Source organism: Nocardiopsis sp. iso_237 (assembly GCF_056173345.1).
Genome location: NZ_CM149669.1, coordinates 6113714 through 6229056, shown reverse-complemented (window position 1 = coordinate 6229056; position 115343 = coordinate 6113714). Strand labels below are relative to the sequence as shown.

99 protein-coding genes, 2 tRNA genes and 1 pseudogene (1 of these 102 cut by a window edge) are annotated in these 115343 nt (G+C 71.4%); 56 read left to right on the top strand and 46 right to left on the bottom strand.

From position 1 onward, the window contains the following. Positions 1-28, top strand: the end of a protein-coding gene (locus tag AC0VYM_RS28035; protein WP_475457131.1) for a right-handed parallel beta-helix repeat-containing protein. 3260 nt of this gene lie to the left of the window's left edge; only the last 28 of its 3288 coding nucleotides appear in the window; its start codon lies off the left edge, out of view; it ends in the stop codon at positions 26-28. A 57-nt stretch (positions 29-85) separates the two neighbouring features. Here the strand turns inward: AC0VYM_RS28035 and AC0VYM_RS28030 are convergent, their stop codons facing one another. After that, positions 86-1135: a methyltransferase gene (locus AC0VYM_RS28030; RefSeq protein WP_475457129.1), complete on the bottom strand. Its 1050-nt coding sequence runs from the start codon at positions 1133-1135 to the stop codon at positions 86-88. A gap of 125 nt (positions 1136-1260) precedes the next feature. On the opposite strand from AC0VYM_RS28030, the gene AC0VYM_RS28025 reads away from it, so the two are divergent. From AC0VYM_RS28025 to AC0VYM_RS28015, 3 genes are read left to right on the top strand one after another with little or no spacing between them, the layout of a single operon-like run. Next, entirely contained in the window at positions 1261-1818 is a 558-nt protein-coding gene (locus AC0VYM_RS28025; protein WP_475457127.1) for a nitroreductase family protein, read from the top strand. Continuing rightward, a complete protein-coding gene (locus AC0VYM_RS28020) occupies positions 1799-2116 on the top strand; it encodes a DUF6092 family protein (protein ID WP_475457125.1) in 318 nt (105 codons plus the stop codon). Before AC0VYM_RS28025 ends, AC0VYM_RS28020 begins: the two co-directional genes overlap by 20 nt. Then, the gene (locus AC0VYM_RS28015) at positions 2100-2828 is read left to right on the top strand and encodes a tRNA-dependent cyclodipeptide synthase (protein ID WP_475457123.1); all 729 of its coding nucleotides are present in this window, start codon (positions 2100-2102) and stop codon (positions 2826-2828) included. The genes AC0VYM_RS28020 and AC0VYM_RS28015 overlap by 17 nt, the downstream gene beginning before the upstream one ends. 34 nt (positions 2829-2862) lie before the next feature. Here AC0VYM_RS28015 and AC0VYM_RS28010 read toward each other — a convergent pair whose 3' ends face one another. The 4 genes and pseudogenes from AC0VYM_RS28010 to AC0VYM_RS27995 all read right to left on the bottom strand — a co-directional run bounded on the left by AC0VYM_RS28010 (position 2863) and on the right by AC0VYM_RS27995 (position 7049). After that, entirely contained in the window at positions 2863-3921 is a 1059-nt protein-coding gene (locus AC0VYM_RS28010; RefSeq protein WP_475457121.1) for a methyltransferase, read from the bottom strand. Positions 3922-4043: 122 nt separating this feature from the next. Beyond that, a complete protein-coding gene (locus AC0VYM_RS28005) occupies positions 4044-4964 on the bottom strand; it encodes an aldehyde dehydrogenase family protein (RefSeq protein WP_475457120.1) in 921 nt (306 codons plus the stop codon). Positions 4965-5056: 92 nt separating this feature from the next. Next, positions 5057-5425, bottom strand: a pseudogene (locus AC0VYM_RS28000) (aldehyde dehydrogenase family protein); the annotation flags it as partial. A 229-nt stretch (positions 5426-5654) separates the two neighbouring features. Further along, positions 5655-7049, bottom strand: coding sequence for a hypothetical protein (locus AC0VYM_RS27995; protein WP_475457119.1), 1395 nt, complete (start codon positions 7047-7049; stop codon positions 5655-5657). Positions 7050-7182: 133 nt separating this feature from the next. Here AC0VYM_RS27995 and AC0VYM_RS27990 point away from each other — a divergent pair, with 133 nt between their 5' ends. Next, the gene (locus AC0VYM_RS27990; RefSeq protein ID WP_475457117.1) at positions 7183-8505 is read left to right on the top strand and encodes a molybdopterin-dependent oxidoreductase; all 1323 of its coding nucleotides are present in this window, start codon (positions 7183-7185) and stop codon (positions 8503-8505) included. After that, entirely contained in the window at positions 8502-8945 is a 444-nt protein-coding gene (locus tag AC0VYM_RS27985; protein ID WP_475457115.1) for a hypothetical protein, read from the top strand. The genes AC0VYM_RS27990 and AC0VYM_RS27985 overlap by 4 nt, the downstream gene beginning before the upstream one ends. An 18-nt stretch (positions 8946-8963) precedes the next feature. Here AC0VYM_RS27985 and AC0VYM_RS27980 read toward each other — a convergent pair whose 3' ends face one another. From AC0VYM_RS27980 to AC0VYM_RS27945, 8 genes are all read right to left on the bottom strand, one after another. Beyond that, positions 8964-9635 (bottom strand): class I SAM-dependent methyltransferase, encoded by a 672-nt coding sequence (locus tag AC0VYM_RS27980; RefSeq protein WP_475457113.1) that lies wholly within the window; start codon positions 9633-9635, stop codon positions 8964-8966. Next, on the bottom strand, positions 9632-10264 hold the full coding sequence (locus AC0VYM_RS27975; protein ID WP_475457111.1) for a TIGR04282 family arsenosugar biosynthesis glycosyltransferase: 633 nt from the start codon (positions 10262-10264) through the stop codon (positions 9632-9634). The genes AC0VYM_RS27980 and AC0VYM_RS27975 overlap by 4 nt, the downstream gene beginning before the upstream one ends. Next, positions 10261-10977 (bottom strand): glycosyltransferase family 2 protein, encoded by a 717-nt coding sequence (locus AC0VYM_RS27970; RefSeq protein ID WP_475457109.1) that lies wholly within the window; start codon positions 10975-10977, stop codon positions 10261-10263. The genes AC0VYM_RS27975 and AC0VYM_RS27970 overlap by 4 nt, the downstream gene beginning before the upstream one ends. 70 nt (positions 10978-11047) lie before the next feature. Beyond that, the gene (locus AC0VYM_RS27965; protein ID WP_475457107.1) at positions 11048-12121 is read right to left on the bottom strand and encodes an NAD-dependent epimerase/dehydratase family protein; all 1074 of its coding nucleotides are present in this window, start codon (positions 12119-12121) and stop codon (positions 11048-11050) included. A gap of 65 nt (positions 12122-12186) precedes the next feature. Beyond that, positions 12187-12852 carry a GOLPH3/VPS74 family protein gene (locus tag AC0VYM_RS27960; protein WP_475457105.1) on the bottom strand — a complete coding sequence of 222 codons (666 nt, stop codon included), beginning with the start codon at positions 12850-12852 and terminating at the stop codon, positions 12187-12189. A gap of 204 nt (positions 12853-13056) precedes the next feature. Next, positions 13057-13143, bottom strand: a tRNA-Ser gene (locus AC0VYM_RS27955). Between the two features lie 95 nt (positions 13144-13238). Continuing rightward, positions 13239-15182 (bottom strand): ABC transporter ATP-binding protein, encoded by a 1944-nt coding sequence (locus AC0VYM_RS27950; protein WP_475457103.1) that lies wholly within the window; start codon positions 15180-15182, stop codon positions 13239-13241. 300 nt (positions 15183-15482) lie between these two features. Next, positions 15483-16010 (bottom strand): SigE family RNA polymerase sigma factor, encoded by a 528-nt coding sequence (locus AC0VYM_RS27945; RefSeq protein WP_475463277.1) that lies wholly within the window; start codon positions 16008-16010, stop codon positions 15483-15485. Between the two features lie 459 nt (positions 16011-16469). On the opposite strand from AC0VYM_RS27945, the gene AC0VYM_RS27940 reads away from it, so the two are divergent. Beyond that, positions 16470-17441 (top strand): hypothetical protein, encoded by a 972-nt coding sequence (locus AC0VYM_RS27940; protein WP_475457101.1) that lies wholly within the window; start codon positions 16470-16472, stop codon positions 17439-17441. 3 nt (positions 17442-17444) lie between these two features. After that, positions 17445-18434 (top strand): MauE/DoxX family redox-associated membrane protein, encoded by a 990-nt coding sequence (locus AC0VYM_RS27935; RefSeq protein WP_475457099.1) that lies wholly within the window; start codon positions 17445-17447, stop codon positions 18432-18434. Here the strand turns inward: AC0VYM_RS27935 and AC0VYM_RS27930 are convergent. Continuing rightward, on the bottom strand, positions 18409-19065 hold the full coding sequence (locus AC0VYM_RS27930) for a hypothetical protein (RefSeq protein WP_475463275.1): 657 nt from the start codon (positions 19063-19065) through the stop codon (positions 18409-18411). The genes AC0VYM_RS27935 and AC0VYM_RS27930 overlap by 26 nt on opposite strands. Positions 19066-19236: 171 nt before the next feature. Between AC0VYM_RS27930 and hisC the strand changes: the two genes are divergently transcribed. After that, positions 19237-20319, top strand: a complete 1083-nt coding sequence (gene hisC, locus AC0VYM_RS27925) for a histidinol-phosphate transaminase (protein ID WP_475457097.1) — start codon at positions 19237-19239, stop codon at positions 20317-20319. A gap of 75 nt (positions 20320-20394) precedes the next feature. Here the strand turns inward: hisC and AC0VYM_RS27920 are convergent, their stop codons facing one another. The 7 genes from AC0VYM_RS27920 to fbaA form a co-directional block, all read right to left on the bottom strand. Further along, positions 20395-21660: a hypothetical protein gene (locus AC0VYM_RS27920; RefSeq protein ID WP_017544398.1), complete on the bottom strand. Its 1266-nt coding sequence runs from the start codon at positions 21658-21660 to the stop codon at positions 20395-20397. 250 nt (positions 21661-21910) lie between these two features. Continuing rightward, positions 21911-23206 carry a UDP-N-acetylglucosamine 1-carboxyvinyltransferase gene (gene murA / locus AC0VYM_RS27915; RefSeq protein WP_475463273.1) on the bottom strand — a complete coding sequence of 432 codons (1296 nt, stop codon included), beginning with the start codon at positions 23204-23206 and terminating at the stop codon, positions 21911-21913. Positions 23207-23579: 373 nt separating this feature from the next. Next, positions 23580-24485, bottom strand: a complete 906-nt coding sequence (locus AC0VYM_RS27910; RefSeq protein WP_475457095.1) for a phosphoribosylaminoimidazolesuccinocarboxamide synthase — start codon at positions 24483-24485, stop codon at positions 23580-23582. A gap of 114 nt (positions 24486-24599) precedes the next feature. Continuing rightward, positions 24600-25850: a phosphoribosylamine--glycine ligase gene (gene purD, locus AC0VYM_RS27905; protein ID WP_475457093.1), complete on the bottom strand. Its 1251-nt coding sequence runs from the start codon at positions 25848-25850 to the stop codon at positions 24600-24602. A gap of 45 nt (positions 25851-25895) precedes the next feature. Then, positions 25896-27179: an adenylosuccinate synthase gene (locus AC0VYM_RS27900; RefSeq protein ID WP_475457091.1), complete on the bottom strand. Its 1284-nt coding sequence runs from the start codon at positions 27177-27179 to the stop codon at positions 25896-25898. Between the two features lie 395 nt (positions 27180-27574). Continuing rightward, on the bottom strand, positions 27575-27991 hold the full coding sequence (locus AC0VYM_RS27895; protein ID WP_378735812.1) for a DUF3151 domain-containing protein: 417 nt from the start codon (positions 27989-27991) through the stop codon (positions 27575-27577). Positions 27992-28110: 119 nt separating this feature from the next. Further along, entirely contained in the window at positions 28111-29133 is a 1023-nt protein-coding gene (gene fbaA / locus AC0VYM_RS27890; RefSeq protein ID WP_475457089.1) for a class II fructose-bisphosphate aldolase, read from the bottom strand. Positions 29134-29552: 419 nt separating this feature from the next. Here fbaA and AC0VYM_RS27885 point away from each other — a divergent pair, with 419 nt between their 5' ends. Next, entirely contained in the window at positions 29553-29933 is a 381-nt protein-coding gene (locus AC0VYM_RS27885; RefSeq protein ID WP_475457087.1) for a RodZ domain-containing protein, read from the top strand. Here the strand turns inward: AC0VYM_RS27885 and pyrE are convergent. Next, a complete protein-coding gene (gene pyrE / locus AC0VYM_RS27880) occupies positions 29930-30463 on the bottom strand; it encodes an orotate phosphoribosyltransferase (protein ID WP_475457085.1) in 534 nt (177 codons plus the stop codon). The two genes, AC0VYM_RS27885 and pyrE, sit on opposite strands and share 4 nt — an antisense overlap. Positions 30464-30532: 69 nt before the next feature. Here pyrE and cutA point away from each other — a divergent pair, with 69 nt between their 5' ends. The 3 genes from cutA to AC0VYM_RS27865 are packed head-to-tail and all read left to right on the top strand — an operon-like array spanning position 30533 to position 32099. After that, positions 30533-30862, top strand: a complete 330-nt coding sequence (gene cutA, locus AC0VYM_RS27875) for a divalent-cation tolerance protein CutA (RefSeq protein WP_475457083.1) — start codon at positions 30533-30535, stop codon at positions 30860-30862. Next, positions 30859-31416 carry a hypothetical protein gene (locus tag AC0VYM_RS27870; RefSeq protein WP_475457081.1) on the top strand — a complete coding sequence of 186 codons (558 nt, stop codon included), beginning with the start codon at positions 30859-30861 and terminating at the stop codon, positions 31414-31416. Before cutA ends, AC0VYM_RS27870 begins: the two co-directional genes overlap by 4 nt. A gap of 41 nt (positions 31417-31457) precedes the next feature. Continuing rightward, positions 31458-32099 (top strand): GNAT family N-acetyltransferase, encoded by a 642-nt coding sequence (locus tag AC0VYM_RS27865; protein WP_475457079.1) that lies wholly within the window; start codon positions 31458-31460, stop codon positions 32097-32099. Positions 32100-32109: 10 nt separating this feature from the next. Here AC0VYM_RS27865 and AC0VYM_RS27860 read toward each other — a convergent pair whose 3' ends face one another. Further along, complete coding sequence (locus tag AC0VYM_RS27860) at positions 32110-32421, bottom strand: hypothetical protein (RefSeq protein ID WP_475457077.1); 312 nt, start codon at positions 32419-32421, stop codon at positions 32110-32112. Here AC0VYM_RS27860 and AC0VYM_RS27855 point away from each other — a divergent pair. Further along, positions 32399-32710, top strand: coding sequence for a hypothetical protein (locus AC0VYM_RS27855; RefSeq protein WP_475457075.1), 312 nt, complete (start codon positions 32399-32401; stop codon positions 32708-32710). The genes AC0VYM_RS27860 and AC0VYM_RS27855 overlap by 23 nt on opposite strands. Positions 32711-33078: 368 nt before the next feature. Here AC0VYM_RS27855 and AC0VYM_RS27850 read toward each other — a convergent pair whose 3' ends face one another. Continuing rightward, the gene (locus AC0VYM_RS27850; protein ID WP_475457073.1) at positions 33079-33834 is read right to left on the bottom strand and encodes a hypothetical protein; all 756 of its coding nucleotides are present in this window, start codon (positions 33832-33834) and stop codon (positions 33079-33081) included. Positions 33835-34064: 230 nt separating this feature from the next. Here AC0VYM_RS27850 and AC0VYM_RS27845 point away from each other — a divergent pair, with 230 nt between their 5' ends. From AC0VYM_RS27845 to AC0VYM_RS27785, 13 genes are all read left to right on the top strand, one after another. Further along, a complete protein-coding gene (locus AC0VYM_RS27845; protein WP_475457071.1) occupies positions 34065-36926 on the top strand; it encodes a sigma-70 family RNA polymerase sigma factor in 2862 nt (953 codons plus the stop codon). A 210-nt stretch (positions 36927-37136) separates the two neighbouring features. Continuing rightward, complete coding sequence (locus AC0VYM_RS27840) at positions 37137-38879, top strand: NYN domain-containing protein (RefSeq protein ID WP_475457069.1); 1743 nt, start codon at positions 37137-37139, stop codon at positions 38877-38879. 27 nt (positions 38880-38906) lie between these two features. Then, on the top strand, positions 38907-39476 hold the full coding sequence (locus tag AC0VYM_RS27835) for a hypothetical protein (RefSeq protein WP_475457067.1): 570 nt from the start codon (positions 38907-38909) through the stop codon (positions 39474-39476). A gap of 773 nt (positions 39477-40249) precedes the next feature. Beyond that, positions 40250-42853: a ribonucleoside-diphosphate reductase subunit alpha gene (locus tag AC0VYM_RS27830; protein ID WP_475457065.1), complete on the top strand. Its 2604-nt coding sequence runs from the start codon at positions 40250-40252 to the stop codon at positions 42851-42853. A gap of 112 nt (positions 42854-42965) precedes the next feature. Beyond that, positions 42966-44048, top strand: coding sequence for a ribonucleotide-diphosphate reductase subunit beta (locus AC0VYM_RS27825; RefSeq protein ID WP_475457063.1), 1083 nt, complete (start codon positions 42966-42968; stop codon positions 44046-44048). Positions 44049-44289: 241 nt separating this feature from the next. Continuing rightward, positions 44290-45018: a FadR/GntR family transcriptional regulator gene (locus AC0VYM_RS27820; protein ID WP_475457062.1), complete on the top strand. Its 729-nt coding sequence runs from the start codon at positions 44290-44292 to the stop codon at positions 45016-45018. Between the two features lie 304 nt (positions 45019-45322). Then, complete coding sequence (gene putP / locus AC0VYM_RS27815) at positions 45323-46882, top strand: sodium/proline symporter PutP (RefSeq protein WP_475463272.1); 1560 nt, start codon at positions 45323-45325, stop codon at positions 46880-46882. 140 nt (positions 46883-47022) lie between these two features. Continuing rightward, positions 47023-47607: a putative glycolipid-binding domain-containing protein gene (locus tag AC0VYM_RS27810; protein WP_475457060.1), complete on the top strand. Its 585-nt coding sequence runs from the start codon at positions 47023-47025 to the stop codon at positions 47605-47607. Between the two features lie 70 nt (positions 47608-47677). Continuing rightward, complete coding sequence (gene nadE, locus AC0VYM_RS27805) at positions 47678-48508, top strand: ammonia-dependent NAD(+) synthetase (RefSeq protein ID WP_475457058.1); 831 nt, start codon at positions 47678-47680, stop codon at positions 48506-48508. Between the two features lie 363 nt (positions 48509-48871). Then, the gene (locus AC0VYM_RS27800; RefSeq protein WP_475457056.1) at positions 48872-50272 is read left to right on the top strand and encodes an acyltransferase family protein; all 1401 of its coding nucleotides are present in this window, start codon (positions 48872-48874) and stop codon (positions 50270-50272) included. Positions 50273-50281: 9 nt separating this feature from the next. Further along, positions 50282-51124, top strand: a complete 843-nt coding sequence (locus AC0VYM_RS27795; protein WP_475457054.1) for an alpha/beta fold hydrolase — start codon at positions 50282-50284, stop codon at positions 51122-51124. 37 nt (positions 51125-51161) lie between these two features. Then, positions 51162-52427: an AGE family epimerase/isomerase gene (locus tag AC0VYM_RS27790; RefSeq protein ID WP_475457052.1), complete on the top strand. Its 1266-nt coding sequence runs from the start codon at positions 51162-51164 to the stop codon at positions 52425-52427. After that, complete coding sequence (locus tag AC0VYM_RS27785; RefSeq protein ID WP_475457050.1) at positions 52424-53422, top strand: carbohydrate kinase family protein; 999 nt, start codon at positions 52424-52426, stop codon at positions 53420-53422. Before AC0VYM_RS27790 ends, AC0VYM_RS27785 begins: the two co-directional genes overlap by 4 nt. A 75-nt stretch (positions 53423-53497) precedes the next feature. On the opposite strand, the gene AC0VYM_RS27780 is transcribed toward AC0VYM_RS27785, so the two are convergent. Beyond that, positions 53498-54682, bottom strand: a complete 1185-nt coding sequence (locus AC0VYM_RS27780; RefSeq protein WP_475457048.1) for a carboxylate-amine ligase — start codon at positions 54680-54682, stop codon at positions 53498-53500. A 410-nt stretch (positions 54683-55092) separates the two neighbouring features. On the opposite strand from AC0VYM_RS27780, the gene AC0VYM_RS27775 reads away from it, so the two are divergent. From AC0VYM_RS27775 to AC0VYM_RS27750, 6 genes are all read left to right on the top strand, one after another. Further along, positions 55093-57888: a LuxR C-terminal-related transcriptional regulator gene (locus tag AC0VYM_RS27775; RefSeq protein WP_475457046.1), complete on the top strand. Its 2796-nt coding sequence runs from the start codon at positions 55093-55095 to the stop codon at positions 57886-57888. 108 nt (positions 57889-57996) lie between these two features. After that, a complete protein-coding gene (locus AC0VYM_RS27770) occupies positions 57997-58815 on the top strand; it encodes an ABC transporter ATP-binding protein (RefSeq protein WP_475457044.1) in 819 nt (272 codons plus the stop codon). Next, a complete protein-coding gene (locus tag AC0VYM_RS27765; RefSeq protein ID WP_475457042.1) occupies positions 58812-59531 on the top strand; it encodes an ABC transporter ATP-binding protein in 720 nt (239 codons plus the stop codon). Before AC0VYM_RS27770 ends, AC0VYM_RS27765 begins: the two co-directional genes overlap by 4 nt. An 11-nt stretch (positions 59532-59542) precedes the next feature. After that, positions 59543-60394: a branched-chain amino acid ABC transporter permease gene (locus tag AC0VYM_RS27760; protein ID WP_475457040.1), complete on the top strand. Its 852-nt coding sequence runs from the start codon at positions 59543-59545 to the stop codon at positions 60392-60394. Positions 60395-60400: 6 nt separating this feature from the next. Then, positions 60401-61405, top strand: coding sequence for a branched-chain amino acid ABC transporter permease (locus AC0VYM_RS27755; protein WP_475457038.1), 1005 nt, complete (start codon positions 60401-60403; stop codon positions 61403-61405). A 23-nt stretch (positions 61406-61428) separates the two neighbouring features. Then, on the top strand, positions 61429-62751 hold the full coding sequence (locus tag AC0VYM_RS27750; RefSeq protein WP_475457036.1) for an ABC transporter substrate-binding protein: 1323 nt from the start codon (positions 61429-61431) through the stop codon (positions 62749-62751). 193 nt (positions 62752-62944) lie between these two features. On the opposite strand, the gene AC0VYM_RS27745 is transcribed toward AC0VYM_RS27750, so the two are convergent. Further along, a complete protein-coding gene (locus AC0VYM_RS27745; protein ID WP_475463270.1) occupies positions 62945-63838 on the bottom strand; it encodes an alpha/beta hydrolase family protein in 894 nt (297 codons plus the stop codon). Between the two features lie 313 nt (positions 63839-64151). Continuing rightward, positions 64152-65573, bottom strand: a complete 1422-nt coding sequence (locus AC0VYM_RS27740) for a cytochrome P450 family protein (protein ID WP_475457034.1) — start codon at positions 65571-65573, stop codon at positions 64152-64154. Positions 65574-65951: 378 nt separating this feature from the next. On the opposite strand from AC0VYM_RS27740, the gene AC0VYM_RS27735 reads away from it, so the two are divergent. The 5 genes from AC0VYM_RS27735 to AC0VYM_RS27715 are packed head-to-tail and all read left to right on the top strand — an operon-like array spanning position 65952 to position 73308. Continuing rightward, the gene (locus AC0VYM_RS27735) at positions 65952-67202 is read left to right on the top strand and encodes an SWIM zinc finger family protein (RefSeq protein ID WP_475463269.1); all 1251 of its coding nucleotides are present in this window, start codon (positions 65952-65954) and stop codon (positions 67200-67202) included. Beyond that, the gene (locus tag AC0VYM_RS27730) at positions 67199-68749 is read left to right on the top strand and encodes a DUF5691 domain-containing protein (protein WP_475457032.1); all 1551 of its coding nucleotides are present in this window, start codon (positions 67199-67201) and stop codon (positions 68747-68749) included. Before AC0VYM_RS27735 ends, AC0VYM_RS27730 begins: the two co-directional genes overlap by 4 nt. Before the next feature lies 1 nt (position 68750). Beyond that, positions 68751-69872 (top strand): ATP-binding protein, encoded by a 1122-nt coding sequence (locus tag AC0VYM_RS27725; RefSeq protein WP_475457030.1) that lies wholly within the window; start codon positions 68751-68753, stop codon positions 69870-69872. After that, positions 69872-72151 carry a DUF5682 family protein gene (locus AC0VYM_RS27720; RefSeq protein WP_475457028.1) on the top strand — a complete coding sequence of 760 codons (2280 nt, stop codon included), beginning with the start codon at positions 69872-69874 and terminating at the stop codon, positions 72149-72151. Before AC0VYM_RS27725 ends, AC0VYM_RS27720 begins: the two co-directional genes overlap by 1 nt. Beyond that, on the top strand, positions 72148-73308 hold the full coding sequence (locus tag AC0VYM_RS27715; RefSeq protein ID WP_475457026.1) for a VWA domain-containing protein: 1161 nt from the start codon (positions 72148-72150) through the stop codon (positions 73306-73308). Before AC0VYM_RS27720 ends, AC0VYM_RS27715 begins: the two co-directional genes overlap by 4 nt. 45 nt (positions 73309-73353) lie before the next feature. On the opposite strand, the gene AC0VYM_RS27710 is transcribed toward AC0VYM_RS27715, so the two are convergent. Further along, positions 73354-73788: a VOC family protein gene (locus tag AC0VYM_RS27710; RefSeq protein ID WP_475457024.1), complete on the bottom strand. Its 435-nt coding sequence runs from the start codon at positions 73786-73788 to the stop codon at positions 73354-73356. Positions 73789-74046: 258 nt separating this feature from the next. On the opposite strand from AC0VYM_RS27710, the gene AC0VYM_RS27705 reads away from it, so the two are divergent. From AC0VYM_RS27705 to AC0VYM_RS27690, 4 genes are all read left to right on the top strand, one after another. After that, on the top strand, positions 74047-75399 hold the full coding sequence (locus AC0VYM_RS27705) for an MFS transporter (protein ID WP_475463268.1): 1353 nt from the start codon (positions 74047-74049) through the stop codon (positions 75397-75399). Between the two features lie 156 nt (positions 75400-75555). Beyond that, positions 75556-76263 (top strand): Crp/Fnr family transcriptional regulator, encoded by a 708-nt coding sequence (locus AC0VYM_RS27700; RefSeq protein WP_475457022.1) that lies wholly within the window; start codon positions 75556-75558, stop codon positions 76261-76263. Positions 76264-76609: 346 nt separating this feature from the next. Next, positions 76610-77749 carry an FUSC family protein gene (locus AC0VYM_RS27695; protein ID WP_475457020.1) on the top strand — a complete coding sequence of 380 codons (1140 nt, stop codon included), beginning with the start codon at positions 76610-76612 and terminating at the stop codon, positions 77747-77749. Positions 77750-77797: 48 nt separating this feature from the next. Next, positions 77798-78919 carry a PQQ-dependent sugar dehydrogenase gene (locus tag AC0VYM_RS27690; protein WP_475457018.1) on the top strand — a complete coding sequence of 374 codons (1122 nt, stop codon included), beginning with the start codon at positions 77798-77800 and terminating at the stop codon, positions 78917-78919. 15 nt (positions 78920-78934) lie between these two features. On the opposite strand, the gene AC0VYM_RS27685 is transcribed toward AC0VYM_RS27690, so the two are convergent. The 12 genes from AC0VYM_RS27685 to AC0VYM_RS27630 form a co-directional block, all read right to left on the bottom strand. Beyond that, a protein-coding gene (locus tag AC0VYM_RS27685; protein ID WP_475455515.1) for an IS5 family transposase occupies positions 78935-79809 on the bottom strand; the annotation gives its coding sequence in 2 pieces (ribosomal slippage) (positions 78935-79443 and positions 79443-79809; 876 coding nt in all). A 243-nt stretch (positions 79810-80052) separates the two neighbouring features. Beyond that, positions 80053-80799: a hypothetical protein gene (locus AC0VYM_RS27680; RefSeq protein ID WP_475457016.1), complete on the bottom strand. Its 747-nt coding sequence runs from the start codon at positions 80797-80799 to the stop codon at positions 80053-80055. Between the two features lie 93 nt (positions 80800-80892). Further along, positions 80893-82071 carry an amidase gene (locus tag AC0VYM_RS27675; protein WP_475457014.1) on the bottom strand — a complete coding sequence of 393 codons (1179 nt, stop codon included), beginning with the start codon at positions 82069-82071 and terminating at the stop codon, positions 80893-80895. A 10-nt stretch (positions 82072-82081) separates the two neighbouring features. Next, complete coding sequence (locus AC0VYM_RS27670; RefSeq protein WP_475457012.1) at positions 82082-82774, bottom strand: ABC transporter ATP-binding protein; 693 nt, start codon at positions 82772-82774, stop codon at positions 82082-82084. A gap of 22 nt (positions 82775-82796) precedes the next feature. Then, positions 82797-84809 (bottom strand): bacteriocin-associated integral membrane family protein, encoded by a 2013-nt coding sequence (locus AC0VYM_RS27665; RefSeq protein WP_475457010.1) that lies wholly within the window; start codon positions 84807-84809, stop codon positions 82797-82799. 45 nt (positions 84810-84854) lie between these two features. Next, positions 84855-85151, bottom strand: coding sequence for a lactococcin 972 family bacteriocin (locus tag AC0VYM_RS27660; protein WP_475457008.1), 297 nt, complete (start codon positions 85149-85151; stop codon positions 84855-84857). 20 nt (positions 85152-85171) lie between these two features. Then, positions 85172-85474, bottom strand: a complete 303-nt coding sequence (locus AC0VYM_RS27655) for a lactococcin 972 family bacteriocin (protein WP_475457006.1) — start codon at positions 85472-85474, stop codon at positions 85172-85174. A gap of 10 nt (positions 85475-85484) precedes the next feature. Further along, positions 85485-85778: a lactococcin 972 family bacteriocin gene (locus tag AC0VYM_RS27650; protein WP_475457004.1), complete on the bottom strand. Its 294-nt coding sequence runs from the start codon at positions 85776-85778 to the stop codon at positions 85485-85487. A 246-nt stretch (positions 85779-86024) separates the two neighbouring features. Beyond that, on the bottom strand, positions 86025-87104 hold the full coding sequence (locus AC0VYM_RS27645) for a CU044_5270 family protein (protein WP_475457002.1): 1080 nt from the start codon (positions 87102-87104) through the stop codon (positions 86025-86027). Beyond that, positions 87101-87655, bottom strand: coding sequence for an RNA polymerase sigma factor (locus AC0VYM_RS27640; RefSeq protein ID WP_475457000.1), 555 nt, complete (start codon positions 87653-87655; stop codon positions 87101-87103). The genes AC0VYM_RS27645 and AC0VYM_RS27640 overlap by 4 nt, the downstream gene beginning before the upstream one ends. A gap of 140 nt (positions 87656-87795) precedes the next feature. Continuing rightward, the gene (locus tag AC0VYM_RS27635) at positions 87796-88602 is read right to left on the bottom strand and encodes a S1 family peptidase (RefSeq protein WP_475456998.1); all 807 of its coding nucleotides are present in this window, start codon (positions 88600-88602) and stop codon (positions 87796-87798) included. A gap of 131 nt (positions 88603-88733) precedes the next feature. Beyond that, entirely contained in the window at positions 88734-89033 is a 300-nt protein-coding gene (locus AC0VYM_RS27630; protein WP_475456996.1) for a hypothetical protein, read from the bottom strand. 425 nt (positions 89034-89458) lie between these two features. Between AC0VYM_RS27630 and AC0VYM_RS27625 the strand changes: the two genes are divergently transcribed. Next, on the top strand, positions 89459-89731 hold the full coding sequence (locus AC0VYM_RS27625) for a hypothetical protein (protein ID WP_475456994.1): 273 nt from the start codon (positions 89459-89461) through the stop codon (positions 89729-89731). Positions 89732-90015: 284 nt separating this feature from the next. On the opposite strand, the gene AC0VYM_RS27620 is transcribed toward AC0VYM_RS27625, so the two are convergent. Beyond that, positions 90016-94317, bottom strand: coding sequence for a zeta toxin family protein (locus tag AC0VYM_RS27620; RefSeq protein WP_475456992.1), 4302 nt, complete (start codon positions 94315-94317; stop codon positions 90016-90018). Positions 94318-94838: 521 nt separating this feature from the next. Between AC0VYM_RS27620 and AC0VYM_RS27615 the strand changes: the two genes are divergently transcribed. Beyond that, positions 94839-95339, top strand: a complete 501-nt coding sequence (locus tag AC0VYM_RS27615) for a hypothetical protein (RefSeq protein ID WP_475456990.1) — start codon at positions 94839-94841, stop codon at positions 95337-95339. Positions 95340-95416: 77 nt separating this feature from the next. Here AC0VYM_RS27615 and AC0VYM_RS27610 read toward each other — a convergent pair. Continuing rightward, a tRNA-Gly gene (locus AC0VYM_RS27610) sits at positions 95417-95490 on the bottom strand. 123 nt (positions 95491-95613) lie between these two features. Between AC0VYM_RS27610 and dcd the strand changes: the two genes are divergently transcribed. The 5 genes from dcd to AC0VYM_RS27585 all read left to right on the top strand — a co-directional run bounded on the left by dcd (position 95614) and on the right by AC0VYM_RS27585 (position 100949). Next, the gene (dcd, locus tag AC0VYM_RS27605; RefSeq protein WP_475456988.1) at positions 95614-96198 is read left to right on the top strand and encodes a dCTP deaminase; all 585 of its coding nucleotides are present in this window, start codon (positions 95614-95616) and stop codon (positions 96196-96198) included. Positions 96199-96607: 409 nt separating this feature from the next. Continuing rightward, positions 96608-97621, top strand: coding sequence for a quaternary amine ABC transporter ATP-binding protein (locus AC0VYM_RS27600; protein ID WP_475456986.1), 1014 nt, complete (start codon positions 96608-96610; stop codon positions 97619-97621). Beyond that, entirely contained in the window at positions 97618-98841 is a 1224-nt protein-coding gene (locus tag AC0VYM_RS27595) for an ABC transporter permease (protein ID WP_475456984.1), read from the top strand. Before AC0VYM_RS27600 ends, AC0VYM_RS27595 begins: the two co-directional genes overlap by 4 nt. 40 nt (positions 98842-98881) lie before the next feature. Next, positions 98882-99832 carry a glycine betaine ABC transporter substrate-binding protein gene (locus AC0VYM_RS27590; RefSeq protein ID WP_475456982.1) on the top strand — a complete coding sequence of 317 codons (951 nt, stop codon included), beginning with the start codon at positions 98882-98884 and terminating at the stop codon, positions 99830-99832. Between the two features lie 196 nt (positions 99833-100028). Beyond that, positions 100029-100949: a glycine betaine ABC transporter substrate-binding protein gene (locus AC0VYM_RS27585; RefSeq protein WP_475456980.1), complete on the top strand. Its 921-nt coding sequence runs from the start codon at positions 100029-100031 to the stop codon at positions 100947-100949. Positions 100950-101020: 71 nt separating this feature from the next. Here AC0VYM_RS27585 and AC0VYM_RS27580 read toward each other — a convergent pair whose 3' ends face one another. Further along, positions 101021-101635: a rhomboid family intramembrane serine protease gene (locus tag AC0VYM_RS27580; protein WP_475456978.1), complete on the bottom strand. Its 615-nt coding sequence runs from the start codon at positions 101633-101635 to the stop codon at positions 101021-101023. A gap of 123 nt (positions 101636-101758) precedes the next feature. Next, the gene (locus AC0VYM_RS27575; protein WP_475456976.1) at positions 101759-102232 is read right to left on the bottom strand and encodes a hypothetical protein; all 474 of its coding nucleotides are present in this window, start codon (positions 102230-102232) and stop codon (positions 101759-101761) included. Positions 102233-102894: 662 nt separating this feature from the next. On the opposite strand from AC0VYM_RS27575, the gene AC0VYM_RS27570 reads away from it, so the two are divergent. From AC0VYM_RS27570 to AC0VYM_RS27545, 6 genes are all read left to right on the top strand, one after another. Further along, positions 102895-104601 (top strand): ABC transporter family substrate-binding protein, encoded by a 1707-nt coding sequence (locus tag AC0VYM_RS27570; RefSeq protein WP_475456974.1) that lies wholly within the window; start codon positions 102895-102897, stop codon positions 104599-104601. Between the two features lie 82 nt (positions 104602-104683). After that, positions 104684-105694, top strand: a complete 1011-nt coding sequence (locus tag AC0VYM_RS27565) for an ABC transporter permease (RefSeq protein WP_475456972.1) — start codon at positions 104684-104686, stop codon at positions 105692-105694. After that, entirely contained in the window at positions 105687-106613 is a 927-nt protein-coding gene (locus AC0VYM_RS27560; protein WP_475456970.1) for an ABC transporter permease, read from the top strand. The genes AC0VYM_RS27565 and AC0VYM_RS27560 overlap by 8 nt, the downstream gene beginning before the upstream one ends. Continuing rightward, a complete protein-coding gene (locus AC0VYM_RS27555; RefSeq protein ID WP_475456968.1) occupies positions 106610-108838 on the top strand; it encodes an ABC transporter ATP-binding protein in 2229 nt (742 codons plus the stop codon). Before AC0VYM_RS27560 ends, AC0VYM_RS27555 begins: the two co-directional genes overlap by 4 nt. Positions 108839-108982: 144 nt before the next feature. Continuing rightward, the gene (gene dacB, locus AC0VYM_RS27550; protein ID WP_475456966.1) at positions 108983-110554 is read left to right on the top strand and encodes a D-alanyl-D-alanine carboxypeptidase/D-alanyl-D-alanine endopeptidase; all 1572 of its coding nucleotides are present in this window, start codon (positions 108983-108985) and stop codon (positions 110552-110554) included. Between the two features lie 165 nt (positions 110555-110719). Further along, entirely contained in the window at positions 110720-112741 is a 2022-nt protein-coding gene (locus tag AC0VYM_RS27545) for an ABC1 kinase family protein (protein WP_475456964.1), read from the top strand. A 5-nt stretch (positions 112742-112746) separates the two neighbouring features. Here AC0VYM_RS27545 and AC0VYM_RS27540 read toward each other — a convergent pair whose 3' ends face one another. Beyond that, positions 112747-113319 carry a TetR/AcrR family transcriptional regulator gene (locus AC0VYM_RS27540; RefSeq protein WP_378735944.1) on the bottom strand — a complete coding sequence of 191 codons (573 nt, stop codon included), beginning with the start codon at positions 113317-113319 and terminating at the stop codon, positions 112747-112749. Positions 113320-113335: 16 nt separating this feature from the next. Further along, the gene (locus tag AC0VYM_RS27535; RefSeq protein WP_475456962.1) at positions 113336-113659 is read right to left on the bottom strand and encodes a DMT family transporter; all 324 of its coding nucleotides are present in this window, start codon (positions 113657-113659) and stop codon (positions 113336-113338) included. Between the two features lie 340 nt (positions 113660-113999). Between AC0VYM_RS27535 and AC0VYM_RS27530 the strand changes: the two genes are divergently transcribed. Then, on the top strand, positions 114000-115295 hold the full coding sequence (locus tag AC0VYM_RS27530) for a L,D-transpeptidase (RefSeq protein WP_475456960.1): 1296 nt from the start codon (positions 114000-114002) through the stop codon (positions 115293-115295). Positions 115296-115343 lie beyond the last annotated feature (48 nt).

The following is a 115343-nucleotide window of genomic DNA, read 5'->3' as shown; positions in this document are numbered from 1 at the left end:
CCTGCTGACCCCGGCCGACGTGCCCTGACGCGTCACGGTGCCCACCCGTCCGGTCGTGCACCGGCCGGGTGGGCACCACGTTCCTCTAGGCGCGCACCAGCTCCACGACGCTGACCCCGGGCCCCGGGACGACGCGGTTCAGCCGCAGACCGGCGCGCTCGGCCACCTCCGCGAACTCGGCCCGGGTCCGCTGCTTGCCGTCGCAGTGGACCAGCATGCTGAGGTCCATGAACTTGGCGGTTCGCGCGGGCTCGGGGCCGTCCGGTACCAGCACCTCCGCGAGCAGGACCCGCCCGCCCGGCGCCATGGCCTCGCGGCAGTGGGTGAGGACCCGGACGGTGTCGCCGTCGTTCCAGTTGTGGATCACGCTGGCGAGCAGGTAGGCGTCGCCCCCCTCGGGCACGGAGTCGAGGAAGCTCCCGGACTCGACACGGCAGCGCTCCGCGACCCCCTCCCGGGTGAGCGCGGGCTCGACCCGGGAGACCACCTCGGGCCGGTCGTAGAGCACGCCCCGCAGGTGCGGGTGGGCCTCAAGGATCAGGGACAGCAGCCGTCCCCGGCCGCCGCCGACGTCGACCAGGCACTCGGTACCGGCGAAGTCGTACCCGTCCACCAGTGAGCGGGTGAGCTGCGAGGAGATGTCGGTCATGCCCTGGTCGAACACCGAGGCGGTCTCCGGGTGGGCGCTCATGTAGTCCCAGACCGGGGTGCCGTGGACGGCCTCGAACACCGGGCCGCCCACGCGCACCGCGTCGGCCAGGTGGGCCATCGTGGAGCGCTCCGCCGGGCTGCCCAGCCAGCGGGCGAACCCCCGCATGGAGTCGGGGGCGTCCGAACGCAGGGCGCGGCCGAGCCCGGTGAGCGCGTAGTTCCGCCCCGGCAGCTCCTCGACGATCCCCAGGTCGGCGCAGGCGCGCAGCAGTCGGTGGAGGGCCTCGGCGTCGGCCCCGACCTGCTTCGCGATCTCGTCGACGGGTGTGGGGGTTTCGGACATCGCGTCGGCGACACCGAGTTCGGCGGCGGCGCTGACCGCGGCCGCCACCCAGCTGTTCGTGATCAGCTCGAAGAGGCGGACGGCGGAACCGCTCAGCGGCTTCGGATCGCCCTGCACCGGGGAGAGGGGAGGAGTGGACACAGGTGTCTGGGACCTTTCGACGACTGCCCTCGGCCGGCGGTCGGCCGGTGGACCCAACGGGCCTCCGAAAGGCCAGTCAACACGCTATATTACTCCCTGGATTTTAACCAATACAGAGAGTTGGTGTGGCTGTGGCGGTCGAAGCACCCGGGAACCCCGCCGAAGGCCGGGCCTCACAGACGCTCCACGACCTGACCACGCGGCGGGCCGTCCGGTCCTTCAGTGACAGACCCGTGGACGACGACCTCCTGGAACCCCTCCTGGAGGCCATGCTCGCGGCACCCTCCGCCTCCAACAAGCAGGCGTGGGCCTTCGTCACCGTCCGCCGTCCGCGCACCCTGAAACTGGTGCACGCCTTCTCGCCGGGCATCATCGAGCGCCCTCCCCTGGTCGTGGCCGCCTGTTTCGACCGCTCACGGTCGGTGGGCGGCGGCGCCTGGGACGAGGGCATGCTCTGTGTGTCGATGGCGGTGCAGAACCTGCTGGTCGCGGCGCACGCCCTCGGTCTGGGGGGCTGTCCCTCCGCCTCCTTCCGTAAGGGCCCCGTGAGCAGGTTCCTCGGGCTTCCCGAACATCTCCAACCACTGCTCCTGGTGTCGATCGGGCACCCGGACCGAACCCCCGAGACCGCGCCGAGGCGCGATCGGAACGAGGTGATCAGCCATGAGTGCTGGGGTGAATGACGACCGCGTCGGAGAGGAACTGGTGCTGTTCGCGGCGTACCTGCTGAGCAGCGGCCGAGGGCTGCTGGAGGAACCGGCGGCCTACGGACCGCTCCGCTGCCTGGACGCCGCCCGCCGCGTCCTCTCCCTGCGGTCCGGGTTCGGCTTCCCCGACAGCCCGGAGCTCACCGCCCTGCGCGCGCGCATGGACGACGTCATGTGCGGGGCGATGTCCGACCGGGAACTGGACGTGCTGCTGGACGAGATGTGTGACCGGCTCGCCGTCGCCCTGGAGGAGCCCGGTGCCGTATCCGCCTGAGACAAAGCCGCCGGAACCCGGTCCCGGTCGGGAGGCCCGGCCGCCGGAGGTGGCCGGGGACGAGTTCGACACGAGCCCCTTCACCCCGGCCTGCCAACTCCTCGTGGAGCGCGGCGACCACGCCCTCATCGGGATCAGCGCCGGGAACAGCTACTTCAGCCAGCAGCGGCTCACCCAGCTCCTGACCTGGACGGGGCGGCGGTTCGACGCCGTGGACCTGCTCTACGCCGACCTGCACCTCGACACCATGTACCTGGCGTCGGGCGACGACGAGGCGCGGGCCGCGCGGAGGACCACCCGCGCGCTCCGCGACGTGCGGCGCCGCGTGCGGCGCGCGATGGAGGCGGCCCCCCGCGTACCCGCCAGGGTCCGGGCCCTGGCCCTGTCGGAGACGGTCGACCTGCCGGGGTACCGGTCGGCCCTGGAGCGGATCGACCGGGACCTCAGGGAGGACCCGAGGGTGCGGCGGGCGTGCGAGGAGCACGTCCGGCAGACCCTCGGCTGCGGGACCGGGGCACCGGACGCCCGCTTCGCGGCGGGGATGTCCTACCTGCGCGCCGAACTGCCCTTCCTGCTCAGCACCCCCGAGGTGCTGTCGGTGCCCTCGTCGGTGTGCTGCTACCACGAACTGCTGCCGCTCCTCGTCGAGCTGGAGGGGGACGCGTCCTGCCTCCAGCCGGGGCAGGGGCACCTCGTCCTCCGGCCGAGATAGGTGCGTGGGGCGGGGACGGCCCCCGCCCCACCGGTCACAGGGGGCGCACGTCCATCACCGACTCCCCGTCCGGTACCCGGTGGACCGAGTGCAGGGCCAGGCCCACCTCCGCGAAGAGCTCCTCGTACTCCTCCGCCGAGCGCAGCGCCGCCCCGTAGAGCACGAACATGCTCAGGCTGATGGCCTCGACGAACGCGCTCGGCCGGTCCCGTTCCGGGAGGTGGCCCACGATCAGCAGCCGCGAGCCCGCCGTCATCGCCGCCCGGACGTTGGCCAGGATGCGGACCGCGTCGCGGTCGGACCAGTTCTGCATCACCCGCGCCATCACGTAGACGTCCGCTCCCTCGGGGACCCCCTCGAAGAAGCTGCCGCCCACGACCGCACACCGGTCGTCGACCCCCGCCTCGCTCAGCAGCGCCGGGGCTCCCGCCACCACCTCCGGCAGGTCGAAGAGGGTCCCCGTCGCCCCGGGGCAGGCCCGCAGGACGGCGGCGAGCGTGGCGCCCTCCCCGCCGCCGAGGTCCACCACCGTCCCGGCGCCGTCCAGGTCGGCCGCGCCCAGCAGGGTCGCCGCGGGGGTGGAGGCGTTCATGGCCCGGTTGAACACCTCCGCCGCGTCCTGGTTCTGCCCCAGGTACTCGAAGAGCGCGCTGCCGGTGTGGATCTCGAACGCGGTGCGTCCCGTGCCCACCGACCGGCCCAGCCGGGTCCACGCCTGGAAGAGGTCCCCGTACGTGCACATGAGGAACAGGTCGCGCAGCCCCAGGGGGTCGTCGGTGCGCAGGTGGCTCCCGGCGGGGCTCAGCCCGAACACCCCGGGCGCGGTCTGCTCCACGAGTTCGGCCGCCGTCACCGCGCGCAGGACCACGAGCAGCCGCTCCTCGGGGACCCCGACCTCCCGTGCCAGGTCGGAGACGGGGCGCGGCCCGTCCGCCATCCGTTCCACGACGCCCAGTTCGATCATCGCGGAGACCGCGTGGATCAGCATGGCCGAGGAGACGATCCTCGAAAGGGGCGCCTCCGTACGCTGTCCCGGGGTCGGAGACCCGTTCATCCGTCCCACACTGACCGCGACGCTGTCACCCTCACTCACCGCGACACCTCTCCCCTTGTCGATCGTCAGTCACCAGAAGTGACGATGCCAGGTGACAGGGGTGGCCGGTGGGGTTTTCGGGGAGCCGCGCGGGGCCGAGCCCCTCAGCGCCCGGCGACGGGTTATCCGGTCGGCATCACGGTGATGAGCTTCTTGTTGACGAACTCCTGGATGCCCGCTGCGGAGAGCTCCTCCCCGTAGCCGGACCGCTTGGTGCCGCCGAACGGGAGCTCCGGGCGGGTCCAGACGGGGTGGTTCACGAAGACCATGCCGGTGTCGATGCGCCGGGCCACGTCCGCTCCGTGGGCGACGTCCTCGGTGAACACCGAGCCGCCCAGTCCGAAGGTGGAGTCGTTGGCGATCCGCACCGCGTCCTCCTCGTCCTCCGCCCGGAAGAAGAGGGCGACGGGTCCGAAGAACTCCTTGTCGTACACCGGATTGTCCCGGGTGAGGCCGGTGATGATCCTCGGCTGCGCGAACGCGCCCCCCTCGGGCACGGGGTCGCCCGGGGTGATCACCGGCGCGCCGTGCGCCTCGGCCTCGTCCACGAGTTCCTGGAGGTCGTCGGCGGCGCTCTGCGACGAGAGCGGCGGCAGGGTCGTTTCGGAGTCGAACGGGTCGCCCGCCCTCAGCCGGGCGAGCCCCTCACCGAACCGGCGCAGGAACTCGTCCGCCACCTCCTCGACGACGATGATCCTCTTCGCGGCGACGCAGCTCTGCCCGGCGTTGTTGAGCCTGCCCCAGAGCGCGCGCTCGACGCTGAGGCCGAGGTCGGCGTCGGCCAGCACGATGAGGGCGTCGCTACCCCCGAGTTCGAGGGTGCTCTTCTTCAGTTCCTCACCCGCGTGGGCCGCGACGCTGGCGCCAGCGCCCTCGCTCCCGGTGAGGGCGACGCCGCGCACGCGCGGGTCCCTGATGGCCCGGGTGACCTGGTCCTTGCTGGCGTAGACGTTGGTGTAGGCGCCCTCGGGAGCTCCGGCCTCCCTGAACAGCGACTCGAAGGCCGCCGCCGACTGCGGGACGATCGAGGCGTGCTTGACCATGACGACGTTCCCGGCCATGGGTTGGGGCCCGCGAACCGCGCCAGCTGGTAGTAGGGGAAGTTCCACGGCTGGACGCCGAACAGCACCCCGATCGGGTCGCTGACGACCACCGCCTCGCCCGCCTCGGGGGCGTCGGTCGCCACCCTCTCGGGGGCGAGGAACTCCTCGGCGTTCTCCGCGTAGTAGTCCAGGATCGAGGCGGCCAGTTCCACCTCGCCCCGGCTCTCCTCGAACAGCTTGCCCATCTCCAGGGTGAGGAGTCGCGCGAACTCGTCGGGGCGCTCGCGCAGGATCCGGGCCGCGCGCCCCACGACCGCCCCGCGCTCGTCGAAGGACCTGGTGCGCCACGACTCGAAGGTGTTCTGGGCGGTGCCGAGGGCACGTTCCAGCTCCTCGTCTCCGATCTCCGCGAACGTCGCCAGGGTCTCGTTCGTGTAGGGGTTCGTGGTCGCGTAGGCCATGGTGGTCCCTCCGTCCGTGGTCCCCGCCGGAGGCGGGGGCAGGGCCTTCGAGGAGCGCCCGCGCCGTCCGTGCGGGTTCGGTCTCGTAGAGGAACCTGCTCACTCGGAGGGGAGACCGAAACATGCCTTTTGTTGCTTTAAGACGGTTTTGCGAGCCTGTGCGTCGTCGTCGACGCGCGTCCAGGCCGCTTCGGGTCCGCCGAACGAACCGAAGGGGCGGTCCGCGTGCTCACCACCCGGTGAGGAGTAGGTGGTTGACCAGAAGGGCCGTGGCCGCCTGCACGGCGAGCCAGGCCCTCCGGTGGCCGGTCGGCAGGAGGGCGACGGCGGGCACGATCCACAGCACGAACGGCAGCCAGATGCGTTCGGTCTCGCCCTTGCTCATCCCGGAGAGGGTCGCGGCGGCGACCGCGCAGAGCGCGGCGGCCACCAGCAGAGCCACCGTCGTGTCCTCCCGGGAGGGAGCCCGGCGCAGGCCCCGCACGGCGCCCGGCACCCCCGCCAGGGCCCGGCGCGCACCCGCCACGGCCGCCAGCCCGGCCGTCACGCACACGGTCGCCAGGTTCGCCCAGACCCAGTAGCCGTAGGGGCGGACCGCCGCCACCCCCTGGTAGTAGCGCTCCACGAGCAGCTGATACCCCTCCCACCACCAGAAACCGGCGGCGGTGAAGGCGGCGGCCACCGCGAGGGCCCCCGCCAGCGCGTAGGGGAGGGGGCGCGCGTTCCGCCCGCACAGGAGCACGGCCACGGCCAGGAAGCCGATCAGCACCAGTCCGTACGACAGGTACACCGACCACCCCAGCAGAACCCCCGCCGCCAGCGCGGCCGAGCGCGGCGCACGCGCCCCGGGGGCCGCCGCCACGGCGAGCAGGGCCAGCCCCCACGCGGTGACCGCCGCGAAGTAGCCGTCCGCCGAGACCCCCACCCAGACGGCGGCGGGCACCAGCACCAGGAACGGGGCCGCCCGGCGGGCCGACCCCTCGGCGCCGAGCGCGCGCAGCGCCACCAGGACCGCCGCCGAGGCGGAGGCACCGACCACGACGCACCAGATCCCGGCCCACGCCCCACCGCCCAGGCCGACCCGGTCCAGGGCGACGAACGTCAGGACCGCGCCCGGCGGGTGCCCGGCCACGTGCGTGGGCCAGTTGTCCGGCTGCCCCACCAGGATGTGCTGGGAGAACGTGCTCAGGGCGGCGCCCACGTCGTGGAAGCGGTCGACCGACGCCAGGTACTCGTGGGGGGAGAGGAGGCGGTCGGCGATCCCGCGCCGCCAGCCGTCCACGAGCGCGAGGGCGGTGGTCCACAGGACGGAGGCGCCCCAGACGGACCACACGAGGGGGCGCCAGGGCAACGCCCGAGCCACCGGGGCCCCGTACAGGACCACCGCCGCCGCCAGGACGAGGGCGGGGACCGTGCCGGGACCGGCGTGGGGGAGCCAGGACGCGTACAGAGGGGGCCAGGCCACGTACAGGACACCGTGGGCGTCCTGGATCCGGGTGCCGACCACGGCGGCGGTCGCGAAGAGGAGCACGGCCAGGGCGGCCACGAGCAGGTCGGCGCGGAACGGGGCGCGGTCCGTGTCGGCCGCGCCCCGGACCCTCCTGTGGAGTTCGGGCTGCGTCACGCCGTCACCGTAGGTCAGGTACGCCCTGGTGACCGGGGGGACACACCGTGGGGTCGGCGTTGCGCCCCCGCCGTGTGGGCGCGGCCTAGCATGACCGCGAGCCCGCCCGTCGGACCGAGAGGCGACCGATCGCGTGAACGAGGACGACCAGGGCGGGAAGACGCCTCCGATGACCCGGGGTGAGCGGCTGAGGGGACTGCTGAGGGACGGGCCTCCCTTCGGACCCACCCGGCCGGGCTTCTGGCGCAGCCCCTCACGCGGACCGTGGCTGACGTCGCTGCTGGGGTCGGTCCTGCTCGTCGGGATCCCGGTCCTGTTCGTCACCGGCCTGCTCTCCTACGCGGCCTACAACCCCGACCTGGCGTCCAACGACAAGACCCCCGACCGGGGCCTGCTCGGGTTCTACCTCTTCCCCTGGCCCACCGACCCCCCGTGGCTCTACCGGCTCACCCAGGGCGTGCACGTCACGCTCGGGATCGCGCTGGTCCCCGTGCTCCTGGCCAAACTGTGGTCGGTCGTGCCGCTCCTCTTCCGCTGGCCGCCGGTCGCCTCCGCCGCCCAGGCACTGGAGCGCCTGACCGTCCTGTTCCTGGTGGGCGGCGCGCTGTTCGTCTTCGCGACCGGAATCCTCAACGTCCAGCTGGAGTACGTCTTCCCCGGCTCCTTCTATCCCCTGCACCTCTACGGCGCCTGGGTGTTCGTCGCCGCCCTGTTCTCCCACGTCGTGCTGAAGCTGCCGACCGCGGTGCGGGAACTGCGCGCACGCGGGTTCCGCGAGGCCCTGGGTGACCGGGGCCGACGCGGGGAGCGGGGCGCTCTGGTCGCGCCGGACCCCGACCCGGCGGCGGCGTCGCGCCGCACACTGCTGGGCGCGGTGGGGCTGGGATCGCTGGCGCTCCTGCTGACGACCGTCGGGCAGAGCCTCGGGGGCGCGCTGAGGCCGACGGCGGTCCTGGCGCCGCACGGAAGGCTGCCCGGTGCGGGGGCCGACGGGTTCCCGGTGAACACGACCGCCGCCTACGCGGGCGTCACCGAGGCCGACACGGGCCCCGACTGGCGGCTGACCGTACGCGGCGGAGGGCGGGAGGTCGTCCTCACCCGTCAGGAACTGCTCGACCTGCCCCAGCACCGGTCCGCGCTGCCCATCGCCTGCGTGGAGGGGTGGTCCACCCGGAACCTCGACTGGGAGGGGGTGCGCCTGGCCGACCTCGCCGCACTGGTCGGAGCCGAGGGGCCGCCGGGGGTCTTCGTGGAGTCGGCGCAGACCTCCGGGTCGTTCGCCAGCGCCGCGCTCCGCGATAACCAGGTCGCGGACCCCCGCTCGCTGCTGGCCCTGCGCGTCAACGGGGCGGACCTGTCGGTCGACCACGGCTACCCGGCCCGGGTGATCGTGCCCGCCTGCCCGGGCGTGCACAACACCAAGTGGGTCACCCGGCTCAGCTTCGGTGCGGTGTGACGGCGCTCGCGCGCCGCGTGTACGGCGCCTCACCCTGGCACCTGCTCCTGATGGTCGGCGTGCTGGCCCTCATCGCCTACGCGGGCGCGCGCCTGCTCGGCGGGGGAGACCCCTGGCGGATCGTGGTCTGGTTCGTGGGCGCCGCCCTGCTGCACGACCTCGTCCTCGTCCCGGCCTACACGCTGGTGGGCCGCGCCCTCCGGCTCGTCGGACGGGCCAGGCACCTCGTGCTGGTCCCCGCGGTCGCCTCCGGACTCCTGCTCCTCGTCTACCTCCCGCTGATCCTCGGCCCCTCCCACGCCTACGTCACCAAGACCGGGCTGACCGGGGAACCGTTCGCCGCGCGGTGGCTCCTGGTCAGCGCCGCGCTCTTCGCGGTCTCGGCGGTGGTGGGAGCGGTCCGGTACCGGAGGGCCGCGCGCCGGGAGCGCGCGGCCTGACGGCGGCCCCGGACCGGTTCACCGGGGTGCGCGCAGCGCCGCGAACCAGCGCCCCCGCACCTGCCAGGAGTCCGACCACCGCCATCCCGCGCCCTCCGCGTAGGCGCGCAGGGCGGGGAGACCGAGCCGCGCCCACGTGAAGGGGGCGCCCGGCTTCCCCCAACCATCGGTGACCTGCACGGTCACGCACTCGTGGACGTCCCGCTCGGCGGTCTCGACGATGAGCAGCCCCCGGGGCGACACGAGTTCGCGCATCCGCGCGAGCAGCGCCGCCGGGGTCCCGCCGATCCCGATGTTGCCGTCGATCAACAGCGCGGTGTGCCAGCGACCCTCCGCCGGCAGGGGGTCGAACACCGAGGCGCGCACCGCCCACCCGCCGGCCTCGACCACGCGTGACACGGCCACCGGGTTCGTGTCCACGCCCAGCGCACGGTGGCCCCGAGCGGTGAGCGTGAGGACCATGCGGCCGGGCCCGCAGCCCGCGTCGAGGGTGTCGCCCACGGAACGCTCCAGCACGCTCTCGTCGGCGGTGTCGGTCGCCCCGCACCAGCGCTCGACCTCCAACGGGAGCATCCACCCGTCGGACCTGCGCAGGTACAGGGGGCCGTGTCCGTTGGCGAGCGCCCGGGAGTACGGGTCGCACAACCACGGGGCCGCCCTGGTGCCGACCCCCATCTCGGGCGCGCTCATGACCGGACCCCCGTTCCGACGGCACCGGCGAAGCGGCTCCCCGGCACCAGCCGCGCCACGGCGGCGGCGTCCCGCGGGGTGTCCACGTCGCTGAGCACGTCCAGGTCGCCCACGCGCAACCCCGCGTCGACCAGCCGAGCGCGCTGGAGGCGCCCGGTGTGCGGGGTGGACATCGGCACGCCGCGCACCAGGCCGGGGTCCGGGTCGGCCATCCCGAGCGCCCAGAACCCGCCGTCCTCGCTCGCGCCGAACCACGCGTCGGTGTCCTCCCAGGAGGTCAGGGCGGGCGCCAGGTGCCCGGCGGTGACCTGGGGGGTGTCCATGCCGATCAGCAGGGAGGGCCCCGAACACAGGGAGAACGCGTGCGCGATCCGTTCGTCCAGACCGCCGCCCGACTGCGGGACCACCTCGAACCCCGAGTCCGGCATCCAGGGGCCCGGCCGCCCCTCCAGCACCAGGAGGCGTCGACGCGCCGGAAGCAAGCGCACCGTGTCGAGCGTGTCCGCCAGCGCGGCCTCGGCGATCGCGGCGGCCTCCTCGGGCGAGTACTCCGGGGTCAGCCTCGTCTTGACCCGGCCGGGAACGGGTTCCTTGGCGATCACCAGCAGGGTCGTGGCCGCCCGGCTCATCGCTGCCCTTCCCCCGCGCGCGCCCCGGTCGGCGGTTCACGCAGCACCGAGGTCATGTCGCGTACGGCGGTCCAGGTCCCGCGCCACGTTCCGGTCACCTTGGACGCCCCGGACCTCGGCAGGTAGGGGACGTCCACCTCCGCGATGCGCCAGCCCGCGTCGGCGGCCCGCACGACCGTCTCCAGGGGATAGCCCGAGCGGCGGTCGGTCATCCCCAGTCCCACCAGCCCGGACCGGCGGGCGGCCCGCATCGGGCCGATGTCGCGGACGCGCACCCCCGTCCGGGAGCGCAGCATCCGGGCGACGGCCGCGTTGCCGACCCGTGCGTGCGGCGGCCAGACACCCCTCCGGGTGGGGCGGCGCCGCCCCAGGACGAGGTCCGCCTCGCCCCGTCGGACCCGGTCCACCAGTCCAGGGAGCAGGCCCGGGTCCAGGGAGGCGTCGCAGTCGCAGAAGCAGACGTACTCGGCGGTGGCGGCCGACAGTCCCGCGTGGCACGCCGCCCCGAATCCCCTGCGGGACTCGGGGACGACGACGGCTCCCAGCTTCTCCGCGACGGCCGCCGAACCGTCCGTCGAGCCGTTGTCCACGACGATCGCCCGCCAGCCCGGCGGGATACGTTCCATGACCCAGGGGAGCGCGGCGGCCTCGTCCAGACAGGGGAGCACCACGTCGACCGGGGCCGGTTCGTTACCGTGAGGTTCGTTGATCACCCTGGTTACGTTACGAAGCGATAAAGGCGCAGTCAGTGAAGGTGCTCACGACACGCGGGCGTATCGGTCATCACCCCGGGACACCCGTACCGACGGATCCCCGCAGCTCGGAACGGGCGAACTCCGCCATCCCCTCGGCGAATCCGACCCTCGGGCGCCAGGACAGCTCCTTGACCAGCCGGTCCGAGGACGCCGTGATGTGCCGGACGTCCCCGAGCCGGTACTCGCCGGTGACCACGGGGGCGGGGCCGCCGTGCGCGTCCGCCAGCGCCCGGGCCATCTCCCCGATGGTGTGCGGGGTCCCGCTTCCGGTGTTCAACGCGGACAGCACGCCCTCGGCCCGGTCCGGCAGCGCCTCCAGCGCCGCCACGTTGGCGCGGGCCACGTCCCGCACGTGCACGAAGTCGCGCCGCTGGCGGCCGTCCTCGAACACACGCGGCGCCTCGCCGCGGGCCAGCGCCGATCGGAAGAAGGAGGCCACCCCCGCGTAGGGGGTGTCGCGCGGCATGCCCGGCCCGTAGACGTTGTGGTAGCGCAGGGACAGCGCCCGCCCGCCCACCGCGCGGGCCCACGACGCGCACAGGTGCTCCTGCGCCAGCTTGGTCGTCGCGTACACGTTGCGGGGGTCGCTCGGCGCGTCCTCCCGCACCAGGCCGGGGACGAGCGCCGTCCCGCACCGGGGACACGGCGGGTCGAACACCCCGGCCGCGAGATCGGCCTCCGCCCTCGGTCCGGGGCGGACGTCGCCGTGCTCGGGGCAGGTGTACCGGCCCTCCCCGTAGACGACCATGGAACCGGCCATCACGATGCGGCGGACCCCCGCCCGTGCCATGGCGGCCAGCAGGACCGCCGTGCCCAGGTCGTTGCAGCCCACGTAGTCGGGCGCGTCCAGGAAGTCCGCCGACCCCAGGCCCACCATCGCCGCCTGGTGGCAGACCGCGTCCACACCCCGCAGCGCCCGCTCCACGGCCGCGCCGTCCCGGACGTCGGCCACGACGTCCACGGACTCCTCCCCGGGGGCGCGCCCCGCGTGCGCCAGCGGAAGGTAGGCGTCGAGGGTCACCGCCTCGTGCCCGGCCAGGCGGAGTTCCTCCGCCACCCGCGATCCGATGAACCCGGCCCCACCCGTGACAAGTACGCGCATGGAGTCAACCTACGCCGCGTGGCGGGTCCGTCACCTTCTGCGTTCCGGTGAGTCGCGGGGGTCCGTCACTGCGAGAGCACGCCGGAGACGAGCACGGCGTTGGTGACGACGGCCGCGTTCGCGCGGATCACCGCGGCCGCGGTCGCCCCCGCGCCCCAGTCGCCGTTCTCCAACTCCTTCGCCCGCCTGACCACGGCGGAGTTCCAGGGGATCCGCCTGTCGAGGTGGGGCAGTGTCCCACTGGCCGCCACCAGGGCGGTCACCGCCGCGATGTGCTCGGTGGGCTCGGCTCGGTCGACGAGCACGGAACGCATCCGCTCGAAGACCTCCTCGTGCCGACCGGAGGGGCCGACGCTGAGGACGGTCCGCGGGATGAACCCCAGCATCCTCCGGTCGTCGCGTTCGATGTGCCCGCGCTCCACGAGCCGGTCCAGCAGGGAGGCCCGCAGCCTCGGGCCGATCGCCGCGAGGACGGCGTGCACGCCGTGCGGCTTCCGGTCGACGTGGTCCCAGGCCGACCTCAGCACCTCGTCGGTCGGCGCCTCGGAACCCGCGTGCACCACGGACCCGCGCACCGCGACGTGGCCGCGGAGGGCCAGTTCGGTGAGGACCGCGCCGCCCAGCACGTGGTACAGGACGTTCTCACCCGCGATCGTCCCCGACGCGGGCTGGAAGAGCATGAGGAGGACGTCCTCCGCGATCAGTGTGTGTACCCCGGTCGTCTCCGACACGAGCTGTGCCCTCCTTGCCGCCGTCCGGTCCGGTGGCGAGCCGCGCGGGCCGTCGCCCGTCCCGCCCTTCGATCCAAGCAGCCGGAGCCCGCCCCGGGACAGTGGCACCGCGTCAACACCCCCGCATGACGTGGTGTCACCCCACCGGGTCCAGGAAACGACGAAGGGGCCCCTACCACGTGGGCAGGGACCCCTTCTGACCGGCGGAGGATATGGGATTTGAACCCATGAGGGGGTTGCCCCCCAACCGCATTAGCAGTGCGGCGCCCTAGGCCTCTAGGCGAATCCTCCTGGCTGCGACCAGCCTACAGAGCGGCGGGGTCCTGCGCAAAACGAATCCCCCGCGAGGAGGGGCCCCGGGGCGGTGGGGCCCCTCCCGACTCAGGTCAGGCGGTGCGGGGTTTCGGCACGGAGGGGGTCCGGTAGGCGCTGGCCTGGAGCTCCCACAGCTCCCGGTACAGGCCGCCCTCGGCCATCAGCCGGGTGTGTGTGCCCTGGGCGACCACGCGGCCGCGTTCGAGCACCACGATGTGGTCCGCCATCCGCACCGAGGCCAGCCGGTGCGTGATGAGGACCACCGTCGCGCCGGTGCGGCGGGCGTGGGCGTGTACGGATTCGAAGAAGCCGTGCTCGGCGCGGGCGTCCATGGCGGCGGTGGGCTCGTCCGCGATGAGCAGGGGCACGGCGTTCCCGTCGTCACCCCGGTAGAACGAGCGGGCCGCGGCCAGGCGCTGCCACTGGCCGCCGGAGGGCTCCACACCGTGGGCGAAGCGCTTGTCCAGCAGGGTGTCCCAACCGTTCCGGAAGCCCGCGACCACGCTGTCGGCCTGGGACGCCGCCGCGGCCCGGGTGAAGCGGTCGGCGCACCGGGCGCTGCTCATCACGGTGTTGCCGCGCGCGGTCAGCGGCCAGTGGGTGTGGTCCTGGGCGATCACCGCGATCCGCTCGCGCAGGCTCACGCCGTCCACGCCGGAGAGGTCGGTGCCGTCCCAGCACACGCTGCCCTCCTGGGGCGTGTACAGCCCCGAGAGCAGCTTGGCCAGCGTGCTCTTGCCCGACCCGTTCTCCCCGACCAGCGCCACGGTCCGCCCCCGGTGGAGGGTGAGGTTCACGTCCTCCAGGGCCGGGCCCTCGCCGGAGGGGTAGCCGAAGGTGAGGTTCCGCAGTTCGACGCGCTCGAACCCCGAGGGGGCGGGCACCAGCCCGGGGCGCGGGAGCCGGGTGCGGGCCTCGTGCTGGAAGGCCGTGTAGTCGGAGAAGTACAGCCCCGACTCGTACACGCCGGTCACCGCGTACAGGGCGTTGCTCAGCGCGCCCTGGGCCACGCGGACCGCGACGACGGCCGCCCCGGCGACCGCGATCGGCACCACCCCCTGGACCAGCAGCACGGCCAGCACCGCGAACACCCCCGCCGTCACGAGTCCGCTGGCGGTGTCCCCGACGAGGCGGACCACTGACTGGCGGGTGGCCAGCTTCAGGTGGATGTCCAGCTCACGGCGGGCGATGCGGTCGAATCCGGCGAGGAGCCGCCGCTCCATGGTGAACGAACGCACCTCGGCGGCGCTCTCCCGCGCGGTCATGAGCTGTTCCAGCATGTGCTTGCGGCGTCGCCCCTCGGTGAAGGCGAGCACCATGCGGTAGCGCATGCGCGCTGACGCGGCCGCCCCCCACCACTGGGGGACCATCGCCAGCAGCAGGAGCGGGACCAGGGCCGGGTGCAGCGTGGTCAGCACCCCGGCCGCCGCGACGATCCCCACCAGGCCGGTGAGCAGGTCCGTGGTCTGGCGGACCAGTGCCCCCGCCTCGTCGCACCCCCGGGTGTGGGAGCGGAACAGGTGGTCGTGGAAGTCGCTGTCGTCGAAGGCCCGCAGCTCCACGGAGGTGGCGTCCAGCAGCAGGGTCCGTTCGGCGGCCAGCACCACCTTCGGGGTGAGGCGGGACTGGGCCCGGCCAGCCAGGGCCCCGCAGCCGCCCCGGGCCACCAGGGCCAGGGCGAGCAGGACGAGGGAGGGGAGCGCGGCGGCCACCCGGGCCGGGGTGGGTACCTCCGCGAAGAGTTCGGCGAGCACGGAGGTGGTGGTGACCAGAGCCCAGGCGGTGGTCACCCCGCTGCCGAGGGTGAAGAGGACGGTCGCCAGGAGGTCGCGCGGGCCGCTCCGCCAGGCCAGCGCGGTGGCCTGGCCGACCAGCACGGGCATGCGGCGGGCGATCCGGAACCAGGAGGCCCCGGCCATCTCGCCGTGGTGCCTGATCCACCGGGGCGGGGCGAGTTCGGGCAGGTCGAGACCGTCCTCGGGGCCGGGGTCCTGAGGGGCGCGGGTGGTGTTCACGGCGGTTCCTCCTGGAGGTCGGGCGGGTTCGGCGGTGCCGATCATCGCCCGGGAACGCGACGCTCCGGGATGCGTCCGACGGTTGCGGACGGACCGGATCGCGGTCCGGCGGGAGGCCTCGCGCGGTGGGGTGGGAGACGGGGGCGCGGGCGGCGGATCGGATCTCGGGGAAAGTCGCGATCCGAATACCTGTACGAATCGGCCGCGCGCAAAGCCCCGGGAGGGGGCGCCGCTGGCCGGAGGGCCGGTGTCCGCAAAACGGGGCGCGTGACGAGGGCGGCACGGAACCTGGTGGCCGGGTCAGGAGGTGGTGCGCTCGATGACGAGGTCGGCGTCGCCGCGCAGCTTCTCCACGGCCCGCGACAGCGCGCTCTTGACGGTGCCGATGGTGACACCCATGCGCTCGGCTATCTGGGCCTCGGTGAGGTCCTCGTAGTAGCGCAGCACCACCGTGGCGCGCTGCCGGGCGGGCAGGCGCTCGATGGCGCGACCCACCACGTCGGCCAGGTCGCTGCGCCAGGTGGGGTCGTCCAGCCGCTGTTCGGGGATCTCGTCCGTCGGGTAGACGTCCAGGCGCCTGCGGCGCCACTCGGAGATCTGGGTGTTGACCATGGCCCGCCGCACGTAGCCGTCGCGGGCGCGGGGGTTGGCGATGCGCCCCCAGGAGAGGAAGGTCTTGACCAGCGCGGCCTGGAGGAGGTCCTCGGCGTCCGCGTGGCTGTTGGTGAGGGAGCGCGCCATGCGGAGCAGGGCCGGTCCGCGCTCGGCCACGTAGTCGCTGAACTCCTCGGACCTGGGAGTCCGTGTCGTTCCGTTCACGCCCGTCACCGTCCCGCGTGCCGTCGCCGTGTGCACCGCCCGTGCGGCCGCCCTTGACACTCACTTTCACACAGCGAACGCAAACCCCCAGGAACCTGGACACCACGCGCCGACAAATCGCACGAAGGGCGAACAAACCACCGTGCGGTTGCGTGGAAGTGGAGCCGGAGAACGGGGTCGGGCGTGTCGGGGCGGAGGAGTTCGCGGGGGGTGTTCGGAGCGCGCCGACTACCTGGCGGACACAAAGTGTGTACAAATGCTTGCGTGCGGTGACGGAGCATGGTGGGTGAGTCGAGGGGAGTTCTTCCTTGCCCGCAGGCGATGGAGCCGCTCCGCCCCGGTGTGGCGCCCCCGGGGCCGACGGTCGACACGAACCGACTCGTGTCGGCGTGTGAGCGGGCGTTTCGGGAGGCGCGGGAGACAATGGGCACAGACGGACGAGTCGGTCTACAAGGGGGCGCGAAGGACATGTCAGTGATCACGGACAGCGGTCGGGACCGTCGGCGGTTCACCGCCGCCGTGCTCGGTGCCAAGGCCGTACCCGAGCCCACGCCGGTCCACCACCGCGTCGCCCGCGGCGTGGTGGTCGACGCCACCTCGTACATGCTCTGCGTGGCCACACCCGAGGGGGAGGAGCGGTTCCTCTACGAACGCGTCACCTCCTTCTGGCGCGGCGACGAGGTCCCGCCCACCGAGCTGCGCCCCGGCGACGACGTCGTGGTGCAGTGCTCGCACGACGGCCGCCTGGTCGCCGAGCGCGTCTGGGCCCAGGCCGCCCGCGCCACCGGCCTCATCACCGACAAGGAGGGCGACACCCTCAGCATCGACCCCGGCCACGGGCGCCCCCGCCTGACCGTGGTCCTGCCCTACCGGTCCTCCGGACGCATCGGGGTGCGCCACCCCAGACTCGAAGCGGGCTACCTGTTCGACGCCGTCGGCGTCTGGCGCGGCGGCGAGATCGTGGCGACGCGGCCGGTCACCACCCAGCCGCCCTACCCCCTGAGCTCCACCCCGCGCCGCCCGCACGCCCGCGAGCACTCCACGACCGTCACCGGGACCGCCACCTGGTACGACCCCGCGTGGGGACGCGCCAGCCACCTGGACCCGAGGGCCGTGGTCGCGGGGGCCGCCTACCCGGCGCTCGACCGTGTGGGGCACGAGGGGGCCTGCGACCGCCGGACCTCCTGCGTCCCGTTGCCGCTGCTGTCCACCGGGGCGACACTCAGTCTCCGCAACGACTGCACCGGAGACACCGCCGTGGTGCCCGTCGTGGACTGCGCCGCCGCCGACAGCTGGCTGTGCGACCTGTGCCCGGCCTGCGGGAGCCAGAGCGCGGGTCGCCTCGCCTCCCTCACCATGACCTCCTTCGTCGCCCTGGGCGGGCGGCTGGAGGCGGGCTGCTTCAACGCGACCATGACCGTCGCCAACCAGGAGGGATGACCCATGTTCCCTGAGGTTCTCGAAGCGGTCCGCGAGGTCCAGCTACCGCTCCTCGCGGCCCTGCTCCTGCTCGGCGCGGCCGCCAAGGCCAGTCCGCGCGCGGCCGGGACGGGCGTGTCCGTCCTGCTGCCCGAGCGTCTGCGCCGCCCCGCCACGCTCGGCACCTGCCTGCTGGAGGCGGCCCTCGCGGTGGCGCTGCTGACCGCGACCGGCCTCCTCGGTGAGGTGGCCCGGGTGCTCACCGCCCTGGTGTTCGCGGTGTCCGTGGTCCTGCTGCTGGTGGCCCGCCGCCGCGACCCCGAGGCGGGGTGCGGCTGCTTCGGCGGTCTGAGCCAGACGCCGATCGGCTGGCGCACGCTCACCCGCGCGGGCCTGCTGGCGGCGGGCGCGGCCGCGACGGTCGGGCTGGCTCCCACCGGCTGGGAGGTGGCCTCGGCCCCCACCGCGACCCACGGCGTGGTCCTGGGCGCGCAGCTGCTCCTGCTGGCCCTGCTCAGCCCGGAACTCCGCGAGGCGGCGCACCGGTTCACCACCCGGGAGCCCTGCGCGCTGCGCGAGGTCCCGGAACGCCGGACCCGCCGCCGCCTGCGCGGCAGCGAGGTCTGGCGGACCAACGCCAGGGTGATGATCAAGAGCGATCCCGAGGAGACCTGGCGGCACGGCTGCTGGCGGTTCCTCCGCTACGACGGCCTGCGGCACGGCCGCCGCGTGGACGTCGTGTACGCGGTGCGGATCGACGGTCCGAGCCGGACGGGCGTGCGCGCGGTCCTGGTGGACCGGGAGAGCGGGGCGGTGGTCGCCTCCTTCGGCGCGGTGACCACGCTCGACCTCCAGGGGCCGCCCCGCAGGCTGCCCCGGCCGCGCGAGGCGGCCCGGCGGGACGAGGCCGCGGGCCGGGGCGGGGCCAGGCCCGGAACCCTGGCCAAGGAGTTCCCCGGCGAGTCCGGTCGCGGTCTCCCCGACGAGGTCAGAGCATCTGACCCTGCCGTTTGATGGCGGCCTCGGTGAAGTCCTGGAGCAGCTGCTCGTACTCCTCGGCCTCACCGGGGCCCATCACCGAGGTGGTGCCCAGCAGGCCGCCGTTGCGGTACATGACGGTGTACATGTTGTTCTCGCCCCCGGCGTCCCTGACCTGGATGGCGAAGGAGCGGGACTCGTCGCCCACCGGGGGGACCTCCAGGTCGGTCACGCCGTACTCGGAGCTGCTTCCGTCCTCGTAGGTGGCGGTGTACTCGGCGCAGGACTCGGGGGGCTTGACGGCCAGGGCCTCGGCGGCGGCGCCCTCGTCGAGCTGGACGAGGATGTGCGAGACGTTGCCCTTCTCCCACTCGTAGGCGGCCACCGAGGTGGGGGCCTCGCGCACGGCCTCCAGGTCCGCCCAGCGGTTGGCGGCGTCCATGCACTCGGGTTTGTCCAGCTCGGTGGAGGCCCGGACCTCCTCCGAGTACTGCACTGTGACAAGCTCGGAGTAGGTTCCGGCCTCGCTGCTCTCGGGGAGAAGGGTCACGTCCCCGACGTTGATCGGCTGGGCGTCGTGCAGCTTGGCGGCGGCATCGGCGTTGGGGTCGTCGCTCTGCCCCTCGTCCGTTCCACCGCACGCGCTCAGGACGATCGCGGAGGTCAGCGCGATCGCGGCGGGCAGGGATACGCCCGCTGCGGAACGGGCAGAACGATGACGCAAACGCATGGTGGTATCTCCTCGTTTGTGCGATATTTCCGCTTGGAGCGGTGACCGACCCGGGCCTCCCATCGCTGAGAGTGTCGCGGGGTTAGCACAAAGTATTGAGGAAGGACAATGGTGTCGGAGTCGAAATCGCCATATCTGCGGGCGGTACTGGAGTCCATCCCCGCGTACAAGCCCGGCCGCAAGGTCGTCGGGCCTGACGGGCGGTCCGTCAAACTGTCCTCCAACGAGAGCCCGCTCGGGCCGCTCCCGTCCGTGCGCGAGGCCGTCGCCAGGGCCTCCGCCGAACTCAACCGCTACCCCGACCCGGGCGCCGCCGAGCTCGTCACCCGGCTCGCCGCGCACCTGGGCGTCCCCGAGGAGCACGTCGCGCTCGGCGCGGGCTCCGTCGGCCTGCTCCAGCAGCTCCTGGAGGCCGTCGGGGAACCGGGCGCCGAGGTCGTCTACGCCTGGCGCTCCTTCGAGGCCTACCCCCTGCTCGCGGAGCTGTCCGGGGTCACCTCGGTCCGGGTGCCCCTCAGGGACGAGACCCACGACCTCGAGGCGCTCCTCGCCGCGATCACCGACGACACCCGCATGGTGCTGGTGTGCAACCCCAACAACCCTACCGGTACCGCCGTCCGGGAGCGGGAGCTGGTCGACTTCCTCGACCGCGTCCCCGACCACGTGCTGGTCGTCCTCGACGAGGCCTACCGCGAGTACGTGCGCGACCCCGAGGTCCCCGACGGCGTGACCCTGTACCGGGACCGCCCCAACGTCGCGGTCCTGCGCACCTTCTCGAAGGCCTACGGCCTGGCCGCCGTGCGCCTCGGCTTCCTCGTCGGCCACCCCCCGGTGACCTCCGCCGTGCGCAAGACCCTCGTCCCCTTCGCGGTGAACCATCTCGCCCAGGCGGCCGGGATCGCCTCGCTGGACGCCGAGGACGAGCTCCTGGAGCGCGTGGAGACCACCGTGAAGGAGCGTGAGCGCGTCCGTGGCGCCCTCGTGGCCTCCGGGTGGACCGTGCCCCCCACCGAGGCCAACTTCGTGTGGCTGCGGCTGGATGAGGACACTCTGGACTTCGCGGCCGCCTGCGCCGAGGAGGGCGTCTCGGTGCGTCCGTTCGACGGCGAGGGCGCCCGCGTCAGCCTCGGCACCCCCGAGGAGAACGACGTGTTCCTCTCCGTCGCGACCGCCTACGCCCGCCGCCGCTGACACACGGGCACCGGAGACGCCGACGGGGGCGGCCCCCACGCGTGGGAGCCGCCCCCGTCGGGCGTACGAACGGGCCTACTTGCCCGCGGCGTCCTTGTCCAGCTTCTCCACGATCAGCCGGTAGAGCTGGCGCGGGCGGCCGGGCTGGAGGGTGCGGTTGGGCGGCAGGGGCCAGGCCAGGCCCTCCTCCACCAGGGTGCGCAGCAGCCGCCGCGCGGTCCGGGAGGTGACCCCGAGCATGCGCCCGGCGTTCTCCGCGTCGACCACCAGCGGACCGTCCTCCTCGGCGATCTTCTCCGAGAGGCGGACCAGGGTCTCGCGGCCCTTGGTGCGCAGCGGCTCCGACGACTGCCGGGCCGGGGCGCGCTGGGCCGGGACCAGCGAACGGCCCTCGCGGTCCACCGCGAAGCTCTGCCGGGAGGCCTGCGCCCGGTTGAGCGCCGCGCGGGCGTGCGACTCCGCGTCCTGGGTGGTCCGGCCCATGCCGATGCCCACCTCGATCGCGATGCCCAGTTCCGCCTTGATCCGCTCCACGAACGGGGGCTGCCGGAAGCCCTCGGTCGCGGTCACCAGCGAACCGCGCGTGGCGGTCACCATGAACGAGTGGTCGTCCAGCCGGTGCGCCGTCGCGTTGATCCGGTGGGCCTCCTGGAGCAGCAGCCGGTGCAGTGACAGCCGCAGCTCCTCACGCCAGTAGCGCGGGGTGGAGCGCCGGGAGGAGTCGCGCAGCGTGGGCACGTCCACGACGACCACGCCGAGCTGGGCCTCCTCCAGGCGGTGGTGCGCTCCCAGCAGACCGGCGGTCTGGAGGGCGCTGCGCACACCCGCGTTGGTGGGCCGCAGCCGGATCACCGGAACCCCGATGGCCTCCAGGCGCTCGGCGACACCGCGCACGCAGGTGATCGCCATCTTGGTGGCCTTGCGCCGCCACAGTCCCTCGTGGAAGGACGTGAGCTGCGCGGTGTTGGTCAGCTCCTCGTGCACGTGGATGCCGTCCACGGGCAGGTCGACCTCGGAGTAGGCCTCCACCACGTCGGCGCGGCTGAGCACGTCCAGGCTGGCTCTGGTCGGGTCGTAACGATCGTCCAGCGTCGCTCGGAGCAGCGCCTCGTGCAGGCTCGCCCCGCCGAGCGGCACGAAGGTCGCGGGCATGGTCAACACGCCGGCCTTCCGTGCGAACTCGTAGGGCACAGGACTGGCGAACAGGTAGGCGTCGATGGCCGACCCCAGCCTGACGACCTTGTCCGTCGCCTCCTGCTCGTCTCGGTAGGCGGCGGCGATGAGTCTGGCGTTCAGGGGACCAGTGGACCCCGGACCCATGAGCATGACCCGTTCGACCACCTCATGAGGTCCTATGACGCCGATCGTCAAATCGCCAGTACGCTGCGCACTCACCTCGGGTTGCTCCCCGCTACCATTCCACGCTCTTCACTATGTGCGCCCACTGGTTTCCCGACCCGATCTCTGTCACGGCATGATTGCCGAGATCGTACCCATTGTGCGGGGCCAAAGAAGATCGTTTTCCATATCAACGCCGAAAGCCCGGGTGGGAGGAAGCCCCCCACCCCGGCTTGAACTGCGCCTACGGCTCCTACGAGACGGTGACGCGCTCCACGTCGCCGCCCAGCGCGGCGAGCCGCGACGCGAACTGAGCGTGACCGCGGTCAACCAGATAACCAGGCGCCACGATTGTCTCACCTTCGGCGACCAGTCCGGCGAGAACCAGGGCCGCGCCGGTGCGCAGGTCGTGGGCGATCACCTCGGCGCCGCGCAGGTTCGTGGAACCGTGCACGATGGCGCGGGTGCCCTCGACCTCGATCTTGGCGCCCATCTTGTTGAGCTCGTCGGCCAGCGCGAAGCGACCGTCGTAGATGGCCTCGTGGATGTAGCTCTCACCCTCGGCCAGGGTGGCCAGCGCCATCAGCGGGGACTGGAGGTCCGTCGCGAAGCCCGGGAACGGCGAGGTCACCGCGTTGATCGGGCGCAGCGGCACGGACGGGTCCCGCTGGACGTGCAGGACGGCACCCTCCTGCGAGAAGCCCACGCCCATCTGCTCGAGTTTCCAACGGGCCACACCCAGGTGGTCCAGGTTGGCGCCCACCAGGCTGACCTCGCCACCGGTGGCGGCGACGGTCATCGCGAACACACCGGCGTCGATGCGGTCGGCCATGATGGTGTGCTCGACGGCGGTGAGCTCCTCGACGCCCTCGACGGTGATCAGGCCGGTGCCGCCACCGCTGATCTTCGCGCCCATGGCGGAGAGGAAGTTGATGACGTCGATGACCTCGGGCTCAAGGGCCGCGTGCTCGATCACGGTGGTGCCGGGAGCCAGCACGGCCGCCATGAGGAGGTTCTCGGTGCCCGTGTGGGACGGGGTGTCCAGGTACAGACGCCCGCCCCGGAGCTTGCTCGCCTCCACGTTGATGTGGTTGAGCTCCAGGTCCTCGGTGACCTCCGCGCCCAGACGGGCGAAGCCCCGGTAGTGGAAGTCGAGGTTGCGGCTGCCCAGGTTGCAACCGCCGACGCCCTCGATGCGGGCGCGGCCGGTGCGGTGCATCAGAGCCGGCACGAAGAGCACGGAGCCGCGGAAGCGGGCAGCGATGTCCGCGGGCAGGACGGCACGCTCGGGGTCGTTGAGGCCGCACGCGTCGATGACGACGGTGCGCTCGGACTCATGGAACTCGACCTTGGCACCCACGTGCTCGGCGAGTTCGATCGCGCGGTAGACGTCCTCGATGACGGGGACGTTCCGCAGCACGGTACGTCCCTTGGACGCCAGCAGGGCGGCCCCGATCATCGGCAGGACGGCGTTCTTCGCGCCTTGGATGAACGCCGTTCCGCTGAGGGGGCGTCCGCCGCGGACGCGGTAACGAACCTCCTGGCCCATGCTCATGTGCTCCTTCGTGAGGCAGATGTGAAAAAAGGGTCACCCTCGCCGGGTATCGCCTGTATGCGTTGAGACGCGGGTTCGCCCTGAAACGTTGCGACCATCTTGTGTGTGACCTGCGCGGCCGGTGAGCCGGTCGGTTCGCGATGACTCTATAGCAAGCGGATCGCGTCAAACGGCCCAGAACGTGGTATACCCGCAGATCGCGGTTGAAGTCCCGCCAAACGGCCAAATAGGCATTACGCCGTGGGAGAGACCATGGGTCGTACGCATGGCTGGCCGTTACTTCGGTGTTGCATACGACTTCACCACCATACGCGCTCCCACAGCCGAAACGACGTCCCCGTGCGCGGAATCACGCGGTCCGCGTCGGTCAGAGAGTCGGCTTGGCGCCGGTCAGACGCTCATGGATCTCCGCGTAACGGGACAGAGTGCGCTCCACCACGTTCTCCGGAAGCTCCGGCGGAGGCGTGTCGGAGGCGCGGTCCCAGCCCGAGGCGGGCGAGGTCAGCCAGTCGCGCAGGATCTGCTTGTCGAACGACGGCTGGGGGCGTCCGGGGCTCCATTCGTCGGCGGGCCAGTACCGGGACGAGTCCGGGGTGAACACCTCGTCGGCGAGGACGAGCTCACCCGAGGCGGACCGGCCGAACTCGAACTTGGTGTCGGCGAGGATCACACCGCGCTCCCGGGCCACGTCTCGGCCGCGCCCGTACACGCGCAGGGTGAGGTCGCGCAGCTCCCCGGCGAGTCTCTCCCCGTGCCGCTCCGCCACGACCCCGAACGACACGTTCTCGTCGTGGTCGCCCACCTCCGCCTTGGTGGCCGGGGTGAACACCGGCTCGGGCAGCTCGGAGCCGTCCACGAGGCCCTCGGGGAGCGGGACGCCGCACACCGTGCGGTCCACCCGGTACTCGGCCAGCCCGGACCCGGCCAGGTAGCCGCGCGCCACGCACTCGACCGGCACCATGTCCAGCCGCTCACACACCAGCGTGCGCCCGGCCCAGTCGGCGGGTGCGCCCTCGGGCGGGGTGTCGGAGACGACGTGGTTGGCCACGAGGTCCCCGAGGCGCTCGAACCACCACAGGGACAGCTGGGTCAGCAGACGACCCTTGCCGGGGATCTCCGTGGGCAGCACCCAGTCGAAGGCCGACACCCGGTCGCTGGCCACCATCACCAGCGCGCCGGAGTCTGTCGAGTACAGGTCGCGCACCTTGCCGGTGTGCAGGTGGGTGAGCCCCGGAACCTCGACGGGCTCGGGGACGGTGACGAAGCCACTCATGACGCTTCTCTCTGGGTCGTGCCCGGGGGCGCCGGGACGCGCGGGGGCCTCCGGCGTGCGGCCGGAGGCCCCCACGGGAACTCTGTCGTGCGTCGCCCTGGGGCGTGCCCGTGCCTAGGCCTCGGCGGCGGCGCGTTCGGCGATGTCGGTGCGGTAGAACGAGCCGCGCAGCTCGATCCGGCCGGCCGCCTCGTAGGCGCGCTCACGGGCCTGGCGCAGGTTCGCGCCGGTGCCGACCACGTTCAGCACGCGGCCGCCGTTGGCCTTGACGTCGCGCACCCCGTCCCAGGCGGTGCCCGCGTGCAGCACGTAGGCCCCCTCCAGGGCGTTCGCGGCGTCGAGACCGCCGATCAGGTCGCCCTTGGCCGGGTCGCCCGGGTAGTTCTCCGCCGCGACCACCACGGTCACCGCGGCACCGGACTTCCACTGGAGCGAACCGATCGAACCGAGGCCGCCGGTGTCGGTGGCCTGGAGGACCGCCCCGATCGGGGTGGCCAGGCGGTCCAGCACGACCTGCGTCTCCGGGTCGCCGAAGCGCGCGTTGAACTCCACCACGCGCGGGCCCTTGGCGGTCAGCGCCAGACCCACGTAGAGCAGGCCCTGGTAGCGGTGGCCGCGGCGGTTCATCTCGGACACGGTCGGCCGCACGACCGACTCCATGACCTCGTCCACCAGACCGGCGGGGGCCCACGGCACCGGGGCGTAGGCGCCCATGCCGCCCGTGTTCGGCCCCTGGTCGCCGTCGTAGGCGCGCTTGAAGTCCTGGGCGGGCAGCAGCGGCAGCGCGTGGGCGCCGTCCGTGAGCACGAACAGGGAGACCTCGGGGCCGTCGAGGTACTCCTCGATGACCACGCGGCCGCACTCCCGGGCGTGCCGCTCCGCGAGGGCGCGGTCCTCGGTCACCACCACGCCCTTGCCCGCGGCCAGCCCGTCGTTCTTCACCACGTACGGCGCGCCGAACTCGTCGAGGGCCTCGGAGACCTGGCTGGCGCTCCGGCACACCCGCGCCTTGGCGGTGGGTACCCCGGCCGCCTCCATGACCTCCTTGGCGAAGGCCTTGGACCCCTCCAGCCGGGCGGCCTCCCTGTCGGGACCGAACACCGGGATGCCCCGGTCGCGCAGGGCGTCGGCCACCCCGGCCACCAGCGGCGCCTCGGGGCCGATCACGACCAGCTCGGCGCGGATGCGCGCGGCCAGCTCGGTCACGGCCAGCCCGTCCGTCACGTTGATGACGTGGTTCTCGGAGAGGTCGGAGATGCCCGGGTTCCCGGGGGCGCTGTGGATGCTGGTGACGCCCGGATCAAGGGACAGAGCTCGGACGAGTGCGTGCTCGCGGCCTCCGCCGCCGAGAACGAGGGCTTTCACTACAGGGGGCCTCTTCTTCTACTGGAGGAGTCGTGTGTCGCCGGGTCAGACCAGGGAACGCAGCTGGAGGGTCTCCTCGCGGCCCGGGCCGACGCCGATGGCCGAGATCGGTGCACCGGCCATCTCCTCAAGGGTACGCACGTATGCCTGCGCGTTCTTGGGGAGTTCCTCGAACTTCCGGGCGCCCGTGATGTCCTCGGACCAGCCCTCGAAGTACTCGTAGATCGGCGTCGCGTGGTGGAAGTCGGTCTGCGTCATCGGGATCTCGTCGTGCCGCACGCCGTCGACGTCGTAGGCCACGCACACGGGGATGCGCTCCAGGCCGGTGAGGACGTCCAGCTTGGTGAGGAAGAAGTCGGTGATGCCGTTGATCCGGGTGGCGTAACGGGCGATCGGGGCGTCGAACCAGCCGCAGCGGCGGTCGCGGCCGGTGGTCACGCCGTACTCGCCGCCCTGGGTGCGCAGCCAGTCGCCCTGCTCGTCGACCAGTTCGGTCGGGAAGGGTCCGGAGCCCACGCGGGTCGTGTACGCCTTGAGGATGCCGACGACCTTGGTGATGCGGTTCGGGCCGATGCCCGCGCCCGCGGCGGCGCCGCCGGAGGTGGGCGAGGACGACGTCACGAACGGGTAGGTGCCGTGGTCGATGTCCAGGAGGGTGCCCTGCGAGCCCTCCAGGTAGACCGTCTTGCCCTCGTCCAGCGCCTTGTTGAGGATCAGGGAGGTGTCCGCCACGTGCGGACGCAGCTTCTCGGCGTAGCCCAGGTACTCCTCGATGATCGGCTCGGCCTCCAGGGCCCGCCGGTTGTACACCTTGGTGAGGAGCTGGTTCTTGTCGTGGAGGGCGAGCTCGATCTTCTTGCGCAGGATCTTGGGGTCGAACATGTCCTGCACGCGCACGCCCTGGCGGGTGACCTTGTCGGCGTAGGTCGGGCCGATGCCGCGACCGGTGGTGCCGATCTTGCCCTTGCCGAGGAAGCGCTCGCTGACCTTGTCGAGGGCCCGGTGGTAGGGCATGATCAGGTGCGCGTTGGCCGAGATGACCAGGCGGGAGGTGTCCACGCCCCGCTCCTGGAGGCCGCGCAGCTCCTCGAACAGCACACCCGGGTCGATGACGACGCCGTTGGCGATGACCGGGACGACGTTCGGGGAGAGGATGCCGGACGGCAGCAGGTGGAGGGCGTATTTCTGGTCACCGATGACCACCGTGTGCCCGGCGTTGTTGCCGCCCTGGTAACGGACCACGTAGTCCACGCGGTCACCGACCAGGTCGGTCGCCTTGCCCTTGCCCTCGTCGCCCCACTGGGCACCCACGAGCGTGATCGCCGGCATTGGTCTCTACCTCTTCGCTCGACACCTGACCGAGGCCTTTCCGACCCCGAACATGGATGAACCCCTGGCGCAAGGCAGCGACAGGGGCCGTTGCGTATTGAGCGTACACGACCTGCGCATCCGGGTTAAGTGGGGCTTTGTGCCCCCCGGCACACCGAGGCGCGGCGCCCTCCTCCAGAACCGTCAGCGGGGAGGTGGGGCCACGGCCACCGGATCGTTCCCGTCCGTCGCGTGCGAGTTCCCACATCGTGCCGGGCGGCGTCCGCGGCGGGCGCGCGTCCGCGGAGGGACGGGGACGGTGCCGCGCGTCGAACCCGGCGTGGCGGAGGCCCCTGAGGACGCCGACGGCCCGGCCGCCCCCTGGGGGTCCGACCGGGCCGCGTGGTGCGAGGGGCTCAGGCGTTCAGGGCCTGAGCGGCCTCCTCGCTCGACTCACGGAGGAACGTGGCGCAGCGCTCGGCCTCCTCGGTGTCACCGATCTGCTCCGAGGCCTGGCTCAGGGCGTGCAGGGCGCGCAGGAAGCCCTGGTTGGGCTCGTGCTCCCACGGGATCGGGCCGTGGCCCTTCCAGCCCGAGCGGCGCAGCTGGTCCAGCCCGCGGTGGTACCCGGTCCGGGCGTAGGCGTAGGCGGTCACCGGCTGGCCGTCGGCCAGGGCCAGCTCGGCCAGGCGGGCCCACGCGGCGGAGTAGCTCGGGAACCGACCGGCCACCGGGGTGGGGTCGTCGGAGAAGGCCAGCGCCTCGCGCGCCTCGGGGTCGTCGGCCAGGCGGGTCTCGGGCGGCTCGTTCAGCAGGTTCTGGTGCAGGTTCATGCCCCCATCCTGCCACCGGGCCGCCACGGCTCCGGGGGACCGGGGGTGTCCGTCGCCACGGAGGGACGACGGTGCCCGGCGGCCGAGGCCGCCGGGCACCGTACGGGGGCGGGGGAGCCCTACTTCATCTTGTTCCCGGCGGACTTCAGGTGCTGGGCACCCTCGACCACGCGGGCGGCCATACCGGCCTCGGCGACCTTGCCGTAGGCGCGCGGGTCGTAGGCCTTCTTGTCGCCGATCTCGCCGTCGACCTTCAGCACGCCGTCGTAGTTCCTCATGATGTGGTCGACGACCGGACGCGTGTAGGCGTACTGGGTGTCGGTGTCGATGTTCATCTTCACGACGCCGTACTCGATCGCCTCGTGGATCTCCTCCATGGTGGAGCCGGAGCCGCCGTGGAACACGAAGTCGAAGGCCTTGGCCTTGCCGTACTTGGCGGCGACGGCCTCCTGGGCGGTCTTGAGGACCTCGGGGCGCAGCTTCACGAAGCCGGGCTTGTACGAGCCGTGCACGTTGCCGAAGGTCAGGGCGGTCATGTAGTAGCCCTTCTCGCCCAGTCCCAGCACCTCGGCGGTACGCAGGGCGTCCGCCGGGGTCGTGTACAGCTTCTCGTTGATCTCACCGACGATGCCGTCCTCCTCGCCGCCGACGACACCCACCTCGATCTCCAGGATGGTCCGGGCGGCCTTCGAGGAGGCGAGCAGCTCGTCCGCGATCTGGAGGTTCTCCTCCAGCTCGACCGCGGAGCCGTCCCACATGTGGGACTGGAACAGCGGCTCCTGGCCCTTGGCCACGCGCTCCTTGGAGATCTCCAGCAGCGGGCGGACGAAGCCGTCGAGCTTGTTCTTCGGGCAGTGGTCGGTGTGCAGGGCGATGTTCACCGGGTACTTGGCGGCGACCACGCGGGCGAACTCCGCGAAGGCGACCGAGCCGGTGACCATGTCCTTGACCGACGCACCGGAGAGGAACTCCGCGCCACCGGTGGAAATCTGGACGATGCCGTCGCTTTCGGCCTCTGCGAAACCGCGCAGGGCGGCGTGCAGCGTCTGGCTGGAGGTCACGTTGATCGCCGGGTAGGCGAAGCCCTCGGACTTCGCGCGGCTCAGCATCTCGGTGTAGACCTCGGGGCTGGCGATGGGCATGGCTTGACTCTCCCTGGTTCGGCCTGGAGCGAGCGGCCGCCGACGCGAGATCCCTCGCGTACCGACGGCACCCCACGTGCGTTTTCCCGGCGGAGGAATCCGGAGCGTCGGAGGACGGCCCGCGGGCCGTGTGTCCGGAAGCGTTCGCCGGGTGTCGTCCAAGTATCCCGAATAGCCGGAGCCGTTGGAAAGGTCTAGACCAAAATGCTCCGGATCGGCGACGTACCCGCAGCTTACGGGGGCGCGGAGGAAGGCCCGGTGAGGGGTCCCGGAAGCGGTCGTGGATTCCGCGCCGATTTGTCACGGACGCCGCCCGGGCCAGGCGTTCCCGGTGGCCGCTGTCGCTTTTTGTCGTGATACGCGCTACATTCGTCGCCGTGGGAAGGCATAGGAATGATCCGCGGGGCGTTGGCCAGGTGATGGCCATCGTCGGGGCCGTCGTGCTCTTGGTCGCCCTGGTGGCCCTCGGCGGGTACTTCCTGTACCAGTCCCTCCCGGACGGCGAGGGCGTCAGCGTCAACGCGTCCGAGGCGGCGGCCGAGAGCGTGGACCCCGCCGACATGGGCGTCCTGCACATCCGCGTGGTGGGCGAGTCCAGCGACGTGTTCGTCCGCGTCCCCGGCGGGGACGTGCTCCTGGACCAGGAACTCACCCAGGGCAGCTCCGTGACCTACCCGGACAACGACGAGGGCCTGGAGGTCACCATCGGTGACCCGACCGCCGTCGAGGTCCACGTGAACGGCGCCCCGCGCGACGTCTCCGACCGCTCGCCGGGGCACACCTTCACGCTCAAGCCCTAGACGTCCAGGTCGGAGACCTCGAAGACGGGCCGGTACTCCAGGCCCTCCTCCTCCAGCCTCCCGCGCGCGCCGCGGTCCACGATCAGCGCGACCGCCACGACCTCGGCACCCGCCTCACGCAGCGCCTCCACGGCGGTCATCACCGAACCGCCGGTGGTGGAGGTGTCCTCCAACGCCAGGACACGGCGCCCCTTCACGTCCGGGCCCTCGATCCGCCGCTGGAGACCGTGCGCCTTGCCCGCCTTGCGCACCACGAAGGCGTCCAACCTGCGGCCGCGCGCGTGCGCGGCGTGCAGCATGGCGGTGGCCACCGGGTCGGCGCCCAGGGTCAGACCGCCCACCGCGTCGAACTCCAGGTCCTCGACGGTGTCCAACAGGACCGAGCCGACCAGCGGCGCGGCCTCCCCGTCCAGGGTGATCCGGCGCAGGTCGACGTAGTAGTCGGCCTCCTTGCCGGAGGACAGGGTCACCTTCCCGCGCACGACCGCCTTATCGTTGATCTGACGCAGGAGTTCATCACGTTCGCTCATGACCAGTGAGCCTAGGACACCGGGTGGGGCCGCGCGGACCAGGGCCGCTCCGCCCTAGTTGGGACGACCATGCAGGAGCACACCGGAACCGTCCGGGTGGAGACCACCGTGGACAGCCGCGAGGGCGCCGAGGAGGTGGCCCGTTCCGTGGTCGCGCACCGGCTCGCGGCCTGCGCGCAGGTGAACGGGCCGATCTCCAGCTTCTACCGCTGGGAGGGGGAGGTCCGGGCCGACCAGGAGTGGATGGTCGTGATCAAGACCGCCGCGGACCGCCTCGACGACCTGGTCGCGCACCTGGTCGAGACGCACCCCTACGACGTCCCCGAGGTCATGGCGGTGCCCGTGACCGGCGGAAACCCGTCCTACCTGGCCTGGGTGCGGGACGAGACCCGCGCGTGATCACCGTCCTCCTTCCCCCCACCCTCGGCGCCCCCTTCTCGCTCCCGGGTGTCGCGGACGCCCTCCCCTCGCCGGTGTTCCCCGAGGTCGGGGATGACGACACCGCCCCCCACGCCGCCCGCTACGTGGCGTGGGCCAGCCTGGAGATCGGCCGACTGGTCGGTGACCGCACCCCGGTCGTGCTGGTCGCGGAGGGGGACAGCGGCCCCCTGCTCGGCGCGGTCGGCGCGGCCCAGCGCTCCGCGCACCGCCCGGTCCTCGGCTACGTGCTGGTGGACGCGCCCCTGCCCCAGCCGGGCAGTCCGACCCGGGCGGACCTGGCGCGGAACCAGCTGGTCGAGGTGCCCGCCCGAGCGAACGAACCCGCCGCCTACCGCACGGAACGCCTGCCCACCGTCCCGGACTGGCCGGACGCGCCGTGCGGCTACCTGCTCACCGACCCGGCTTACGCGCACCCGGCGCACCTGGCCGGGATGCGCGGCTGGACGGTTCGCGAGGCGGGGGAGGACCCCTCTCGGGAGCTGGCCGCGCTCGTCGCGGAGCTGGTCCGCTGAAACCGGGTGACAACCCCGGCGGGGGTCCGCAGAATCAGGGCATGATCGCGAACCACTTCCCCCCGGCGGGGCTCCGGCTGAACACGCCCCGGCTCCAACTGCGGATGCCCTCCGACGAGGACCTCTCCCAACTGGCCGACGCCGCCGTCGCGGGCGTCCACGACCCGGAGCGGATGCCCTTCTCGGTCCCGTGGACGGACCAGCCGCCGGACCGCCTGGCACGGACGGTCGTCCAGCACAACTGGGCCACCATGGCGGCGTGGACGCCGGAGAAGTGGACCTTCAACGCGGTCGTGGTGTACGAGGGCACCGTGATCGGGGTCCAGGACCTGGGGGCGAGCGACTTCGGCGTGGCCCGCCAGGTGAACACGGGTTCGTGGCTCACCCGGCGGTACCAGGGGAGGGGGATCGGTACGGAGATGCGGGCCGCCGTCCTGCACCTGGCCTTCGCGGAGCTGGGTGCGGAGGCCGCGGTCTCGGAGGTCCTGGAGGCCACGGCCGCCTCGCACGGGGTGGCCCGGAAACTCGGGTACCGCCCCGACGGGACCGACCTGGTCGCGATCCGGGGCGAGCGGGTCCGCGAGACCAGGTACCGGTTGACCCGGGAGGACTGGGAGCGGCACCGCACGGTCCCCGTCCGGGTCGAGGGCCTGGAACCGTGCCTGCCGTACTTCGGCCTCTAGGGGTGCTCCGCTAACGGGGGCTTCGCGCCACCAGGACCGCGCCGCCGAGGCTGCCGAGCAGCATGCCAGCACCGGTGACGACGCCGCTGAGCAGCGGCACCCACTCGGGGTGGCCGGTCAGCGCCATGACCAGGCCGACCGCGCCCAGGGCCGAGGCGTAACCGGCCACGACGAGGAGTTCCCGCTGCTTCCAGTGCCAGGCCAGGGGGAAGAAGTGCAGGCCGACGACGAGGGCCACCCAGGCCACCCCGGCCTCGTCCGGGATCCCCTCGGTCCGGCCGATGGTCATCGTGCCGCCGATGATCAGTGCGACCTCGATCATCGTGACCACACCGAAGAACGCCCCGAAACGCGGCCGCGGCGCGTCATCGCCCTCGCTGGGGGAGTCTTTCCGCATGGCGAGCACGGCCATGACGACGATCGCGACAGCCACGGCGACAGCCAGCGAACGCACCGTGAAAGCGACCGCCGAAGAAAGTGGTGGACCGCTGTTGACCAGCACGAACACCAGACCGAAGAAAGCGCCGACAAAGAACCCGGAAAACCGTGAGAACATTCCTGGAAGTTACCAGGGGTTTATGATTTCTTTGGAATCCTTTCTCCTCGAATGACTGATGGTGACCGCCGCATCGCTTCGCGTCTGTGTGCCGCGACTTTCAGTGAGCGCACCGACCGCCGGAGTCATTTCCGAATTTCCTCGGGCAGGAACGACGCGGTGCCTTCCACCGGTCAGGGGTGACATGACGGGAGGCGCGCCCACCTCCCCTGTGTGAGCGCGCCCCCGGGCGCCGCGATGCGGCGCCGTCGTCCGTCCGAGGGCCTCGTGGGCCGCCCTCTCATGGGGGCCAGAGAGCCCGGGCCCGTCGGACGGGGCCGACCGCTCCGCGCACACCCCCTCAGACGTGCGCGGCGGTCGGCCTCACCGCTCCGGACCGGGCCCTCTCCCCTCTGGAAGGGCCGTCCGCAGCGGCGTCTGTGGTCATTCGTCGCGGGTCGGCCTCCCCAGCCCGTCGAGCAGGGCGGACGCCTCGCGATGGGTCGCGGGCAGCGGCACCGACCAGACGGCGGCGCCGTGCTCCCAGCCGACCCCCGAGCGCAGCTCGTCGATCTCGGTCCTGAGCGCGGGCACGTCCCGGGCCACGACCGCGATCCGCGCCCGGCTGGCCAGGCACACCGACTCCCCGCGGGTGAAGAAGCGGTTCAGCTCGTGTCCGAGCACGATCAGCCGCGCCGCGCGCCGCCACGGGTCGAGGGTGGGGTCCAGCGCGACCACCACCAGGCGGTGGTCGAACGCGGCCGGGACGGTCTCCTCCGAGCTCCGGTACAGTTCACGGACGCGGGTGCGCAGGTACGCCTCGTTGGCCAGACCGGTGAGCGGGTCCTGGCAGGTGTCCCGGCCCCGGCCCCCCTCGACCCAGCCCTCGGCCAGCGCGCGGACCAGGGTGAGCGGGAGCTGCTCCCAGCCCGCGACCTCCCCGAAGGCGTCGAGGTCGGCCAGCGCCCGGCCGATCTCCACCCCCGAACGGGCCCGGGCCTCCCCGAGCCGGGAGCAGGGTTCGGTCAGGTCCGTCCCCGTGGTGTACGCCTCGCAGACGGCGTCCACGGAGGGCGTCCACCAGTCCTCGGCCGGGGTCCACCCCCGCTCACAGCTCCGGCGCCCCCACGGCGCCCGCAGTTCCCGGGCACGGCGCGCCACACTGCCCCGTGCCCCGGCTCCCACTTCGGTCTCGCCCATAGTCGCTCCCGGTCGTTGTTCGGCCAGGTGAACGAAGGTGGACCCGCGCCCCCGCGGCGGGTCCCCTCCGTTCGCCCTCACCCCAATCACGGAGATCGGTAGCGGCTATGACGCGGATACGAGATATTTTTTCGAGCACGTGATCCTCCGACGCCGAACCCCTGCCTCCCGACACCCCGGTTCTGGCTCGCCGGCCGGGGGATACGGGACCACGAGGGAAAGGGCGCTGGGTGGCCGACGCCGACGGAGAGAACACAGAGACACTCATCGGTGACTCGGAGATCATCGAGCGGGTGAAGGCCGGTGACAACGCCGCCTACGGCACCCTCTACGAGCGCCATGCCGGGGCCGCCCGGGGTCTGGCCCGCCAGCTGTTGCGGGGCGAGGCCGAGGTCGAGGACGCGGTGGCCGAGGCGTTCACCAAGGTGCTCAGCGTCATCCAGCGCGGCGGCGGCCCAAGCGACGCCTTCCGCCCCTACCTGCTCACCGCGGTCCGCAACGCCGCCTACGACCGGGGACGGGGGGACAAGCGCCAGGTCGTCACGGACGACATGGAGAGCTACGACTCGGGCGAACCCTTCGTCGACCCGGCGCTGGAGGGGCTCGAACGCTCCCTGATCGCCCGCGCCTTCCTCTCCTTGCCCGAACGCTGGCAGTCCGTGCTGTGGCACACGGAGATCGAGGGGGTCAAGCCCGCCGAGGCGGCCACCATCCTCGGGATGAACGCCAACGGTGTGGCCGCACTGGCCTACCGCGCCCGTGAGGGCCTGCGCCAGGCCTACCTCCAGATGCACCTGGCGGGCGGGGGAGCGGCGGAGGCCTGCCGCCCCACGTTGGGGCTGCTCGGCGCCTACGTGCGCGGCGGGCTGTCCAAGCGCGACACCACCAAGGTCGACCGGCACATGGACGACTGCGGGGACTGCCGCGAGGTGTACGCGGAGCTCATGGACGTCAACGTCGGCCTGCGCGGGATCGTGCTGCCGCTGGTCGTCGGCTTCGGCGCCACGGGCTACCTCACCGCGACCCCGGGCGGTGTCGCGACCGGAGCCTGGTGGAACCGGATGTCCCGGCGCCAGCAGCAGGTCTCCGCCGGGGCCACCGCTGCCGCCGGTGTGGCCGTCGCGGTCGCGTTCGCCCTGGTGGGAGGCGAGGCGCCCGCGCCCACCGATCCCCCTCCCGTGGCCGCGCCCCAGGAGGACCCCCCTGCGGCCGGTGCGCCCGCGCCCCCCGCCGATCCCCCCGCGAGTGACCCGGACCCGGCCGCGCCGGAGCCCGAACCCGCGCCGGAAGCCGAACCCGAACCGGTCCCCGTGCCGTCGGTGCCCGCCGACGTTCCGGCCGCCCCCGCGCCCGCGCCCCCGGCGCCGCGGCCCCCGGACACCCCCGAGGCGCCCCCCGCTCCGGAGGAACCCGAGGAGCCGGAGGAGCCCGGGCCCGAGTTCGCGGCGGGCATCGACCCGGTCGGCGCCCTGGTGCCGGGCAGCGACGGGATCATGGTCCTGGACGTGCTCAACACGGGCGCGGCCACGGCCAGCGACGTGGTCGCCGCCATCACCCTGCCCCCCGGAGTGGAGATGGTCTCCTCCGGCGGCGCGGGGAACGCCGTCCCCATGGCGGTCGGCCACGGGGACTGGGGCTGTTCGGCGGGCAGCGGCGGCGGCGAGTGCGTGCGCACCGGCATGGCCGAGGGGGAGAGCGGCACCCAGTTCATCGACGTCCGCGTGGCCGCCGACGCCGACGTGGACGTGCCCGCGAGAGTGGTGATCTCCTCGGGTGAGGTCAGATTCGAGGCGGTCGGTGAGCGCGGGGTGACGCCGGACGGTATCGCCGCCCGCTACGCGACCGCCGGACAGGTACGTACGGAGACCGTCGGCAACGCCCTGCTGACCTGCACCGAGCCCGACCCGCCGAAGGGCGGATGGCCGTGGCCGTGGTGGGGCTGGCCGGGCGGCGGCGCGGTGGAGCTCCCGGACGAGGGCGCGGTTCCCCCGCCGGACGAGGGCGCGGTCCTCCCGCCGGACGCGCTCCCCGACGCCGACCTCCGCCGTGCGCCCTCCGACGCCACCCCCGATCTCGGTGGGGGCATCGGCGACCTCCTCGGTGAGGGCGGGGACGGTTCCTCGGAGGAGCCCGACGACGCGGCGGAGGAGGGGCGGGACGAGCCCGAGGACGAGCCGGAAGAGGACGGCGCGGAGGAGGTCCCCGAGTCCCCGGAGGCCGTCGAACCCCCTGAGGGCGGGTACGTCGAGGAGGAGGAAGAGGAGACGGAAGAGGAGGAGGCCCCGGGCGTCTGCGCGGACGCGCGCCAGCGGACCGGCGACCGGCTCGACAACGACAACTGGGTGATGGCCCCGCTCGACCGCGACTGGGACCCCACGACCACCTCCTCCAGCTCCGCCACCTGGGAACTCCCCGAGGGCGGGTCGGTGCGCTGGGCCGGGCTGTACTTCTCGGCGGCGGGGGAGCCGAGCGCTCCCACCGCTCGGATCAAGGGCCCCGGCATGGTCTCCTACACCACCGTGACCGCCGCCGACACCCGTGTCGCGGACCTGCCGGGCTACCGCGCCTACCAGGCGTTCGCGGACGTCACCGACCTGGTCCGGTCGGGCGGGGGCGGCGAGTGGTGGGTCAGCGACGTCCCGGCCCGGGAGGGCAGGGGCGTCCACGCCGGGTGGAGCCTCGTGGTGGTCATGGAGGACCCGTCAGTGGAGGGCTACCACCAGGCGATGGTGCTGGACGAGACCACGGCGGTCTTCCAGGACCCGGAGGGGGCGCGCTTCCCGGTGTCCGGTCTGCTGCCGGAGTCGGTCCGGGCCCGGTTCGACGTGGTGGCCTGGGAGGGCGATGCCGACCTCGGCGGTGACCGCGTGACGGTGGGCGGGGTCCCGATCGCGCCGACCGGCGGACACGGAGGCGTCGACAACGTGTTCGTGGGCTCCGCGCGCGGGGCGGTGGGTGATCCGATGACGTTCGGGACCGATGTCGTTCGATTCGACGCGGTCCTGGGGCGCGAATCGGATATCCGAATCCCGTCCGGTCAGGACGCCGTGTTGGTGGGGGTCGTCGCCCTCACCGCGCCGATGCGCACCTGAGGTCCGTGGCCGGGATGCCCCTTCCGTGGCCGTTCCGGGCCTGGTGGGGCTTCCGGGAGGCCACGCGTGACCCCGAAGGGCCTCCACTGCGTAGCAAGTTAGTAACTGTCGGTATTCGTCGATGGCACGCAAAACGAGACAGACTTGGCTAGGCTGTGCCCCGGTCATGGATATGGCCCCAGAGAGCGACAGGGAAGGGGGCGGTGTCACGTGGACCGCTGCGCGTTGTTCGTCGACGCGGGATACCTTCTCGCCGACGGTGCGATGGCCGTGCACGGAACCCGTAACCGGGACTCCGTCGCCTGGGACTACTCCGGTCTCGTCCAGTTCCTCAACGAGGTGGCGCGGGACCGGACGGGACTACCGCTCCTGCGCTGCTACTGGTACGAGGCGATCGCTGACGACCGGCGGGCCCAGGAACAGGACAGCATCGCGGACATCCCCGGCATCAAGTTCCGCGCCGCCCGGATACGGCCGGGACGCCGTGAAGGCGTGGAGAGCTACGTCCAACGCGACCTCACCACCCTGGCCCGCACCGGTGTCCTGTCCGACGCGGTCCTGGTCAGCGGTGACGAGGACATGGCCCCCGTGGTCGCCGACGTCCAGGACATGGGCGTGCGCGTCACCGTCGTGCACATCTCCGTGGAGGGCAACTGGACCATCTCCCGCGCCCTGCGCCGGGAGAGCGACGACCTCATCGAGATCGGCGCCGGGCACCTGCGCCCCCACGTGAACCTCCTCTCCGGTGGCGGCTCCACCCAGGAGACCGCCGCCAAGACGACCACCCCCTTCGCCAACGGGCGCGGCCGGTCGGCCCCCGAGGCCCCGCGCCAGCCCGAGACCCCGCAGCCGCGTCAGCCCGCGCCGGCCCCGAGCGGCTCCAGCCGGGTCGACCCGGTCAACACCTCCACCGGCGGCCTGGAGGCGATGTTCGCGGGCACCGGCGGACAGCCCGTGCCCCAGGGCAGCGCCATGGAGCAGCTGCGCGCGATGCGCCGTTCGATAGCGCAACAGCGCGGCGTCGACCACCTGGCCGGACCCGGTGCGGAGGGTGCCTCCTCCGGCGCCATCGACGCGAACGGCTTCCCCTCCGGCGGGCAGGCCCCGCCCGGAGTGAACGGCAACGGCTCCTACCCCGGTGCCACCGGGGCGCACCCCGGTCCCAGCGTCCACGCGGCGCAGAACGGACACGGACCCAACGGCCAGGGCGGATACCCGCCCTCCGGGACCGGCGGACACCAGTCCATGCGCGGGGCCGAACCGGGCGGGTACGGCCTCCAGGGCAGACCGGGTCAGGGACAGCCGCAGGGGCACGGGATGCCCGGCGCCCAGCCCGCCTTCACCAACGGGACCGGGCCCCAGCCGTCCTTCAACGGCACGGGACCGCAGCGGCCCTTCGACGCGGGAACCGGGCCCCAGGCCTCGTTCGCCGACCTCCAGCAGGGGCCGCCGCAGAGAAACTCACCCCCGCCCGGCCCCGACCTGAGGTTCGGACCCGGTGAGGATCCAGGCTTCGGAGGTGGGGCGGACACAAACCCTACCTATGGGACCAGTACGGCAACTGACACCGCACGCCGCGGTGGCGCCGCCCCCGGATTCGGGGAACGGCGACCTACTGGTCCCGAGTACGACAGCCGGTTCGGCACGGCCGGATACCAGGAATCCAACCCTAGTCCTGGATATACCCAACAGACGGGCTCCGGCGCGCATACCGTTGATGACGCGGTGCATGTCGCGCACAAGGAAGGGAACGACTTCGCGGAGTCGATCGCACGTGAGGCGCCCGCCCTGTGGGTGGAGGCCGTCCTGGCCCGTAGGCCGAGGATGCCCTCGGACCTGGAGGCGAGGCTGCTTCAGGGGTCCTCACTCCCGATCGACCACCTGTTGCGCGACGAGGTCCGTGACGGACTGCGCCAGGGGTTCTGGCAGGCACTGGAGCGTGCCAGGCCCTGACCGGCGCGCGCGAGGTGCGAGTAGGGGATGGGGGCGATGCGGTTGACCCAGGTGACGACGGCAGATCTCGACCGGTTGGAGTTCCACGCCGTCCGGTCGGGTGAGCACAGCCGGATCGCCGCCCAGCTGCTGGACCTGGCCAACCGGGTCGACGCCGGGAGCGAGGTGACCCGGGCGGAGCTGTTCGTGCGCGCCGGGGAGCAGTGGGAGATCGCCCAGGAGTTCGAGCGGGCCTGCGCCGCCTACCAGCGCGCCATGGACGACGGCGGCCCGACCGTGGTCGACGCGCACGCCCTGAGCGCCGGGGCGCTGCTCCAGCTGGACGAGCGCGGTCTCGCCTACGAACACCTGAAGCGGCTGGAGAGCGGGGGCCAGCCGGGGCTCCAGACCCACATCCACGTGGCCGAGGTCCTCTACGCCCACGACGACCTGGAGGGCGCGGAGCGCTGGGCCACCTCGGGCGCGCGCTGGTTCCGGAACCGGAACCTGTCCGCCTACGCCCGGGACCTGTTCGACGAGCTCCTGCGCATCCGGTTCCGGATCCGGACCGACCTCGGCCTGCCCGAGGACGACCTGGACCTGCTCCTGGACCTCTGACCCGGGCGGCGCGGGTCGGGCCCCGCTCGCCCCCGCCGGGGCGCACGGCGTGCCGTAGGCCGCCGACACCCCCGGGAAGTGAGCTTTCTGACGCGCCCCGATCCGGACCGGGCCGGGGGCGCGAACGGCCGCATCCGGACGCCCAGGGTCCGTTTCCCGCAGCCACGCCGACCAGGTACGCCAGGTTCGGTCGTCAACCCCGGGTCGCGCGACCCCTTTTCCGGGGTGCCCGCACGGCCCTGTGGCCGATCTCCGGGAGTCGGGCGGACACGTCCGCCCCGCCGACGTCCTAGGCTGGGTCCGACCCTCCACGAAGGCCCTCGAGCCCGGCCGGAGACGCCCTCTCACAGGGCGCCCGTGGGGCACTCATACCACGCTCCAGGCGTGTGTTCGACATTCGTCGAAGAATCCGAGAAATCCGCGACACGCCATCATCTTGGGGTGTTCCAAGGTGGCGCCCCCTAGATGTAGTATCGGGACCCGTTGGTGGTTCACCGGGGTTCCCGCCCTGGTGAAGCAGACGGGAACGACGACCGCCACGCGCGAAGAGGCCCGATCGGCTTCGGGCGCGGAGGGCGAGTAGGTCACCCGTGGGTCCCAGGGCCCGCCATCGACAACGCAGACGAGGGGGCTTCGAGGGGAGTCGCCGCGACCCGCCGGTCGCCGGTCCATCCGTATCCACTGCGGTGGGCCGCCGGTGCGAGCCGCGCGTCTGCTACTCGTGAACCCCGTTCCCCGCCGGGACTCTTCTTTACCGAGGTTGGAGCCGCTGTATGACCCTTGACGTCGAGGCCGTGCCCGCATCCGTTCGGCCCGCGCCGACCAACGGCGGTGGCGCCCCCGCCGCCATCGACCGGATCGAGCACGTCGTAACCGAGGCCTGTGCGCGGCTCACCGGTGTTTCGGCGGCCAAGGTCCTCACCGAGGCGCGTCGGGGCTTCTACCCCGGGATCGCGGACTCCGAGGTCGAGCTCGCCCTGGTCATGGCCGCCCGCAGCTACGTGGAGGTCGACCCGAACTACTCGTACGTGGCCGCCCGCCTGCTGCTCGACAAGCTCCGCACCGAGGCCCTCAGCTTCGTCAGCGGCGCCGCCGAGACCGCCACCCAGTCCGACATGGACGACCGCTACGCCACCTACCTGTCCGCCTACGTCGGTCGCGGCATCGACCTCGGACAGCTCGACCCGGCGCTGGCCCAGTTCGACCTGGAGCGCCTGGGCAAGGCCCTGCACGCCGACCGTGACGAGCAGTTCACCTTCCTCGGCCTCCAGACCCTGTACGACCGCTACTTCCTGCACAGCGACGACGTCCGCTACGAGCTCCCGCAGGCGTTCTTCATGCGCGTCGCGATGGGCCTGGCGCTCAACGAGGACGACCGCGAGGCCCGCGCCATCGAGTTCTACGAGCTGCTGAGCTCGTTCGACTTCATGGCCTCCACGCCCACCCTGTTCAACTCGGGCACGGTCCGCGCGCAGCTGTCGTCCTGCTTCCTCACCACGGTCGGCGACGACCTGCACGACATCTTCCACGGCATCAGCAACAACGCGATGCTGTCCAAGTACTCGGGCGGCCTGGGCAACGACTGGACCCCGGTCCGCGGCCTCGGCTCCCACATCAAGGGCACCAACGGCAAGAGCCAGGGCGTCGTCCCGTTCCTGAAGATCGCCAACGACACCGCGGTCGCGGTCAACCAGGGCGGCAAGCGCAAGGGCGCGGTCTGCGCCTACCTGGAGACCTGGCACATCGACATCGAGGAGTTCCTCGACCTCCGCAAGAACACCGGTGACGAGCGCCGCCGCACCCACGACATGAACACCGCGAACTGGGTTCCGGACCTGTTCATGAAGCGCGTGGAGGAGCAGGGCACCTGGACCCTGTTCTCCCCGGACGAGGTCCCCGACCTGCACGACAAGTACGGCAGGGACTTCGTCGAGGCCTACGAGAAGTACGAGGCCGACGCCGAGGCCGGCCGTATCAAGGTCTCCAAGAAGATGCCCGCCGTGGACCTGTGGCGCCGCATGCTCACCATGCTGTTCGAGACCGGCCACCCGTGGATCACCTTCAAGGACCCGTCGAACCTGCGCTCGCCGCAGCAGCACAACGGCGTGGTGCACTCCTCCAACCTGTGCACCGAGATCACGCTGAACACCAGCAAGGACGAGGTCGCGGTCTGCAACCTCGGCTCGGTGAACCTGCCGCAGCACGTCGGCCCGAACGGCATCGACGTCGAGCGCCTGCGCCGCACCGTCCGCACCGCCGTGCGCATGCTCGACAACGTCATCGACGTGAACTTCTACACGATCCCCGAGGCGCGCCGCGCGAACATGCGCCACCGCCCGGTCGGCCTGGGCCTCATGGGCTTCCAGGACGCCCTGTTCAAGATCCGCACGCCGTTCGCCTCCGAGGGCGCGGTCACCTTCGCGGACGAGAGCATGGAGCTGATCAGCTACTACGCCATCGAGGCGTCCATGGAGCTGGCCAGCGAGCGCGGTGCGTACGAGAGCTTCGACGGCTCGCTGTGGAGCCAGGGCGTCCTGCCCATCGACTCCCTGCGCCTGCTCGCGGACTCCCGTGGCGGCGACCTCGACATGGACCGCGGCGAGACCCTGGACTGGGACTCCCTGCGTGAGCGCGTGAAGTCCACCGGGATGCGCAACTCCAACGTCATGGCGATCGCGCCCACCGCGACCATCGCCAACATCACCGGCGTCAGCCAGTCGATCGAGCCGGTCTACCGGAACCTGTTCGTCAAGTCGAACATGTCCGGCGACTTCACCGTCGTCAACGACTACCTGGTCCGCGACCTCAAGGAGCGCGGTCTCTGGGACGAGGACATGGTGTCGGCGCTCAAGATGCACGACGGCAGCCTCGGCGCCATCGACCGCGTGCCGGACGACCTCAAGGCCCTGTACGCCACGGCGTTCGAGGTCGACCCCAACTGGCTGGTGGACGCCGGTTCGCGCCGTCAGAAGTGGATCGACCAGGCCCAGTCGCTCAACCTGTACATGGGCGCCCCCAGCGGCAAGAAGCTGGACGCCCTGTACCGCCGCGCCTGGCGCTCCGGTCTCAAGACCACCTACTACCTGCGTTCGCAGAGCGCCACCCACGTGGAGAAGAGCACGCTCAAGGGCACGGACGGCCGTCTCAACGCGGTCGCCTCCACCCCGGCCGCCCCCGCGGCGGCCCCTGCGGCGGCCCCTGCGGCGGCCCCGGCGGCGGCCCCTGCGGCGGCCCCGGCGGCGGCCCCGGCTCCCAGCCCCGCCGTGAGCCCGGCCGCGGTGGCCGAGCCGGTGGCGCCCGAGCCCGAGGACGAGTTCGAGATCGTCGACGGCCAGGCGTGCAGCATCGAGGACCCCGAGTGCGAGGCCTGCCAGTAACGAGGGACCCCGGGGCGCCCGCGACACCCGCGGGCGCCCCCGCACCCCTCCTGGCTCCCCTCCACTCCCCGAAGACGACCCCGGCCCGACCGGAGAACGGAAAAGTTCGAGCATGACCGCGGTTTCCGAGAACAGCGCAGCGGCCACCAGCGGCCTCGGCGAGATCGAGCGCGACGCCGAGCGCGTCAACGTCGACGACAAGTCGATGATCAACGCCCGCGCCGACGTGAACCAGCTGCTGCCCCTCAAGTACACGTGGGCGTGGGAGAAGTACCTCTCCGGGTGCAACAACCACTGGATGCCCACCGAGGTGGCGATGCAGGCCGACATCGCGCTGTGGAAGTCCAAGGACGGGCTCACCGAGGACGAGCGCCTGATGCTCAAGCGCAACCTCGGCTTCTTCGCCACGGCGGAGTCCCTGGTGGCCAACAACATCGTCCTGGCCGTGTACCGCCAGCTCACGAACCCGGAGTGCCGCCAGTACCTGCTGCGCCAGGCCTTCGAGGAGGCGGTGCACACGCACACCTTCCAGTACATCTGCGAGAGCCTCGGCCTGGACGAGGGCGAGCTCTTCAACATGTACCGCGAGGTCCCCTCGATCACCGCGAAGGACGCCTGGGCGCTCAAGTACACCCAGAACCTGGAGAACCCGGAGTTCCGCACCGGCACGCCCGAGGCGGACCAGGCCTTCCTGCGTGACCTGGTCGCGTTCTACGTGATCTTCGAGGGCATGTGGTTCTACACCGGTTTCGCGCAGATCCTCTCGCTGGGCCGCCGCAACAAGATGGTCGGCATCGCGGAGCAGTACCAGTACATCCTGCGCGACGAGTCGATCCACCTGAACTTCGGCATCGACGTGATCAACCAGATCAAGATCGAGAACCCGCACCTGTGGTCCGAGGAGTTCCAGGCCGAGGTCCGGCAGATGCTCACGGACGCCTGCGAGCTGGAGGTGGCCTACGGCCGCGAGACCATGCCGCGCGGCGTGCTGGGCCTCAACTCCGAGCTGTGCGAGAAGTACATGCACTTCATCACCGACCGCCGCGCTGAGCAGATCGGCCTCGCCCCCATCTTCGGTGAGACCGAGAACCCGTTCCCGTGGATGTCGGAGATGATGGACCTCCAGAAGGAGAAGAACTTCTTCGAGACCCGAGTGATCGAGTACCAGACGGGTGGCGGCCTGGACTGGGACTAGGTCCTTCCTGGGAGAACACGAGCGTCTCCCCTCCCAACGGCCCGGGGCGGGCGCGCGCCCCGGGCCGTTCTCGCGCCCGGGGGAACAGGGATAGCCATTCCTGGAATTCGAGCTCCCCATTTCTCCCGCGGACGCGCCGTGTTCTTATGATCCGTTCACCCCAGACGGATACGGGCGGGCCGATAAGGTGATGATCGGCCTTTTCCGGGTGAGGGTGCGGAACACGTCCTAAGCTGGCCGAGTGATCCCATCCTGCGATCCCGCGGCCGAAGCGGTCTTCCGTCGCGTCCGGGCCGACAACGCCCTGGAGGTCACCGTCGAGCGGCTGCTGTGCGCCATCAGACTCGGCGTCGTCCCGGAGGGCGGCCGCTTCCCGGCCGAGCGCGACCTCTCCGCCCGGCTGGGCGTCAGCCGTGTCACCCTGCGCGAGGCGATCCAGCACCTCCGCCGTCGGGGGCACGTCGAGTCCCGCCGCGGGCGCGGCGGCGGCACCTTCGTCGCGGTACCGCCCCCGAGACCCACCCCGGACGAGGCGCGGCGCGGACTCGGCGCGGCCGACACCGCCCTCGACGACCTGCTCGCCTTCCGCCGCACCCTGGAGACGGGCGCCGTGGTCCGGCTGGCCGAGACCGGTCTCAGCGCGGACCAGCACGACCTCCTGGACCGCCGCGTGGGCGTGGCCGCCGACGCCGGACCCGCCGACTACCGGCGCTGCGACACCGTCTTCCACATCACCCTCGCCCAGCTGACCGGATCGGAGCGGACCGCCGCCGCGGTCACGGACACCCGGATGCGGATCAACCAGCTCATGGACGTGGCGCCGCTGACGGACGCGGCGCTGGCGGCCAGTGACGGGGAGCACCGCCGGATCGTCCGCGCGGTGCGGGCGCGCGACCCCGAGGCGGCGCGGCTGGCCCTGGGCGGGCACCTGGCCGGGGCGGAGCGCCGGTTGCGGGAGCTGCTCGGCTGAGCCCCGAGGGGCTCGGGGGAACCGTGCGATTCCGGCCGCGATCGGCGTCTCGCCATTCGGGACGGGAGCGCGGCCACACGGCGTCACGTATGTCCGATCAGACAAACAGGACTTCCCGACAATGGCCAGCCGGACAATTCTGCCTGGTCAAGAACTCGACCAGGTCTCGACCGGGTGTTGTTTCGCACACAGGGCATTGTGGTCTGGGCTACCAACCGTGATGATCGGCCTGTTCTTCACAAACAGCGCGTCACGGTTCAGACCTCGCGCGTCAACGGAAAGGAGGGGACGGATGAGTGAAACCATGGCATGGTCGGTCGCGACGTTCGGCGTGTACCTGGCCGGCATGGTCGGCATCGGCCTGTGGGTGTACAAGCGCACCGTCTCGCAGTCCGACTTCGTGCTCGGCGGACGCCAGCTGAACCCCTGGGTGAGTGCGCTGAGCGCCAACGCCAGCGACTTCAGCGGTTGGCTGCTGCTGGGCCTGCCCGGCGCCATCTACGTCTCCGGTCTCGGTGAGGCCTGGATCGCGGTGGGTCTGGCCTCGGGCTTCGCCGGCAGCTGGATCCTCATCGCCCCGCGCCTGCGCGTGTACACCGAGCGCGTCACCGACTCCCGCTCCGGCGGCGAGTCCGACTCACTCACGCTGTCCTCCTTCCTGGAGAACCGCTTCAACGACCGCACGCGCTCCCTGCGCGCCGTGTCGGCCGTCCTCATCATCGTCTTCTACTTCTTCTACGTGGCCTCGGGCCTCGTGGCGATGGCCTCCCTCTTCGACCAGGTCTTCGGCCTCTCCCCGGCGCCGGCCATCGCGATCGGCGTCAGCATCGTCGTCCTGTACACGGTGCTCGGCGGCTTCCTCGCCGTGTCCTACACCGACGTGGTGCAGGCGGTCATGATGTGGCTCGCCCTGCTGGTCGTCCCCGTCCTGGCCATCACCCTCCTCGGCGGCTTCGGCGGCCTCGCGGACAGCGTGTCCGAGAAGAGCGACGGCCTGATGTCCGCCTTCGGCGGAGTGGCGCTCGACGGTGACACCGGTCTGTGGAGCTCCACCGAGACCATCGGATGGGTCGTCATCGTCTCCGGTCTGGCCTGGGGCTTCGGCTACTTCGGCCAGCCGCACATCCTCGCCCGCTACATGGGCATCCGCTCGGTGAAGGACATCCCCAAGGCGGCCGTGGTCAGCGTCAGCTGGGCGGTCAGCGCGATGATCCTCGCGGTCCTGGTCGGCTTCATCGGCATCGCCTACTTCGAGACCCCGCTCGGTGACCCCGAGCAGGTCTTCCCCCGCCTGATCGAGGCCCTCTCGCACCCGCTGGTCGCCGGTCTGCTCCTCGCCGCCATCCTCGCGGCCGTCATGAGCACCGCCGACTCCCAGCTCCTGGTGGCCGCGTCGGCACTCACCGAGGACGGCTACAAGGCCTTCGTGGACAAGGACGCCTCCCCCAAGTCCCTGCTGTGGATCAGCCGCGGCACCGTGGTCGCGGTGGCCCTCGTCGCCGCCGGGGTGGCGCTCTGGGGCAACCAGTCCGTCATGGACCTCGTGGGCTACGCCTGGGCGGGCTTCGGCGCCGGGTTCGGCCCGGTCCTGCTGCTGGCCCTGTTCTGGAAGCGCATGACCTGGGCCGGTGCGCTCGCGGGCATGATCGTCGGCGGCACCACCGCCATCGTCTGGGACATCGTCGACAGCGGCTACCTCGGTACCGGCCTGTACGCCATGGTCCCCGCGGTCATCCTGAGCTTCGCCGCCATCTACCTGTGCAACGGCCTGGGCAAGGTCAGCACGCAGATGGAGGAGGACTTCGACAAGGTCGTCCGCGAGATCGGGGAGGGCGAGGCGCCGGAGACCGAGAAGGTCGCCTGACGTCCGTCCCCCCGGGGCCCGTGGTTCCTCCCGGAGTGAACCACGGGCCCCGTAACGAACGGCTTCCGTGCCCGTGTCACGTTCGGCACGGGCACGCTCGCGCTCTGGCGCCGCACCGTCCAGAACGGTAGAACGGTGACATGTCGTCACTGACGGAACACCCGGCCGCGTGGACCCGCACCGACGTCCCCCAGGGCCTGGGACTCGGCACGGTCCTGCCCGAGCCCGACGGCCACCGGCTGGAGGCCGGGGAGACCGTGGTGGAGGGGGCGGAGCGCTTCTTCACGCGCTTCACCGTCCGCACGGACCTGGCCTGGACGACCCGTGAGGTCCGCGCCGAGGTGCTCTCGGCCTCCGGGCCGAGGTCGGTCACGCTCCGGGCCCAGGACGGCCACTGGACCGACGCGGACGGCCGCCCCCTCCCGGAACTGGTGGGCTGCCTGGACGCCGACGTCGCCGCCACGCCCCTCACCAACACGCTCCCCATCCGCCGTCTCGGCCTGCGCCCGGGAGAGCACCGGGACATCGCGGTGGCGTGGATCGACATCCCCTGCCTACGGGTCCGCCGCGTCCGCCAGCGCTACACCCGGCACCCGGCCGAGGACGGTCTGGAGCGCTACACCTACCGCGACCCCCTGCACGGCGAGTACCGGCTGTCCGTGGACGGCGACGGCGTCGTGGTCGACTACGAGCGGTTCGCCCGCCGCCTGCGCGCGGACCCCTGACCGGCGTGGTGAAGCGCTCCCCGCCAAGGGTGATAATCGGTGGACCACGCACCACACGCAGGGAGCGCACGTGACCGAGACAGAGCTGAGCGAGCAGCGCCGCGAGATCATCCGCGACCTCGAAGTCCCCGAGCACTTCGACGTCGGCGCCGAGATCGAGCGCAGAGTGGCCTTCCTCGCGGAGAGACTCACCACGAACGGCTCCCGCGCGCTGGTCCTGGGGATCAGCGGGGGCGTGGACTCGCTCACCGCCGGGCGCCTGTCCCGTCTGGCCGTCGACCGGGCCCGCGAGTCCGGGCACGAGGCCGAGTACGTGGCGGTGCGCCTGCCCTACGGGACCCAGGCGGACGAGGAGGACGCGGCCCGCGCCGTGGAGTTCGGCGCCCCCGACCGCTGCCTGACCGTGGACGTGCGCCCGGCCACGGACGCCATGGCCGCCTCCCTCACCGAGGCCGGTGTGACCCACGAGCACGCCTTCGCCGAGGACTTCGTGGTCGGCAACGTCAAGGCCCGCCAGCGGATGATCGCCCAGTACGCGATCGCGGGCGCCGCGCGCGGCCTGGTGGTCGGCACCGACCACGCGGCCGAGGCGGTCACCGGCTTCTTCACCAAGTACGGTGACGGCGGGGTCGACCTGGTTCCGCTGGCCGGACTGACCAAGCGCCGGGTACGCGCGGTCGCCGCCGAACTGGGCGCCCCCGAGGACCTGGTGAACAAGGTGCCCACGGCCGACCTGGAGACGCTCACCCCGCAGAAGCCCGACGAGGACGCGCTGGGGCTGACCTACGATCAGATCGACGACTTCCTCGAGGGTCTTCCGGTCTCCGACGAGGTGACCCGCACCCTCGTGGACCGCTACGGTGTGACCGCCCACAAGCGCGCCGTCCCCACCGCTCCCTGATCCCCTCGGGGCCCACCGGCATCACCTGCCCGGGCCCGTCGGCGCCTCCGGTCCGCGAACACCCCCGCGCCCCCGGCGCTCCAAGCGGGCGGGTAGTGCTGGCACCACCCCTCGTGGGAGGGCTGGCCGTCGGGGAGAGAGGGTACCCAGCGCCCTCGCGGTGCCCGGCGCCCCGAACCTAGGGTCGTTACCAGCGACGCGTCACCACTGCCGTCATCAGTGTCGGCGGGCGCCCGTGATCAGGGCCCCGTATCGGGACGTGTCGGACCCCCCACAGGTCAGCACAGCCCGGTCAGCACGACCAGGCACCTCCGCGTGCCCGGCCGCCCCCGGACTCCGGGAAAGACCAAGGAGCGACAACCCATGACCGTGATCGCCGAACCCGCGAACGCGGGCGGGGACCGGCCTCAGGCCTCCGCCTCAGCACCGGTGGTGGCCGTGCCCCGACCACGGGGACGTGATCGCTTCCTCGACGCCCTGCGCCTGTTCGTCATGGCCCTGGTGGTCCTCCAGCACTGGTGGCTGCCGGTGCTGACCGTGCAGTCCGAGGGCGATCTCGCGGCGACCAGCGTCCTGAGCACCCCGGGCGGGTTCGCGCTCACCTGGGTCTCCCAGGTCATGCCGCTGATCTTCTTCGTGGGCGGCGCGGCCAACATGATCAGCTGGCGCTCGGCCCAGGGCCGGGGCGAGGCCGCGTCGGTCTGGTGGGCCAAGCGGCTCAGACGGCTGGCCTGGCCCGTGGTGCCCCTCGCGGTGGTGTGGATCCTCGCCTCCCACCTGGCGGTCCTGGGCGGAGCCCAGCAGCAGCCGGTGCTGGTCGGCGCGGGCGCGGCGGGCATGGTGCTGTGGTTCCTGGCCGTGTACGTGCTGGTGGTGGTGGCCACGCCGATCCTGGTGGCCGCCCAGGACAGGTTCGGCTGGTGGGTCCCGGCGGGGCTGCTCGCCGGTGCCATGGTCGTGGACCTGAGCCGGTTCGGCTTCGGGGTGGAGGCCTTCGGCTTCCTGAACGTGGCCTTCGTCTGGCTGGCCGTCCACCAGCTGGGGTTCCGGTACGCGACCGGCGCGATCCGCCGCCCCCACGCGGCGTGGATGGCCGCGGTCGGCGCCGTCACCGCGGTCGTCCTGGTGAACGTGGGCCCGTACTCGTTCAACATGACCGGTGTGTTCGCCGCCGAGACCTCGAACGTCTCCCCGCCGACCCTGGTGCTGGCGGCGCTGGGCGCGGTGCAGGTCGGCGTCGCGATGCTCCTGCGGGACCGGATCTCCGCGTGGACGGACCGGCCCGGTCCGGCGCGGATGCTGGACCGCGTCTCACCGCAGCTGATGACGGTGTACCTGTGGCACATGCTGCCGATCTCGGTGGTGGCCGGAGTCCTCGTGTACGGCCTGGGCATCAACACCCCCGACCCGATGACCGGGCTGTGGCTGCTGTGGGGCGTGCTCGGCGTGGCGGTCCTGGTGCCGATGATCCTGCCGCTCGCCCACTGGGCGGTGCGGTTCGAGGAACCGCCGAAGGTCCTGCGGGGCGACCCCGGGCTGGTCCGCGTGCTGGCCGCCGCCGCACTGATCGGCGGGGGGCTGCTGGCCCTGACCGTGGCCGGTCTGGGCTTCGGGCTGGCGCCGGTGCTGGGTCTGGTGGCCGTGGTGTCCGGCCTGCTGCTCACCGCCGCGCCGCGTGCGCGCACCGCCGGTGAGCCGACCCGGGCACAGCTTTTGCCCAGTTTCCTGGTTCGTCCCGGTGGTCGGGACGGGTACCTCGGGTAGACCGGTGGGATGAACCCCAGACGCATCGCCTTCGACCGGCACGGGAGCGGTCGCCCCGTGGTCCTGCTGCACGGACTCGGTGACCGACGGCAGAGCTGGGAGGCGGTGGCGCCCCGGTTGACCGCTGACTACGAGGTGGTCAGCGTGGACCTGCCGGGGTTCGGGGAGTCCCCTGCGCCGGAGCGGGACGAACCCTACGACGTGCACAGCATGGTGCGGGTGATCCGGGAGTTCTGCGAACTGCACGGGTTGGAACGCCCCCACCTGGCGGGCAACTCGCTGGGCGGTTCGATCGCCCTCGAACTGGGGGTCCAGGGGGTGGCCGGATCGGTGACGGTGTTCTCCCCGGCCGGGTTCTCCGACCGCCTCGCCCGCTGGGGCATGCGTACGGTCGGCGTGGTGGCCAACCTGGCCACGCACCTGCCCATGCCCCTCAAGGAACGGCTCGCGGACACCCCGCCCGCGCGGGCCGCCGCACGTATCGCGCTGCGCGGCGACCCCTCCTCCCCGGAGGCCAAGGCGACCCGGTTCGGTATCCAGGGGCTCACCCCGGGGGCGCCGTACGTGCGCATGGTGCCGAGGATCGCGGACTACGACTTCACCTCGCGCCCGATCCCCTGCCCGGTCACCATCGCCTGGGGCGACCGGGACCGGACCCTGCTGCCCTCCAGCGCCGAGCACGCCCACCAGCGCGTGCCCAACGCGCGCATGGTGTCGCTGCTCGGGGTCGGACACATCCCGATGGCGGACGACCCCCTCAGCGTCGCGGAGCACATCCGCTGGACGTGCAGCGCCGCCGACCGTGCCCGGGGGACGAGCGGAACCCTTCCCGGGAAGCACGGCCCGGGATAGCGTTACGCGCGGAACAACTCCCTGAGGAGGCACTGGTTTGACCACTTCGACACACCCTGCCCCGGGGTCCCCCCCGTGGTTGGCGGCGGAGGAACGGCGGCTGGTCGACTTCGCCGCCGGTGCGGCCGTCCCCGACGGTTTCGGCTGGCTGGACGCCGAGGGCGGGGTGGAGCCCGACCGCCCCACCGAGACCTGGATCACCGCACGCATGACGCACGTGTTCTCCCTGGCGCACCTGCGCGGCGACGCGCGCGCGGCGGAGCTGGCCGACCACGGGCTGGCCGCGCTCTCCGGGCCGCTGCGCGACGCCGATCTGGGCGGATGGTTCGACGAAGTGCCGGAGGGCGGGGATCCCACCAGTATTCGGGAGCGCTCCCAAAAGCTCCCGGACAAGTCCGCCTACCCCCACTCCTTCGTCGTCCTGGCAGCATCCTCCGCGACCCTCGCCGCCCGCCCCGGCGCGCGTGACCTGCTGGACGAGGCCCTGCGGGTGTTCGACGCGCGTTTCTGGGAGGAGGACGCGGACTGCGTCCGGGAGAGCTGGGACGCCGACTGGGCCGTCACCGAGCCCTACCGGGGGGCCAACAGCGCCATGCACTGGGTGGAGGCGCTGCTGGCCGCCGCCGACGCCACCGGCGACACCGACTGGACCCGCCGGGCCCTGGCCGTGGCCGAACGCCTGGTCCACGGGGTGGCCGCCGAGCACGACTGGCGCCTGCCCGAGCACTTCACCCCGGACTGGCGGCCGCTCCCGGACTACAACCGCGACCACCCGGACCACCCCTTCCGCCCCTACGGCAGCACCACGGGCCACCTCCTGGAGTGGGCCCGCCTGCTCCTCCACCTCGAACTCGCCCTGGAACGCGCGGGCGAGACCGTCCCCGCGTGGCCGCGCGCCGACGCCGAACACCTCTTCACCCACGCCGTCCGGCGCGGCTGGGGCGTGGACGGCGCTGAGGGGTTCGCCTACACCCTGGACTGGGAGGACCGCCCGGTCGTGCGCCAGCGCATGCACTGGGTGGTGGCCGAGGCCACCATGGCCGCGTGGGCGCTGGCCCGGCGCACCGGCGACGCCGCCTACACCGAGCGGTACGAGCGCTGGTGGGAGTACGCGGACCGCTTCCACGTGGACCGCGAGCACGGCAGCTGGCGGCACGAGCTGGACCCCGAGAACCGCCCCGGGGGAGCGGTGTGGACGGGCAAGCCGGACGTCTACCACGCCTACCAGGCCACCCTGCTGCCACAGGTCGGGTTCTCGACCTCGATCGCGGCGGCCCTGCGCGGCACCGGAGGAAGCCAGTGACCGAGGAAGCGACGCGCCCCGCACCCGGCGCCGGGACGCCCCGGCTCGTCGTGGTCGGGGAGAACGTCATGGACCTGCTGCCCACCCGGCACGGCCCGGACGTGCTGCGGGCCGCACCCGGCGGCGGACCGGCCAACACGGCGCTGGCCGCCGCCCGGCTGGGCACGCCCACCCGGCTGCTCGCCCGGATCGGGGCCGACGGATTCGGCGCGCTCATCCGGGAACGCCTCCTGGCCGGGGGGCTGGACCCCGCCGGTCTGGTCGCGGCGGAGGAGCCGTCCGCCCTGGCCCTGGCCACGCTCGGTGCGGACGGGGCGGCCCGGTACGACTTCCGCATGGACGACGCCGCCGACTGGCGGTGGCGTCCCGGTGAGCTCCCCGGCACCCTGGAGCCCGGGGTGCGGGCCCTGCACGCCGCCTCGATCGCCCTGTTCCGGGAACCGGGGGCCTCACGGATCGAGGCGCTGCTGCGGCGCGAGCACGGCCGGGGGCAGGTGACGGTCTCCCTCGACCCCAACATCCGCGCGGACGTGGTGGGGGACCCGGCCGAGGCCCGCGCGCTGGCCCTGCGCCACGCCGCCCAGGCCCACGTGGTCAAGGCCAGCGACGAGGACCTGGCCTTCCTCCACCCCGGGCTCACCCCGGAGGAGGCCGCGCACGCCCTGGCCGCGCTCGGTCCGGCGTTGGTCGTGGTCACCCTGGGCGCGGACGGGGCGTTCGCCCTCTCCCACGGCGTGACGGCCGCGGTCCCCGCGCCGAGGGTGGCGGTCGTGGACACGGTCGGCGCGGGCGACTCCTTCATGGGTGCCCTGCTCCACCGCCTCGACCTCGACGGGAGGCTGGGTGAGCGGCCGCGGAGCCGCCTGACCGGGCTGACCGAGGCGGACCTGACCGAGCTGCTGACCTACGCCGTCACCGCCGCCGCCCACACGGTCACCCGGGTGGGTGCCGATCCCCCCACCACCGACGAACTGCGGGAACGCCTGGACGCCTGAGCGGACCGGTGGGAGGGGCCGACCCCTCCCACCGGGCGGGCCCGCGCCGCTGGCGGTGCCCCTCCCGACGGGGCGTCAGACCCGGGGGATCCTGGGGCGGGGCACCGAGCCCAGGCCCTCGCGGGACTGCGCCACGACATGGTCCACCACGTCGGTCATCCGCTCGCGGCGCGCGTGGGCGACCCGCTGGCGGTGGGCGCCGGAACCCACCGTCAGGACCCGGTCGAGCAGGGACGACACGAGGTCCGTGTCCCCGGAGACGGCCAGGCCGGGCAGGGCGGCCCGGCGGACCCGCTCCATGGCGGCGCTCGCGGTCAGGGACTCGCCGGTCAGCGGGTCGGGGACCACCCCCTCCAGCCCCTCCCGGGCGGCCCGCCACACGGCGGCGCGCAGGGTGTGCGTGCTGACGTCGGGTGCGGGGACCCCGTGCCGCACGTCGGTGAGGGCCCGCGCGGCCAGGCCGCGCGTGAGGGTCGCGAAGAGCAGGGCCTCCTCGGCGGTGGCGGCCACGTCGCCCACCCGGATCTCCAGCGTGGGCAGGTGGTCGGAGAGGCGGATGTCCCAGTAGACCATGCGGCGGTCCAGGACCGCCCCGGTGGAGGTGAGCCCCCGGACGGCGCTCTCGTGCTCCTTGAGGGTGCGCATCAGCGGCGGCGGTCCGGCGGAGGGCAGCCGGTTCCAGGTGACCGTCCGCCAGCTGGCGTGGCCGGTGTCGCGCCCGGACTGGAAGGGTGAGTTCGCGGCCAGCGCGACCAGGAAGGGCAGCCACCGGCGCAGGTGGTCGCTGACGGCCACGGCGGTGGCGGGGTCGGGGACGCCGACGTGCACGTGACAGCCGCACACCACGTGGGAGGCGCGCAGGGCGCCGAAGTGGGACGCGATGGCGGAGTAGCGGCGGCCCTGGCTGACGGTGGCCGACGCCGGGTCACCCAGGACGGGCGTGCCGGTGGCGGCCACGGCCAGGCCCGCGCTGTCGGCGGCCCGGTGGAGTTCCGCCCGTGCGGTCTCCAGGAACGCGCGGGCCTCCTCCGAGGTGGTGCACACGGGGCTGTTGGCCTCCACCTGGGCGCGGGTGAACTCGCCGCACAGGTGGGGCCCGAAGGAACGGGCGTGGGCCAGGACGTCGGGTGCGCGGGAGAGGATGCGGCGCGTGCGCGGGTCGACGACGAAGAACTCCTCCTCCACACCGAACGTCAGGGGTCGGTTCGCGGCGCCGACGGGTATGCGTCGGTCGTCCGCTGTCAGGGAGCGGTTCTCCATGCGGGTCCTCCGGCTGTCCGATCCAGTGTGTCCCGCACTGGATATCCCGCACGGGGACGGCCGCGACAGTGTCCCGAAGTGGACAAAAAGCTATCCAAGAGTCGTTTGTGCTGTTTGTCTGGTTCGTTGACGGGGTGCCGTCGGCGCGTCGCGTCCTGACTACCTGGACGGACGCCCGCGGGGTTCCGGTAGGGCGGCACATGAGCGAACCGGAACATTTTTTCGGCATCGCGGACCCGGTCAGACCACCGTATTCGCGTGCGCAACACGCTCCCCGAGAAGCCACCCGAGGACCACCAGAACCCCCGTGCGCGGACGCCACTCGCGGCACCGGGCGGGTATCGGTGAAACGACCAGTGTGTTCGTGCACACCTGCCGGAGCGGGGCGGCGCTGTGCGAATGTGAACAACGTGACGGAACGGTACACGGAGCCCCCGAGCGTACGCCTCCGGGGCCGGGACGCTGAGCGGAGGACCCTCGCCGACACCCTGGGCGACGCGAGGTCCGGCCGAGGTGCGTCCGTGCTCCTCACCGGCGGTCCGGGCCAGGGCCGGAGCCTCCTGCTCGACCACACCCGCGACACCGCGGGTGACTTCACCGTCCTCCACGCGGGCGGGGTCCGCACCGAGACCGACCTCGCCTGCTCCGGCCTCCAACGCCTCCTGCGCCCCGTGGCACCGGTGCTCGACCGACTCCCGGCGCCCCGGCGCGACCTCCTGCGCGAGGCCCTCACCCGGGGCGGCGGCACCGGCACCGACCGCTACCCGCTCTACACCGCCGTCCTCGAACTCCTCTCCGAGGCGAGCACCGAACGGCCCCTCCTGCTGTGCGTGGACGACGCCGAACTCCTGGACGCCACCTCGCTCGACGCCCTGGCGTTCGCCGCGCGGCGTCTCACCGGGACCCGGATCGCCGCCGTGTTCGCGGCCCTGGGCGGGCACGCCGCCCCTTCCACCGCCCCCGGGCCGGTCCCGGGGGTGACCGAACTGGCCCTCGCCCCACTGGAGGACCGCGCGGTGCACGACCTGCTCGTCGACCGCGCCCCCGCCCACCTGTCGTCCCCGGTCCGTACCGGACTGGTACGCGCCGCCCACGGCAACCCCGCGGCGGCCCTCGGCTTCCTCTCGTCCCTGACCCCGGAGCAGGTCCGGGGCGAACACCCCCCGCCCGAGCCCCTCCCGCTCGCGGCGCGGTTGCGCTCCGCGCTGATCGCCCCCTACGAGGAGCTGCCGGACGACGCCAGGCGCCTCCTGCTACTCGGAGCGCTGGCCGCCGAACCCCGGGTCCACCTGATCCTGGACGCCGCGCGAGAGCCCGACCACCCCGAACCCGCGCCCTCGGTGTCCACCCTCGAACCGGCCGAGCAACGCGGCCTGGTGCGGGTGGACGGCGACACCCTGGTCTTCCCCGACCCGCTCCTGCGCGAGGCCGTCGTCCAGGCCACCCCCGCCGGTCGCCTGCGCGCGGCCCACCGGGCCCTGGCCGGGGTGACCGACCGCGAGCACGCCCCGGTCGAGTTCGCCCGGCACTCCGCCTGCGGCGCCGAGGCCCCCGACGCCGACCTCGCCGACCGGATCGCGGACGCCGCCCGGCGGGCCAAACGCCTGGCGGGCCCCCTCGCCGCCTCCCACACCAACGAGCGCGCCGCCGCCCTCACCCCCGACCCCGACGAACGCGCCTGCCGCCTGGCCACCGCCTCCCACGAGTCCCATCTCGCCGGAGAGCCCGAGCGCGCCGCACGGCTGCTCGGGCGGGCCCGGCCGCTCGCGGTGTCCGACCGCCGCCGGGCCGTGGTCGCCCTCATCGAGGCCGAGTTCGAGACGCTCGACTCCAACGCCGTCGACGCGGCGGAACGGTTGTACGCCGCCGGGCGCGCCCTCGTCCCGCACGACCGCGCCCTCGCCCTGCGCGCCCTGGTCCGCTCCGCCGACAGCGCCTCCTACGCGGGGGACCCGGTCCGCCACGCCAGGGCCGCCGAACTCGCCGTCCCCCTGGTCCGCGCGGACGATCCGCCCTCGATGCGGTTGACCGCCGCCTTCCTGGAGGGGTGCACGGTCTCGTTCCGCGGCGACTACGTGAACTCCACCCCGCTTCTGCGCGAGGCGATCCGGCTCTCGCACGGAATGAGCGCCCCCTCGGAGCTGGTGTGGGCCGGGATCTGCGGCCTCCGTCTGGGGGACGCCCCCTTCGTCCGCGCCGTCACCTCCCGCGCGGCCGAGTCGGCCCGGTCCCGGGGAGAACACGTGTTCGTGCCCCCGGCGCTGGCCTTCCTCGTCTTCTCCGAGTTCTGGAGCGGTCGCTTCCCGTCCGCCGCCGGGACCGCCCTGGCCGGGCTGCGCGCCTCCCGCGAGTCCGGCCAGTCCGTCTGGGTCGCCCAGAACCTCGCGTCGCTGGCGATGATCGCCGCCATCCAGGGCGACGTCGACACCTGCCACATCCGGGCGCGCGCGGTGACCGCCCAGGCCGGGGAGCGGAGCCTCGGCCTGCCCTCCGCACTGGCCTCCTGGGCGCTGGCCGTCCTCGAACTCTCACGGGGCAACGCCGCCGACGCCTTCTTCCGGCTGCGCTCCCTGGTGCACGCCGGACCCGGACACGGACACCCCACCATGCGCCTGCTCACCGCGCCGCACTTCGTGGAGGCCGCGGTCCGCACGGGCAAGATCGGCTGGGCGCGCGCCTCCCAGGCCGGGTACCGGGGCTGGGCGGAGGCCGTGGAGAGCCCGAGCGCCCTGGCCCTGGCCGCGCGCGGCGACGGCCTGCTCGCCACCGGCGAGGAGGCGGCCGACCACTTCGGCACCGCGCTCGACCTGCACCGGGCCTGCGGCGACGACGACGTCGAACACGCGCGCACCCAGCTGCTATTCGGCGCCTCCCTCCGCCGGTCCCGCCTGCCCGGGCGCGCCCGGGAGCACCTGTACAACGCCCTGGAGACCTTCGAGCGCTTCGGCGCGCGGCTGTGGGTCCGGCAGACCCGGGCCGAGCTGCGCGCCATCGGTACCGCCGAACGCGGCCCGGAGACCCCGGCCACCGGCGAACTGACCGCGCAACAGCAGCAGATCGCGCAGCTGGTGGCGGAGGGCGCCACCAACCGCGAGGTGGCCGCGCACATGTTCATCAGCCCGCGCACCGTGGAGCACCACCTGCGCGGCATCTTCCGCAAGCTCAACATCAGGTCCCGGGTGGACCTGGCCCGTCTCCTGAACTGAACACGTCCCGGGGCCGGACGCCACGGGCGTGCGGGTGCCCCGTCGCGCCGACCGGTCGATACCAACTGGTCGGTATGAGATCCGGCGAGTCGCCGGAGAGAGGCAGCCATGACAACGACCGCACCGGAACACCTCCTGACAGCGGACGGGGTGACCGTGCGCTTCGGAGGGCTCACCGCGCTCGACGACGTCGGACTCCGGGTCGATCCGGGCTCCGTCGTCGGCCTCATCGGCCCCAACGGAGCGGGTAAGACCACCCTCTTCAACGTCCTGTCCGGGGTGCTGCGCCCCACCAGGGGAGCCGTCTCCTGGAAGGGGACACCCCGGACCGGCAGGCGCACGCACCACCTGGCCAGGGCCGGGATCGCCCGGACCTTCCAGGGCCTCAACCTGTTCCCGATGATGCCCGTCCTCGAGAACGTCATGGTGGGCGCCGACCGCCTCGCCCGGGGAGGGGCGCTCTCCCTCGTCAGCGGCCTCGGACGGCACCACCGCGACGAACACCGTCTCAGGGGGCGTGCCATGGCCGCCCTGGAACGCTTCGGTGTCGCCGAGCACGCCCACCGACTCCCCGGCACCCTGCCCTACGGCGTACAGAAGCAGGTCGCCCTCGCGCGGGCCTGCGTCGGAGAACCCGAACTCCTCCTCCTGGACGAACCCGCCAGCGGACTCTCCGGCCACCAGACCACCGAGCTGGGCGAGCGGATCCGCGGGTTCCGCCAGGACATGGCGGTCGTCCTCGTCGAGCACCACATGGACCTGGTCATGAACGTCTGCGACCGCGTCGTGGTCCTCGACTTTGGCAGGATCATCTCCTCCGGAACCCCCGAGGAGGTCCAGGCCGACCCCGCCGTCACCCGCGCCTACCTGGGCACCTCCGACACCCCGGCCACGGGGCCCGACGACGGGAACGGGGACCGCCGATGACCCGCGTGCCCCTGCTCACCGTGGAGGGCCTCAGCGCCTCCTACGGCGCCGTCCGGGCCCTCGACGACGTCAGCCTCACCGTTCCCGAACGCGGACTCTGCGCCGTCCTCGGGGCCAACGGCGCGGGCAAGACCACCCTCCTGCGCACCCTCACCGGCCTGCACCGCGCCGCTGCGGGCCGGGTCCTGCTCGCGGACGAGGACATCACCCGGCTCCCCACGGAACAGGTCGTCACCCGAGGCCTGGCCCACGTCCCCGAGGGCGGCGGGGTGGTCGTCGAACTCACCGTGGAGGAGAACCTGCGCCTGGGCGCCCTGTGGCGCGCGGACCGGCGCGACCGCACCACCCTCGACGAGGTCATGGACCTCTTCCCGCCCCTGGCGGAGCGCCGCACCAGGGCGGCGGCCACCCTCTCCGGCGGTGAGCGGCAGATGCTCGCCATCGGCCGCGCCCTCATGGCCCGGCCCCGCGTCCTGCTCCTCGACGAACCCTCGCTCGGCCTCGCGCCCCTGATCACCCGGCGCATCCTCGACCTGCTCCGCGACCTCCGCGACCGTACCGGCCTCACCGTCGTCCTCGTGGAACAGAACGCCGCCGGGGCCCTGTCCGTGACCGACCACGGATACGTCCTCAACCAGGGCCGTGTCGTGGCGGAGGGGCCCTCCGCCGAACTCCTGGCGGACGACCGCACACGCCACGCCTACCTCGGCTTCTGAGGGAGACCCCCATGAACTACTTCGTCACCCTGACCCTCAACGGGCTGGCCTCCGGGGCGGCCTACGCGGCACTGGCGCTCTCCCTGGTCATCATCTACCAGGCCACCCGGCTCGTGAACTTCGCCCAGCCCGCCCTCGCGCTGCTGTCCGTCTACACCGCCTACACGGTCACCCAGCTCACCGGCTCCTACTGGCTCGGGTTCGCCGCCGCCCTGACGGCGGGGCTGCTGGTCGGGGCCTTCGTGGAGCGCTTCGTCGTCCGCCCCATCGCCAGGACCTCCCAGCTCAACGCCATCATCGTCACCCTCGGCCTCCTCCTGGTGGTCCAGGGCGGGGTCGGCATGGTCTGGGGCAACGAACAGCACGGCTTCCGGTACGCGTTCAGCTACGTGGGCCGCTTCGCCCCCTCGGACGTGTTCGCCCTGGTCTCCGTGGGGGCGGCCGCCCTCCTGCTGTTCGCCCTGTACCGGTTCACGCCCCTCGGCCTGCGGATGCGCGCCGCCGCCTTCCACCCGGAGGCGGCCCGGCTCAGCGGTGTGCGGGTCGGCCTCATGCTCACGGCGGGCTGGGGCATCGCCTCCCTCATCGGAGCGCTGGCGGGCATGCTCGCCGGGCCTCCGTTCATCTCACCGAACGTCTTCGACGTGGTGTTCGTCTTCGGGATCACGGCGGCGGTGGTGGGCGGACTCGACAACCCCTTCGGCGCCGTCGTCGGCGGACTGCTCATCGGGCTCGGCATGTCCTACGTGTCCGGGTTCCTCGGACCCGAACTGGCGACCCTCGCCGCCCTCGTCATCGTCGTGGCCGTCCTGAGCGTGCGCCCCGACGGCATCCTCTCCCGACCGACCGCCCGAAAGGTCTAGCCAGTCATGCCCCTGCCCGTCCGCCACCTGCTACTGGCCGCCCTCGGCCTGGCCGCCGTCGCCGGGCTGCTGTTCGTGACCGGCGACCTCACCGCCCTGCGCGTCGCCGCCGTCGGGTACACCATGCTCGCCGTCGCCGGGCTCCAACTCCTGGTCGGCGGCTCCGGACAGGTCTCCCTCGGCCACGGCGCGTTCATGATGATCGGCGCCTACACGATGGCGCTGCTGGTCCTGCACCAGCCGACCCTGCCGCTCGCCGCCAACCTCGGCGTCATCGTCGCGGTGTCCGTCGTGGCGGGCGTCGCGGTGGGCGCCGCCACCGCGCGCCTGCACGGGCCGTACCTGGCCGGTGCGACACTCATCCTCGCCGTGGGCCTGCCCGGGCTGGCCCACCGGTTCCACGGTCTCCTCGGCGGCAGCAACGGCCTCAACATCCGCACCGCGGGAGCCCCGCCGATCCTCGACGGACTCGTGACGACCAGCGAGTGGCGGGCCCTGGTCGTGTGGACCACGGTCGTGCTCGGCCTGGCCGCGCTCGCCACGATCTCCGCCGGGCGCCTCGGCCGCCGCATGCGCGCCATCCGGGACGACGAGACCGCCGCCGCCATGGCGGGGGTCCCCGTCGGCGCCACCAAGGTTGTCGCCTTCGTCATCGCCTCCGCGGCGGGCGGTCTGGCCGGCGGACTCCAGGCCTACGTCCTCGGCACCGTCACCCCCAGCAGTTTCACCCTCGTGCTCTCGCTGACCCTGCTCGCCGCGCTGGTGCTCGGCGGCATCGGCAGTCTGTGGGGCGCGCTGTGGGCCTCGATCGCCGTCGTCTACCTGGACGTGTGGGCCACCGACCTCGCACGGGCGGCGGACCTGGGACGCAACGCCGAGAACAACCTGCCGGTGGTGTTCTTCGGCGTGGTCCTCATCCTCGTCCTGCGGTTCTGGCCCCTCGGCGTCCACGGCGCCCTCCGAAGCCTCGGAGCCCGCCTCCGGGCGGTCCGCTCCGCCACCTCCTCGTGAACCCCCCAGTGAAGGAGACAACCATGCGCGAACACCGAACACGGGTCCTGTTGGCCCCGGCCCTGGCCCTCGTCATGCTGGCCGCGGCCTGCTCGGGCGCGGGCGAGGTCGGCCAGGGCGCCGACGCCGACCTGGACGTGGCCCCGGGGGTCACGGACGACGCCGTCGTCATCGGCACCCACCAACCGCTCACCGGCCCGGCCGCACCCGGCTACCTGGCGGTCTCCCAGGGAGCGGGAGCCGTGTTCGACCACGTCAACGACCAGGGCGGGGTCAACGGGAGGCGGATCGACTACCGGGTCGAGGACGACGGCTACGACCCCTCCCGGACCGTCGACGTCACCCGCCAACTGGTCATCGAGGACGAGATCTTCGCGATGGTGGGGGGCCTCGGCACGCCCACCCACGGGGGTGTCATCGACTACCTCAACGACGAGGGGGTGCCCGACGTCTTCCCGGCCTCGGGCGCCCTCGCCTGGAACAACACGGAGGAGCACCCGCTCACCTACGGCTGGCAGACCGACTACACCAAGGAAGCCAAGATCCAGGGCGAGTACATCACCGAGAACTTCCCCGGGCGGGACGTCGGGTACCTGTTCCAGAACGACGACGTCGGTGAGGACTCCCAGGCCGGACTCGACCAGTACCTGTCCGACGAGGTCGTGGCCCGCGAGCACTACGAGTCGGACATCCCCGACCTCGGCTCGCAGATGGCCGAGTTGGAGAACGCCGGGGCGGAGGTGGTCGTCTGCTCCTGCATCCCGGCCTTCGTCGCGCTCGGCATGCTGGAGGCGGCCCGGATCGGCTACGAGCCCCAGTGGGTGATCTCCAGCATCGGCGGGGACACCGCCACGCTCCAGGCGCTGCTCACCGAGTTCACCGAGGACACCGACGCGGAGGGCGTCCCGGCCGACGCCTTCCTGGAGGGGGCGGTCGTGACGAGCTACATGCCGCGCGTGGAGGACGAGGACGACGAGTGGGGCCGGTTCTTCGTCGACGTGTACGAGGAGTACGGACACGGCGGACCTCCCACCAACACGCACATGTTCGGCATGACCCAGGCCGTCATGTTCGCCCAGGTCCTGAAGTCGGCGGGGGAGGACCTCACCCGCCAGTCCCTGGTCGACGCCCTGGAGACCCAGGAGTGGCAGGGCCCGGGCTTCACGCCCTTCTCCTCCAGCGAGGGTGACCACGGCGGCCACCAGGGCGTGTACGTCGTGCGGTTCGAGGCGGGCGGCGCCATCGAGATGGTGCAGGAGGCCCGGGTGACCGACCGCGGGGACGGCCCCGTCGAGGAGGTCGACTTCGAGCGGCTCTCCCCGCAGGACCTTCCCTTCCACGACTGACGTCGACCGTCGGAGCCGGAGTGCGCACGGACCGCGCGCTCCGGCTCCCTTCCGCGTCGGGGCCGGTCAGGCGGTGGCGCTGCCGCCGCGCTCCAGGAGCCCCGGGCGTGAGGGGCGGCGGACACGGGAAGGGGCCGGTGGGAGATCCCCACCGGCCCCGACCGGGTCTCACCGCGACGACCCGGCCGCCGGATCAGCCGCCGTGCGGGCAGGAGTCCCGGTAGTCGGAGAAGTCGGTGCCGATCCCCGTGCGAGGCGGCGGGCAGAGGAACTGCTCATAGCGCTCGTCGTCGTCCACGAACCGCTTGAGCCACGAGATGCCGTACTTCGCGATGGTGGTGTTGGAGACGTTCGGCGCGAAGTGGCTCGCGCCGCGCAGCTCCAGGTAGGCCCGGTCCAGGGAGCCGGGCAGGCTCTCGTACATCGGGATGGCGTGCGAGCGGACCGACGCGGTGACGTCGTTCTGGGCGCCGACGACCAGCGTGGGCGTCTGTACGCTCGACCAGTTCTTCTGCGTGTGCCAGGGGGTCAGCGGGATCGCCGCGCGCAGCTCCGGCCGCGAGTCGACGGCGGCCAGGGTGCCGCCACCGCCCATCGAGTGCCCCATGACGGCCATGCGGTCGGCGTCCACGCGGTCGCTCACCGCGCTGCTGTCGGCCAGGTAGTCCAGGGCGGCCTCCAACTGGCGGCCCCGGCTGTTCGGCTGGTCGTAGCGGGTGATGGTGTCGATGGTGAACACCACGAAGCCCTGCGAGGCGAAGCGGTGCCCGTACCAGGACATGGACGACTCGCTGGCGGTGTACCCGGGGGCGACCACCACACCGCCGAAGGTGCCCTGGGAGGTGTCGGTCGGATAGTAGATGGTTCCGCCACCGAAGCCGCTCACCAGCGAGGACACGGAGGTGGTGGCGGTGTCGAAGTGGCCGCGGGGCGCCGTGACGCTCTGCTCCGTCGGGTCCGGACCGCGTTCGTGCGGGTTGGCGGCCTGGGCCGGGGAGACGGCCGCACCCGCGCCGAACAGGGCCAGGCCCACCACCAGGGCGGACTTCGCGGCGACCGCCGCCGCCCAGGAGCGGGTGCGCGGCACCCGGGCGGTCGGGAGGGCGGGGGCGCTCCGGCGGGAGCGGGTGGTGCGGGGTACCGGCGAGGGGGACACGGGGGACAGGGGATGGTCGGTACTCACGTCGTCTTCCTTTTCTCACGCAGCGGGAATCCACGGGGCGCCGTGGACGCCACGGCTCCGTTTTCCCGTCGGTATACGCGGGAGGAACGGACGGGATTTACACCCGTTTCCGTGGGCGTGCGTTCACTATGAAGACGAAGGTGTGAACACGCATCCGTTGAACCACCAGTGCTCGCGGCGCCCCAGTTCACGCGTTCGAAAAAGGATGGCTACCGTTTCACCGGCCCAGACCGCGCCACCAGCTGAACAGTTTCCCCAGCAGGTCCTCGGGCGGCTGCTCCTCCTCCGCCACCGCCGGGACCTGCTCCATCTCCTGGGTCAGGAGGGCGGGCGGCTCGCTCAGGCGCCCGGGCGTGAACGTGACCGGCAGCTCCCGCACCCCGTGCAGGAACGGGGAGCGCAGCAGGCGCAGCTCCTCCGGGGGCACCGAGAGCCGTAGCCCGCCCAGCCGTTCCTGGAGCACGGTCACCCCGGTCGAGGCCACCAGGCGGCCCAGCGCGCGGGCGGGGCAGCTGTGCGGACCGGCGCCGAAGGTCAGGTGGGCGCGGCTGCCGCTGGAGAGCCCGGTGTCCGGGTCCGACCTGCCGCGCCGCACGGCCGGGTCGCGGTGGGCCGCGTCGACTCCGAGGTACAGGGCGTCGCCCTTGCGGACCCGCGCGTTGCCGATCCGCACGTCCTGGAGCGCGACCCGTCCCGCCAGCAGCTGGAGGGGGCTGTCGTTCCACATGACGTGGTCCAGGAGGTCGTGCGTGGACAGGCGCGCGTCCGTGTTGGCGGAGCGGATGCGGTCGTCGGTGAGCAGGGTGCGCATCGTGTTGCCGATGAGGTGGACGGTCATCATGTGGCTGGCGCTGACCACCAGGGACGCCGCGTAGGCGACCTCCTCCTGGGTGAGGTCCGTGGAGCGTTCGAGGATCCAGCTGGTCAGGTCCTGCCCGGGCTTGCTCGCCTTGCGGGCGACCAGCCCGGCGAAGTACTGCTGGAGGCCGGTGATGGACCCCTCCGAGCGCTGGGAGTCCTCACTGAAGATGGCCGCGGTGAGGTCGTTGAGCATGTGGCCGTAGCTGTCGGGCAGGCCGAAGAGCCGGTTGGCGACCAGCGCGGGGAGCATCTGGGAGTACTCCCCGATGAGGTCGGCCTCGCCGTCCTTGACGAACCGGTCCACCAACCCGTCGGCGATCCGGTGCACGGTGCGGGCCATGGCGGTCATGTCGATCCTGGCCAGACCGTCCATGATCGGAGCGCGCAGCCGGACGTGCTCGGACCCGTCCGCGTAGAAGGCGTTGGGCAGCCAGGTCATCATCGCGACGGTGTTGTCGAGGTCGACGCGGCCCTCGGTCGCCTCGCGCCAGTTGCGGGTGTCCCGGGAGAACAGGTGCGGTTGCTGGAGGACGGCGAGGCTCTCCTGGTAGCCGAGCAGCAGCCAGGCGCGCACCCCGGGTTCCAGCTGGACCGGGACGATCGGACCCTGCCGCTCCCGCAGGTGCTGCCAGAGTTCGGCGCGCCCCTCGGGCGGGGTGGGGTCGTAGAGCCGGACGTGGTCGACCGGGCACCCCTGGGTGGGGGGACCGGAGTTCTGGGCGCCCTGGTCCGCCCCGGACCCCGTTTCCTGGGATTCACCGTGCTGAGTCGTGGTCATTTCGGGTGCGGACACCCGGAAAAAGGTTCGCGGGGCCGCTTCCCTCCCTTCGAGGAGACGTGGCACTGGCGTGGTGACGGGAAGGGGGAAGCGGGAGATCCCGAAATCGCTTCGGGGCGGCGGCCGGGGATCGAGCCAACCTGGTCGTGGCATTCTAGGATCGTCGACACCGGATTTTCAACAGGAACGGATTATCTGGGTCGCCCCCTTTGTTATCGACGATTGTTTTATCTTGTTTGTCCCGTCCTGGGTGACTGTCCAGAGGGTCCCGGATTGTCAGTGGTGCTCCCTAGAGTTACCTGTGTGAGCGATCGATGGAGTACCGACGAAGTCTGGGCTCTGGCTCCGGACCCCTCTTCACACAAGGCCGCTCTCAAGGTGGCCAAGGCGGGATCGTGGCCCCAGAGCGGAGTGGTCGCCGCCGACGGCGGCGGCACCTCGGCCGTCTGGGGTGAGTGCAAGGGGAGCGGGAGCAAGCCCTATCTGGCGGCAGCACACCTGGACGGGGACAAGGGCCCCGCCTACAAGTGCAGCTGCCCCAGCCGCAAGATCCCCTGCAAGCACGTCCTGGCCCTGCTCTCCCTGTGGAGCCAGGGCACGGTGGCCGAGCGCGAGGACCGGCCCGAATGGGTCACCGCGTGGCTCTCCGGCCGGGTGGCCCGCCAGGAGCGCGCGAGCGCCGCCGCCTCGGCGCCGGTCGACCCGGAGAAGGCCGCCGCCACCCTGCGCGCCAGGGAGCGTTCGGTCACCGCCGGGCTGGAGGAGCTCCGTCTGTGGCTGCACGACCAGGTGGACGGCGGCCTCGCGGAGGTTTCCCAACTCGGCTACGGGCACTGGGACCGTATGGCCAAACGCCTGGTGGACGCCAAGGCGGGCGGTGCCGCCACCCTGGTCACCCAGCTGCCCCAGAACGTCGGGGCCGACGGCTGGACGAACCGCCTCCTGGAACGCCTGGGCATGCTGCACCTGCTGGTCGACGGCTACCTCGCCGGTGAGGGCGGTGACGACCCCCGGACCCGCGCGGTGCTCCGCTCCCGCGTGGGGATCGCCACCCGCGCCGAGGAGGTCCTGTCCAGCGGGGAGCGGGTCCGGGACACCTGGCGGGTGCTCGGCCACCGCGACGCCCTCACCCCGGACCGCATGCGCGGCCGCCGCCAGTGGCTGCACGGCGCGACGACCGGCCGCCACGCCCTCTCCCTCACCTTCGCCCGGCCCACCGAGACCCCGGACTCCGCCTTCCGCCCCGGTACCGAGTTCGAGGGCGAACTCGCCTTCCACCCGGACGGCCGCCGCGCGGTCCGGGTCGGCAAGGCAGACGAGGCCCCGGCCACGCCCCCGCCCGGGGGCACCGTCGAGCAGGCCCTGGACTCCTTCGCCGCGGCCCTGGCCGGGGACCCGTGGCTGGAGGCCTGGCCGGTGGTGCTGGAGAACGCGGTCCCCGCCCGTGCCGAGGGCTGGCACCTGGCCGACCCCACCGGGGCCTCCCTCCCCCTGGCCGGAGGCGAGCTGTGGCGGTTCCTCGCCGCCACCGGCGGACGCCCCGCCACCATCGCCGCCGAGTGGTCGCCGGACACCGGCCTGAGCCCCATGACCCTGTGGGACGCCGACGGAAAGGCAGTCGCCCTGTGAACCCGACCCCTCCCGACCCCGCCGGGTCGGCCTCCCCCGAGACCCCCTCCTGGGACCGGCTGGTCTCCACCGCGCTGGTCGGCACCGCCCGACGCGCCGTCCCGGACCTGCCCGACCTGCCCCGGGGCACCCGTGACGGCGCCGCCGGGCTGCTGGACCTGGTCGCCCTGGACGCCGTGCGCACCCGCGCCGGGTACACGGCGCACACGGCGGAACCCGTCACCCCCGACGCCCCCGACACCCGTCCCGAGGTCGGACCGGCCGCCGACCACCGGCTGGCCGTCCTCCTCGCCAGCCGCTCCGAGCTCCTCCCCGAGTGGCTGGAGCACGCCGCCCGGGGCGGGCGCCGGGTCAGCCACGTCCACATCCCCGAGCTGCTGGAACGCGCCTCCCGGGACAGCTCGCTGCGCCCTCTGGTCGCCTCCGTCGTCGGTGACCGGGGCGCCTGGCTGGCCACCCACAACGGCGCGTGGTCGTTCATCGCCCGGGAACCCCTGCCCACCGACGTCCACACCGACGCCGCCTGGCACGAGGGCACCCCCGCCCAGCGCCGCCGGTCCCTGTTCGCCCTGCGCGCCACCGACCCGGCAGCCGCCCGCGACCTGCTCTCCGAGGCCCTGCCCAAGGAGAGCAGGGGAGAGGAGCGGCGCGGCCTCCTGGAGACCCTGGCCGTCAACCTCGGACCGGACGACGAGGCGGTGCTGGACCGGGCCCTGGACGACCGCGGCGCCAACGTGCGCGGCCTCGCCCTGGCCCTGCTCACCCGGCTGCCGGACAGCGCCCACGCGCACCGGCTCCGCGCGCACCTCCGCGCCCACCTGGGACGCGACCAGGGGCCGCCGCGCGCCGTGGACGTCGTCGACATGGCCGTCCCGACCGCCGAACGGCTCCGCGACCTCGCCCTGGTGGCGCCGAAGGAGCGGCCGGAGACCCGTCGCGCCCGCTGGGAACTCGGCCGCGTCCTGATCACCCACGCGCCGCTGGACACCTGGACCACGTTCCTGGACACCGACCCGGCGGGGGTCCTCGACCTGGCCGAGGACGAGCAGGACCTGCGCGAGGCACTGGCCGACGCGGTCTGCCTCCAGGCCGACCCCGTGTGGGCCCGCGCCCTCCTCGACCACCCCCGGAGCGGTCTGGCCCAGCTGCTCGGCGCCCAGGGCCGGAACCGGCACTGGCCGCGCACCCGGGAGCTGCTGGCCGCGCTGCCGGTCGAGGAGCGGTGCGACCGGGTCGTGGCCGCACTCGGCTCCGACGGGAGCGGCCCGGCCCTCGGCGGGAGCGACGTCCTCGGCCAGGTCCTGCACGCGGTCGACGCCCCGTGGACCCGCCCGCTCTCCGACGCGGTCGTGCGCCGCCTCACCGGCCCGATCACCACCCGTGACTCACGCGGCTACCGCTTCCTCTGCGAGGCCGCCGCCGAGCACATGCCGCCCGAACACCTCGACCTCCTGCCCAGGGAACCACCCCACGAGGAGGAGGGACCCTCCTACCTCCGCCTCCGCGACACCCTCCGATTCCGGCTCGACATGCACAGGGAGCTCTAAGTTGACCACCTCCGCCACCGGCTCTGGCCTCAGCACCGACACTGCCAGCGCACTGCGCCCGCACGCCGAGCAGACGTACGCCGCCGAGCTCGAGGCCCTGGCCAAGGCCGACGACCGCCAGCGTCCCCCCGGCTGGCGGCTCTCCCCGTGGGCGGTCACCCGGTACCTGCTGGGCACCACCCTCGACGACGGCACCGAGATCACGCCCAAGTACATCGGCTCGCGCCGCGTGGTCGAGGTGGCCGTGGCCACCCTGGCCACCGACCGCGCACTGCTGCTCATCGGTGTCCCCGGCACCGCCAAGACCTGGCTCTCCGAACACCTCGCGGCGGCGGTCTCCGGCGACTCCACCCTGCTGGTCCAGGGCACCGCCGGGACCTCCGAGGAAGCGGTCCGGTACGGCTGGAACTACGCGCGCCTGCTCGCCGAGGGTCCCTCGGAGGCCGCGCTCGTCCCCAGCCCGGTGATGACCGCCATGGCGCGCGGCACGATCGGCCGCATCGAGGAACTCACCCGCATGCCCTCGGACGTGCAGGACGGCCTCATCACCGTGCTGTCGGAGAAGGCCCTGCCCGTCGCGGAACTCGGGGTGGAGGTGCAGGCCCAGCGCGGGTTCAACATCATCGCCACCGCCAACGACCGCGACCGGGGGGTCAACGACCTCTCCAGCGCGCTGCGCCGCCGCTTCAACACCGTGGTGCTGCCCGTGCCGGACAGCGCCGAGGACGAGGTCCGCATCGTCACCCAGCGGGTGGAGCAGCTGGGCCGCTCCCTGGAGCTGCCCGAGGTGCCCACCAGCCTCACCGAGATCCAGCGCGTGGTCACCGTCTTCCGCGAGCTGCGCTCCGGGGTCACCGAGGACAACACCACGAAGGTCAAGTCGCCCAGCGGCACCCTGAGCACCGCCGAGGCGATCTCCGTGATCACCAACGGCATCGCGCTCGCCGCGCACTTCGGTGACGGTCAGCTGCGCCCCGCCGACGTCGCCGCGGGAATCCAGGGCGCCGTCGTCCAGGACCGCGTCTCCGACGGCGTGGTCTGGCGCGAGTACCTGGAGACCGTCGCCCGCGAACGCGACGGCTGGGGCGACTTCTACCGCGCCTGCCGCGAGGTGGGCGCCTGATGGGACGACCCCGACAGGGCACCGACAAGGTCAGTGTCCTCGGTGTCCGCCACCACGGTCCGGGTTCGGCCCGGGCCGTGGCGGCCGCCCTGGACGAGATCAAGCCCGACATCGTACTGATCGAGGGGCCGCCCGAGGCCGACGCGATCACCTCCCTGGTGGGCGGCCTGGAACCACCGGTGGCGCTGCTCGTCCACCTGGCCGACACCCCCAAGGCGGGGACGGCACGGTCCCGGGAGGGCTGGGGGTTCTGGCCGTTCGCGTCCTTCTCCCCGGAGTGGGCCGCCCTGGTCCACGCCCACGGACGCGGTGTTCCGGTGCGCTTCTGCGACCTGCCCGCCTCCCACACGCTCGCGGAGCGGATCGAACGGGCGGAGGCCGCCGAGCAGGAGAGCGGACCGGAGGAGCCCTCCCCGAGCGAACCCGCCAGGGTCCGGACCGACCCCCTCGGGGTGCTCGCGGAGGCCGCCGGGTACGACGACGCCGAACGCTGGTGGGACGACGTCGTGGAGCAGCGCGGCGACGGCGAGCCCTCGCCCTTCCCCGCGATCACCGACGCGATGGCGGCCGTCCGCGCCGAGGCCGGCCCCGAGACCGGCCGCGACGCGCGCCGCGAGGCGTACATGCGCCAGACCCTGCGCGCCGTGCTCAAGGAGGGGTACGAGCGGGTGGCCGTGGTGTGCGGAGCCTGGCACGCACCGGCCCTGCGCGACCTCTACGACCACCCCGTCAAGGACGACGCCGCCCTGCTCCGGGGGCTGCCCAAGGTGAAGACCACCGCCACCTGGGTGCCGTGGACGCACGGGCGGCTCGCCACCGCCAGCGGCTACGGCGCCGGGGTGACCTCACCCGGCTGGTACCACCACCTGTTCACCTCGCCCGACCTGCCGATCCACCGGTGGCTCACGGAGGCCGCCCGGCTCCTGCGCGACGAGGGCCAGCCGGTCTCCTCCTCGCACGTGATCGAGGGGGTCCGGCTCGCCGAGAGCCTCGCCGTGCTGCGGGGGCGGCCGCTGGCCGGGATCGACGAGGTCTCCGAGGCGGTCACCGCCGTCCTCTGCGAGGGCGAACAGACCCGGGCCGCCCTGGTCCACGGGCGGATGGCGATCGGTGAACGCCTCGGCTCGGTGCCCGCCGACACCCCCATGGTGCCGTTGCAGCGCGACCTCATGGCCGCGCAGAAGCGGCTCCGCCTCAAGCCCGAGGCCTTCGACCGCGACCTCGACCTCGACCTGCGCAAGGAGAGCCAGCGCGAACGCAGCGTCCTGCTGCACCGGCTGCGCGTGCTCGGGATCGAATGGGGTGTGCCGCGCGCCTCCGAACACCACGCGAAGGGGACCTTCCGGGAGTCTTGGCGGCTGCGCTGGGACCCCGACATGGACGTGGCGCTGATCGAGGCCGCGCCCTGGGGGACCACCGTGGCCTCGGCGGCCACCGCCCGCGTGGTGGAGGTCGCCGCCGACGCGGAACTGCCCACCCTGACGGCGCTCACCGAACAGTGCCTGCTCGCGGAGCTGGGTGACGCGCTGCCGGACGTGCTCGCCCTGCTCACCGACCGCGCGGCCACTGACAGCGACATCACCCACCTGATGGCCGCGCTGCCGCCACTGGCTCGCGCGGCCCGGTACGGGGACGTGCGCGGGACCGACGGCGCGCACCTGCGCGCCGTCGCCCTGCAGATCCTGGCCCGGGTGTGCGTGGGCCTGGCCCCGGCCGTACGCGGGCTGGACGACGACGCGGCGGCCCGGTTCGTCACGTCGATCGACCAGACGCACGCCGCCGCCTCCCTCCTGGACGAGGAGGCACGGGGCTGGACCGAGGCGCTGGAGGCACTGGCCGGGCGCGACCAGGTCCCGGGGCGGATCGCCGGAAGGGTCAACCGCATCCTCGCGGACGCGGGCCGCATCCCCACCGAGGAGCTGCACCGCAGGCTCGGACTGACGATGTCACCCGGCACCGAACCCACCCGCGCCGCAGCCTGGCTGGAGGGCTTCCTCCAGGGGAGCGGGCTGATCCTGGTCCACGACGAGCGGTTGCTCGGCCTCATCGACACGTGGCTGCTCAGCCTGTCCGAGGAACGGTTCGTCGCGGTCCTGCCGCTGCTGCGCCGCACCTTCGGGGCCTTCGGCTCGGCCGAACGCCAGGAGATCGGCACCGCCGTCACCCGGGCGGACGGCGGCCGCACCACCACGGCGCGCGTACGCCGCCCCGTCGACACCCGCCGTGCCGCCCCGGCGGTGGCCGCCGTGGCGGCACTACTCGAAAGGAGCCGCGCGTGAGCACGGAGACCACCGAACGCGCCCGCCGCTGGCGCCTGGTCCTGGGCGCGCCGTCCCAGTGCGCGACCCTGGCCGGGACCGACCAGACCATGGACGCCGCGCTGGCCGCCCTGTACAACAAGCGCGACCGCTCCACGACCTCGGGAGACGAGCGCGGCGCGGACCTGAGCGGTTCGGCGCCGCGCGTCGCCCGCTGGCTGGGCGACATCCGGGAGTACTTCCCGTCCACGGTGGTGCAGGTGATGCAGTCCGACGCCATGGACCGCCTGGGCCTGCACCAGCTCCTCCTGGAGCCGGAGATGATGGAGGCCGTCGAGCCCGACGTGCACCTGGTCGGGACCCTGCTCTCCCTCAACCGGGTGATGCCCGCCGAGGCGAGGGAGAGCGCCCGGGCCATCGTGCGCCGGGTGGTCGACGACCTGGAGCGAAGGGTCGCGCAGAAGACCCGGTCGGTGATCCGGGGGGCGATCGACCGCTCCGCGCGCACGCACCGCCCCCGCCGCGTCGCGGACATCGACTGGAACGCCACCATCCGGCGCAACCTGGCGCACTACCTGCCCGAGCACAACACGGTCATCCCGCAGACTCTCGTGGGGTACGGCCGCCGCAGCCAGGGTGTGCAGAAGGACGTGGTCCTGGCCATCGACCAGAGCGGATCGATGGCCTCCTCGGTGGTCTACGCGAGCGTGTTCGGCGCCGTCCTGGCGTCCATGAGCACCCTCAGGACGTCCCTGGTCGTCTTCGACACCGCCGTCGTCGACCTCACCGACCAGCTCACCGACCCGGTGGAGGTCCTCTTCGGCACCCAGCTCGGCGGCGGTACCAACATCAACAAGGCCATCGCCTACAGCCAGACGCTCATCGACCGCCCGCAGGACTCGATCTTCGTCCTGATCAGCGACCTCTACGAGGGCGGCGTCCGCGCCGAGATGCTGCGACGGGTGGCCGCCATGAAGTCCGCGGGCGTGCAGGTGGTGGTCCTGCTGGCCCTCTCCGACGAGGGGGCGCCCTTCTACGACCGCCAGAACGCGTCGGCCCTCGCGGACCTCGGCGTCCCGGCGTTCGCCTGCACCCCCGACGCCTTCCCTGAGCTCATGGCCGCGGCCATCCAGGGCCAGCCCCTGGACGCCTGGGTCGACAGGCACCTCGACGAGTGATCCGACCCCGGGCGGGGCCGAACCCCCTGCGGACCCGCCCGGCACTCAGTCCAGGCAGAACTCGTTGCCCTCGATGTCCCGCATCACGATGCAGGACTCGTTGAACCCGTCGGCGCGCATGACGCGGACGCACTCGGCGCCGAGCGCCTCCAGCCGCTCGCGCTCGGCCTGGAGCGTGGAGAGGCGTTCGTCCCCGACGAGACCGGTACCGGCACGCACGTCGAGGTGCACCCGGTTCTTGACGGTCTTGCCCTCGGGGACGCGCTGGAAGAACAGGCGGGGACCCTTGCCCGAGGGATCGACGCAGGCGAACGCGGAATCCTGCTGCTCGGGCGGGAGCGCGCGGTTGAACTCGTCCCAGTCGGCGAACCCCTCCGGGGGCGGTGGCACGACGTACCCCAGCACCTCGCACCAGAACCGGGCCACGCGCTCGGGATTCGCGCAGTCGAAGGTGACTTGGAACTCTCTGATGGTGGTCATCGACCCACCCTAGACCGCGGACCCCCGCGCTCCCAGGGAATATCACTGGCCTCGGGGGAGCGGGTCGGGTTAGCCTGCGACCATGCCGCTCGCGAAAGAGCTGGCCGCCCTCTAGCGGCGGCCTGATCCCTCACAGTTCCGACCGCCGCATCAGCTTCCATGCCGGTGCGGTCCTTCGGGCTGCCCGGTGTCCATCTCTCCACACCGGACGTACCCGTGAACACTTCCCTGTCCACAGGCAGAGGCGGCGGCACCATCGTGCTCGTCACCGTCCTGCTCTCCACCCTCCTCCTCCCGCTGGCCCTGACCGGGGCCTCGGTCGCACTGCCCGACATCCAAAGCGACCTGGGCGTGGGGCTCACCTCCGCGCAGTGGGTGGTCAACTCCTACAACGCCTGTTTCGCCGCCTTCCTCGTCAGCGCCGGGTCGATCGCGGACGCGGTCGGACGCCGCCGGGTCTACGCCTTCGGCGTGGTCCTGTTCTTCGCGAGCGGTCTGCTGAGCCTGCTCGTCCAGGACATCGGGGCGCTGGTGGCCCTGCGCGCTCTGGGCGGCGTGGGCGCGGCCGCCGCCGTGGCCGGAGGCGGCTCCATGCTCGCCCTGGCCTTCGAGGGACCGGCGCGTGCGAGGGCCTTCGGGCTGCTCGGGACCGTACTGGGCGCCGGAACCGCCTTCGGCCCCGCCGTGGCCGGACTGCTGGTCGAGAACCTGGGCTGGCGGTTCGCCTTCGCCGGGCCCGCCCTGGTGGCCGGTGCGGTCCTGCTGCTGGTGACGCGGGTCCCCGCGATGCGCGGCGACGGGCGACCCGTGGACTGGCTCGGCGGAGCCCTGTTCACCGCCGCCCTGCTGACCCTGATCGGCGGCCTGGTCGAGGGCCCCGGCCGAGGTGTGCCGGTGCTGGCCGGGTTCCTCGCCGTGTCGGCGGCCCTGTTCGGCCTCTTCACCGTGGTGGAGCGCCGCCGGGAGGAACCCCTGGTCGACCTCGGCCTGCTCGCCAACCGCCGGTTCGTGGCCTACGCGCTGGCCGCCGCGACCTTCATGTCGGTGCTGGTGCCGTTGCTGGTGTACCTGCCGTCCTACCTGATCAACGTGGTCGGCCTCGGTGCGGGCACGGCGGGGTTGTGGCTGCTGCTCCTCACCGTCCCCACCCTGGTGCTGCCCACCGTGGGCGCCGAACTGGCCAACCGGTTCCCGCCCACGGCGGTGGTCGTCGGCGCTCTCCTCCTGCTGGGGGCGGGTGTCCTCGGCTTCACCACGCTGGGCCCCGACTCCACCCCGTGGACGGTTCTGCTGCCGTTCCTACTGGTCGGAACGGGTGTGGGCCTCACCGGAGGGATGATCGACGGTCTGGGGCTGGGCGCCGTCCCGCCGGAGCGGGTGGGCACCGCGGCCGGGGTGTTCAACGCGACCCGGCTCAGCCTGGAGACCGTCTCCATCGCGATCGTCGGCGCGGCCCTGGCGGTCCTCACCGGCGGTGAGCTGGTCGGTGCCGCCTTCACCGGGGCCCTGCACGGCGTCGCGCTGGCGCTGGGCGGGTTCGTGCTGCTGGTGGTGGTCGCGGTCCTCGCCCTGACCCGGGCACCGCGCCCACGGGTCACCGTCGGGTCCTAGGTGGTCCCGGGGCCCGGCGCCGTGGCGCGCCGGGCCCCGGCCCGCGGCGGCCCGAACTCGGGCACGGCCGGAAAACAAGATCCTCCGATTTCGTGCTTCTCCGGCGGAACTGGGTACCACCTGGGCATCGTTGTGGGGATGATCGGAGGACGACGCATGACCGACTGGCCGCCGGGCAGCTTCATGTCCAGGCTCGGTCCCCGGACCGTGGACCGTCTCCTGACGCTCGCGCCGCCACGGCACATCCCCGCCAACCGGGTCCTCATCGCCCAGGGCGACGCCGAGGAACAGGTCATGCTCCTGAGCCCGCCGGAGAACGGCACCCCGGCGGACCCCGCGTGCGTCAAGATCACGTCGGTGCTGCGCAACGGCACCGAGGCGATGTTCGGCATCCGCAGGTGGGGCGACCTCGTGGGCGAGCTGGGCATGTTCCGGGACGCACGGCCCAGCGCCACGGTCACCTCGTGCGCACCGCACACGATCCGGATCTACCCGCACCAGGTCTTCGAGGTCTTCCTGGAGGAGCACCCCGACGCGTGGCGGGCGATGCTCGCCGTGATGGGGGAGCGTCAGGAGTGCGCGGACCGCCAGCGGGCCGAGTTCGCGGGCTACGAGGTGGAGGCCCGGGTGGCGCGCATCCTGGTCGACATGGCGCGGCGCCACGGGGTGCCCACGGACGAGGGCGTCCATCTGGGGGTGCGGCTCTCCCACACGGACCTGGGCAAACTCGTCGGAGCGCGCACGGACGCGGTGGGCAACGCGATCCGGCGCTTCCGCTCCGAGGGCATCCTGATCACCAGCTACCGGCGCGTGGTGATCGTCGACATGGAGCGCCTGAACGGTGTCTTCGAATCCGCTTTGTGACCCTTTTTGTCCTGAATTACCGATTGATCGGTGGTCCGACGGTCACCGTAGGCGACAGACTTCTCCTGGGCATCACGCCCAACCTCTCGCTCCGCACATCAGCGCCCTCTCCTCCGGTGCCCTCCCCCTGTGCGGAGAGGAGTGGTCGGGCTGCCGGAGTGGTGAGGACGGCACCATTCCGGCAGCTACCCCCCGTCTCCACACCGCCCCGGTGGCCGTCCCCCTGCCACCGGGGATCTTCCTGTCCCCCGGGCCGACGATCCGCTCCTCCGACGCGAACCGATAACCGACGCTCCCAAGGGGAACGACGGTTACGGTATGTGCTCACAGGAGAACGGAGACGAGGATGTTCCAGGGGCTGCGCGACAGGGTCAGGCGTGCCCGACAACGGCGCGGGTTCGAGCGTGAGACCGCCGTCGTCATCCTCAAGTGCACCATCGCGGCCACCCTCGCCTGGGTCGTCGGCACCCAGCTCGGAGCCTCCAGCCAGGTCGGGTTCGCCCCTTTCACCGCCCTCCTCGTGGTCCGTCCGAGCGTGTACGGGTCCGTCCTCCAGTCGGGCCGCTACATGGCGGCGGTCTTCGCGGGGGCCCTGCTCGCCGGGCTGGCCGGACTGACGGTCGGCGCCCAGCTGTGGTCGTTCACCCTGCTGCTCCTGATCGCCCTGGTCGCGGGGCAGGCCGGATTCTTCGGCAGTCAGGGCGTGCAGCTGCCGGTGGTCGCCGCCTTCGCGCTCGCGGGCGGGACCGCCGAGAGCGCCATGGACCTCGGGTACCTCCTGCTGATGGTCCTGGTCGGCGCCGCCTCGGCCCTGGTCACCAACACGGTGCTCGCCCCGGCCATCCGGTTCCGGGACGCGGAGAACGCGGTACGGGACCTCGCGGACGGCCTCCGCTCCCTGACCGGGGAGATGGCCGAGGGGCTGCGCGAGGGCTGCGCGGGCCTGGACCTGGACCACTGGGTGCGAGCCTCGGACGGGCTCGACGGGTCCGTCCGCAACGCCCAGGAGGCGGTCCGACGCCAGGAGGACCGGACCCGGCTCAACCCCCGGCGGCTGGTCTCCGGGGCCCGCACCGACCCCCGCGACCTGGACACCTACGGGGAGTGGATCTCCGCGCTGAGCCGGGCCTCCCGGCACGTGCAGTCCCTCGTCCGCACCCTGCGCACCACCACGCGACGCGCCAGCCGCTTCCCGGAACCCGACGACGCCTTCCTGAGGGAGTTCGCGCCGCTGGTGTCCCGGGCCTCGGACGTCTTCCAGGCGGTGCACGACTCCGAGGAGACCGGGAACATGGCCGCCTCCGACGGCCTCCGGGAGAGGGTCGAGGACGCGCTGCGCCTGGTGGACGAGGAACGCGACGCTCTGCGCGAGCGCTGGGACGACCGGAACTGGCCGGTCTACAGCGCCCTGATCACCGACGTCGAGCGGATCTTCGAGGAGATCCACCAGGGGCAGGAGAACTCCGAACGCCGCGACGGCCGCTGATCCCGGCCCGGAGGGCGTACGCGCGCGCCGAACGGGCAGGGTTCCGACATGGAACGGACACACACGGGGACCCGTCGGCCCCTCCCGCTCACCCGAACCCTGTCCCTCCTGGGGGCCGTCCTCCTCGTGGGTTCCTGTTCCACGACCGAGGCCGGCGGGTCGGGGACGGACGGGCGGCCCGAGGGGTCGGCCGGGGGCGCCGACCTCGGCCAGCCCGAGGACCTGGCCACCGACCTCGACGTGCCGTGGGGGATCGACTTCCTGCCCGACGGCTCCGCCCTGGTGGCCCAGCGGGACTCCGCCGCCGTCGCGCACGTGACCCCGGACGGGCGCGTCACGGACGCGGGGACCGTCGAGGGCGTCCGCCACGGGGGCGAGGGCGGCCTGCTCGGCCTGGCCGTCGACCCCGACTTCCCCGAGCAGCCCCACGTGTACGTCCACCACACGACCGACACGGACAACAGGGTGGTCCGGCTGGAGTACGACGGCGGCTCCCTCGGGGACTCCGAGGTGATCCTGGACGGGATCCCCGCCGCGAACACCCACAACGGCGGCCGGATCGCCTTCGGGCCCGACGGCCACCTGTACGTGGCCACCGGTGACGCCCAGGAGGGGGACGCCTCGCAGGACACCGACTCCCTGGCCGGGAAGATCCTGCGGATCACCACCCTCGGTGAACCCGCCCCGGACAACCCCTTCGACAACCACGTGTACAGCTACGGCCACCGCAACGTACAGGGCCTGGCCTGGGACGACGAGGACAACCTGTACGCGACCGAGTTCGGCCAGGACACCCTGGACGAGGTCAACCTGATCGAACCCGGGAACAACTACGGCTGGCCCGAGGTGGAGGGGCCCGGCGGCGGTGACGGGTTCACGGACCCGCTGGTCACCTGGGAGCCCGCCGAGGCCTCACCGAGCGGCGCGGCGATCGTCGGGGACTCCCTGTACGTGGCGGCGCTGCGCGGAGCCCGGCTCTGGGAGATCCCCCTGAACGGCGACGGCACCGTGGGTGAGCCGGAACCGCACTTCGTCGACGAGTTCGGCCGCCTGCGCACGGTGGTCGCCGCCCCTGACGGGGACGCCCTGTGGCTGAGCACCAGCAACCTCGACACCTGGGGTTCCCCCGCCGATGACGACGACCGGATCATGACCGTCCCGCTGGAGTGACCGGGCGCTCCGGGCCTAGGTCGTGTTTTTTGGTTCGTGGTTGAGCCAGAACAGGGCGCTGATCAGTACGGCTCCGGCGCGGTAGTGCGTGGCGAGTTTGTCGAAGCGCGTAGCGACCGCCCGGTAGTGCTTGAGCCATCCGATGCAGCGTTCGACCAGGTTGCGGCGCTTGTAGGCGCCGCGGTCGAAAGCGGGCGGGCGCCCGCCATAGGAGCCGCGCCGCTGTCTCCAGGCCTTCTGATCGCTGCGCTCGGGGATGGTGCACCCGATCCGGCGGCTGCGCAGCAGCCGCCGGATCGCCTTGGAGGAGTAGGCCTTGTCCGCGATGACGCGTTCGGGTCGGCTACGGGGACGTCCGCGGCCCGGCCGGGGAACCCGGATGGTGTTCATGAGCTGGGCGAAGACCGTGGAGTCGTTGGTGTTTCCCGTGGTGATGACCAGGGCCAGCGGTAGTCCGCGCCCGTCGGTGGCCAGGTGAACCTTGGTGCTCAGCCCACCTCGGGAGCGTCCGAGTGCTTGGTCCTGCTTTGTTCTGTGCTCGGTCCCTTTTTTGGTGCGCCGGCGGCGTGCTGGTGGGCGCGCACCACGGTCGAATCGATACTGACCTCCCATTCGATACGGCCGACGGCGTCATGACGGACCTGGACGTGTTCGAGGATTCGGTCGATGGTGCCGTCGTGGGCCCAGCGCCGGTAGCGGCCGTAGACGCTTTGCCAGGGTCCGTAGCGTTCGGGCAGGTCACGCCAGGGGCATCCGGTGGCGAGTTTGTAGATCATGCCGTTGAGCATGGTTCTGTGGTCGTGCCAGCGGCCGCCTCGGCCCTGGTTGGTGGGCAGGAGCGGGGCAATCGTTTCCCAGGCCTGGTCAGTGATCTCGTGTCGTCGAACCACGCTTCCATCACTAACAGCACGGCATCCGCCCCCGCAGCCGAACCACAAAACACAACCTAGGCCGTGTTTTTTGGATCATTCCGCGCTCGCGACCACCAGGCTGCCTCTCGCCGCGCCGATGAAGCTCGGACAGCCAAACCCGGGCTGACCTTCACTCATCGTCTTGCGAGAGATTGCCTGGACGGCCGCTCGCATCGATGGCGGCTCCGCCGCCACCGGCGAAAGCATCCAAAAAAACACGGCCTAGCCGAGCAGGCCGCGCGTGATGACCTCCTCAGTCAGGACACGGCGGATCTCGTCGTCCTCACCGACATGGCCGGGGTGCTCGGCGCTCTCCCGCAACCGTTCGCGCACCGCCGCCACCACCTCGTCGGTGATCAGGGCACCGGACAGCGGTGCGGCCTCAGCCGTCTCACGCCAGCGGCGCATCGCCTCCAACCGGCCGTGTTCGACGGACTCACGGGTGAGGAGGAACAGACCGTCGACGTTGCGGTCGTGGGCGTCCTGGTCCAGCAGGTCCACGTCCACGACGGCCACCGGCTGCGGGGCGCCGCCCTCGGAGTCGGGGCGCAGGTGGTAGACCCGCCAGACCCGGCCGTTGGTGAGGAACACCCAGTCCACGCCGCGCTCGACGGCCAGGCGCCGCGCCATCTGGATGTTGCGCAGGTCCAGGTCCTGGCCGATCCGGCGCACCTCGACCGGGGCGAAGAGCTCACCGTCGAGGACGATCGCGTAGTCGATCGAGTCCCCGCTGGTGCGGTACTCCGTGGTCAGGTCCTGGTACTTGCTGAAGTTCAGGCCGACGCTGAAGAAGTCGGCGACCAGCAGACGGGTGTCGCCGTCGTTGGCGTCGCGCTCCGCGAGGTCGGCCAGGGGACCGGCGAACCGGTCGACGGCGGCGGCCACCCGACCCCTGACGGCGGTCTCCCAGCTCACCGTGGTGGTGAACTGGCCCGTCCTGGTCATGACCTGGGTCTCTTCCGTGTCCATGCCGTCCGTTTCCGTGTCTGGGGCAGCCCCGCCACACGGCTTTCTCCGGGGGCCGGGGAACACGCGGACGAGGGGGAGAATCCGCCTCAGATGCTACATCTCCGGGATGTGACCGCCGTCCCTGAGGGGCGGCGGGAGCGGGGCGGGCAGGGCGCTTTCGGCGTCCCTGGCGGCGGCCAGGAGGAGCGCGTCCTCGTGGTGCCGCGCCACGAGGTGCAGACCCACGGGCAGACCGTCCCCGGTGAGCCCGGCGGGCAGGCTCAGGGCCGGGTGCCCGGTGAGGTTGAACAGCCAGGTGAACCCCACACTCATCACCTCGCCCGGCCCCGCGTGCGGATGGGCCCGGTTCGGGGTGGTGGGCGTGGCGATCAGGTCCGCGGAGGACAGGACCGCGTCCAGCGCGGACAGGTCCCTCCGCCGGAGGGAGGCGTCACCGGGGGGAGTACCCCGTTCCCGGCGGGCGAGCCAGGCCTCAGCGGGGTCGGTGAGCGCGAACCGGGGCACCGACACCGTCACAGCGGGGGACCGGGCCCAGCACCGCAGCGCCCGTTCCGCGAGCTCCACCACCTCCGGATCCGGGTCGTTGAACCCCAGCGTCGGGGACCACGCGACGCGCAGGCGTCGGGGAGTGGCCACGGGAAGGCCACCGAGCACGGCGCTCCGGTACAACTCGACGTCCGCGACCGTGCGCGCGATCGGCCCGCCGACCGTCAGCCCGGCCCGGTCCCGGGCCGGAAGCAGCCCGGTGGTCGGTTTGTAGCCGACCACACCGCACCAGGCGGCGGGGATCCGCGTGGACCCGGCGCCGTCGCTCGCGGTCGCCAACGGGACCGCCCCGGTGGCCACCGCGACGGCGGACCCGGCGGAGGAGCCGCCCGGAACCCGGTCCGGTCGCCAGGGGTTGAGCGTGGGGCCCGCGGCCGTGTTCCCCCAGGTCTTCCACGGGGTTCCGGGGCCGGGTACGGACGTGGACCCGACCGGGACCGCGCCAGCCGCGACCAACCGCCGGGCCTGGTGGGAGCCGGTTCCCTCCGAGGCCTTGACGGCCAGGGGCACCCCGGCCAAGGGCAGCCGGACACCGTCGGCCACGGCCGCGTCCACCCGGGCCGCGCACTCCAGCGCGGACTCCGGCCAGACCTCGACGAAGGCGCGCAGGTGTCTGATCCGGTCGACGCCCTCCAGCGACTCCCGGACGGTCTCGACCGCGCTGATCACACCCCGGGTCACCCGGTCCGCCGTCTCACCCGCCGTCGGCGGTGTCTCGTTCCTCACCGGACCGAGGTTAGTGCGGTCGCGTCGTGACACCGAGAGAGGCTTGGCCACGGCCCTTCCGGTACTCCGGGGACCCCGACGGTCTCGGCGGCTCCAGCGCGTGGACGGTGTCGCAGGCGTCCCGGACGGCCTCGTCATGGGTGGCGATGACCACCGCGCAGCCCTCCCGGCTCATGCCGCGCAGGACGTCCACCACCATCGCGCCGTTGTCACCGTCCAGGGCCCCGGTCGGTTCGTCCGCGAGCACCAGGGAGGGCCGTTTGACCAGGAGCCGGGCCAGGGCCACGCGCTGCTGTTCGCCGCCGGACAGGTGGTGCACGCGCTCTCCCTCCCGTCCGGCGAGGCCCACCCGGGCCAGCGCGGCCGCGGGGTCCGGTCGGACTCCGCACGGGCGGGCGACGTCGAGGTTGGCCCGGACGGTCGCGTTCTCCATCAGGGCGTAGTTCTGGAAGAGGTATCCGAGGTGGTCGCGGCGGAAGCGGCGCCGCCCGCGCGCGCCCAGCCGGGTGAGGTCCGTCCCCCGGAACTCGATGCGTCCACGGCTGGGCCGGTCCAACAGTCCCATGCAGTTGAGCAGGGTGGTCTTGCCCGAGCCGCTGGCACCGACCAACGCGAGGAGGCGGCCGGGTTCGACGGTCAGGTCGAGGTCCCGCCACAGGACGCGTCGGCCGAAGGTCCGGGTCAGACCGGTCAGGGTGATCATGCGTCTCCTCGTGGGCGGGGGATCAGGCCCGGGTGGCGCCCTCACGGACGATACGGCGGTGGAGCAGGGCGAGCACGCCCAGGGTGAGCGCGAGCGAGGTCAGGGCGATCCCCGCCGCGTGGAGCGGTTCGGCCCCGGTGACGGGCACACCTGGCCGGGTGGGGTCGTCCGGCGCGGACAGCCGGACGGCGGTGTTCCCCACGGCCCAGCCCACGAAGCCGACCGCGAGGACGGCCTCCGTGGCCAACAGGCGTCGGTGCGTGGCCAGGAAGCCCCACCCGCTGATGTGCCGGACGAAGATCTCCTGTGCCCGGGTGCGCACGTGGACCACGCAGGCGGCCATGGCGGTCAGCAGGAGCACGGCGCCCGCGCCGACCAGGTTGAACGCCTCGGTGTGCAGGGCGTGCACGGCGAGGGCGTGGGCTCTGCGCGCGCTGGCCCCCAGGGTCTCGACCATCGAGACGTAGCGGGAGGCCTCCGGGCTCCCCGCACGGAACGCCTCCACCACCCCGGGATCGGGGAAGACCGTCTGTCTCGCGGACATGTGGTTCACGTAGGCGTTGTCGGACAGGACTGCCCCGTTGGGCAGGACGACGACGAGGGGCTCGTACAGCAGGGGCAGGGCTCCGCCGAGGCGTTCCTGCGCACCGTAGGTGAACAGGGTCTGACCGTCGGCGGCGGGCAGGACCCGCACGTCGAACCGGCCGCCCGGGTCCCCGTTCACCGCCAGCCAACCCGTCACCCCTTCGACCAGCGGCCCGGTGTCTCGGGAGGCGGACTCGGGCAGGAGGACCCGCACGGTCCCGGCGGCCCCGTACCGCTTGCCGGTCGGGGCGAGGACCTCCTCCTCGGCCAGGTAGGTGTCGTTGACCAGGAGTACCGGGCGGTCCGGCGTGGTGCCTCCGTCCGGGACGATCTCGGAAAGGCGCATCTGGACCGCCAGGACCAGGTCGCCCGCCGCGTCGGCCCTCCGCAGCCACGGGCCGAGCGTGTCGTCCACCGCCCGTTCGTCCGTCCAGCCGTAGTTGGCGCTCAGCGCGGGCCGGGACGTCTGCCCGTACCGGTCGTGGACCTCCAGAGCCAGCCGGTGGTCCCGGACCTCCCGCGCGGTGGCGACCACCGAGCCGATCAGCACGAGGGTCAGCGCGAACGCCGGGACGCGCACCAGGTAGACGGTGGCCATGGTGCCGCGTACGGGCAGCCGTCCCCGGAGCGCGGGCAGGATGCCGGTGGTGCCGACCAGGGCCAGCGCCGCCGCGTGGGTGACGAGGCAGGGGAGGGTGAGCGAGAAGCCGATCTGGTTCCCGCCGTTGTAGAGGCCGAGGAGCCCCAGCACGGCCACGGCCGCCACGGGCAGGACGACCGCCCACAGCCGCAGGACCCGGCCCAGCTCCCCGGCGAGCAGCCGCCCGTAGGAGTGCCCCTGGAGCCGCCGGACGGCGTGGTCCCGGGAGGCGAGCAGGACCCCGGCCCCGGTGGCGGTGACCGTGGTGAGCACGGCGACCGCCACCAGGTGCCACAGATGACCGCCGGTGAGGAAGTGCCACAGCCGGGTCCTCTGCACACCGGGCGCCTCGGACAGGCCGTGCCCGGCCAGTGCCTCGCGCAGCGCGGGAGCGGCCTCCGGAGCGCCGAACACCAGGTAGTAGCCGTGCGGTCCCACCTCGCCGAACTCCTCGATGGGATGGGTTCTGACCGTGAAGGAGCGGCCGAAGGACGGATACCCCTCCTCCAGCCAGCGGCCGTACCGGGATCCGGGATCGGAGACCGCCAGATAGAGGTGAGCCAGCGAGGACGGCGTGCGGACGTCCAGGACGCTGTAGCCGATGGCGGCGTCATGGGCGTCCGCGACCTCCCGCACCGTTCGCGCCACCTCGCCGGTGTCGTGGGTGCCGTCGCTCTCGGTGATCCACACCAGGTCCGGGTCGTCGAGCACGTGCACGGTCCGCTCGGCGGCGGCGGCCAGGAGGAAGGCGAGCAGCGAGGCGAAGGCGACGCACGCGGTGTAGGCGAAGGAGAGGGTCCGGTTGGGCACCTGGCGGTCCTGTCGGGGAGGGGGAACCCGTGGCTCCCGGGGCGGTCAGCAGCCGTTGCGCCAGTACTGCTGGTTGTTGGCCATGGCCCGCGAGGCCTCGGCTCTGGCCCAGATACCGGCCGAGGCGTTGACCCGCTCGGTGTGGGTGCCCACGGCGGTGGCTCCGTGGCAGTTCTTCGGGTGGTGGTAGTGGGACCGGACGAACCCCTGCCCGGGAACCCCGGTGAGGCTGCGCTCCCACACCCCGCCGCCGACGTGGGAGGTCTGGGCGAGGGCGGTTCCGGTGGCGATGACGACGACGGCGACCACGGTGACGGACAGTCGGAGGAGGAGGGCTTGCATCGAGGGCTCCCTGCCGGGGTCTAGCAGTTGTTGCGCCAGTAGCTCTGGTTGTTTCCGTTGGCACGCGGTGCGTTGGCCCGGGCCCATTGCCCGGCGTTCCTGTTCACCCGGACGGTGCGCGTTCCGACCGCGGTGGCCCCATGGCAGGCGGAGCCGTGGAGGTAATGCGAGTAGACCTCGCCCGAACCGGGAATTCCGGTGATTCCCCAGAGCCATTCACCGCCGCCCACGTAGGAATGCGCGGCCAGGGCGGCGGTGCCGCCGCCCAGGGCGATCACGGCTGCGGTGAGAGCGGTGGCGAGTACACGAACAGCGGTGTTCACGGCGACTCCCCTAACAGCCGCTGCGGTAGTACGACTGGTTGTTGGTCCAGGCCTTGGGGGCGCTGGCGTAGGAGGTGTGGCCGGGGGCGGCGTTCCTGGAACGGTCGGTGTAGGTGCCCACGGCGGTGGAGCCGTGGCAGTTGCTGGAGTGGTGGTAGTTCGAGTACACGGAGGAGGTCGTGACTCCGTGGTACCAGGTGCCCCCGCCGATCCGGGTTCCCGCCAGGGCCGCGCTCGCGGCCCCGGCGGTGACCCCCGCGACGACGAGCGCGGCGACGATTCCCCGGTTGACTGTTTTCCGCATTCGAGAACCCCGGTCCTGTCGTTCTCCGTCGCATCGCAACGGAGAATGGGAGAATTCACAGAAGAGGGAGACGCATTGCCCCTCTGAAATCCATTACTACCGCGCCCTTCAGGGTGTTTCCCTTTTGTGGCCGGATGCGGACACGATCCAGACGCCTGCTCCGACCTGGGGTAACGGGGTTCGCGAATCGGGTTTCTGTGGACTTGTCCGGTGGTCTGTCCACAGGCTGTGGACAGACCACCGCCGTCAGGGCTGCTCCTCGACCTCCGCGACCCAGGCGGTCTCCGAGATCACCACGTACTGGTTCACCATGGGGAGCTCCACACCTTCGATCTCCTCCTCCGACTCCACCGTGACCACCTCGAAGTACAGGGGCGCCCCGGTCTCGGAGTCGAACAGGATCCGGTGCTCCAGCCGTCCGCCCTCCTGGGTCTCCGAGTCCTCGATCACGAACAGCTCGCCCTCACGGCCCTGCCGGTCCCTGTGCTCGCCCGCGTAGAGGACCCCGTCGTGCTCGGCCAGGGCCCGCAGGGCCGCGGCCTGGACCTGCGGGCTCACGGGGGCCTCGGTGTACAGGCTCTGGAGCCCGAGGAACAGGGTCGTCACCCGCGCACCCGTCTCGTGGCTCGCCCCCTGAACCAGCTGTTCCTCCAGCTCCTCGGGATCGGTGGACAGCGCGTGCGGCTCCCACGTGAAGAACATGCCGTCGCCCCCCTCACCGTCGCCCCAGGTGAACTTCTCGGAGCCGCCGCCGGACAGGAAGTCCAGCGGCCCGCGGTCACCGCCCCGGTACTCGGCCTCCCCGGTCACGATGACCTCCACCCCCGACTCGTCGGGGGCCCGCCACACACGGCGCTCCTCCGGCAGGATGCCCCAGCCCGTCTGCCCGTTGTCGGCGTTCTGGGCGTAGGTGAAGATCCATTCCGAGGTGCGCACGTAGGCGACGTCGCCGTTCCGCTCGGGGGCCTCCGCGGCCTCGGCGGCATCGGCCAGGTCGCGCAGGTGCTCCTCGGCATCGGTCAGTTCGGTCATGGGCACGTTCAGGGGGGCTGGCGGCGGGGTGGCGTGGGCGGGAGCGGAGTCCCGGAGCACGAACGGGGCCAACAGGGCGGCGGCCGCGACAGCGGCGGCGGTTCCCATCACCGCGGGCCGGGTGAGGGTCCCCCATGACAACAGGGGCGGGGTCCGTCTCGGCTGGCTCGCGGAGGCGATGACCTCGATCCTCGCCCGCTCCATGGCCTCGTGGTCACCGGGGTGGTCTGCGGCGGGGTCGTGCGCGGACAGAAGGTTCCGGACGGCGCGCACGTCCTCGTGGGTGTTCCTCACGACTTCTCCTTCAGGACGGGACGGACGGCGTGGGGGGTCGGGGCGGGGCGCGGTGGCGGGTTTTCGAGGAGGCGCTCGATCCTCTTGCGTGCCCGGTACAGGCGGACCCGGGCCGTGGGTGTGCTGCACCCGAGGGCCCGAGCGGCCTCCTGGATCTCCAGGCCCTCCCAAGCCAGCAGCATGACGAGTTCGCGGTCGGTGTCGCTCAGCCGCCCGATCACCAGGAGCGCGCTCTCCCGGTCCACCACCGTGCCGGTCGGGTCCGGGGTCCCGGGATCCGTGTCCAGCGCGGTGAGTCGTCCTTCCCGTCGCATCTCCCGCATCCGTGCGCGGGTGATGTTGCGGGCCACCCCGTACAGCCAGGGGAGCGGTTCCTCCCGGGGCATGCGGTCGAACCGCCGCCAGGTCACGGAGAAGGTCTCCGCCGCGACGTCGTCAGCCGAGTCCGGACCGAGCCGGCGCAGCGCGTACCTCCTGACATCGTGGTAGTGCTCTCTGAAGAGGCGGGTGAACACACCCCCCTCGACGCCGCCGGTGTCATCGCCGCTCATCGCTCTCCTTCCGGTTGGCCGTCACCCTCCTTCTGTCTGTGGTGCGCCGTTTGTTACAGCCGAATCTTCTGTCCACAGGCTGTGGATGAACACCGCGAGGCCCCGACCCTCCTGGGGTCGGGGCCTCGCGGATCCGGGTGTCAGCCCCGAACGGAGCCGACGGTGGCGGTGATCCAGTCCGCGTGCGCCACGGGGTCGGTGAAGACCATCGGGCCCACACAGAGCGGGCTCTCGTCGAAGTCGCCGTCCCGGCTGACGACACCGACGAGTTCCCAGGCCCCCTCCTCCTCGCGGACCAGGGGGCCGCCGGAGTCGGAGATGCACATCTGCGCCTCGTCGGTCGGGTGCTCCGAACAGAGGTCGCCCTCCGGGTCCATCTCCGCGCAGCGGTCCGGGGCGACGACCTCGGTGTCCAGCTGCTGGAGGGTGTCCGGCTTCCCCTCCTCGCCGAACTCGTCGAGCATCCCCCAACCCAGACCGCGCGCCTCGGAGCCCGGAGCGGCCGACTCCTCCCCGATGCCGACGGGGGTCTGCTCGACCGGAGCGTCCAGCCTGAGCAGCGCGAGGTCGTTGCGCAACAGGTACTGCGAGAGCGGATAGTCGGGATCGTCGCTGACGTCCTCCACCTCGTACTCGGGGTGGAAGACGACCTCGACGACGGTGCGCTCGCTGCCGCCCGCGTTCACGTCGGTGCTGCCCACCCGCGCGGTGAGCTCTTCCGGGCTGGTGCAGTGGCCCGCGGTGAGCACCCACTCCTCGTCGACCAGCGCGCCCCCGCACAGGTGCTGGCCGTTGTCGTCGTACAGGGCCGTCATGAACCCGTACTCCTCGGTGGCGTCGACACCACCGATGACCGCCACCGCCGGAGTGGCCAGAGCGGTCGCCCCCAGGAACGCCCCCACTCCCAGTGCTCCGGCGATCGTCGTGCTCCTGCGGCTGTCCGCCATGCCAGACCCTTCCCGCTCGTGTTCCGTCACATCCCAAGCTAGGAAGCGGAATCCTCCGGGACATCGGCCCCGAGGACCACCTGGGCCTCCGACGAAAGTACGCACACGGCAGCCGAAGGGGCTACGGAAGGTCAACCGGCCGGGAGGCGGGACCCGAGGGTCAGCCCGATCCCCTCGGTGTCAGGCTCGACGGCGCTGATCACCCACACACGTTCGTCGAGGCGGGTCCCCTTCTCCGTGGAGTAGCCCTCCACCACCAGGACCCCGGAGTCCCCGTCTCGCAGGACACGAGCGGTCGACCGGGAACCGTCGGAGAACCCCAGGGGAAACGACTCCGGCAGCTGGGCAAGGTCCTCGGCCGGGGTCTCGACGAACACCCGGGCCCCGGGGAACAGGTGGCTGTACCCGGCGTGGGCTGTCGTTGGGCTCATACGCTCTCCCCGAAGAAGGCCGAAGACCACACTCCCAGAACACCGCCCCCCGGCCGCGCCCCGAACCCCGCGTGTCCCGTTGCGACTCCTGGCACCTGGGCTACCACGAGAGGGGCTCACGATTTCAACCTCGGCCGTGTTTCCGTCGATCGCCGGAGGTCATTCGAGGTTCTGGGAATCCCAACGAATTGACGAACTCGATGGCCAGTTCCTTATCTCGATTCCGGGCCGGACCTCGAGAGTCACGGATGGCATAATCGACCCATACCGCCCATCCGGATCGATGTATGGTGAGGACCGGTTTCCCGATGCCCGTAGTCCGTGTGGATGACGCTGATTTCCGCGTGTGCCAGGTTAGTTTCCCTGAGCTGGTCGAAGTCCAGCTGGAGGCCGAGGAACGAGGTTGGGCCACTCGGTGGTCCTCCGTGGACGCGCTCCGCGAACAGGTCAAGCCGAAAGAAATCCTCCTTCAGCCGCTGACGCGCGAGGAGCGAGGAGGGGCCGTGCGGGCTTACCGGTGTCTTCTTCTGTTCTCGGGCACAGGCGGCGGACCGGCTGGCGGTGTCGCCACGATCGATATCGACCCGGCGAGGTTCGCTTCTTTGGAGCGACTGGATCGGGATCCGGACGTACGGCAAGCGTTCTCGCGGATGTTCTCGCTTGCTGTTGGTGGGATCTCGATGGAGTCGAAGAAGTAGTCGACCAACCCTGAATCGCGAAGGAAGCGGCCCCGCTTTTCGACAGATGAGAACGTCGAGAAGCGGGGCAAGCCGGGTTGTTGGTTGGGCCAACCGTGAGTCCCCCTCCGTCTGGGCATCTGGGGGTAGCTGGCGCTCTGAGGTACCTTCCGAAACGAGCCGGACCGGATCCGCCCGGCCACGCCCTTGCCCCTCCTTGCGCTTGCTCAAGGTCCCCTCCCCGACTGACCTCTGACCAAGGACGGTGTCGGCTTCGGGCTGTCGACCCCTCAGCGGCCATACCACTACAGCTCCAGGTCGGGGCCCTCCTGCGATCGCCTGTTCTGTCGGCCCCTGTCCGGCGCGGTCGTGTGCGTACCCTGCGCGCCTGAGCCAGACAGGCTCTGCTGGGAGCGGACCGTCTTGGCGGCTTTCATCGCCTCCACATAGCGCGCACGTTCGTTCTGGGTGGCGGAGAGGTACTCCTCCGGGCTCGATGGCAGGTCACCGTTGTCCACACCACGCTGACCCGCCATGAACACCGCCTTCTGCACCTTCTGGTGCAGGACGTGCTCGGCGAGCCGCTTGTCTTGGCCCTCATAGGCCACCGCGGCCACAAGGTCGGCTTCGGCGTGCAGAGCCAGCATCGCGGGAGCGGTCTGAGCGGTGAGCTCCCCGTGTTTGATGAGATCCCGCGCACGCTTCCAGTACTCCGCCAACCAGTTCAGGGCCTGGGGCCGTGTGCGTCCGGGGATACGTGATTCCGAAGGCTGATGGGGGTTGTGGGTGATCCAGTCAGTACTACGGAAGTGCTCTGAGAGGGACCGTCCGAACTGGGTCGCCCGGACCTGTGTGTCCAGGAGGCTCATCGGCTCCTGTGAGGCAGCCTTGTCGCCTCCCCAAGCGGGAACCTGGTGGCCAGGAGCCCTGGGCAGCAATCGATCACCTCCGGTCGCGTGCTCCGCCACCTGATCGAACCTCTCCATGCGCGTCTGGAACAGGTCGGGTCGACCGAGCTGTTCGAAGAGGGGGCGCAGACCCTCGAGTCGCTGCCTCATGGATTCGATGTCGCCGGGTGAGAGCGGGTTGTCGACCCAGGAGAACTCGTGTGGCTCGCCCTCCCCGAAGAACGTTCGGACGAACGGGTTCGTCGCGTCCGGGAACGAAGTGTGCGAGGCGGCGTCGGCCTCAGCCGCGATCAGACTCTGCCGTCCCCCGAAGACGAGCTGGTCGGTGGTCACGCCGTGAGCTGCCGTCAGCGAGAGGTGCAGGCCGAGGAAGACACCATCGCGAGTCGAGGACATCCCCCGCTCCGCCAGCTCCGTCAGGTCCCGATGATGAGTGGAAGCCGGTTCACCAGGCATGTGGTCGGTGTAGACCTCGCGGAGCCCCACCAACTGCGACAGCGGGATGCGGGCGCCCACCGCTCGGCCGACGTGTGAGTCGAGCACCTTGGTTCTGGCGTCCTCGGTCTGGACGTACTTCTCGTAGACGGCCCGGGTCCCGTCCTCGAACGTGGCCAGTTCCTTGTTCCGGATACCGTCACCGTGCTCGAGCGTCTGTCTGGCGACCACACGCGCGTTGGTGACCGGGTGTGAGGGCAGCGGGAGCGCGCTGGTGCGGGGCATGGTGTCGGCCGGGACACTGACGGTGGGCTGCTCGCCGTTCAGTACCGCCGCGAGCTCGGACTGGAGCCTCGGCCAACTGTCGGCGAAACCGGGGTGAAGGTCCAGGTTCTGGACTTCGGAAACCGGGACCCACTGCAGGGCCGAGGTCTCGCTGCTGGTCGGCTCGACCTGTACCGGCCGGTCTGCTGTGGCGATCACGGTGTCATAGGTCCAGCCGCCGTGATCGTCCCGAACAACCCGATTGATGTGGACGTCGGTGTGGCGGAGGGTGCTCTCCTCCGTGGCCTCGCGGATGGCGGCTTCGGTCGGGGACTCGTCATTGTCGCGTGCGCCGCCAAGAAGCGCCCAGGTACCTCCCTGGTCGGTGTCCGTGCCTCGGTGCTGCATGAGCACCAGCGTCTCGCCGTTCGCGGCACGGTGGACGGGGAGCAGCCCAGCGGCACCGAACTGGCCCCAGTGCGGGTGTCCTTCGGCGCAGTTCACCCAACCGTCGCCCGCCATCGAGGGCAACTCGGGTGTCTGTGGGCGCGGCGCGCCGCGCCCCGGTATCGCCTGAACGCCGGCCACCAGGGATTGAGCGGCGCTCACCCACGTCGTGTCGGCCTCGCGCAGGAGACTTTGCAGAGAAAGCGCATTCTTCCTGGCCGAGGGAATGTCGACCAGGATCTCCCGCAGGTTCTCGGTCCAGCGCTCGACTTCCACGTCGTCCTCGAAGCCCTGCTCGACCAACATGAGGCGGGTGATCTCAGGAGGGAAGCGACCCGGGTCACCGAAGAAGCTCCCGACTCCGCTCGTGGTGGGCAACACGACGGGCAGCCCTGCGCCTGCGGCCTCCAGCCCGACCAGCCCGAAGCCCTCCGCCCGTGAGGGCATGACCATCACATCGGCCTGCCGCATGTCGGACAGAAGCTCTCCCCGATCGATCGAGAACGGCTTGACCACGACCTCCCGGCCGGCGATGGCGGACAGCCGTTCCTTCACCTCCTCCATCGTCTCCGGGGCGGCACCGCGAACGGTCAGCTGGACGTCAAGACCCTCGTCCAGCAACCGGCGGACCATCAGGGCGGCGTGATGGGCGCCCTTCTGCGGGGCGTCACCGCGGCCGACCAGCAACACGTGGCGTGTTCGTTCCCCGTCCCAGGGCGGGAGCCGCTGCTCCTCGAACGGAACGCCGGGGATGATCTGGTGGACGGCGGGAACATGATCGCCGGGGTTGGTGACGGCGAGCCGGTGGGCTTCCTCCGCCAGCGCCGGGCCGACCCCGGCGACCATGTCGGCAGAGGCGACCATGCGGCGCTCGATGCCCTCGAACTCGACCTCCAGGTCCGGCCGCTTCGCCACTCGGGCCAGCGCACCGGTCACCATGTGGACCACCTGGACGAACGGAGTGTCCGGGTACCTCTCGTCGCGCACCCGCAACGCTTCGGGGCCGGAGTAGCGGCTGTGCCCGATGATGGCGTCCACGTCCGACGGAAGTTCCTCGCCGTCGTAGACGAGCTGTTCCTGCTCACTTCGACCGGGGTCGTACTGCCTGGGCCCAATGAGGTGGATGCGGTCGCCGGGAAGGTCAGGTGGCACCTCATGCCCGACGCGCACGAAGACTTCGTGCCCGGCGGCCGCGAGCCCTTCGACGAGGTTGCGGTTGACGGCCACGATGCCGCCCTTGTGGGGATCCCACTCCGTGCAGTAGGCGAGGACTCGCAGTCCGGTTGTGCCGCCGTCCTGACGATTCAACCGCGCCCATTCCTCGGAGAACTCCTGCCAGACCGCTTCGCCGTCGGCAGGGTGAGTCTCGGCCAGACGCTGCTGGTAGTCCTGGAGCAGGTGCTGGCGCTTCTGGACGAGTGCGGCCTGTGGCTCCTGGTCCGTGGTGCCCACGCGCTTCACGTCTGCTGGCTCACGGGTACTGTCCACCGACATGGTCTGACCGGCGACCTCGACACCGTGTCGTGCGGCCAACGCGGCGATCTCCAGGAGTTCCGGCCGGAACTCGTCCGTGAGGTTGGCGTCGAGGTAGGCGTAGGTCTCCCTGAACCAGCGGGCCTCCTCCTCGGTGAACGGCCGGAGTCGTTCCTTCTCCAGGGTGTCCGCGGCTCCCGCCGGACCCTTCCAGTTGCCCTCGGAGTCCAGGGAATTCGAGTACGCGACGCCGCCGCCCCACCGGCGAAGGGTGCACGCGTCAAGGAAAGACAGATCGTCGACGGCCCGCATGGTCTGCGGGAGACCGGAGAACGCTTCGTCGTGGATGCGCTTGGCGACCAGGCGACCGTACCCGAGCTCATCCCGCATCCGCTGGTAGCGGTTGAGGTTCGCGAGCCTGCTGAGCGCTTCGGGAACCGCCATCACGTCGGCTTCCACCCGGTAACCGAGAGCGCGGAACCTCCTGGCGTCGCGGACCGCACCCTCCGCGCCGCCCATCGCGCTCTCACGCACCAGGTTCAGTCTGTTCTCCCGGGCGGTGTCGATGATCCTGTTCATCCACACCCAAGCGTCACCGCCGACCTGCCTGGCGGCACTGCGGTCGTCCTCCGCCATCAGCGTCCGGTACATCGGGGAGAACTCGAGCAGGGAGTCGAAGTCTGCGGTGAGAGCGCCTTCCGTCCCCATACGCTCCATGGCCGCGCGCTGGGCAGTGGTCTTGCCGGAGGCCGCCTGCCCACCGATGTAGGCGATCAGGGGGTCCGCTGGCCTGCTCACGCCTGCCATCGCTTGCGGGAGGATCTCCCATTGGAAGGTGAGCTCGTTGTCGGCGTCGGACAGTTTCCACCCGTCAGACCCGGACGAGGAGTACTGGAAGGTCCACCTGCTGCGCCACGAGTCGCTGCCCGGAGGGCCGTCCGCCCAAGGTGGCAGGGGTGGGGTCTGCCCCTGGGTCACGATCTCCCTCGCGGTGTCCATCAGGACTGTTTCCAGCAAGGATCGCGCGCCCTCGCTGCGCGCTGCCTTCCACTCGCGCGACAACCGCGCGTACTCGTCCATCACTGGTTGCTCCTCAGGGGCGTTCTCCGGAGACCGATCCGGGATTGGATGCTCGCGCACAGTTGAGAGTTCCCGCCTGGGGCTGAGGCCGATGGTGAACGGCAGCTCTGCGGCACCCGGCGTGCGGACCCACTGGTGAGACCACGCCGAGCACGAATGACGGTGCGACAAGCTCTGCCACGGGCGCCCGGAATCAGGGCCTCTGCCGCGGGTTCGTGGTGACAGAGCAGGACGACGGATCGCATGCGTCGCGAGCGCACGGGGGTCGACGTGGATTCTGGTCCTTGGCTTCGCGCGGCCGCGAAGGCACACGCCCCTGCCGAACCGCCAGGGTGGGCGGAGGGGTACCACGATAGATAACGGGTATCACGACGAACTGTGTGATACGCCATTATACATAGAGGGAGCGTCTGAAATTGTGCAGTGGCCGGCGTTCCAGCCGTGCCGCTGTCACTCGGGGGACAGGATGACGGAGTGCGTCCGGGCCTCGGAGATGTGCCGAACGCGAGCTGGGAGCAAGGATGACTGACGACAGGGTTCGAGCCGACTACGTGTGTCTACGGGACGCCGCGATCGGCGTACTCGACGCGATGCCGGAGGCGGACGGCTCGCCGCAACGCGTCGACGCGGCGCTGCGGAATCTGCGTGCGGTCTTGGCGGGCGACACGTCGACGTCGGTCGACACTGAGCGTGAAACGCCCGATCCGTTCGAGTACTCGCTCACCGCGAAGCGGTACGTGAGTGATCGAGCGGAGTCGATCTCTCTGGCGCAGCGGGCGGATGATCTGCGACGGCGGCTCGATGGAGACCGTAGTCCGCAGGCGCGGCCTTCTGACGGGGCGCCCGGTGACGTGGTTATCACGGAGCTACGCGCCATGGTCGTCGCCGGCCTGTTGGAAGAGCTCGCGGCGCGCATCTCCCCGGGCGCCGCATTCGGTCCTGGCCGTCATGGCGAAGCACTGGCGCAGCTCTCCACGGAACTGGCGAAGGAACTGCTGGCCCAGACGTTCGTCGGGGAGTAACGACGTCCGGGCGCTCCCGAAACGAGAACGGCCCCTGGTGGGCGAGGTGTCCTCGCGACCAGGGGCCGTTCTCGTGCTGGAGCGGATGACGGGAATCGAACCCGCGTTATCAGCTTGGGAAGCTGAAGTTCTACCATTGAACTACATCCGCGTCGGGTCGCCTCGGGGGCTGTCCAACGCTGGCTATCCTAGCCCAACTCTGGGCCCGGTAGGCAAGTCGGTGGGGTGTCGAGTGCTGCCCTCGGCCCGTTCTCGCAGGCGGTAGGTTCGGAGCGTGCTGCTCTCCGATCGCGATATCAGGTCAGAAATCGACTCCGGGCGGGTCCGGATCGATCCCTTCGACCCCTCTCTTGTCCAGCCGTCGAGTATCGACGTCCGCCTCGACCGGTTCTTCCGGGTCTTCGAGAACCACAAGTACCCCCACATCGACCCCTCCGTGGAGCAGCCGGACCTGACCCGGCTCGTCGAGACCGACGGGGAGGAGGCCTTCATCCTCCATCCCGGCGAGTTCGTGCTGGCGTCCACCTACGAGGTGGTGTCCCTCCCGGACGACATCGCGAGCCGGTTGGAGGGCAAGAGCTCCCTCGGGCGGCTGGGTCTGCTGACCCACTCCACGGCCGGGTTCATCGACCCCGGTTTCTCCGGGCACGTCACCCTCGAGCTCTCCAACGTGGCCACGCTCCCGATCAAGCTCTACCCGGGCATGAAGATCGGCCAGCTGTGCATGTTCAGGCTGACCTCTCCGTCTGAGCGTCCGTACGGTTCGGCGGCCTACGGCTCCCGTTACCAGGGGCAGCGCGGGCCCACACCGTCGCGTTCGCACCAGAACTTCGCGCGGACCCGGATCGTCGAGGGCTAGCTGGACGGTCTCCTCTGGTCCCGCGGAAACGCTTACGGTACGGTTATGTACTGACACGTTCTGTCGCATTGAGTGCATGTCGCGGAATTGTGATCCAAGTCACCATAAAATGGTCAGTGGCATAGATCACATACGCGTGTTTTTCGAGGTCGCCATCCCTTGCCGCAGGTCGGCAGACGGGTTTTATGGCGGTTAAACACGTTATCTGGTAGTGACATGCCGCCTGAACTGTGCGTTCATATCTCGGTAAGGTGGCGCCCCGACGTGAACCAGGTAGTGGTTTCGCCCGATTCGGGCGCGCACGGAGGGGGCTCTGCGCGGACCGGCTACCTGAGGTAACCGCAGGTCGAGCGCTGGGTGCACACACCCGGCCCGGCCTCGCGACAGGGACAGCCCCTTAGAGGAGACCGTGCCAGTAGTACGCGCAGACCACCTGTACAAGGTGTTCGGTAAGCAGTCGAAGGCGGCCGTGGAACGGCTCGCGGACGGCAGTCACCGTGACACCATCGCCGACCTCGACGTGACCGCAGCCGTCATCGACGTGTCCTTCGAGGTCCAACCCGGCGAGATCTTCGTCGTCATGGGCCTGTCGGGTTCGGGGAAGTCCACCCTGATCCGCATGCTCAACGGACTGCTCGACTCCACGTCCGGCTCCGTCGAGATCGACGGCGTGGACATCACCACGCTCAGCCGCAAGAACCTGCTGAAGCTCAGGGGCGAGAAGATCAGCATGGTCTTCCAGCACTTCGCCCTGCTTCCCCACCGGTCGGTGCTGGAGAACGCCGCCTACGGGCTGGAGCTGCGCGGGTTCTCCCGCGCCGAGCGCTACGCCAAGGCCAAGGAGACCCTCGCCCTCGTGGGGCTGGAGGGTTGGGAGGACAAGCTCCCGCAGCAGCTTTCCGGCGGCATGCAGCAGCGCGTCGGCCTGGCCCGCGCCTTGGCCGCCGACACCGACATCATCCTGATGGACGAGGCCTTCAGCGCGCTCGACCCGCTGATCCGGCGGGACATGCAGACGCAGCTCCTGGAGCTCCAGGAGACGCTGGGCAAGACCATCATCTTCATCACCCACGACCTGAACGAGGCCATGCGCCTCGGTGACCGGATCTGCGTGCTCCGGGACGGTCGCGTGGCCCAGATCGGTGAGGCGTCGGAGATCCTGAACTCGCCCGCGAACGAGTACGTCGAGCGGTTCGTGGAGGACGTGGACCGCAGTCGCGTGCTGACCGCCGCCGAGGCGCTCGCGGACGTCGCCGTCGACGACGGCGCCCCGCAGGTTGCCGCGGACACTCTGGTCGCTGACCTGTTCACCAGCGTCGCCACCGAGAACCGCCTCCGTGTGGTCTCGGCCGACGACGAGGTGCTGGGCATGGTCACCCGTGAGTCGGTGCTCGCCGCACTGGTCCAGGAGGTGGCCAAGTGACCCCCGTCAACTTCCCTCCGTCGTTGCCCATCGGTGACGGCTTCGAGGCGTTCAACTCCTGGCTGAAGAGCAACTTCGGGCTGTTCTTCGACCTCACCGGCGACTTCATCCGCTGGGCCGTCTCGGTCCTGTCGTCCTTCTTCGTCGAACCGGCGGCCGGACAGCTCGCCTTCATCGCGGCCGTGATCATCGCGGTCCCGCTGGTGCGCTCGCGCCGGGTGCCGCTGCTCGCCATCGTCGTGGTGATCTCCCTCCTGTACATCGCGGAGGCGCAGTTCTCCCTGGTGACCGGCTTCATCAACAGCGTTCCGGGGCTCTTCGTCTGGGCCATGAACCTGTTCGACACCAACGTCGAGCCCACCTTCGTCGTCTCGCTGGTCTTCCTGATCGCGACGGCGGCCCTGGGCCTGGTGGACCGCGCCAACCGGGTGCGCACGGGGATCGTCGCGGGCGGCTGGCTCGCGCTGGTGCTGCTGGGCTGGCTGGTCCTGCCCATGCTGGTCACCAACCCGATGTCCCTGCTGATGATCCTGCTGCTGAGCCTGCTCGCGCTCTCGGTGGCCGGGTGGCGCCTGGGCGTCTTCGCGCTGGTCGCCCTGACCGTCGTTGCCTCGGTGGGCCAGTGGACCAACGCCATGGACACCCTGGGCCTGGTCCTGGTGGCCAGCCTCATCGCCGTGGTCATCGCGATCCCGATCGGCATCCTGGCCGCCTACAACGACTACGTCAGCAAGGTCGCCAAGCCGGTCCTGGACCTGATGCAGACGCTCCCGGCGTTCGTCTACCTGATCCCGGCGATCTTCTTCTTCTCCATCGGCGCGGTGCCCGGTGTGGTCGCGACCATCGTGTTCGCGATGCCGCCCGGTGTGCGCCTGACGGAGCTCGGCATCCGGCAGATCGACAAGGAGCTCGTCGAGGCGGGTGAGGCCTTCGGCGCGCCCAAGCGCAAGATCCTCACCGGCATCCAGCTCCCGCTCGCCCTGCCGACGATCATGGCCGGCGTCAACCAGGTCATCATGCTGGGCCTGTCGATGGTCGTCATCGCGGGCATGGTCGGCGCGGGCGGCCTCGGCAGCCAGGTCTACCAGGGCATCACCCGCAACGACGGCGCGCTGGGCTTCGAGGCCGGAATCGCCGTGGTCATCCTGGCGATCTTCCTGGACCGACTGACCGCCGCCGTCACCCGCAAGAGTCCTCAGGCCAGGGTCAGCAGTTCCTGACACCGGTCTTTTTCGAGCAGTCCTGATGGAAGGAATCCAGATGTACAGCCGTAAGCGCATGATGGGCCTGGCCGCGGCCGGTATGAGCGGGGTGCTCCTCCTGACCGCCTGTGGCGGCAACGGCGAGGACCTGACCGGCGGCTCCGGCGAGGGCCAGGGCGGTTCGGGCACGGGTGACGACCTCCAGGACGTCAACATCGCGCTGATCGCCTGGGAGGAGGCGATCGCGGTCACCCACATGTGGGAGGCCATCCTGGGCGAGAAGGGCTACAACGTCGAGGTCACCGACGTCGACGTCGCCCCGATGTACCAGGGCGCCGCCAACGGCGACGTGGACCTGTTCCTCGACACCTGGCTGCCCGCCACCCACCAGCAGTACTGGGACGACTACGGGGACCAGCTGGAGGACCTCGGCTCCTGGTACGACAACGCGATCCTCACGCTGACCGTCCCCACCTACATGGAGGACGTCAACTCGATCCCCGACCTGCTCGACCACGCGGACGAGCTGGACAACCGGATCGTCGGCATCGACCCGGGCGCCGGTCTCACCGAGACCACCCAGAACTCCGCGATGCCGGGCTACGAGCTGGACGACGACTTCGAGCTGGTCACCTCCTCCGGTGCGGCGATGCTCGCCGAGCTGGACTCCGCGATCGCCGACGAGGAGCCCATCGTCGTGACGCTGTGGCGTCCGCACCCGGCCTACGCCAAGCACGACCTGAAGGACCTCGAGGACCCCGAGGGCCTCATGGGCGACGCCGAGACGATCCACGCGGTGGGCCGTGACGGCTTCGCCAACGACTACCCGCAGCTCGCCTCCTGGCTCGAGGGCTGGGACATGAGCGACGACGAGCTGGCCAGCCTGGAGGCGCTGACCGTCGGTGACGACGTCGACGACCCCGACGCCGGCGCCCGCCAGTGGCTCGCCGACAACCCCGAGTTCCTGGAGCGCACCCTGGGCGACGACGCCGAGGGCCTGAACTTCTAGGACTCAGAGTGTGTCCCCCGTCACGGGGTGTACCACTCGCCCCTTTTGATGGGGTAGACATACGATGACGGCCGCCTTCACCGAGTGTGGGGGCGGCCTTCGTCTGGGCGAAGTTCCGGAGCCGTACCGATGGCCCCCTCGGGCTCCCCTCTCTTCGGTCGGCTCCGCACGTGTGCGTAGCGAGGGAAACGATTACATGAAGGTCGGTCGTAGCCGAGGAACGGGACTGGCCGCCGCCGGTCTGAGCGGTGCGCTCCTGCTGTCCGCCTGCTCGGGGGACTCCGACGGGGCGGACGCCGGTGAGGACCTCCGGGAGGTCGACATCGCGTTGATCCCCTGGGAGGAGGCCGTCGCGGTCACCCACATGTGGGAGGCGATCCTGGAGGAGAAGGGCTACGACGTCACCGTGACCGAGGTCGACGTCGCCCCGGCCTTCCAGGGGGTGGCCGACGGGGATCTCGACCTGTACCTCGACATGTGGCTCCCGGTCACCCACCACGAGTACATGGAGAAGCACCGGGACAGCATCGAGAGCCTGGGCTCCTGGTACGACAACGCCGTCCTCACGCTCGCGGTCCCGGAGTACATGGAGGGCGTGCGGGAGATCGACGACCTCCCGGCGCACGCCGACGAACTCGGGGGCACCATCGTCGGCATCGAGCCGGGCGCGGGCCTGACCCAGGTCACGCGGGACCAGGCCATGCCGTTGTACGGGCTGGACGAGGGCTTCGAGCTGGAGACGTCGTCGGGCGCGGGGATGATGGAGCGGCTGGACGCGGCGATCGCTGAGGAGCAGCCGATCGTCGTGACGCTGTGGCGTCCGCACCCGGCCTACGCCCAGTACGAGCTACGGGACCTCGAGGACCCGCAGGGCGGGATGGGCGGCACCGAGGGGCTGCACTCGATCGGCCGCGCGGGGTTCGCCGAGGACTACCCCGAGCTGGCCGGGTGGATGCGCGACTGGACCATGGACGACGAGGAGCTGGCCTCCCTGGAGGCCCTCACGGTCGGCCCCGGGGTCACCGACCCCGCCGCCGGCGCGCGTCAGTGGCTCGCCCAGAACCCGCTGTTCCTGGAGCGCACGCTGATGGAGGCCGCCGAGGGCCTGGAGTTCTGACCGGTCCGGACACGACGACGGGGCCGTCTCCCGGAGGGGAGGCGGCCCCGTCGTGTGCGGTGCGTGTGGGATCAGGGGGCGTAGTAGCCGCCCTGGGCGCCACCGATGCTCCCCTGGTTGGCCTGGCCCGGCTTGTCGCGCCTGGGCAGCACGTAGGCGGACAGGAGCCCGCCCAGGAAGCCGAACAGGTGCGCCTGCCAGGAGACTCCGGGGTGCTGGGGCAGGACCCCCCAGATCATCGTTCCGTAGAAGATGACCACGCAGATCATGATGACGATGTCGACGGTCCGGCGTTCGATGATGCCGCGCAGCACCGTGTAGCCGAAGTAGCCGAAGACCAGCCCGCTGGCTCCCACCGTCACGACGTGTGAGGGGGTGAAGAGCCACACGCCGACGCCGCTGACGACGGCGACGATCAGCGTGGTGAGCAGGAACCGGCCCAGGCCGCTGAAGGCGACGAGGGCTCCGAGCACCAGGAACGGCAGTGAGTTGCCGATCAGGTGGGCGAAGTTGCCGTGCATGAAGGGCGCGGTCAGCACGGTCCAGGGTGCGTCGGCGTTGCGGGCCTGGATACCGAACTGCCGGTCGAGGTGTCCCCCGAGCGGGGTGTCGAGGATCTCGAGGACCCACATGGCCGCGAGCATCCCCGCGACGGTCAGGATGGCGGTGATTCTGGACTGCTTCACCCCATCGAGACTAGATGAAGCTGCCTTGCGTCGGTATGTTCCTGAGGCGCGTGTGGGCGAAATGATCTGTTGTGTTCACAGATGACTGCTCTGTCGTGACCGCTCGGGGTGGGGTTTCGGACGTCAGGAGGAGAGCGAGCGCTTGCGCGGGGGGATGCCCGCCACGGCCATGAAGGCCTCCACCCTCGCCGGGTTGGTCATCCCGGTCAGCGGCAGGTAGGTGCGTGAGGTCCGGCGGCTCTTGAGCGAGGGGAAGCGCTTGGGGCGCCCGGTGTGGTCGCACAGGCCCAGGGAGCGGATGCGGCCGGGGAGTACGTAGTAGGAGCCGATGTCGACGAAGGGCACCCGGACGACGTAGGCGCCGCGCCGGTAGCGGAACTCGTCCTCGGTGACCTCCAGTACCGGGGCCTTGATCCGGTGTCCGTCGACGGCCGAGGCGGCGCCGAGGAGCACGAGGATGACGCCGAGCACGATGTTGGCCCAGTGCGTGGGGTCGACGGCCACGACCACGACGCCCAGGGCCACCAGAGCGTAACCACCCCACAGCTCCACGTACTTGCGGCCTACGGGGCAGACCAGGCGGACCGGTTCGGACACGGCGGATGCCTCTCTCGCTGGGCGGGGCGCTGAGGATGACGGAGGTCGTCACTGGGAACCCTATCCGCTTCGCGGGTGCAAGCATCGCGGTTTCGGTCGGTTCGCGCGTGGGGTTCAGGACAGGCGCAAGGAGGTTTCCTCCCCCGTGTCCCCTTTGGTGAAGTGATGATCGGGTTGTCCCATGAATATCTCGCCAGGAAAGGCGAGGGTGGGGCAGGGGGCATTAGATGCCTCCGGGTGTATGTATTGAGTCGCATGTGAAGTTTGAGTTGTTTGTCCTGTTCTCTCTCGGTAGTTGCGTGCGCCGAGGCCGTAGTTAAACGGCGTTTACGTTTGTGCTTTTGCTGTGGAAGTCCTTGATTGATCCCCAATGCTTTTCCGGTGTGTCCGAATCCCGCTCACCTGGGCCCCTGTTCCAGTTGTCCGCTTGACCTGGCATGATGTGGGGATGTCCTGGTTGTTGCCGGTGTATTGAGAGTTCGTGACCCGTTCTGGCGTGCGGGAGCGCGGGCCGGTTGCGGATGGGTCACGAAACCGGCATTGGGGCTATACAGACATTTCCCTTAATGGTCTTCTAATCGACTAATCGCCTAGTTTTGGTGGGTTGTGCCCCGTGGGCACCAACCCGTGGCCTGTTCGCATGAGTGATCAAGGGTGTGACTATGTTCAAGCGCCGAAAGACGTTGGCACTCGCCGCCGCGGCGACGTCAGCGGTCATGGTGGCCAGCGGCTGCGGAGGCGGAGGGGGTGACGGTGGCGACGGCGGAGCCAAGGAGGTCACCTGGGTCATCAACAGCCTCCCCGGCGCCTGGCAGGCCACCAGCCTCGCGGGCGGCAGCGTCTACGTCATCCAGATGCTCTCCGGTGTGCTCCCCTACACCGGGCAGTGGCAGCCGGACGCGACCTACGAGTACGACATGAACGTCCTCGCGGAGGAGCCCGAGCTCATCAACGACGACCCCGACGAGGGTCCGTTCGAGTGGTCCATCACCCTCGCCGAGGACGCCGTGTGGAGCGACGGCGAGCCGATGACCGGTGAGGACCTGCGCGTCTCCTGGATGCTCGGCACCTCGCCCGACGAGGGCTACTGCGGCGGCTGCGACCCCCGCGCCGCGGCCAGCAACGACAAGGTCGAGTCGGTCGAGGTCGACGGCAAGACCGCCACCTTCAAGCTGAAGGAGGGGCTGGCCGACCCGGAGTGGATGGGGCTGTTCGACGCCCACAGCCAGTCCGGCGGCTTCCTGCCCGCCCACCTGGCCGACGAGAACGGCTGGGACGTCGACGATCCCGACCAGCTGGGCGAGTACTACGACTGGCTGCACGCGGAGCGCCCCGAGTGGTCCGGCGGCCCGTACCAGATCACCGCGGGCGACCTGGAGAACGAGGTCGTCAAGGAGCCGAACCCGAACTACTTCGGTGACGCGCCCCCGCTCGACAAGATCACCATGCCGTACAACACCGACGAGGGCACCTTCGTGAACGCCTTCGTCAACAACGAGATCGACGGGGCCAACCCGGCCGACTACAGCGAGGACGTGATCCTCCAGCTCCAGGACATCGCCAACGCCGAGCTGACCGTCGCCGAGGGCGCCACCTGGGAGCACGTCGACCTCAACCTGAAGAACGAGGCGCTCCAGGACGTCGAACTGCGTCGCGCCATCTTCACCGCGATCGACCGGGACGACATCGCTAACCGCAACTTCGGCGCCGGCTACCCGGAGTACGAGCTGAAGAACAACCACGTCTTCGGCAACGACAGCCCCTACTTCGTCGACCACTTCGCGGACGAGCCCCAGGGCACCGGTGACCTCGACGAGGCCAAGGGCATCCTCGAGGAGGCTGGCTACGAGCTCGACGGCGGGACCCTCACCCTCGACGGTGAGGAGATCGGCCCGTTCCGCCTGCGCAGCACCGACTCCACCGTGCGCAACACCTCGGTCCAGCTCATCCAGGCCCAGCTCTCCGAGCTCGGTATCACCACCAACATCGAGATGACCGACGACCTGGGCGGGATGCTCGCCGCGGCGGAGTACGACATCGTCCAGTACGGCTGGTCCGGCTCCCCGTACTTCGTCTCCGTCCCGGAGCAGTACTGGAGCTCCGAGAGCGGCAGCAACTTCGGCGGCTACGCCAACGACGAGGTCGACGAACTGGTCGGCCAGGTGGCCAACGCCCCCGACCTCGACACCGCCGCCGAGCACGCCAACGCGGCCATGGAGATCCTGGTCCCGGAGGCCTACGTCCTCCCGATCATGGCGGAGCCGAACTACTTCTTCGCCAACTCCGACCGCCTCGTGAACGTGCACGACAACCTTCAGTCCAGCTACCGAGCCACGTACAACATCGGTGAGTGGGACGTCGCCAGCTAGTCCGGCGAACCACCCAGGTCCGGCCCCGGGACACCCTCCCGGGGCCGGACCGGTCCTCGTCCACCCCTGAAGGATCACTCCCATGCTCGTTTACACGATGCGGCGCATCCTGGGCGCGCTCCCCGTCCTGGTCCTCGCATCCATCCTCACCTTCGTGATGATCGACATCTCCGGTGACCCGCTCGCCGACGTCCGGATGGCCCAGCCACCGCCCACAGAGGAAGTACTGCAACAGGCGGAGGAGCGGCTCTACCTCGACCGCTCCATGCCGGAGCGGTACTGGCTGTGGGTGACCGGAATCGGCGGAAACGGCGACATCGGACTGCTCCAGGGAGAGTTCGGGCCCTCCACCCAGGGCCCCCACTACGACATCGGTGCGGCCATCGCGGAACGCCTGTGGACCACCCTGCGCCTGGTGGGCGCGTCCATGGTCTTCGCGCTCGGCCTGGCGATCATCACCGGTGTGATCAGCGCGCTGCGCCAGTACTCGAAACTGGACTACACCCTCACGTTCGTCGGCTTCCTCGCCCTGGCACTGCCGACCTTCTGGTTCGCGGGCATCATGCAGGCGGCGGGGGTCAAGTTCAACCAGCTGGTGGGCGACCAGGTGTTCGCCACCATCGGTGACGGGCGGTTCCGAGCCGAGGGCGCGCCGCTGTGGGACCAGTTCCTCAACGCCTTCGCGCACATGGCGCTGCCCACCATCGTGCTCATGCTGATCAGCTTCGCCTCGTGGAGCCGCTACCAGCGCACCTCGATGCTGGAGGTGATGAACAGCGACTACGTGCGCCTGGCCCGGGCCAAGGGGCTGCGCAACCACACGGTCATCAGGCGTCACGCGCTGCGCACCGCGCTCATCCCGCTGACCACCGTGGTGGCGATCGGCGTCGCGGGCGTCATCGACGGGGCCATCCTCACCGAGGTGGTCTTCCAGTGGCGCGGTCTGGGTGACTTCTTCATCACCGCGGTGGACAACAACGACTCCTTCGCGCTGATGGGATGGCTGCTGCTCAGCGGCACCATCGTCATCCTGGCCAACCTGGTGGCCGACCTGTTGTACGCCGTGCTGGACCCGAGGATTCGCTATGAGTGAGAACGGCATGTCGAAGAGCGCGCGCCGTGACCCGGCGAAGAAGCGGAAGAAGAGCAGCGCCGACCAGACCCAGCTCCAGACCATCCTGATCCGGTTCACCCGACACCGGCCCGCGATGATCAGCCTGGTGCTCCTGGCGATCATCGCCCTGTTCGCGTTCGTCGGACCCTTCCTCTGGACCTGGGACCACACGGTCTACAAGGAGATCCCCAGCAACCAGCCGCCGTCCGGGGTCCACCCGCTGGGCACCTCGGCCGCCGGACACGACGTCCTCGGCCAGCTCATGCGCGGCGCCCAGCAGACCCTGAAGGTCGCCTTCACCGTCTCGCTGCTGTCCACCGCGGTCGGCTCCGTGTGGGGTGCCACGGCCGGTTACTACGGCGGCCGGGTGGACGCGTTCATGATGCGCGTCGTGGACATCTTCCTGATCGTCCCGCTGCTCGTGGCCGCCGCGGCGATCGCGGGCAACAGCGGGGCCGGGACCTCGTGGTCCGCCATCGCGCTGATCATCTCGATCTTCTCGTGGGCCACCATCGCCCGCGTGGTGCGCGGCGTGGTCCTGTCCCTGAGGGAGCAGGAGTTCGTGGAGGCGGCCCGCGCGTCGGGGGCCTCGGCGCCGTGGATCATCCTCCGGCACCTGCTGCCCAACGCGGCGGGGCCGATCATCGTCGCCGCCACCCTGCTGGTGGCGGTGGCCATCCTCGCGGAGGCGGGCATGTCCTTCCTCGGGCTGGGCATCCAGCTGCCGGACATCTCGCTCGGCCAGATGATCGGCAGCGCGCGCACGGCGGTGTCCACGCGCCCGTGGCTGTTCTATCCGCCGGGTGTGCTGCTGGTGCTGATCTGTCTGACGATCAACTTCATCGGTGACGGCCTCCGAGATGCCCTCGACCCACGACAGACCAGGGTGCGGCGATGACGACTGAGTACGAGAACAAGGGACACACCGCCGTGGCGGACACCGACGACGTGGTGCTGGAGGTCAGCGACCTCAGCGTCACCTTCCCCTCCGACGACGGCCCGCTGCCCGCGGTCCGGCAGGTCTCCTACAAGGTGCGCCGGGGCGAGGCCCTGGGCATCGTGGGGGAGTCGGGGTCGGGCAAGTCCGTGACGTCCATGGCGATCATGGGCCTGCTGCCCAGGAACGCGCGGGTGGAGGGTTCGGCCCGGCTGCTGGGCCAGGAGATCATCGGGCTCGACGACAAGCGGATCAGCGAGGTCCGGGGACAGCGGATCGCGATGATCTTCCAGGACCCGCTGACCTCGCTCAACCCCGTCTACACGATCGGCTACCAGATCGCGGAGGCGGTGCTCGCCCACCGCAAGGTGGGCAAGAAGGTCGCCATGGCGCGGGCGCTGGAGCTGCTGGAGATCGTGGGCATCCCCTCCCCCGAGCAGCGGCTCAGGCAGTACCCGCACGAGCTGTCCGGCGGTATGCGCCAGCGCGTGGTGATCGCGATCGCGATGGCCAACGACCCGGACGTGATCATCGCGGACGAGCCCACGACGGCGCTCGACGTGACGGTCCAGGCGCAGGTGCTGGACGCCCTCCAGCGGGCCCGCCAGGAGACCGGGGCCGCCCTGGTGCTCATCACCCACGACCTCGGCGTGGTGGCCGGGCAGGTCGACCGGGTGGGCGTGATGTACGCGGGCCGGATCGTGGAGATGGGGTCGGTGGAGGAGGTCTTCTACCGGCCGCGCATGCCCTACGCGCTGGGGCTGCTCGGGTCGCTGCCGCGTCTGGACGGCGACCGGGGCGACCGGCTCACCCCCATCCTCGGAACCCCGCCCTCGCTGCGGGACCTGCCGGGGGGCTGCGGGTTCGCGCCGCGCTGTCCCATGGCCAGGGAGCGCTGCCACGAGGAGGAGCCCCGACTGCTGGTCATCGAGAACGGGGCACCGGAGAGGGGGACGGGCGACGGGCTCTCCGGGCACACCGCCGCCTGCCACTTCAGCGAGGAACTGGTCGGCGCGGAGGCGGGCGACCTGTTCCGGGCGACCTCCGTGGACACCGAGGGCGTGGGGTCCGTGGCCGAGGTGGAGGCCGCCGAGTCCCAGGTGGCCGAGGCCCGCGAGGAGTACCTGGGGGAGCTGGACGCGGAGAGCGACCGAGAGGCTTCCGGCGCGGCCGGACCCGAGGTCCTGCTCACCGCCACCGACCTGGTCAAGCACTTCCCGATCCGCTCCAAGGGGCTGCTGAGGCGCAGGGTCGGCGCGGTGCAGGCGGTCTCCGGGATCTCCCTGGACCTGCGCGAGCGGGAGACCCTCGCGCTGGTGGGCGAGTCGGGCTGCGGAAAGTCCACGACGGCGCGACTGCTGCTGAACCTGATCAAGCTCACCTCGGGCGAGGTCACCTACCTGGGTCAGCCGCTGCACGGGCTGTCCGACCGCAGGATGCGGCCGCTGCGCAAGGACCTCCAGCTGGTGTTCCAGGACCCTTTCGCCTCCCTGGACCCGCGCATGACGGTCGCGGACATCATCGCGGAGCCCATGCGCATCCACGGGACCGGGCACCGGGACGCCCGGAAGCGGGTGTCCGAACTCCTCGAACTGGTGGGGCTCAACCCCGAGCACGGGTCGCGGTACCCGCACGAGTTCTCCGGCGGGCAGCGGCAGCGCATCGGCGTGGCCCGGGCGCTGTCGCTCAACCCCCGGGTGCTGGTGCTGGACGAGCCGGTCTCGGCGCTGGACGTGTCCATCCAGGCGGGCGTGATCAACCTGCTGGAGGACCTCCAGGACGAGCTGGGGCTGTCCTACCTGTTCGTCTCGCACGACCTGTCGGTGGTCAAGCACATCGCGGACCGTGTGGCCGTGATGTACCTCGGCAAGATGGTGGAGACGGCCACGACGGACCAGCTGTTCAGCTCGCCGGCGCACCCGTACACCCAGGCGCTGATCTCGGCGATCCCGCTGCCGGACCCGGTCAAGGAGCGGACCCGGGAGCGGATCACCGTCACCGGTGACATCCCGAGCCCGGCCGATCCGCCCTCGGGCTGCCGGTTCCGGACGCGCTGCCCGAAGTTCGCCAACGAGCTCTCGGACGCGGAGCGCACCAAGTGCGTGGAGGAGCCGCCGGAGCTGAGGGACCGGGGCACCGGGCACCGGGACGCGTGCCACTACTCGAAGGCGATCGAGCTCATCTAGGCACGGGGCGGGTCGGGGTCTCCCGGCCCGCCTCGTGCGTGTGTGCCCCGCTTCGGGGCGTCACGGCCGAATCGCCGGTCGTGTTGTGGCGGTGCGGACGACCGTCGGCTAGGTTCTCCTGATCGGTACTCCCAGAGGAGAGAGATGACCCCCACTACCCCCCGACGATGGCTGACCGCCTTCGCCGCCGCTCCGTTGGTGGCCCTCGCCCCGGTCGTACCCGCGTGGGCCGACACCGCCGACCAGAGTGAACGCGCCGCCGACCTGCGCGCCGACCTCGACGCCATCCTGGCGGACCCGGCCCTGGAGGGCGCGACCTCCGGTGTGGTGGTCACCGACGCCGACTCCGGCGAGGTGCTGTACTCGCGTGAAGCGGACACCCAGCTGTTGCCCGCCTCGAACACGAAGATCTTCACGGCCGCCGCCGCCCTGGAGGTGCTGGGAGCCGAGCACACCTTCGGGACCGAGGCCGTCGTGGCGGAGCCGGGCCGGGGCGACGTGCCGGAGCTGTACCTGGTCGGCGGCGGCGACCCGACCCTGAACGCGGAGGACCTCGACGCCATCGCCGCGGACGTGGCCGCATCGGGCATCACCTCGGTCGGTGAGCTGTACGCCGACGACTCGTGGTTCGACGACCAGCGTCTCGTGGACGACTGGTGGCCCGAGGACGAGCCGTACGCCTACTCCGCGCAGATCTCCGCGCTCACGGTGGCGCACGGCGAGCGCCACGACACCGGCGTGACGGAGGTGACCGTCACGGGCGCCGCCGAGGGCGACCCCGTCAACGTGGACCTGGGTGCCGCCGACGGCTACGTCGAGCTGGACAACCAGGCCGTCACGGCCCCCGCCGACGGCGGCGAGGGCATCACGATCGACCGCCCGGTGGGCACCAACACCATCAAGGTGACCGGGTCGCTGTCGGAGAACGCCGACCCGGTGGTGGCGCTGCGCACCGTGGACGAGCCCGCCGGACTCGCCGGGCACCTGTTCGCACGGGCCCTGGAGGAGAACGGGGTCACCGTGAACGGCGAGGTCGCCCAGGGCGACGTGCCCGCCGAGTGGCAGGACCCCGAGGTCGTGGGCGAGCACACCTCCATGCCGCTGGGCGAGGTCCTGGTCCCCCTCATGAAGTTCAGCAACAACGGGCACGCGGAGATGCTCACCAAGACCCTGGGCCGCGAGGTCACGGGCGAGGGCTCGTGGGCCGCGGGGCTGGCCGCCGAGGACACCGCGCTCCAGCAGCTGGGCCTGGACACCTCGGACCTGGTCCTCACCGACGGCTCGGGCCTGTCCCGGGGCAACCTGGTCACCGCCAACACCGTTGTCGACCTGCTCGACAGCGCGCAGGACGCCCCCTGGTACGACGTGTGGCACCACTCGCTGCCGGTGGCGGGCGACAGCGACCCGTTCGTCGGGGGCACGCTGGCCAACCGGATGCACGGCACCGCCGCCGAGAACGCGGCCCAGGCCAAGACCGGCACGATGTCCGGGGTGAGCGCCCTGTCGGGCTACGTGCAGGGCCCGGACGGCGGTGAGCTGTACTTCAGCGTCGTGAACAACGACTACACCGGTGGCGCCCCGCTCGGCGTGCAGGACGCCGTGGTGGTCCGGCTTGCCGAGCACCTGGGCAACGAGGCCCGCACGGGCACGCTCGCGCAGCGCGCCGAGGTCACGGGCGGCGGCGAGATCGAGTGCTCGTGGGAGCTGACCTGCTGATCCGCTGACCGAGCAGAGGGGCCCACGGGAGAGGAAACCCGTGGGCCCCTCGCGTGTGCGGAGTGCGGCGCGGGGTTGTCCACAGGCCGGGGATCGGGGCTGTCGGCGGTGTCCCCGGGGTGGCAGTGTTGAAGGTCCCCCCTCTCCTCCGGCTGAAGGACGTTGATGGAATCACTGACCGTGACCTCGGTGTTCGGCATGGTCGTCAGCCAGGTCGTGTCGCTGGTCGTGCTGGTCCTGGTCCTGTTGGGCCTGGGCAAGCTGGCGAGTCGGCTCATGGACGTGCCGTTCAACCTGCCGAGGCTGGCCCTGGCCGCGATGGTCGGGGCTCCGCTGGGTTCGGTGGGCGCGATCCTGGCCTACTACGGCAGCTTCGAGGCGCTGAACTCCCTCGAACCGGCCGACATGGAGGATCCCGGGTACATGTCGCTGATGCTCTTCGCCATGGCGGTGGGCGCCATGCTCGCCTTCGTCGGCCTGGAGCTCCTGCTGCCCCGGGGCACCCGGTTCCGGCCGCTGGCCATGGTCCGGGAGGCCCGCGACTGGTTCGGGCGGCTCGGCAGGTACCGGCGCATCCTGTGGATCCTGGCCCGGCACGGGCTGGGCGGCTACGTGCTGGGCGGGCGGAAGGGGATCGAGGACACCTCGGTCCAGCGGCGACTGGCGCGTTCCCTGGCCCGGTCCATGGAGGAGGCCGGGGTGGTGTTCGTGAAGCTGGGGCAGGTGCTGGCCACCCGGCGGGACCTGCTGCCCCCGGTCTTCGTGGAGGAGCTGGGCCGTCTGCACAGCGAGGTGGCGAGGGTGCCCTTCGAGCGGATCCGCGAGTGCGTGGAAGGCGAGCTCGGGCGCCCCCTGGAGGAGGTCTTCGCCGAGTTCGACCCCGAGCCCCTGGCCGCGGCCTCGATCGCGCAGGCCCACCCGGCGCGGCTCCACGGGGGCGAGGAGGTCGTGGTGAAGGTGCAGCGGCCCGGGATCGTGCCGGTGGTCCGGCGGGACCTGGACATCATCCGCAGACTGGCCCGCCGCTTCGACGAGCACACCGACTGGGGGCCCGCGATCGGTGTGCTCGATCTGGCCGACGGGTTCGCCGAGGCGTTGCTGGAGGAACTCGACTTCGAGGTGGAGGCCGCCAACATCGCGGCGGTCGCGGACGCCACGGGTGGTGCGGCGGTGCGCATCCCGCAGGTCTACGAGGCCTACACCAGCCGCCGTGTGCTGGTGATGGAGCGCCTGCACGGGACCCAGGTGGGTATCGGGGACCTCTCGGCGGAGGAGGGGGAGCGGATCGCCAGGGTCCTGCTGAACTGCCTGCTGGAGCAGGTGTTGATGAGCGGGATCTTCCACGCCGACCCGCACCCGGGCAACATCCTGGTGCTCGACGGGGGCGGCGTGGGGTTGTTGGACTACGGGTCCGTGGGGCGTCTGGACGCCAGGACCCGGGAGGCCCTCCAGATGATGCTGCTGGCGATCGACCGGGGTGACGCGGTCCTGCTGACCGACACCCTGCTGGACGTGGTGGACGACCCGGGGGAGATCGACGCGGAGCGGCTGCGGAGGTCACTCGGCCAGTTCATGGCGCGCTACCTGCACGGGGGCGCCACCGCGAGCATGCGGATGTTCACCGAGCTGCTGATGCTGGTCACCCGGTTCGGGCTGGTGCTGCCCGGGGAACTGGCCGGGGTCTTCCGCGCGCTGGCCACGCTGGAGGGGACGCTGGTGCACCTCTCGCCCGGGTTCGACACCGTGGCGGAGGCCAAGCGGTACGCCGGGGCCCGGATGTCCGAGCAGCTGGGGACGGGGAACCTGCGGGAGATGGCGTCGGCGGAGCTGATCGCCCTGCTGCCCACGCTGAGACGGCTGCCGCGCCGACTGGACCGGATCACCGACCAGCTGCACAAGGGCCGGTTCACGGTGCAGGCGCGGTTGTTCGCCCACCCCGAGGACCGAAGACTCCTGCGCTCGGTGGTGTGGCGCGCGGTGATGACGCTGCTGGCCGTGGTCACGGGGTTCATGTCGGTGGGGCTGTTCAACGTCACCGAGACGCAGGGGGTGTCCTGGCCGGATCTGGCCACGCACACCAAGGCGCTGAACCTGTTGGCGTGGGTGCTGCTGGCCGCCACGGCGATGTTCGTGCTGCGGCTGCTGGTGGACATGGTCCGGGACGGCGGTGACCGGGGCAGGCGGTGACCGGGTCAGCCGGTGATGAGGCGGCGCAGGACCCGGTGGACCTCGTCGGCGTCGGGTGGGGGGCTGGTGGTGCAACAGCAGAGGAAGTAGCCGTTGGCCGCCGCGGCCACCCCGGCCCTGACCTCGGGATCGGGGAGGTAGGGCACAAGGAAGGCGTCCACCGCCGCCGTCCAGCGGTCGGTCTGCTCACGTAGGGCGGGGCGGCGTGCGGCGAGGAGGAACAGCTCCATCTCGGCCAGGGCGTGGGTCCGGTCGGTTCCGGTGCCCTCCGCGATGAGGACGGCGAAGCCGCGCAGGGCCTCGGCGGGGTCGTCGGGGAGGGTGTCCATGTGCTCGACGTAGGAGTCGTTCACCCTGGTGAGTGCGGCGACCAGGAGGTCGTCGACGCAGGAGTAGTAGTAGGTGACGGTGCTGGGCGGGACCCCCGCCTCGGCCGCCACCCGGCGCTGACTGACGGCGGCGACGCCGTCCCGCGTGATGACGTTCATGGTGGCGTCCAGGAGCAGCCGACGCCGCAGCTCGCCCTTGCGTCGGCGGCCGTCGCTGATGTTCTCCGGGTCCTCCGGCTTGGTACTCACGTCACCATTTTGCCGGTCAGTGCTGTCCTCCCATCTCCAGGGCCATGACCCCGGCGATGACCATGGCGATGCCGCCCACCTGGATCCAGGTCAGGGACTCACCGAGGAAGAGGACCCCGATCACGGCGAGGAGTGCCACCCCCAGCGCGGCCCACACCCCGTAGGCGACCCCGAGCGGCATGCCCCGGTTGAGGGTCTGGGAGAGCATGTAGAACGCGCCGACGTAGCCGACGACCACGAAGATCGAGGGCAGGAGTCGGGTGAATCCCTCGGAGAGTTTCAGGGAGGTGGTGGCGAAGACTTCCAGGACGATCGCTCCGGCGAGCCAGAACCAGGGCATGCGTTTCCCCTTGTCACGGGTGGGGTCGGAGTGACCCCGAAGAAGTTGTCCGATCGAACAGGTTTCCTGGGAGAAACAACCTGAGCGAACGAACAAGATTCTATGTCGGGCATGATGGCAGGGGCAAGCGGAGACGCTTCCGGACGGTCACAAACCCCGCCCCCCGGTGGACCGACCCTGTACCCCCTGGGTGTATTCTCAGCCGTTCCGGGAGCGGTAGGTGGACCGTCCCGGATAACCGCTCTATACCGATGCGCACGAGTTCAGAACCTTTTCCGTGCCGGAGCGTCTTACTCAGAGCAGTAGGTCGGGTTCGAGTTTCAGCTATGGAGGTCCAGACGTGACGGGGAAGTCCCACCCGGCGGTGACGCGTCGGTTCGGCATCGGTCTGGTGGCGCTCGCTCTCGCAGCGACCGCCTGTACGTCCGGTGACGCCGAGACGCAGAGCAACGCCGATCCCGACGCCGAACCGGCCGAGCTGAGCATCACTCCGGAGACCGGCAGCGAGGAGATCGCGCCCAACACCCCCATCCGGGTGAACGCCGAGAGCGGTGTCATCACCGACGTCAAGGTCGAGCAGGTCGTGGTCGGTGAGGCGGCGGCCGAGGGCGAAGGCGACGGGGAGGGCGACCTCTACGACATGACCGGCACCCTCAACGAGGACGAGACGGAGTGGGTCAGCGACTGGAACCTGCGCCCCGGCTCGGAGATCGTGGTGACCGCCACGGCGGCGAACGAGGCCGGTGAGGAGAGCGAGTTCACCACCGAGTTCACCACCCACGAGGCCGCCCCCGGGCAGCGCCTCGAACTCGTCTCCAACTTCCCGAGTTCCGGCGACACCGTCGGTGTCGGTATGCCCGTGGTGATCAACTTCGACCTGCCCGTCACCAACAAGGCGCAGGTCGAGAACTCCATGAACGTGGTGGCCGAGCAGGAGACCGTCGGCGCCTGGAACTGGGTCACCGACCAGATGGCGGTCTTCCGGCCGGAGGAGTACTGGGAGCCGTACCAGAACGTCACCGTGGACCTGAACCTCGCGGGCGTCGAGGCGTCCGAGGGCGTCTTCGGGGTGCGCAACTACCAGATCGACTTCGAGATCGGCCGTGAGCTGATCGCGACCATGCACGTGCCGGACCACGAGATGGTCATCGAGATCGACGGCGAAGAGGAACGCGTCATCGAGGTGAGCAACGGGGCGGCCAACCGTCGCTTCGACACCACGACGACCGGCACCCACGTGATGATGGAGCGCTACGAGCAGCTCACCATGGACTCCGCGACCGTCGGCATCCCCGAGGACGCCCCCGGCTCCTACCGGGTGGACGTGCAGTACGCGGTCCGCACCTCCAACAGCGGCGAGTTCGTGCACGAGGCGTCCTACAACGGTGCCATCGGCTCGGCCAACACCTCCAACGGTTGCACCAACCTGCGGATGGACGACGCCCAGTGGTTCTTCAACAACACCCTGATGGGCGACATCCTCGACACGACCGGCACCGACCGCGAGTTCGAGTGGGACAACGGCTGGGGCTACTGGCAGAAGTCCTGGGACGAGTGGCTCGACGGCAGCGAGACCGCCGAACCGCAGTCGACCACCTACGGGACCCCCGGCCCCGTGCACGGCGAGGACCTGTAGTCCGGTAGGCAGGGCTCGGAGCCCAGGGGCGTCACGGTGCGAACGGCA

Bases quoted from the DNA above. Each gene is read 5' to 3' on its own strand.
- AC0VYM_RS27760 (WP_475457040.1), top strand. From the start codon at position 59,543: ATGAACTACTTCGTCACCCTGACCCTCAACGGGCTGGCCTCCGGGGCG.
- AC0VYM_RS27635 (WP_475456998.1), bottom strand. From the start codon at position 88,602: ATGGCGGACAGCCGCAGGAGCACGACGATCGCCGGAGCACTGGGAGTG.
- AC0VYM_RS27535 (WP_475456962.1), bottom strand. From the start codon at position 113,659: ATGCCCTGGTTCTGGCTCGCCGGAGCGATCGTCCTGGAAGTCTTCGCC.
- AC0VYM_RS27975 (WP_475457111.1), bottom strand. From the start codon at position 10,264: ATGAGCCGGGCGGCCACGACCCTGCTGGTGATCGCCAAGGAACCCGTT.
- AC0VYM_RS27940 (WP_475457101.1), top strand. From the start codon at position 16,470: ATGTCAGTGATCACGGACAGCGGTCGGGACCGTCGGCGGTTCACCGCC.
- AC0VYM_RS27850 (WP_475457073.1), bottom strand. From the start codon at position 33,834: ATGGGCGAGACCGAAGTGGGAGCCGGGGCACGGGGCAGTGTGGCGCGC.
- AC0VYM_RS28005 (WP_475457120.1), bottom strand. From the start codon at position 4,964: ATGGTCAAGCACGCCTCGATCGTCCCGCAGTCGGCGGCGGCCTTCGAG.
- AC0VYM_RS27545 (WP_475456964.1), top strand. From the start codon at position 110,720: ATGGAATCACTGACCGTGACCTCGGTGTTCGGCATGGTCGTCAGCCAG.
- AC0VYM_RS27640 (WP_475457000.1), bottom strand. From the start codon at position 87,655: ATGAGCGGCGATGACACCGGCGGCGTCGAGGGGGGTGTGTTCACCCGC.
- AC0VYM_RS27590 (WP_475456982.1), top strand. From the start codon at position 98,882: ATGTACAGCCGTAAGCGCATGATGGGCCTGGCCGCGGCCGGTATGAGC.
- AC0VYM_RS27825 (WP_475457063.1), top strand. From the start codon at position 42,966: ATGACCGCGGTTTCCGAGAACAGCGCAGCGGCCACCAGCGGCCTCGGC.
- AC0VYM_RS27900 (WP_475457091.1), bottom strand. From the start codon at position 27,179: ATGCCGGCGATCACGCTCGTGGGTGCCCAGTGGGGCGACGAGGGCAAG.
- AC0VYM_RS27895 (WP_378735812.1), bottom strand. From the start codon at position 27,991: ATGAACCTGCACCAGAACCTGCTGAACGAGCCGCCCGAGACCCGCCTG.
- AC0VYM_RS27650 (WP_475457004.1), bottom strand. From the start codon at position 85,778: ATGCGGAAAACAGTCAACCGGGGAATCGTCGCCGCGCTCGTCGTCGCG.
- AC0VYM_RS27835 (WP_475457067.1), top strand. From the start codon at position 38,907: ATGGGGGCGATGCGGTTGACCCAGGTGACGACGGCAGATCTCGACCGG.
- AC0VYM_RS27980 (WP_475457113.1), bottom strand. From the start codon at position 9,635: ATGAGCGCGCCCGAGATGGGGGTCGGCACCAGGGCGGCCCCGTGGTTG.
- AC0VYM_RS27755 (WP_475457038.1), top strand. From the start codon at position 60,401: ATGCCCCTGCCCGTCCGCCACCTGCTACTGGCCGCCCTCGGCCTGGCC.
- AC0VYM_RS27965 (WP_475457107.1), bottom strand. From the start codon at position 12,121: ATGCGCGTACTTGTCACGGGTGGGGCCGGGTTCATCGGATCGCGGGTG.
- AC0VYM_RS27555 (WP_475456968.1), top strand. From the start codon at position 106,610: ATGACGACTGAGTACGAGAACAAGGGACACACCGCCGTGGCGGACACC.
- AC0VYM_RS27935 (WP_475457099.1), top strand. From the start codon at position 17,445: ATGTTCCCTGAGGTTCTCGAAGCGGTCCGCGAGGTCCAGCTACCGCTC.
- putP (WP_475463272.1), top strand. From the start codon at position 45,323: ATGGCATGGTCGGTCGCGACGTTCGGCGTGTACCTGGCCGGCATGGTC.
- pyrE (WP_475457085.1), bottom strand. From the start codon at position 30,463: ATGAGCGAACGTGATGAACTCCTGCGTCAGATCAACGATAAGGCGGTC.
- AC0VYM_RS27720 (WP_475457028.1), top strand. From the start codon at position 69,872: ATGGGACGACCCCGACAGGGCACCGACAAGGTCAGTGTCCTCGGTGTC.
- AC0VYM_RS27565 (WP_475456972.1), top strand. From the start codon at position 104,684: ATGCTCGTTTACACGATGCGGCGCATCCTGGGCGCGCTCCCCGTCCTG.
- AC0VYM_RS27770 (WP_475457044.1), top strand. From the start codon at position 57,997: ATGACAACGACCGCACCGGAACACCTCCTGACAGCGGACGGGGTGACC.
- AC0VYM_RS27615 (WP_475456990.1), top strand. From the start codon at position 94,839: ATGACTGACGACAGGGTTCGAGCCGACTACGTGTGTCTACGGGACGCC.
- AC0VYM_RS27765 (WP_475457042.1), top strand. From the start codon at position 58,812: ATGACCCGCGTGCCCCTGCTCACCGTGGAGGGCCTCAGCGCCTCCTAC.
- dacB (WP_475456966.1), top strand. From the start codon at position 108,983: ATGACCCCCACTACCCCCCGACGATGGCTGACCGCCTTCGCCGCCGCT.
- AC0VYM_RS27560 (WP_475456970.1), top strand. From the start codon at position 105,687: ATGAGTGAGAACGGCATGTCGAAGAGCGCGCGCCGTGACCCGGCGAAG.
- AC0VYM_RS27795 (WP_475457054.1), top strand. From the start codon at position 50,282: ATGAACCCCAGACGCATCGCCTTCGACCGGCACGGGAGCGGTCGCCCC.
- AC0VYM_RS27585 (WP_475456980.1), top strand. From the start codon at position 100,029: ATGAAGGTCGGTCGTAGCCGAGGAACGGGACTGGCCGCCGCCGGTCTG.
- AC0VYM_RS27860 (WP_475457077.1), bottom strand. From the start codon at position 32,421: ATGATCGAGGTCGCACTGATCATCGGCGGCACGATGACCATCGGCCGG.
- AC0VYM_RS27670 (WP_475457012.1), bottom strand. From the start codon at position 82,774: ATGATCACCCTGACCGGTCTGACCCGGACCTTCGGCCGACGCGTCCTG.
- AC0VYM_RS27740 (WP_475457034.1), bottom strand. From the start codon at position 65,573: ATGACCACGACTCAGCACGGTGAATCCCAGGAAACGGGGTCCGGGGCG.
- AC0VYM_RS27830 (WP_475457065.1), top strand. From the start codon at position 40,250: ATGACCCTTGACGTCGAGGCCGTGCCCGCATCCGTTCGGCCCGCGCCG.
- AC0VYM_RS27855 (WP_475457075.1), top strand. From the start codon at position 32,399: ATGATCAGTGCGACCTCGATCATCGTGACCACACCGAAGAACGCCCCG.
- AC0VYM_RS27620 (WP_475456992.1), bottom strand. From the start codon at position 94,317: ATGGACGAGTACGCGCGGTTGTCGCGCGAGTGGAAGGCAGCGCGCAGC.
- AC0VYM_RS27810 (WP_475457060.1), top strand. From the start codon at position 47,023: ATGTCGTCACTGACGGAACACCCGGCCGCGTGGACCCGCACCGACGTC.
- AC0VYM_RS27910 (WP_475457095.1), bottom strand. From the start codon at position 24,485: ATGAGTGGCTTCGTCACCGTCCCCGAGCCCGTCGAGGTTCCGGGGCTC.
- AC0VYM_RS27630 (WP_475456996.1), bottom strand. From the start codon at position 89,033: ATGAGCCCAACGACAGCCCACGCCGGGTACAGCCACCTGTTCCCCGGG.
- AC0VYM_RS27750 (WP_475457036.1), top strand. From the start codon at position 61,429: ATGCGCGAACACCGAACACGGGTCCTGTTGGCCCCGGCCCTGGCCCTC.
- hisC (WP_475457097.1), top strand. From the start codon at position 19,237: ATGGTGTCGGAGTCGAAATCGCCATATCTGCGGGCGGTACTGGAGTCC.
- AC0VYM_RS27570 (WP_475456974.1), top strand. From the start codon at position 102,895: ATGTTCAAGCGCCGAAAGACGTTGGCACTCGCCGCCGCGGCGACGTCA.
- AC0VYM_RS27690 (WP_475457018.1), top strand. From the start codon at position 77,798: ATGGAACGGACACACACGGGGACCCGTCGGCCCCTCCCGCTCACCCGA.
- murA (WP_475463273.1), bottom strand. From the start codon at position 23,206: ATGGGCCAGGAGGTTCGTTACCGCGTCCGCGGCGGACGCCCCCTCAGC.
- AC0VYM_RS27660 (WP_475457008.1), bottom strand. From the start codon at position 85,151: ATGCAAGCCCTCCTCCTCCGACTGTCCGTCACCGTGGTCGCCGTCGTC.
- AC0VYM_RS27885 (WP_475457087.1), top strand. From the start codon at position 29,553: ATGGCCATCGTCGGGGCCGTCGTGCTCTTGGTCGCCCTGGTGGCCCTC.
- cutA (WP_475457083.1), top strand. From the start codon at position 30,533: ATGCAGGAGCACACCGGAACCGTCCGGGTGGAGACCACCGTGGACAGC.
- AC0VYM_RS27700 (WP_475457022.1), top strand. From the start codon at position 75,556: ATGACCGACTGGCCGCCGGGCAGCTTCATGTCCAGGCTCGGTCCCCGG.
- AC0VYM_RS27680 (WP_475457016.1), bottom strand. From the start codon at position 80,799: ATGGACACGGAAGAGACCCAGGTCATGACCAGGACGGGCCAGTTCACC.
- AC0VYM_RS27710 (WP_475457024.1), bottom strand. From the start codon at position 73,788: ATGACCACCATCAGAGAGTTCCAAGTCACCTTCGACTGCGCGAATCCC.
- AC0VYM_RS28020 (WP_475457125.1), top strand. From the start codon at position 1,799: ATGAGTGCTGGGGTGAATGACGACCGCGTCGGAGAGGAACTGGTGCTG.
- AC0VYM_RS27865 (WP_475457079.1), top strand. From the start codon at position 31,458: ATGATCGCGAACCACTTCCCCCCGGCGGGGCTCCGGCTGAACACGCCC.
- fbaA (WP_475457089.1), bottom strand. From the start codon at position 29,133: ATGCCCATCGCCAGCCCCGAGGTCTACACCGAGATGCTGAGCCGCGCG.
- AC0VYM_RS27800 (WP_475457056.1), top strand. From the start codon at position 48,872: ATGACCGTGATCGCCGAACCCGCGAACGCGGGCGGGGACCGGCCTCAG.
- AC0VYM_RS27780 (WP_475457048.1), bottom strand. From the start codon at position 54,682: ATGGAGAACCGCTCCCTGACAGCGGACGACCGACGCATACCCGTCGGC.
- AC0VYM_RS27695 (WP_475457020.1), top strand. From the start codon at position 76,610: ATGTTCCAGGGGCTGCGCGACAGGGTCAGGCGTGCCCGACAACGGCGC.